The organism is Microbacterium sp. NPDC089321, assembly GCF_040684935.1.
Lineage (GTDB): Bacteria > Actinomycetota > Actinomycetes > Actinomycetales > Microbacteriaceae > Microbacterium.
In genome coordinates this window covers 1,582,024-1,683,375 of the sequence record NZ_JBFBGX010000001.1, presented here as the reverse complement: position 1 = coordinate 1,683,375, position 101,352 = coordinate 1,582,024, and the positions used below count along the sequence as shown (strand labels likewise).

The 101,352-nt window shown below is 69.7% G+C and carries 104 protein-coding genes, 6 tRNA genes and 2 pseudogenes (1 of these 112 only partly in view); 47 read left to right on the top strand and 65 right to left on the bottom strand.

Features of this window, described 5'->3' with window-relative positions; translation table 11 throughout:
* Window positions 1–329 precede the first annotated feature (329 nt).
* The 4 genes from AB0N59_RS08025 to galU form a co-directional block, all read right to left on the bottom strand.
* A tRNA-Ala gene (locus AB0N59_RS08025) sits at window positions 330–402 on the bottom strand.
* Between the two features lie 27 nt (window positions 403–429).
* Complete coding sequence (locus tag AB0N59_RS08020) at window positions 430–1,296, bottom strand: hypothetical protein (RefSeq protein ID WP_363481132.1); 867 nt, start codon at window positions 1,294–1,296, stop codon at window positions 430–432.
* Between the two features lie 66 nt (window positions 1,297–1,362).
* Window positions 1,363–1,974: a GNAT family protein gene (locus tag AB0N59_RS08015; RefSeq protein ID WP_363481262.1), complete on the bottom strand. Its 612-nt coding sequence runs from the start codon at window positions 1,972–1,974 to the stop codon at window positions 1,363–1,365.
* Window positions 1,975–2,010: 36 nt separating this feature from the next.
* Window positions 2,011–2,883, bottom strand: a complete 873-nt coding sequence (galU, locus tag AB0N59_RS08010; protein ID WP_363481259.1) for a UTP--glucose-1-phosphate uridylyltransferase GalU — start codon at window positions 2,881–2,883, stop codon at window positions 2,011–2,013.
* Window positions 2,884–2,965: 82 nt separating this feature from the next.
* Here galU and AB0N59_RS08005 point away from each other — a divergent pair, with 82 nt between their 5' ends.
* The 3 genes from AB0N59_RS08005 to mscL are packed head-to-tail and all read left to right on the top strand — an operon-like array spanning window position 2,966 to window position 4,280.
* A complete protein-coding gene (locus AB0N59_RS08005) occupies window positions 2,966–3,562 on the top strand; it encodes a 5-formyltetrahydrofolate cyclo-ligase (protein WP_363481129.1) in 597 nt (198 codons plus the stop codon).
* An 11-nt stretch (window positions 3,563–3,573) separates the two neighbouring features.
* Entirely contained in the window at window positions 3,574–3,846 is a 273-nt protein-coding gene (locus AB0N59_RS08000) for an FmdB family zinc ribbon protein (protein ID WP_363481126.1), read from the top strand.
* A gap of 26 nt (window positions 3,847–3,872) precedes the next feature.
* A complete protein-coding gene (mscL, locus tag AB0N59_RS07995; protein ID WP_363481123.1) occupies window positions 3,873–4,280 on the top strand; it encodes a large conductance mechanosensitive channel protein MscL in 408 nt (135 codons plus the stop codon).
* Between the two features lie 80 nt (window positions 4,281–4,360).
* Here mscL and AB0N59_RS07990 read toward each other — a convergent pair whose 3' ends face one another.
* Together AB0N59_RS07990 and AB0N59_RS07985 are read right to left on the bottom strand one after the other, a co-directional pair.
* The gene (locus tag AB0N59_RS07990) at window positions 4,361–4,537 is read right to left on the bottom strand and encodes a hypothetical protein (protein ID WP_363481120.1); all 177 of its coding nucleotides are present in this window, start codon (window positions 4,535–4,537) and stop codon (window positions 4,361–4,363) included.
* Window positions 4,530–8,237 carry an AAA family ATPase gene (locus AB0N59_RS07985; RefSeq protein WP_363481117.1) on the bottom strand — a complete coding sequence of 1,236 codons (3,708 nt, stop codon included), beginning with the start codon at window positions 8,235–8,237 and terminating at the stop codon, window positions 4,530–4,532. Before AB0N59_RS07985 ends, AB0N59_RS07990 begins: the two co-directional genes overlap by 8 nt.
* A gap of 177 nt (window positions 8,238–8,414) precedes the next feature.
* Between AB0N59_RS07985 and AB0N59_RS07980 the strand changes: the two genes are divergently transcribed.
* Window positions 8,415–8,945, top strand: coding sequence for a methylated-DNA--[protein]-cysteine S-methyltransferase (locus AB0N59_RS07980; protein ID WP_363481114.1), 531 nt, complete (start codon window positions 8,415–8,417; stop codon window positions 8,943–8,945).
* Window positions 8,946–9,031: 86 nt separating this feature from the next.
* Here the strand turns inward: AB0N59_RS07980 and AB0N59_RS07975 are convergent, their stop codons facing one another.
* Entirely contained in the window at window positions 9,032–10,639 is a 1,608-nt protein-coding gene (locus AB0N59_RS07975) for a sodium/solute symporter (protein ID WP_363481111.1), read from the bottom strand.
* Window positions 10,636–10,983, bottom strand: coding sequence for a DUF485 domain-containing protein (locus AB0N59_RS07970; protein ID WP_363481256.1), 348 nt, complete (start codon window positions 10,981–10,983; stop codon window positions 10,636–10,638). Before AB0N59_RS07970 ends, AB0N59_RS07975 begins: the two co-directional genes overlap by 4 nt.
* 109 nt (window positions 10,984–11,092) lie before the next feature.
* Here AB0N59_RS07970 and AB0N59_RS07965 point away from each other — a divergent pair, with 109 nt between their 5' ends.
* Both AB0N59_RS07965 and AB0N59_RS07960 read left to right on the top strand, forming a co-directional pair.
* On the top strand, window positions 11,093–11,947 hold the full coding sequence (locus AB0N59_RS07965; RefSeq protein ID WP_363481108.1) for a LuxR C-terminal-related transcriptional regulator: 855 nt from the start codon (window positions 11,093–11,095) through the stop codon (window positions 11,945–11,947).
* 88 nt (window positions 11,948–12,035) lie between these two features.
* On the top strand, window positions 12,036–12,380 hold the full coding sequence (locus AB0N59_RS07960; RefSeq protein WP_363481253.1) for an Lsr2 family protein: 345 nt from the start codon (window positions 12,036–12,038) through the stop codon (window positions 12,378–12,380).
* Window positions 12,381–12,437: 57 nt separating this feature from the next.
* Here AB0N59_RS07960 and AB0N59_RS07955 read toward each other — a convergent pair.
* From AB0N59_RS07955 to AB0N59_RS07940, 4 genes are all read right to left on the bottom strand, one after another.
* Window positions 12,438–12,511: transfer RNA gene (locus AB0N59_RS07955), tRNA-Arg, on the bottom strand.
* A gap of 29 nt (window positions 12,512–12,540) precedes the next feature.
* Complete coding sequence (locus AB0N59_RS07950; RefSeq protein WP_363481105.1) at window positions 12,541–13,038, bottom strand: HNH endonuclease; 498 nt, start codon at window positions 13,036–13,038, stop codon at window positions 12,541–12,543.
* A gap of 305 nt (window positions 13,039–13,343) precedes the next feature.
* Window positions 13,344–14,084, bottom strand: a complete 741-nt coding sequence (locus AB0N59_RS07945) for a M23 family metallopeptidase (protein ID WP_363481102.1) — start codon at window positions 14,082–14,084, stop codon at window positions 13,344–13,346.
* A gap of 343 nt (window positions 14,085–14,427) precedes the next feature.
* Window positions 14,428–15,129: a metal-dependent transcriptional regulator gene (locus AB0N59_RS07940; protein ID WP_204974267.1), complete on the bottom strand. Its 702-nt coding sequence runs from the start codon at window positions 15,127–15,129 to the stop codon at window positions 14,428–14,430.
* A gap of 100 nt (window positions 15,130–15,229) precedes the next feature.
* On the opposite strand from AB0N59_RS07940, the gene serC reads away from it, so the two are divergent.
* Window positions 15,230–16,339, top strand: a complete 1,110-nt coding sequence (serC, locus tag AB0N59_RS07935; RefSeq protein WP_363481099.1) for a phosphoserine transaminase — start codon at window positions 15,230–15,232, stop codon at window positions 16,337–16,339.
* An 83-nt stretch (window positions 16,340–16,422) separates the two neighbouring features.
* Here the strand turns inward: serC and AB0N59_RS07930 are convergent, their stop codons facing one another.
* Both AB0N59_RS07930 and AB0N59_RS07925 read right to left on the bottom strand, forming a co-directional pair.
* Entirely contained in the window at window positions 16,423–17,022 is a 600-nt protein-coding gene (locus AB0N59_RS07930; RefSeq protein ID WP_363481096.1) for a DUF3027 domain-containing protein, read from the bottom strand.
* Complete coding sequence (locus tag AB0N59_RS07925) at window positions 17,006–17,386, bottom strand: cold shock domain-containing protein (RefSeq protein WP_204974270.1); 381 nt, start codon at window positions 17,384–17,386, stop codon at window positions 17,006–17,008. Before AB0N59_RS07925 ends, AB0N59_RS07930 begins: the two co-directional genes overlap by 17 nt.
* A gap of 101 nt (window positions 17,387–17,487) precedes the next feature.
* On the opposite strand from AB0N59_RS07925, the gene AB0N59_RS07920 reads away from it, so the two are divergent.
* The 3 genes from AB0N59_RS07920 to AB0N59_RS07910 are packed head-to-tail and all read left to right on the top strand — an operon-like array spanning window position 17,488 to window position 21,122.
* Entirely contained in the window at window positions 17,488–17,763 is a 276-nt protein-coding gene (locus AB0N59_RS07920) for a multidrug ABC transporter ATPase (protein ID WP_363481093.1), read from the top strand.
* Between the two features lie 2 nt (window positions 17,764–17,765).
* The gene (locus AB0N59_RS07915; RefSeq protein WP_363481090.1) at window positions 17,766–19,436 is read left to right on the top strand and encodes a helicase-associated domain-containing protein; all 1,671 of its coding nucleotides are present in this window, start codon (window positions 17,766–17,768) and stop codon (window positions 19,434–19,436) included.
* Between the two features lie 45 nt (window positions 19,437–19,481).
* The gene (locus AB0N59_RS07910; protein WP_363481087.1) at window positions 19,482–21,122 is read left to right on the top strand and encodes a DNA repair helicase XPB; all 1,641 of its coding nucleotides are present in this window, start codon (window positions 19,482–19,484) and stop codon (window positions 21,120–21,122) included.
* 21 nt (window positions 21,123–21,143) lie between these two features.
* Here AB0N59_RS07910 and AB0N59_RS07905 read toward each other — a convergent pair whose 3' ends face one another.
* Both AB0N59_RS07905 and AB0N59_RS07900 read right to left on the bottom strand, forming a co-directional pair.
* Window positions 21,144–21,296 carry a hypothetical protein gene (locus AB0N59_RS07905; RefSeq protein WP_363481084.1) on the bottom strand — a complete coding sequence of 51 codons (153 nt, stop codon included), beginning with the start codon at window positions 21,294–21,296 and terminating at the stop codon, window positions 21,144–21,146.
* Between the two features lie 42 nt (window positions 21,297–21,338).
* The gene (locus AB0N59_RS07900; RefSeq protein ID WP_363481081.1) at window positions 21,339–21,773 is read right to left on the bottom strand and encodes a hypothetical protein; all 435 of its coding nucleotides are present in this window, start codon (window positions 21,771–21,773) and stop codon (window positions 21,339–21,341) included.
* Window positions 21,774–21,836: 63 nt separating this feature from the next.
* Between AB0N59_RS07900 and AB0N59_RS07895 the strand changes: the two genes are divergently transcribed.
* The 4 genes from AB0N59_RS07895 to AB0N59_RS07880 all read left to right on the top strand — a co-directional run bounded on the left by AB0N59_RS07895 (window position 21,837) and on the right by AB0N59_RS07880 (window position 25,262).
* The gene (locus AB0N59_RS07895; RefSeq protein WP_363481078.1) at window positions 21,837–22,373 is read left to right on the top strand and encodes a TetR family transcriptional regulator; all 537 of its coding nucleotides are present in this window, start codon (window positions 21,837–21,839) and stop codon (window positions 22,371–22,373) included.
* A gap of 55 nt (window positions 22,374–22,428) precedes the next feature.
* Window positions 22,429–23,121 carry a response regulator transcription factor gene (locus tag AB0N59_RS07890; protein ID WP_204974275.1) on the top strand — a complete coding sequence of 231 codons (693 nt, stop codon included), beginning with the start codon at window positions 22,429–22,431 and terminating at the stop codon, window positions 23,119–23,121.
* Window positions 23,122–23,140: 19 nt separating this feature from the next.
* Window positions 23,141–24,856 (top strand): HAMP domain-containing sensor histidine kinase, encoded by a 1,716-nt coding sequence (locus AB0N59_RS07885; RefSeq protein WP_363481075.1) that lies wholly within the window; start codon window positions 23,141–23,143, stop codon window positions 24,854–24,856.
* 118 nt (window positions 24,857–24,974) lie between these two features.
* Window positions 24,975–25,262, top strand: coding sequence for a WXG100 family type VII secretion target (locus tag AB0N59_RS07880; RefSeq protein WP_363481072.1), 288 nt, complete (start codon window positions 24,975–24,977; stop codon window positions 25,260–25,262).
* Between the two features lie 95 nt (window positions 25,263–25,357).
* Here AB0N59_RS07880 and groL read toward each other — a convergent pair whose 3' ends face one another.
* From groL to AB0N59_RS07860, 4 genes are all read right to left on the bottom strand, one after another.
* Complete coding sequence (gene groL / locus AB0N59_RS07875) at window positions 25,358–26,974, bottom strand: chaperonin GroEL (RefSeq protein ID WP_363481070.1); 1,617 nt, start codon at window positions 26,972–26,974, stop codon at window positions 25,358–25,360.
* A gap of 130 nt (window positions 26,975–27,104) precedes the next feature.
* A complete protein-coding gene (locus AB0N59_RS07870) occupies window positions 27,105–27,680 on the bottom strand; it encodes a LytR C-terminal domain-containing protein (protein ID WP_363481068.1) in 576 nt (191 codons plus the stop codon).
* Window positions 27,681–27,754: 74 nt separating this feature from the next.
* Window positions 27,755–28,012, bottom strand: coding sequence for a DUF3263 domain-containing protein (locus AB0N59_RS07865; RefSeq protein ID WP_363481065.1), 258 nt, complete (start codon window positions 28,010–28,012; stop codon window positions 27,755–27,757).
* Between the two features lie 9 nt (window positions 28,013–28,021).
* On the bottom strand, window positions 28,022–29,014 hold the full coding sequence (locus AB0N59_RS07860) for a DUF2332 domain-containing protein (RefSeq protein ID WP_363481062.1): 993 nt from the start codon (window positions 29,012–29,014) through the stop codon (window positions 28,022–28,024).
* A gap of 76 nt (window positions 29,015–29,090) precedes the next feature.
* Here AB0N59_RS07860 and msrB point away from each other — a divergent pair, with 76 nt between their 5' ends.
* Together msrB and AB0N59_RS07850 are read left to right on the top strand one after the other, a co-directional pair.
* Entirely contained in the window at window positions 29,091–29,495 is a 405-nt protein-coding gene (gene msrB / locus AB0N59_RS07855) for a peptide-methionine (R)-S-oxide reductase MsrB (RefSeq protein WP_363481059.1), read from the top strand.
* A pseudogene (locus AB0N59_RS07850) lies at window positions 29,492–30,022 on the top strand (nitroreductase family protein); the annotation flags it as partial. The gene msrB and the pseudogene AB0N59_RS07850, both read left to right, overlap by 4 nt.
* Window positions 30,023–30,179: 157 nt before the next feature.
* Here the strand turns inward: AB0N59_RS07850 and AB0N59_RS07845 are convergent.
* Window positions 30,180–31,115 carry a DMT family transporter gene (locus AB0N59_RS07845; protein ID WP_363481056.1) on the bottom strand — a complete coding sequence of 312 codons (936 nt, stop codon included), beginning with the start codon at window positions 31,113–31,115 and terminating at the stop codon, window positions 30,180–30,182.
* 62 nt (window positions 31,116–31,177) lie between these two features.
* On the opposite strand from AB0N59_RS07845, the gene AB0N59_RS07840 reads away from it, so the two are divergent.
* A complete protein-coding gene (locus AB0N59_RS07840; RefSeq protein WP_363481053.1) occupies window positions 31,178–31,831 on the top strand; it encodes an SOS response-associated peptidase family protein in 654 nt (217 codons plus the stop codon).
* 96 nt (window positions 31,832–31,927) lie between these two features.
* Window positions 31,928–33,076: a M14 family zinc carboxypeptidase gene (locus AB0N59_RS07835; RefSeq protein ID WP_363481051.1), complete on the top strand. Its 1,149-nt coding sequence runs from the start codon at window positions 31,928–31,930 to the stop codon at window positions 33,074–33,076.
* A gap of 59 nt (window positions 33,077–33,135) precedes the next feature.
* On the opposite strand, the gene AB0N59_RS07830 is transcribed toward AB0N59_RS07835, so the two are convergent.
* A tRNA-Thr gene (locus tag AB0N59_RS07830) sits at window positions 33,136–33,211 on the bottom strand.
* 46 nt (window positions 33,212–33,257) lie between these two features.
* A complete protein-coding gene (locus tag AB0N59_RS07825; RefSeq protein ID WP_363481049.1) occupies window positions 33,258–34,229 on the bottom strand; it encodes a thioredoxin domain-containing protein in 972 nt (323 codons plus the stop codon).
* A gap of 243 nt (window positions 34,230–34,472) precedes the next feature.
* Between AB0N59_RS07825 and ugpC the strand changes: the two genes are divergently transcribed.
* Together ugpC and AB0N59_RS07815 are read left to right on the top strand one after the other, a co-directional pair.
* The gene (ugpC, locus tag AB0N59_RS07820) at window positions 34,473–35,576 is read left to right on the top strand and encodes a sn-glycerol-3-phosphate ABC transporter ATP-binding protein UgpC (protein WP_363481046.1); all 1,104 of its coding nucleotides are present in this window, start codon (window positions 34,473–34,475) and stop codon (window positions 35,574–35,576) included.
* 66 nt (window positions 35,577–35,642) lie between these two features.
* Complete coding sequence (locus AB0N59_RS07815; RefSeq protein ID WP_363481043.1) at window positions 35,643–36,947, top strand: DUF4032 domain-containing protein; 1,305 nt, start codon at window positions 35,643–35,645, stop codon at window positions 36,945–36,947.
* Window positions 36,948–36,974: 27 nt separating this feature from the next.
* On the opposite strand, the gene AB0N59_RS07810 is transcribed toward AB0N59_RS07815, so the two are convergent.
* The 5 genes from AB0N59_RS07810 to AB0N59_RS07790 form a co-directional block, all read right to left on the bottom strand.
* The gene (locus tag AB0N59_RS07810; RefSeq protein WP_363481040.1) at window positions 36,975–37,616 is read right to left on the bottom strand and encodes an NAD(P)H-binding protein; all 642 of its coding nucleotides are present in this window, start codon (window positions 37,614–37,616) and stop codon (window positions 36,975–36,977) included.
* Between the two features lie 57 nt (window positions 37,617–37,673).
* Window positions 37,674–38,678: a 23S rRNA (guanosine(2251)-2'-O)-methyltransferase RlmB gene (rlmB, locus tag AB0N59_RS07805; RefSeq protein ID WP_363481037.1), complete on the bottom strand. Its 1,005-nt coding sequence runs from the start codon at window positions 38,676–38,678 to the stop codon at window positions 37,674–37,676.
* Window positions 38,671–40,110 (bottom strand): cysteine--tRNA ligase, encoded by a 1,440-nt coding sequence (gene cysS / locus AB0N59_RS07800; protein ID WP_363481034.1) that lies wholly within the window; start codon window positions 40,108–40,110, stop codon window positions 38,671–38,673. The genes rlmB and cysS overlap by 8 nt, the downstream gene beginning before the upstream one ends.
* A gap of 49 nt (window positions 40,111–40,159) precedes the next feature.
* The gene (ispD, locus tag AB0N59_RS07795) at window positions 40,160–41,344 is read right to left on the bottom strand and encodes a 2-C-methyl-D-erythritol 4-phosphate cytidylyltransferase (protein ID WP_363481031.1); all 1,185 of its coding nucleotides are present in this window, start codon (window positions 41,342–41,344) and stop codon (window positions 40,160–40,162) included.
* A gap of 95 nt (window positions 41,345–41,439) precedes the next feature.
* Window positions 41,440–41,922 carry a CarD family transcriptional regulator gene (locus AB0N59_RS07790; protein ID WP_071640539.1) on the bottom strand — a complete coding sequence of 161 codons (483 nt, stop codon included), beginning with the start codon at window positions 41,920–41,922 and terminating at the stop codon, window positions 41,440–41,442.
* A gap of 150 nt (window positions 41,923–42,072) precedes the next feature.
* On the opposite strand from AB0N59_RS07790, the gene AB0N59_RS07785 reads away from it, so the two are divergent.
* Window positions 42,073–42,585, top strand: coding sequence for a DNA modification methylase (locus AB0N59_RS07785; protein WP_363481028.1), 513 nt, complete (start codon window positions 42,073–42,075; stop codon window positions 42,583–42,585).
* A 73-nt stretch (window positions 42,586–42,658) separates the two neighbouring features.
* Here AB0N59_RS07785 and AB0N59_RS07780 read toward each other — a convergent pair whose 3' ends face one another.
* Both AB0N59_RS07780 and AB0N59_RS07775 read right to left on the bottom strand, forming a co-directional pair.
* Complete coding sequence (locus AB0N59_RS07780; protein WP_363481025.1) at window positions 42,659–43,342, bottom strand: response regulator transcription factor; 684 nt, start codon at window positions 43,340–43,342, stop codon at window positions 42,659–42,661.
* The gene (locus AB0N59_RS07775; protein WP_363481022.1) at window positions 43,339–44,559 is read right to left on the bottom strand and encodes an ATP-binding protein; all 1,221 of its coding nucleotides are present in this window, start codon (window positions 44,557–44,559) and stop codon (window positions 43,339–43,341) included. Before AB0N59_RS07775 ends, AB0N59_RS07780 begins: the two co-directional genes overlap by 4 nt.
* 183 nt (window positions 44,560–44,742) lie before the next feature.
* On the opposite strand from AB0N59_RS07775, the gene phoU reads away from it, so the two are divergent.
* Window positions 44,743–45,456 (top strand): phosphate signaling complex protein PhoU, encoded by a 714-nt coding sequence (gene phoU / locus AB0N59_RS07770; RefSeq protein WP_363481019.1) that lies wholly within the window; start codon window positions 44,743–44,745, stop codon window positions 45,454–45,456.
* A 97-nt stretch (window positions 45,457–45,553) separates the two neighbouring features.
* Here phoU and AB0N59_RS07765 read toward each other — a convergent pair whose 3' ends face one another.
* Entirely contained in the window at window positions 45,554–46,297 is a 744-nt protein-coding gene (locus AB0N59_RS07765; protein ID WP_363481016.1) for a phosphoglyceromutase, read from the bottom strand.
* A 169-nt stretch (window positions 46,298–46,466) separates the two neighbouring features.
* Between AB0N59_RS07765 and AB0N59_RS07760 the strand changes: the two genes are divergently transcribed.
* Window positions 46,467–47,297 (top strand): class I SAM-dependent methyltransferase, encoded by an 831-nt coding sequence (locus tag AB0N59_RS07760; RefSeq protein ID WP_363481013.1) that lies wholly within the window; start codon window positions 46,467–46,469, stop codon window positions 47,295–47,297.
* Window positions 47,298–47,315: 18 nt separating this feature from the next.
* On the opposite strand, the gene AB0N59_RS07755 is transcribed toward AB0N59_RS07760, so the two are convergent.
* The 3 genes from AB0N59_RS07755 to AB0N59_RS07745 form a co-directional block, all read right to left on the bottom strand.
* Window positions 47,316–48,410, bottom strand: coding sequence for a glycine cleavage T C-terminal barrel domain-containing protein (locus AB0N59_RS07755; protein WP_363481010.1), 1,095 nt, complete (start codon window positions 48,408–48,410; stop codon window positions 47,316–47,318).
* Window position 48,411: 1 nt separating this feature from the next.
* Window positions 48,412–49,014 carry an FABP family protein gene (locus tag AB0N59_RS07750; protein WP_363481007.1) on the bottom strand — a complete coding sequence of 201 codons (603 nt, stop codon included), beginning with the start codon at window positions 49,012–49,014 and terminating at the stop codon, window positions 48,412–48,414.
* 158 nt (window positions 49,015–49,172) lie between these two features.
* Window positions 49,173–49,466 carry a hypothetical protein gene (locus tag AB0N59_RS07745; RefSeq protein WP_204974298.1) on the bottom strand — a complete coding sequence of 98 codons (294 nt, stop codon included), beginning with the start codon at window positions 49,464–49,466 and terminating at the stop codon, window positions 49,173–49,175.
* A 76-nt stretch (window positions 49,467–49,542) separates the two neighbouring features.
* On the opposite strand from AB0N59_RS07745, the gene AB0N59_RS07740 reads away from it, so the two are divergent.
* From AB0N59_RS07740 to AB0N59_RS07705, 8 genes and pseudogenes are all read left to right on the top strand, one after another.
* A complete protein-coding gene (locus AB0N59_RS07740; RefSeq protein ID WP_363481004.1) occupies window positions 49,543–50,220 on the top strand; it encodes a response regulator transcription factor in 678 nt (225 codons plus the stop codon).
* A 40-nt stretch (window positions 50,221–50,260) separates the two neighbouring features.
* On the top strand, window positions 50,261–52,432 hold the full coding sequence (locus AB0N59_RS07735; RefSeq protein ID WP_363481002.1) for an RNA degradosome polyphosphate kinase: 2,172 nt from the start codon (window positions 50,261–50,263) through the stop codon (window positions 52,430–52,432).
* Window positions 52,429–53,367 carry an NUDIX domain-containing protein gene (locus tag AB0N59_RS07730; protein WP_363481000.1) on the top strand — a complete coding sequence of 313 codons (939 nt, stop codon included), beginning with the start codon at window positions 52,429–52,431 and terminating at the stop codon, window positions 53,365–53,367. Before AB0N59_RS07735 ends, AB0N59_RS07730 begins: the two co-directional genes overlap by 4 nt.
* A 148-nt stretch (window positions 53,368–53,515) precedes the next feature.
* Window positions 53,516–54,616: a phosphate ABC transporter substrate-binding protein PstS gene (locus tag AB0N59_RS07725; RefSeq protein ID WP_363480997.1), complete on the top strand. Its 1,101-nt coding sequence runs from the start codon at window positions 53,516–53,518 to the stop codon at window positions 54,614–54,616.
* A 100-nt stretch (window positions 54,617–54,716) separates the two neighbouring features.
* Complete coding sequence (gene pstC, locus AB0N59_RS07720) at window positions 54,717–55,673, top strand: phosphate ABC transporter permease subunit PstC (RefSeq protein ID WP_363480994.1); 957 nt, start codon at window positions 54,717–54,719, stop codon at window positions 55,671–55,673.
* Window position 55,674: 1 nt separating this feature from the next.
* Window positions 55,675–56,757, top strand: a complete 1,083-nt coding sequence (pstA, locus tag AB0N59_RS07715) for a phosphate ABC transporter permease PstA (RefSeq protein WP_363480991.1) — start codon at window positions 55,675–55,677, stop codon at window positions 56,755–56,757.
* 28 nt (window positions 56,758–56,785) lie between these two features.
* Window positions 56,786–57,565, top strand: coding sequence for a phosphate ABC transporter ATP-binding protein PstB (gene pstB, locus AB0N59_RS07710; RefSeq protein ID WP_363480988.1), 780 nt, complete (start codon window positions 56,786–56,788; stop codon window positions 57,563–57,565).
* Window positions 57,566–57,797: 232 nt separating this feature from the next.
* Window positions 57,798–58,619: pseudogene (locus AB0N59_RS07705) on the top strand (type IV toxin-antitoxin system AbiEi family antitoxin domain-containing protein); the annotation flags it as partial.
* 146 nt (window positions 58,620–58,765) lie between these two features.
* On the opposite strand, the gene AB0N59_RS07700 reads toward AB0N59_RS07705, so the two are convergent.
* The 4 genes from AB0N59_RS07700 to sigK all read right to left on the bottom strand — a co-directional run bounded on the left by AB0N59_RS07700 (window position 58,766) and on the right by sigK (window position 62,011).
* Complete coding sequence (locus AB0N59_RS07700; RefSeq protein WP_363480985.1) at window positions 58,766–59,647, bottom strand: aminodeoxychorismate lyase; 882 nt, start codon at window positions 59,645–59,647, stop codon at window positions 58,766–58,768.
* A 299-nt stretch (window positions 59,648–59,946) separates the two neighbouring features.
* Window positions 59,947–60,576 carry a DNA-directed RNA polymerase subunit beta gene (locus tag AB0N59_RS07695; protein WP_363480982.1) on the bottom strand — a complete coding sequence of 210 codons (630 nt, stop codon included), beginning with the start codon at window positions 60,574–60,576 and terminating at the stop codon, window positions 59,947–59,949.
* Between the two features lie 29 nt (window positions 60,577–60,605).
* Window positions 60,606–61,415: an anti-sigma factor gene (locus tag AB0N59_RS07690; protein ID WP_363480979.1), complete on the bottom strand. Its 810-nt coding sequence runs from the start codon at window positions 61,413–61,415 to the stop codon at window positions 60,606–60,608.
* Entirely contained in the window at window positions 61,412–62,011 is a 600-nt protein-coding gene (gene sigK, locus AB0N59_RS07685) for an ECF RNA polymerase sigma factor SigK (protein ID WP_363480976.1), read from the bottom strand. Before sigK ends, AB0N59_RS07690 begins: the two co-directional genes overlap by 4 nt.
* A gap of 209 nt (window positions 62,012–62,220) precedes the next feature.
* Between sigK and AB0N59_RS07680 the strand changes: the two genes are divergently transcribed.
* Together AB0N59_RS07680 and AB0N59_RS07675 are read left to right on the top strand one after the other, a co-directional pair.
* Complete coding sequence (locus AB0N59_RS07680; RefSeq protein ID WP_363480973.1) at window positions 62,221–62,886, top strand: fasciclin domain-containing protein; 666 nt, start codon at window positions 62,221–62,223, stop codon at window positions 62,884–62,886.
* A 206-nt stretch (window positions 62,887–63,092) separates the two neighbouring features.
* Window positions 63,093–63,165: transfer RNA gene (locus AB0N59_RS07675), tRNA-Lys, on the top strand.
* 13 nt (window positions 63,166–63,178) lie between these two features.
* On the opposite strand, the gene AB0N59_RS07670 is transcribed toward AB0N59_RS07675, so the two are convergent.
* Window positions 63,179–63,670 carry a hypothetical protein gene (locus tag AB0N59_RS07670; protein WP_363480970.1) on the bottom strand — a complete coding sequence of 164 codons (492 nt, stop codon included), beginning with the start codon at window positions 63,668–63,670 and terminating at the stop codon, window positions 63,179–63,181.
* A 108-nt stretch (window positions 63,671–63,778) separates the two neighbouring features.
* Between AB0N59_RS07670 and AB0N59_RS07665 the strand changes: the two genes are divergently transcribed.
* Window positions 63,779–64,606, top strand: a complete 828-nt coding sequence (locus AB0N59_RS07665; protein ID WP_363480968.1) for a serine hydrolase domain-containing protein — start codon at window positions 63,779–63,781, stop codon at window positions 64,604–64,606.
* A 7-nt stretch (window positions 64,607–64,613) separates the two neighbouring features.
* Here AB0N59_RS07665 and AB0N59_RS07660 read toward each other — a convergent pair whose 3' ends face one another.
* Together AB0N59_RS07660 and AB0N59_RS07655 are read right to left on the bottom strand one after the other, a co-directional pair.
* A complete protein-coding gene (locus AB0N59_RS07660; protein WP_363480965.1) occupies window positions 64,614–65,141 on the bottom strand; it encodes a CGNR zinc finger domain-containing protein in 528 nt (175 codons plus the stop codon).
* A gap of 212 nt (window positions 65,142–65,353) precedes the next feature.
* Window positions 65,354–66,013 carry a YigZ family protein gene (locus tag AB0N59_RS07655; protein WP_363480962.1) on the bottom strand — a complete coding sequence of 220 codons (660 nt, stop codon included), beginning with the start codon at window positions 66,011–66,013 and terminating at the stop codon, window positions 65,354–65,356.
* Window positions 66,014–66,131: 118 nt separating this feature from the next.
* Here AB0N59_RS07655 and AB0N59_RS07650 point away from each other — a divergent pair, with 118 nt between their 5' ends.
* Genes AB0N59_RS07650 through AB0N59_RS07635 form a run of 4 tightly spaced genes read left to right on the top strand, consistent with a single transcriptional unit; the run spans window position 66,132 to window position 69,699 of the window.
* Window positions 66,132–66,680, top strand: a complete 549-nt coding sequence (locus AB0N59_RS07650; RefSeq protein WP_363480959.1) for a type 1 glutamine amidotransferase domain-containing protein — start codon at window positions 66,132–66,134, stop codon at window positions 66,678–66,680.
* Between the two features lie 57 nt (window positions 66,681–66,737).
* The gene (locus AB0N59_RS07645) at window positions 66,738–67,415 is read left to right on the top strand and encodes a response regulator transcription factor (RefSeq protein ID WP_363480956.1); all 678 of its coding nucleotides are present in this window, start codon (window positions 66,738–66,740) and stop codon (window positions 67,413–67,415) included.
* A gap of 2 nt (window positions 67,416–67,417) precedes the next feature.
* Window positions 67,418–68,776, top strand: a complete 1,359-nt coding sequence (locus AB0N59_RS07640; RefSeq protein WP_363480953.1) for a HAMP domain-containing sensor histidine kinase — start codon at window positions 67,418–67,420, stop codon at window positions 68,774–68,776.
* A gap of 56 nt (window positions 68,777–68,832) precedes the next feature.
* The gene (locus AB0N59_RS07635) at window positions 68,833–69,699 is read left to right on the top strand and encodes a hypothetical protein (protein WP_363480950.1); all 867 of its coding nucleotides are present in this window, start codon (window positions 68,833–68,835) and stop codon (window positions 69,697–69,699) included.
* Between the two features lie 65 nt (window positions 69,700–69,764).
* Here AB0N59_RS07635 and AB0N59_RS07630 read toward each other — a convergent pair whose 3' ends face one another.
* A complete protein-coding gene (locus tag AB0N59_RS07630) occupies window positions 69,765–70,310 on the bottom strand; it encodes a DUF1697 domain-containing protein (protein WP_363480948.1) in 546 nt (181 codons plus the stop codon).
* A complete protein-coding gene (locus tag AB0N59_RS07625; RefSeq protein ID WP_363480945.1) occupies window positions 70,307–70,885 on the bottom strand; it encodes an isochorismatase family protein in 579 nt (192 codons plus the stop codon). The genes AB0N59_RS07630 and AB0N59_RS07625 overlap by 4 nt, the downstream gene beginning before the upstream one ends.
* Window positions 70,886–71,391: 506 nt before the next feature.
* Here AB0N59_RS07625 and AB0N59_RS07620 point away from each other — a divergent pair.
* The gene (locus AB0N59_RS07620; protein WP_363481250.1) at window positions 71,392–73,050 is read left to right on the top strand and encodes a sodium:solute symporter family protein; all 1,659 of its coding nucleotides are present in this window, start codon (window positions 71,392–71,394) and stop codon (window positions 73,048–73,050) included.
* Window positions 73,051–73,066: 16 nt separating this feature from the next.
* Window positions 73,067–73,204, top strand: coding sequence for a putative transporter small subunit (locus tag AB0N59_RS07615; RefSeq protein WP_182256928.1), 138 nt, complete (start codon window positions 73,067–73,069; stop codon window positions 73,202–73,204).
* 59 nt (window positions 73,205–73,263) lie between these two features.
* Here the strand turns inward: AB0N59_RS07615 and AB0N59_RS07610 are convergent.
* From AB0N59_RS07610 to AB0N59_RS07565, 10 genes are all read right to left on the bottom strand, one after another.
* A tRNA-Thr gene (locus tag AB0N59_RS07610) sits at window positions 73,264–73,335 on the bottom strand.
* An 82-nt stretch (window positions 73,336–73,417) separates the two neighbouring features.
* Window positions 73,418–74,896, bottom strand: a complete 1,479-nt coding sequence (locus AB0N59_RS07605; RefSeq protein WP_363481247.1) for an alpha/beta hydrolase — start codon at window positions 74,894–74,896, stop codon at window positions 73,418–73,420.
* Window positions 74,897–74,982: 86 nt separating this feature from the next.
* Window positions 74,983–76,140 (bottom strand): DNA polymerase III subunit delta', encoded by a 1,158-nt coding sequence (locus AB0N59_RS07600; RefSeq protein WP_363480942.1) that lies wholly within the window; start codon window positions 76,138–76,140, stop codon window positions 74,983–74,985.
* Window positions 76,141–76,189: 49 nt separating this feature from the next.
* Window positions 76,190–76,819: a dTMP kinase gene (tmk, locus tag AB0N59_RS07595; RefSeq protein WP_363480939.1), complete on the bottom strand. Its 630-nt coding sequence runs from the start codon at window positions 76,817–76,819 to the stop codon at window positions 76,190–76,192.
* The gene (topA, locus tag AB0N59_RS07590; protein ID WP_363480936.1) at window positions 76,816–79,674 is read right to left on the bottom strand and encodes a type I DNA topoisomerase; all 2,859 of its coding nucleotides are present in this window, start codon (window positions 79,672–79,674) and stop codon (window positions 76,816–76,818) included. Before topA ends, tmk begins: the two co-directional genes overlap by 4 nt.
* A 115-nt stretch (window positions 79,675–79,789) precedes the next feature.
* Window positions 79,790–80,116: an Rv3654c family TadE-like protein gene (locus AB0N59_RS07585; protein ID WP_363480933.1), complete on the bottom strand. Its 327-nt coding sequence runs from the start codon at window positions 80,114–80,116 to the stop codon at window positions 79,790–79,792.
* Window positions 80,117–80,159: 43 nt separating this feature from the next.
* The gene (locus AB0N59_RS07580; RefSeq protein ID WP_363480931.1) at window positions 80,160–80,534 is read right to left on the bottom strand and encodes a TadE family type IV pilus minor pilin; all 375 of its coding nucleotides are present in this window, start codon (window positions 80,532–80,534) and stop codon (window positions 80,160–80,162) included.
* Window positions 80,534–80,746 (bottom strand): DUF4244 domain-containing protein, encoded by a 213-nt coding sequence (locus tag AB0N59_RS07575; RefSeq protein ID WP_363480928.1) that lies wholly within the window; start codon window positions 80,744–80,746, stop codon window positions 80,534–80,536. Before AB0N59_RS07575 ends, AB0N59_RS07580 begins: the two co-directional genes overlap by 1 nt.
* A 67-nt stretch (window positions 80,747–80,813) precedes the next feature.
* A complete protein-coding gene (locus AB0N59_RS07570; RefSeq protein ID WP_363480925.1) occupies window positions 80,814–81,713 on the bottom strand; it encodes a type II secretion system F family protein in 900 nt (299 codons plus the stop codon).
* Window positions 81,707–82,711 (bottom strand): TadA family conjugal transfer-associated ATPase, encoded by a 1,005-nt coding sequence (locus AB0N59_RS07565; protein WP_363480921.1) that lies wholly within the window; start codon window positions 82,709–82,711, stop codon window positions 81,707–81,709. The genes AB0N59_RS07570 and AB0N59_RS07565 overlap by 7 nt, the downstream gene beginning before the upstream one ends.
* Window positions 82,712–83,065: 354 nt before the next feature.
* Here AB0N59_RS07565 and acs point away from each other — a divergent pair, with 354 nt between their 5' ends.
* A complete protein-coding gene (gene acs, locus AB0N59_RS07560; RefSeq protein ID WP_363480918.1) occupies window positions 83,066–85,036 on the top strand; it encodes an acetate--CoA ligase in 1,971 nt (656 codons plus the stop codon).
* Window positions 85,037–85,099: 63 nt separating this feature from the next.
* On the opposite strand, the gene AB0N59_RS07555 is transcribed toward acs, so the two are convergent.
* Window positions 85,100–85,558: a RidA family protein gene (locus tag AB0N59_RS07555; RefSeq protein ID WP_363480916.1), complete on the bottom strand. Its 459-nt coding sequence runs from the start codon at window positions 85,556–85,558 to the stop codon at window positions 85,100–85,102.
* A complete protein-coding gene (locus AB0N59_RS07550; protein WP_363480913.1) occupies window positions 85,555–85,782 on the bottom strand; it encodes a hypothetical protein in 228 nt (75 codons plus the stop codon). The genes AB0N59_RS07555 and AB0N59_RS07550 overlap by 4 nt, the downstream gene beginning before the upstream one ends.
* 84 nt (window positions 85,783–85,866) lie before the next feature.
* Between AB0N59_RS07550 and AB0N59_RS07545 the strand changes: the two genes are divergently transcribed.
* From AB0N59_RS07545 to AB0N59_RS07525, 5 genes are all read left to right on the top strand, one after another.
* A complete protein-coding gene (locus tag AB0N59_RS07545) occupies window positions 85,867–88,482 on the top strand; it encodes a transglycosylase domain-containing protein (protein ID WP_363480911.1) in 2,616 nt (871 codons plus the stop codon).
* Entirely contained in the window at window positions 88,479–89,423 is a 945-nt protein-coding gene (locus AB0N59_RS07540) for a metallophosphoesterase (protein ID WP_363480908.1), read from the top strand. Before AB0N59_RS07545 ends, AB0N59_RS07540 begins: the two co-directional genes overlap by 4 nt.
* 68 nt (window positions 89,424–89,491) lie before the next feature.
* Window positions 89,492–89,565, top strand: a tRNA-Pro gene (locus AB0N59_RS07535).
* Window positions 89,566–89,741: 176 nt separating this feature from the next.
* Window positions 89,742–90,215 (top strand): VanZ family protein, encoded by a 474-nt coding sequence (locus tag AB0N59_RS07530; protein ID WP_363480905.1) that lies wholly within the window; start codon window positions 89,742–89,744, stop codon window positions 90,213–90,215.
* Window positions 90,216–90,227: 12 nt separating this feature from the next.
* A complete protein-coding gene (locus AB0N59_RS07525; protein WP_363480902.1) occupies window positions 90,228–91,001 on the top strand; it encodes an HAD-IIB family hydrolase in 774 nt (257 codons plus the stop codon).
* A gap of 24 nt (window positions 91,002–91,025) precedes the next feature.
* On the opposite strand, the gene AB0N59_RS07520 is transcribed toward AB0N59_RS07525, so the two are convergent.
* The 9 genes from AB0N59_RS07520 to AB0N59_RS07480 form a co-directional block, all read right to left on the bottom strand.
* Complete coding sequence (locus AB0N59_RS07520; RefSeq protein WP_363480899.1) at window positions 91,026–92,261, bottom strand: alpha-hydroxy acid oxidase; 1,236 nt, start codon at window positions 92,259–92,261, stop codon at window positions 91,026–91,028.
* Window positions 92,262–92,277: 16 nt separating this feature from the next.
* Window positions 92,278–92,997 carry a GntR family transcriptional regulator gene (locus tag AB0N59_RS07515; RefSeq protein ID WP_363480896.1) on the bottom strand — a complete coding sequence of 240 codons (720 nt, stop codon included), beginning with the start codon at window positions 92,995–92,997 and terminating at the stop codon, window positions 92,278–92,280.
* 68 nt (window positions 92,998–93,065) lie between these two features.
* Window positions 93,066–93,695 carry a thymidine kinase gene (locus tag AB0N59_RS07510; RefSeq protein WP_363480893.1) on the bottom strand — a complete coding sequence of 210 codons (630 nt, stop codon included), beginning with the start codon at window positions 93,693–93,695 and terminating at the stop codon, window positions 93,066–93,068.
* A 10-nt stretch (window positions 93,696–93,705) separates the two neighbouring features.
* Window positions 93,706–95,178 carry a malate:quinone oxidoreductase gene (locus tag AB0N59_RS07505; RefSeq protein WP_363480891.1) on the bottom strand — a complete coding sequence of 491 codons (1,473 nt, stop codon included), beginning with the start codon at window positions 95,176–95,178 and terminating at the stop codon, window positions 93,706–93,708.
* Between the two features lie 83 nt (window positions 95,179–95,261).
* The gene (locus tag AB0N59_RS07500) at window positions 95,262–96,335 is read right to left on the bottom strand and encodes an aspartate-semialdehyde dehydrogenase (protein WP_363480888.1); all 1,074 of its coding nucleotides are present in this window, start codon (window positions 96,333–96,335) and stop codon (window positions 95,262–95,264) included.
* 123 nt (window positions 96,336–96,458) lie between these two features.
* Window positions 96,459–96,935 carry a GNAT family N-acetyltransferase gene (locus tag AB0N59_RS07495; protein ID WP_363480885.1) on the bottom strand — a complete coding sequence of 159 codons (477 nt, stop codon included), beginning with the start codon at window positions 96,933–96,935 and terminating at the stop codon, window positions 96,459–96,461.
* A gap of 11 nt (window positions 96,936–96,946) precedes the next feature.
* Window positions 96,947–98,233, bottom strand: a complete 1,287-nt coding sequence (locus AB0N59_RS07490) for an aspartate kinase (protein ID WP_204974381.1) — start codon at window positions 98,231–98,233, stop codon at window positions 96,947–96,949.
* Window positions 98,234–98,322: 89 nt separating this feature from the next.
* Entirely contained in the window at window positions 98,323–98,937 is a 615-nt protein-coding gene (locus tag AB0N59_RS07485) for a response regulator transcription factor (protein ID WP_363480882.1), read from the bottom strand.
* Window positions 98,934–100,076 (bottom strand): sensor histidine kinase, encoded by a 1,143-nt coding sequence (locus AB0N59_RS07480; RefSeq protein WP_363480879.1) that lies wholly within the window; start codon window positions 100,074–100,076, stop codon window positions 98,934–98,936. The genes AB0N59_RS07485 and AB0N59_RS07480 overlap by 4 nt, the downstream gene beginning before the upstream one ends.
* Before the next feature lie 165 nt (window positions 100,077–100,241).
* Between AB0N59_RS07480 and AB0N59_RS07475 the strand changes: the two genes are divergently transcribed.
* Window positions 100,242–100,643 carry a DUF2871 domain-containing protein gene (locus AB0N59_RS07475; RefSeq protein WP_363481244.1) on the top strand — a complete coding sequence of 134 codons (402 nt, stop codon included), beginning with the start codon at window positions 100,242–100,244 and terminating at the stop codon, window positions 100,641–100,643.
* Between the two features lie 42 nt (window positions 100,644–100,685).
* Here the strand turns inward: AB0N59_RS07475 and AB0N59_RS07470 are convergent, their stop codons facing one another.
* On the bottom strand, window positions 100,686–101,352 hold the 3' portion of the coding sequence (locus AB0N59_RS07470; protein ID WP_363480876.1) for a DMT family transporter. It continues 251 nt past the right edge of the window; 667 of the gene's 918 nt are visible here — the last part of the coding sequence; its start codon lies beyond the right edge, outside the window; its stop codon occupies window positions 100,686–100,688.

Genomic DNA, 101,352 nt, shown 5'->3' with positions numbered 1-101,352 from the left:
TCCGCTCAACCGCTTGGGGCGAACAAGTAATAATTTACGCGCCACCCACCACCCCCGCAAATCACCACCACACCCCGGGCGTGTCGCACCCCCGCGTCTGCGCAGGAAAGCATGCCTGACCAGGAGGTCCCGCGTCCGACCGTGTGCGAGCGGCCCGAGCTCGTGGTCGCCTGCGCTGCTCGCGACCGGTCGCATGGCCCCGCAGAGAGGGGCGACCTGGCCGGCGCACGCCGATGCGGGCGCGTGCGCAGCCGGTGCCGACGCCGTCTCCTCACTCCCGGAATGCAGAGAACCCCCGCACCTCAGTGCCGGGGTTCTCTGTCACGGTGTGGACCTAAGGGGATTCGAACCCCTGACCTCCTCGATGCGAACGAGGCGCGCTACCAACTGCGCCATAGGCCCGTGAACAGAGTTCAGGTTATCACGCGTTCAGCCGGCCGCTCGCCGAGCGAGCAGCTGACGCACGTGGGCCTCGATCTCGGCGTCGTCCACGACGCCCATCCGGGCGTACGGCGACTCCCCCGCGGCCGCGGCCGGGGCGACCGGGAGCACTGTGGGCGCAGCCGGCGCGAGCTCCTCCGCACGGCGACGCAGCTCGGCACGGCGTGCCGCCCGCTGACGCTCGGCGCGAGCGTCGATCTCCGCCTGAGCTGTCTGCGCGCGCGAGCCGGCGACCGTCACGAGCTGCTGCGGCAGAGGGCGCGGCGTCCAGACAGCCGGACCCTGATCGTGCAGCGGGGGCGAGACACGCTCGACCACGTGCTCCGCGACGGGACGGCTTGCGCGCCGCGCACTGCGGCGAGCGACCTGGGCCATGCGCGTCAGCACGGTGAGTCCGAGCACGGCGAGCACGAGGCCGCCGGCGGCCAGCATCCATCCGCCAGTGGTGATGATCTGCCATACCCCGGATGCCAGCATCCCGATTGCGACCACGATCGCACCTGACGCCGCCAGCCGGACGCGGCGTCGCGCCCGTGCCTGACGGAGCACGGGATCACGACGGGTCGCGGCGAGCTCCTCGCGGAGGAGCTCGAGCTGAGCGCTCTCCTTCTGCGCCTGCACGCGCTTGGCGAGCCGCTGCTGAGCAGCGGCTGTGCGTGCGGTCAGCTCGAGTCGCACCTCGTCAGGCGTCTCACTCGTCTCAGCGAGGACGCGAAGGGCCTGATTGAGACGGACGGCGTTGCGCTCGGCGGCATAGTACTGGTGTCGCCCGCGCCAGCTGGGCACGAAGTACAGCACCCAGAGCAGCACGGCGACGAGGACGATCACGCCCCCACTCAGCACCGGCCCATCCATGGACTCAACGGTAGGCGACTGCGGCAGGGGGAATGATCATTCCCGCGCGTGTGTCGCCGCAGATCGTCAGCTCTGCAGCGCGTCGTGCGGCGGGATCGTCGCCGCCTCCTGCGGCGCCGCTCCGCTCACCCAGCGCGAGAGCGCACCGCGGGGCACCTCGTCCTGCGTGAGCGCGAACGCGTAGTGGTCGCGCCAGTCGCCGTCGATGTGGATGTAGCGCCGCCGGAGCCCCTCGTACCGGAACCCCAGCTTCTGCACGACGCGCAGGCTCGCACGGTTCTCGGGCCGGATGCAGATCTCCATCCGGTGCAGACCGAACTGCTCGAAGGCCGCATCGGTCGCCATGGCGACAGCGGTCGGCGTGATGCCTCGGCCCGCGAAGCGCTCACTCACCCAGTAGCCGATGGTCGCCGACGACAGCGATCCGCGGGCGATCCCCCAGATGTTGAGCTGCCCTGCGATCTCGCCGTCGTACTCCATCACGAACGGGTACCCCGCTCCGTCGCGGTGCTGCTGAAGCAGCCGGCGGATGCTGGCGCGCATGTCGAAGCCGGTGGCGGCGCCGGGGATCGTCGCCTCCCACGGCTGCAGCCACGAGCGGTTCGTCATCAGCTCCCGCTGCAGCACCCGGGCGTCCCGGGGCTTCACCAGCCGCAGGCCGACCGGGCCGTAGCGCATCACCGGCTGGATGTCGTTCGGCATCGCATCCCCCGGTCAGAGACCGGCCGCGAACTGCTTGAGCCAGGGCCTCAGCTCGGTGCCGAGGTCATCGCGGTCGGTGGCGAGCTGCACGATCGCCTTGATGTAGTCGGCGCGGTCGCCCGTGTCATAACGACGGCCACCGAAGACCACTCCCACGACACCCGGTCCGTCGGAGTCGGCCGCGAGCTCCTGCAGGGCGTCGGTCAGCTGGATCTCGCCGCCCTTGCCGGGCGGCGTGCGCTCGAGGATCTCGAAGATCGCCGGCGGCAGCACGTAGCGTCCGATCACCGCGAGGTTCGAGGGGGCGTCCTCTGCCGCCGGCTTCTCGACGAGGGCATCCACCCGCACCACACCGTCGGTGTCGGTCGCCTTCGCGTCGGCCGCACCGTACAGATGGATCTGCTCGGGATCGACCTCCATGAGGGCGATGACCGCGGCCCCGGTGCGCTCGTGGGTCGCGATCATCTCGGTGAGCAGCGAATCGCGCTCGTCGATGAGGTCGTCGCCGAGGAGGACGGCGAAGGAGCTGTCGCCGACATGCGTCTTCGCGCGCAGCACCGCGTGACCGAGGCCCTTGGGCTCGCCCTGCCGGACGAAGTGGATGTCGGCGAGGTCGCTGGACTTCACCACGCGCTCGAGGCGTCCGTGGTCGCCCTTCTGCTGCAGCCTCACCTCCAGCTCAGGCACGGAGTCGAAGTGATCGGAGATCGCGTTCTTGTTGCGCCCGATGATGACCAGGATGTCGTCGATGCCTGCGGCGACCGCCTCTTCCACGACGTACTGGATGGCGGGCTTGTCGACGACGGGGAGCATCTCCTTCGGCATCGCCTTCGTCGCAGGCAGGAACCGCGTGCCCAGACCTGCAGCGGGAATGACTGCCTTCATGGTGCTCATGCGGTTCAGCTTAGTGGTGGGCCCCGCCGCCGACTCGGTGGGTTGCCAGACCGGCCGCCGTATGATCGGGGGCATGCGGAGCGAAGCAGAACAGCAGAAGCGCGCCTTGCGCGCCGAACTGCGCGAACGCCGTCAGATCCTCTCGGAGACGCAGCGGGATGAGGCGGCCGCGGGCATCACGGCCCAGCTCGACGCCCTCGTCGACGCTCACGGCGCGCGGTCGGTGTCGTGCTTCCTGTCGACCACCACCGAGCCGGGAACCATGCCCTTCGTGCAGGGCGCCGTGCGCAGGGGCATCCGGGTGCTGCTTCCGATCACCCGCGCAGACGGACTGCTCGACTGGGCCGTCGCAGACGACTCCGGAACGGTGGCCGAAGGGCTCTTCGGCCTGCCCGAGCCGACGGGCGAGGTGCTCGGCCCGATCGCCGTGAACGATGTCGACCTCATGATCATCCCCGCCGCCGCGGTCGACCGATCGGGTACGAGGCTGGGCTGGGGACGCGGCTACTTCGACAAGACGATCGGCTCGATGGAGGGCTGCCCGCCCGTCTACGCCGTGATCTATGATTCCGAAGTACTCGATTCGCTGCCGCGCGAAGTGCACGACCAGCCGGTCGATGGCATCGTCACCCCGACGCAGACCATCACCCTGTCGCCCGCGCGGAACTGACAGGAGCATCCATGCCCACCTACGCCTATGCGTGCACGGCCTGCGACCACCGGTTCGACGCCGTGCAGTCCTTCACCGAGGACTCGCTGACCCTCTGCCCGGAGTGCGGCGGAGCACTGCGCAAGCAGTACGGATCGGTCGGAGTCACCTTCAACGGCTCGGGCTTCTATCGCACCGACTCGCGCGGAAATACTGGTGCCGCCTCGACGTCTTCGGCATCATCTAAGGCAGAGTCTTCGACGAGCGCCAACCCGGCACCCGCGAAGACCCCGGCCTCGACCTGAGGCCGAAGCAACTCCAGGGGGAGTCCATGTTCCAGGGATTCAAGGAATTCATCACCAAGGGCAACGTCATCGACCTCGCCGTCGCCGTCGTCATCGGCGGTGCGTTCACGGCGATCGTGAACGCGGTCGTCTCGAGCATCATCAATCCGCTCGTCGCGCTCTTCTACGCGCCCAGCGAGGACGGCAAGATCGGTCCGACCGTCACCGGTCTGTACGGCCAGCAGGTCACCTTCCCGCTCGGCGACCTCATCACCGCAGTCATCAGCTTCCTCGCCGTCGCACTCGTCGTCTACTTCGTCTTCGTCGTCCCGATGAACAAGTACAAGGAGCACCAGGCTGCGAAGAACCCGGCCGTCGAGGAGGAGACCCTGCCGACCGAGCAGGAGCTGCTCATCGAGATCCGCGACGCGCTGCGCAAGAGCGACAACGTCTGACCCGCACAGCGGGCCGCGAGGCGCCTCACCTTCGGGTGGGGCGCCTCTTCTTCTCTGAGGAGGCTCGGCGAGCGAGCGGTTCAGTAGTGCGGCGGCACGTCGCGCAGCATCCGATCATCGTTCGGTCCTCGCTCCTCCGTCGGCGGCGTCGAGCGCTCATCGCGGGAATGCGGTTCGGACGTCGTGCCCTCGACGGGCGTGAGCCTCGCGCGCCGCGAACCGGCGACGCGCACGATGCGCTGCCGCTCGTCAGCCATCGAGGTCGAGCGGCTGCGTGTCGTGCTCTGCGCGCACCGCGCCCTCCTCGATGCCGAGCACCGTGGCGATGCGGCGGGCCACCGTGGCCGGGTCGCTGTACAGGTCGAAGGCGTGCACGCGCACGTAGTGCCACCCGAGCCGGCGCAGCACCTGAGGACGCAGCCGCACGCTCTCGCGCAGCGACTCTCCGCGCGTCTCGGGGTCGGCCTCGATGACCACCGCACGACCGCCGTGCTGCGCGACGAGCGGAAGCAGGCCGCGGTAGTCGACGTCGACCGAGGCACCCAGCCGGCGCAGCTCGCGAGCCAGGGCGAGCGTGAGCGGGTCGGCGAGATCCTCGAGACGCGCGTCGCGTCCCCTCGCCGCGAGTCCGCCGAGGATCGACATCAGGGTCGAGGCCCCGTGCTCGAGCCGGCCCTCGTCGAACGCGGAGGGGCGGATGCACGAGACGATCACCATCGAGCGGCGGGCTCTCGTCATGCCGACGGTCAGCAGACGCTCGCCGTCGTGCTGCGACAGGTCGCCGAAGTCGCTGAGAACACGCCCGTGCTTGGTGAGGCCGAACCCCAGCGAGAAGATGACGCGATCGCGGCTCTCGGCGACCGACTCCTCGAGCGTGAGGACGGCGAACGGCTCGGCGGTGTCACGCCCGACGAAGTCGGCGACGTCCGATCGGCCGGCGAAGGCGGATGCCACGGCCGACCGCACGCGCTCCGCGTGCCTGCGGCTCGCGGTGATGACCATCAGCGATTCGGTGGGTCGATGGACGGCGTGCTCGACCGCGAGTGTGACGACGCGCGCGACCTCGGCATCCGGGCTCTCGACGGCGCCCGTCTCGGGGTCGGGCGTGCCCACTCCCCCTTCGACGTAGTCGACGGTGAGGCTGCCGCGGCCGAGATAGGAGCCGGCCCACGGCAGCGACACGATCTCGCCGCCGTAGAAGGCGTCGTTGATGAGCTCGGCGAGGTCTTCGCCTCCCGCGCGATAGCTGCGGGTGAGGGTCATGACCGGGAAGAGCTCGGCGAGACGCTCGAAGACCGAGACGTCATCGAACTCGACCTCGGGCTCCCAGTCGGGGTCGACGAGCGTCGCGACCGTGAACGGCGTCGGGCGCTGAGTGACGGGATCGCCGAAGGCGACGACCTGTCGGGCTCGCCTGATCGCGGGCGCGGTCTCGGCGAGGTTGACGGCAGCGGCATCCACGAGCAGCACCGCGTCGAACTCGACCGAGTCGGGGATCAGCGGCACCTCGTACGGCGAGGCGATCCAGACCGGCGCGAGCACGCGGGTGAGATCGGGTGCTGCCGAGACGATCTCGGCGGTCGTCGCGTCACCGCTCTTGAGCGCCTTGCGCAGATGCCGTGCCTGATCGGGCTCGTCGACGATCGCGATGCGCCACTGGCTGGCCAGGTTCCAGGCGAGCAGCGGGCCCGCCATCGCGGTGTGCGCCTCGTCGACGAGGCGGAAGTCGCGCTCGAGGCGGTCGACGACCGCGGTGTTCGCGCCGAGCAGCGACCTGTCGTCCTGCAGTGCGCGCTCGAGAAGCGACTGCCACCAGGCGAACTCGAGTTCGGCCGAGACCCGCTCTTCGGGGACGTGACGCACCGAGAGATCCGACAGCAGCGGACGCAGCCCGAGACCCGTCAGCGCATCGCGGATCTGCGTGCGCTCGACGAGATTGTCGAACACCGCGGAGCGCGCGGCGAGGCCGGACAGCGTGCGCACCAGGCGGGCGACGGGCAGCGAGCTGAGCGGCTCCCGGCGACCGAGGGCGTGGTCGAGGTCGGCCAGCTCGGCAGACACGCGCTGCCAGGCCACGTGCACGTCGGAGAGTCCGAGCGGCACCTGCGGCGCGACCCCGGCCTCGACGTAGCGCTGCCACTGCGTGCGCTGCTGCTGGATGCGCAGCAGCGACTCGTGCATCTCCGAGACGTGGGCGCCTGGTCGCACGTACTCCCGGGCCAGCTTCTTGAGCCGGCGGCGGTTCGCCGACGACATGCCTGGGGCGTCGCGGCGCGAGCCGTGCGCCTGGATCAGCTCGCCCAGCGGCCGTTCGAAGACGGTCGGGCTGAAGCGGTCGAGCGAGTCCCGGATGCCCTGCAGCAGCCGCACGTACTCGCCGAGCTCGTCGATGGTGCCGAACGGGCGCATGCTGGTCTGCGCGATGAGCTCGTAGCCGCGCTCCAGCAGCGACGGCACGGCCGAGCCGTGCAGGCGACCGGCCAGCTCGTGCGCCTTCTGCGCGGCTTCGGCGCTGTCGAAGCTGACTCCGTACCAGGGCGAGTCGTCGGGCCCGAAGCGGAACTCGCCGAGCTTCGCGGCACGCGTGAGCGCCTGCGCGGCGTCGCGGCGATCGCCCGAGAGCTTCTCGAGCGTCTCCATCGACAGACGGGCCCCTGTCGATGGGGGCACCGGCAGCGACGCGAGTCGCGTGAGCTCTCTGGTCGCGTCGAGCACGGATGCTCCTGTGCGGCCGACCGGCTCCGACAGAGCCCCGCGGTAGTCGCGCAGAACCGTGCGCAGACGCACCAGCGCCTCGTCGAGCTCGGCCGCCTTCGGCTGGGTCGCCTTCTCACTGCGTGCGATGGCGGTGATCAGGTCGCGGCGAGCGCGCGTGGGCGACACGGCGAGCGCGTCGAGGCCGACGCCGGCAAGGCGGTGGCGCACGCCGTCGAGGGTCGACCGGCGTGCCGAGACGACGAGCACGCGTCGTCCCGAGCGGACGAACCCGCCCAGCGCGTTGATGACCGTCTGCGTTCCCCCGGTGCCTGGCAGCGTCGACACGACCAGCGAGTGGCCGGCCGCGATGCGGGCGAGCACCTCCTCCTGCTCGGAGTCCGCGTCGAGCAGGAGGCTCTCGGAGGCGGGGGCGCGCTCGTCGGGGCTCGACCAGGCCGGCAGCTCACGCGGTGCTGTCACCTGCTCGCGGTCGCCGATGTGCCCCGCGAGGGCGTTGAGCACCGGGTGGTCGAGGTCGACCATGTCGCGGACCATCGCGTCGGCGACATCGGCGAAGGTCGACACGACGAGGCGCGGATGCACGGCGAAGGTGTCGATGGAGTGGGTCAGTGCACGCAGCTGATCGATCACCGGCTGCGGCTTGAAGATGCCTCCGTCGTATGCGAGGGAGGCGAGACCTGCCGGGTCGAGCTCGAGTCCGAAGTGCTCGCGCGCGACGCGCACGAGTTCGGGGTTCACCTCGAAGCGGCCGTGCAGCTTCAGCTCGAAGTCGGCGTGGTGGCGCCGGATCGCGAGCGGACGCAGGAGCACCGGCGCGGCGAAGTGCGCGCCGCCGAGGCGCCAGCGCGCGATGCCGACCGCGAGCCGGACGGCGTCGATGCCTCGCACCGTGCGCAGCTCGGTGTTGCGCGCGGTGATCCGCTCGGCGGCCATTCTCGCGGTGCGGAGTCCGACCTCGTCCCTGAACAGGTTCGACAGCAGGGTGGAGCGCCCCGTGATGAACTGCGGGAGGCTGCCCGGATGCGCCTTCGAGATGTCGATGACCGACTCCGCGGCATCGATGAAGGTGGTCAGCGGCGAGGCTCCGCCGAGATCGGCGGCCTGGGCGCGCAGGCTGGTGCGCCGCTCCTCCGCCACATGGGCGATGTCGACCCCGGTAGACGAGTCGCTCAGGTCGCCGAGAGTCACTGCGGCCCGCTGGTCCGCGCTCTCAGCATCCTTCGCCTCTCGTCGCCACACACCGCAAGCCTAGGCGCGACACGCGCGACCGGCGGTATTCCAGGCCGATTTCGCCGTGATTCCGCTCGCTGTCGGCGGTGTGGGTTCACTTCTGCACAGATCGGAGAACGGCCGGGGTTCTCCACGGGCGCCGGGCCGACGGCGGGCGTGTGTCGCTGCGAAGAGCAGGATGGGGACATGACCTTTCGCTACGACTTCGCACCCACCCCGTTCGGCGACGCGCTCGCGGTGTTCTCGGATGCCGGCATCGTGAGCTTCGACCTCTCGGAGTCGGCGGACCCCGGTGTGCCGTGGCTGCTCGAGAGCGTCACCCGACGGCTCGGCGCCGTCCCCGAGCCGGTGCCGGGCGCGGCCGACGAGCTGACCGACGCCCTCGATGCGTACTTCGACGGCCAGCCCGTGCGCTTCGACGAGCGCTTCGCCTTCGACTGGAGGCTCGTCGACGGGTTCGCCCGGTCGGCGCTGCAGGCCGTCTGCGAGATCCCCTGGGGCGAGACGATGAGCTACGGCGAGGTCGCAGTCATCGCGGGCAGTCCGGGGGCGGCACGAGCGGTGGGCACGGCGTGCCGGCTCACACCTCTCTCGGTGGTGGTCCCGGTGCACCGGGTCATCCGCTCCGACGGCACCCCCGGCCACTACGGCGCGTATCCCGAGCGCAAGCGCTACCTGCTCGATCTCGAGCGCGACGCCTCGGCGTCGGGCTCGTGAACGAAGCGGAGCCCGGCGTGTAGGCCGCCGGGCTCCGCTCCTGCCGTGCTGGGGATCACGGCACTCGGGTATCTCTGGGGAGAGCTCTAGTGCTCCACCGCTTTCTCGGCACCATAGCCGGTGAGCGAGCGGACTTCCATCTCTGCGGCGAGGGCACGCGACTCCGCCGTCCTCGCCGTGACGGTGCCGATCCAGCCGAGCAGGAACCCGAGCGGGATCGAGATGATCCCCGGGTTGTTCAGCGGGAAGATCGCGATGTCGATGCCGGGGATCATCGCCTTCTCGTTGCCCGAGAAGACCGGCGAGATGACGATCAGGCCGATGGCGGCGATCAGGCCGCCGTACATGCTCCACACTGCACCGCGCGTGTTGAAGCGCTTCCAGAACAGCGAGTAGAGGATCGTCGGCAGGTTCGCCGAAGCCGCGATGGCGAACGCGAGGGCGACGAGGAAGGCGATGTTCTGCCCCTGCGCGCCGATGCCGCCGATGATGGCCAGGATGCCGATCACGATCACCGTGCGGCGTGCGACCCTCACCTCTCCCGCGGGGTCGGCGTTCTGGCCGCGCTTGATCACGTTCGCATAGATGTCGTGCGCGAACGATGCGGCGGCCGTGATCGTCAGCCCCGCGACGACCGCGAGGATCGTGGCGAACGCGACAGCAGAGATGAAGCCCATGAGCAGCGAGCCGCCGAGCGCCTGTGCGAGGAGCGGTGCCGCCGAATTGACCCCACCGGGCGCTGCGGCGATGGTCTCCGGCCCGACCAGTGCACCCGCGCCGTAGCCGAGCACGAGCGTGAGCAGGTAGAAGCCGCCGATGAGCCAGATGGCCCAGACCACCGACTTGCGAGCCTCCTTCGCGGTCGGCACCGTGTAGAACCGCATCAGCACGTGCGGCAGACCCGCGGTGCCCAGCACGAGCGCCATGCCGAGCGAGAGGAAGTCGAGCGGGTTCGCCCCGTACTGCAGACCAGGGCCGAGGATCTTGTCGCCGTTGGGCGAGTTGTCGACGGCTGTCTCGAGCAGGGTGTTCAGGTTGAAGCCGTGCAGCGCGAGCACCCACACGGTCATCGCCAGAGCGCCGGCGATGAGCAGCACGGCTTTGACGATCTGAACCCAGGTGGTGCCCTTCATCCCGCCGATCAGCACGTAGACGATCATCAGCACGCCGACGATCGCGATGACGAGCGACTGACCGAGCTTGTCGTCGATGCCGAGAAGCAGAGAGACGAGCCCGCCGGCACCCGACATCTGCGCGAGCAGGTAGAAGAAGCACACGGCAAGCGTGGTGAGCGCCGCCGCCATGCGCACCGGGCGCTGCTTCAGCCGGAACGAGAGCACGTCGGCCATCGTGAACTTGCCGGTGTTGCGCATCATCTCCGCGACGAGCAGCAGTGCCACCAGCCAGGCCACGAGGAATCCGATCGAGTAGAGGAATCCGTCGTAGCCGTTGATCGCGATCGCTCCGCAGATGCCGAGGAACGACGCGGCTGAGAGGTAGTCGCCGGCGATCGCGAACCCGTTCTGGGTGCCACTGAACGATCGACCGGCCGCGTAGTAATCGGCCGCGGTCTTGTTGTTGCGACTGGCCCGGATCACGATGAACAGCGTCACCGCCACGAACGCGCCGAAGATCGCGATGTTGAGCACCGGGTCGTTCTTGACCGCTTCCGCGGCCACGGGAATGGCGGTCATGCGCGGGCCTCCGCCTTCTCGAGCTCATCACGGATCTCGGTCGCAATGGGGTCCAGCCGGCGATTCGCGAATGACACGTACGCCATCGTGATGACGAAGGTCGTGACGAATTGTCCGAGCCCCATGAGCAGGCCGACCGTGATATCGCCCCAGACGCGCTGGCTCATGAAATCGGTCGCGAAAGCGGCCAGAAGAACGTAGGCGAAATACCAGAGGAGGAAGAACGCGGCCATCGGGAAGATGAATGACCGCTGGAGTCTCTTCAGCGCCTGGAACCTCTCGGATTCGTCGACAGCGATGTAGTCGATTCCGCGAGAGGAATCGCCCGTCGTCGGTTCTGTCATGGGGCCTCCTTGCCACATGTCCTTCATCGCGTGACGGGGTGACACGCGGTGGTATCGTCGACGCTACGAAACCGGCGGGTTCGGTCGTCACCCCCGAAAGTTGGTAACAGTGGAAGCCGAGAAGCGCATCGCGACCGCCGAGGATCTGGTCGCCGACGGCGTGCGCGAGCTCGCCAGGCGCACCCGGTTCCCGGTGGCTTTCGGCGGCCTGATCGAAGACGGCGTCGTGCGGGTCACGAGCATCGTCGGCAACCGGACGCACAGCCTCGACGGCCTCAATGTGCGGCCGGAACGCGGGCTCGGTGGACGCGCGATGATCGAGCTGCGCCCCCGGATGACGAACAACTACCGCACATCGCAGCAGATCACCCACGACTACGACGTGTTCGTGCTGGGAGAGGGACTGCGCACGCTGCTCGCGCTGCCGATCGTCGTGGAGGGCCGGCCGCGAGGCGTGCTCTACGCCGGGGCATGGGAGGAGTCGCAGATCGGCGGGGTGACGACCGCTCCGGCGATGAGCGTCGCCCAGAACATCGCCAACGAACTGCACATCCGCGACGAGGTCGAGCGTCGCATCCGGGCGATGCGCCCCGAGCCGGCGCTCGATGGGACCCATCTCGAGGACATCAGGGAGAGCTTCGCCGAGCTGCGCAGCATCGCGGCATCCGTAACGGACGAGACGGTGCGTGAACGCATCGCCGCCGTGGAGCGTCGCCTGGTCGGAGCATCGTCCGCCGAGCCGGCTGCGACGACGGGACCGACCAGCACCGTCCGCCTCTCCCCCCGCGAGACCGACGTCCTCGCCTGTGCCGCGCTCGGCGCGACGAATGCGGAGATCGCATCGCAGCTCGGTCTGCGCGAGGGCACGGTGAAGGCGTATCTCGGCGCGGCCATGTCGAAACTCGACGCATCGACACGGCACGCCGCGGTGGCGCGGGCTCGACGCGCCGGCCTTCTTCCCTGACAGACAAGACGCATTCACGGCGCATTCATTTCCGGAAATGCACGTCGGCGATTGCACGGTGCATATGGGATCAAATACTGTTTTCGGTATGGCTCGAAGAATTGTGCACCAGCTTGTCGACGATATCGATGGAACGCTGCTCGACGTGGGCGAGGGGGAGACCGTCCATTTCGCGCTGAATGGTGTCGCCTATGAGATCGATCTGACGAATTCACACGCTCAGGAGATGCGTGACGCCCTCGCTCCCTACATCGATGCGGGCCGTCGCGCTGCCGGTTCCAGCGCAGCACGTCCGTCCGCCCCGCGCCGCCGCACGGCACGCAGCTCGGACACGGTCGAGATCCGCGAATGGGCGAAGAAGCAGGGGCTGAAGGTCTCTGAGCGCGGGCGCATCGCCGCCGACGTGCTCGAGGCTTATCACGCAGCTCACTGACATCCGACTGATCCGAAGAGCGGGCCGCCCTCCGGGGCGGCCCGCTCTTCGTGTGTGTGCCCTCGACAGGATTCGAACCTGCGACCTGCCCTTTAGGAGAGGGCCGCTCTATCCGACTGAGCTACGAAGGCGCCCGACAAGTCTAGTCGCCGCCTCGCGACTATGCCGCCAGCGCCAGGTAGCGCTCCCAGACGGGATCTCCTCGCTCCGCCCCGCGGACCACCCAGGTCCCGCTGTGAGGAGGCCTGGGGGTTCGGCGCAGTTCCCACCCCATCTCCTGCGGCGTGCGGTCGCTCTTCGCGTTGTTGCAGCGAAGGCAGCACGCGACGAGGTTCTCCCAGCTGTCCGCTCCCCCGCGGGAGCGGGGCATGACGTGGTCGATGGTGGAGGCCGTCTTGCCGCAGTACCCGCACCTGTGGTCGTCGCGGCGAAGCACCCCTCTTCGGGTGACCGGCTGCCGACGGGCGGTCGGCACCCGCACGTAGCGTGTGAGCAGGATCACCACGGGCCGGTCGTAGCGCCTCAGCCCGGCGATGACGGGATCGTCTTCGACGCGCTCGATGACGCTGGCCTTGTCATTCATCACGAGGACCATCGCCCTCTTGAACGAGACCACCGTGAGCGGTTCGTATCCGGCGTTCAGGACCAGTGTGCGCATCGTCGTCATCCTCTCGATCCGCCGGGATGGCTTCCCGGCACTCTCGACTCACACGCCGTCGAGCGGATCAGGAGGAACGCGGATACGAAGAAAGGCGCTGTCTAGAGACAGCGCCTTTCGCGCTCGGTCAGACCGAGTCGGATCTGCGGGCGTTGCCGAAGGACCAGACGACCGAGCGCATCCATGGTGCGGATGCCCGGTATCGACTCCATCAGCTTCTCCCGTCCGTTCGACGACGCGTTCAGGGTAACCCATCCACGTGAACGACGGACGTATCGAGGCTGAACGCCACGGTGAGGCGGCGGTCAGCCGGCGTTGGCGCGGAGCCAGCCGATCGGCTCGACGATCGAGCCGTTGATCCTGACCTCGAAGTGCAGGTGAGCGCCGTACGAGCGACCGGTGTTGCCCACCTTGCCGATGAACTGTCCGGCCTCGACCGTCTGTCCGGCCTGCACGCCGCGGGTGCCGTTCGTCATGTGCGCGTACGTGGTCGACACGCGCTTGCCGCCGACGACCGAGTCGATCACGACAGCGACGCCGTAGGCGCCGTAGCTCTCGGACGAGACGCGCACCACGCCGCTGGTGGCCGCGAAGATCGGGGTGCCTGCGGGCGCGACCATGTCGGCGCCCTCGTGGCCGCCGCCGACCGTGCGGCTGACGTAGTACGAGCCCTGAGGCAGCGGATAGCGCACTGCGCCGGAACCAGCCGAGATGAGGCGCAGATCGGCGTCGCTGACCTGACCGCCCGTGCTCGACGACACGCGGGCTGCTGCGGCCGCAGCGGCTGCAGCAGCAGCCGCCCGCTTCTTGGCGGCCTCTTCGGCCTGCTTCTTCGCGATCTCATCGGGCGTGGTCGCGGAGTAGGTGCCGCGCTCCATCGGAGCACTGGTGGCTTCGGAGGCGACGACGAGCGACTGCGCGTCGTCGAAGGCCATCTGCTGCAGAGTGGCCGCCTCGGAAGGCAGAGGCTTGGCAGACGCCAGGGCGGGAAGGGCGACGCCGGCGACCAGGGCGCACACGGCACCGAGGATCGCGACGGTGCGCATGGGCTTGACGCTCGAGCGGGCTGCACGGGGTGCTCGACGTCGGGTCGGCTCCAGGTTGCCAGCGGACTCGGTCGGGACGATTTCTTCGGCCAAAAGGGATTCCTCCTGCGCCTCCGCGCTTCGGGCAGCGCAGGCTCGTCAGCAATGTCGTTTCTCGGGCACGTATGTCACACGGCACGTTGTGCGAACTCTTCGCGAAGACGACGAGCCAGGGAGGCGATCTTCGCGATGCGTCATCGGCGGGCTTCTTCTCCGACGACCTCACCGACGTTACCGGAAGATAACGATTCTGTCACCCTGCGAACCTGGCAATCATCTCCACAGGGTGAAGACCTGCCTCTGATCAGGCGTTCTCTCCCACGAGGAAGATGTGAGACGCGAGTTCGACCGGCAGCTCCAGACCCTCGTCACGACCGTCCATCTGGATCAGAACGTAGCCCTCGCTGTAGCGGTAGTCGCCGCTCGCCCCCGGCACGACACCCGCGTCGCGCAGCTGCTCGAGCAGGTCGGGACTGACCTGAGCGGGCTCGGCGAGGCGGCGCACGGTGCCCGTGATCGGACCGCCCGCGGCATCCAGCTTCTTGACCAGACCCACGACACCGGTCTCGAAGGCCGGCGTCTCGACGTCGCCGAGCTGGTCGAGTCCGGGGATCGGGTTGCCGTAGGGCGACTCGGTCGGGTGGCCCAGCAGCTCGACGAGACGGCGCTCGACCTGCTCGCTCATGACGTGCTCCCACCGACAGGCCTCTTCGTGCACGTAGGCCCAGTCGAGGCCGATCACGTCGGACAGCAGCCGCTCGGCGAGGCGATGCTTGCGCATCACGTCGACGGCCTTGCGGCGACCGTCGTCGGTCAGCTCGAGGCGGCGGTCTTCGGAGACGACGACCAGACCGTCGCGCTCCATGCGACCCACCGTCTGCGACACCGTGGGGCCGGAGTGACCGAGACGCTCGGAGATGCGCGCGCGCAGCGGCACGATGTTCTCCTCCTCGAGCTCGAGGATGGTGCGCAGATACATCTCTGTGGTGTCGATCAGATCGGTCATTCATGCCCTCCGGAGTTCTTAGGCAAGCCTACCTTGCGGGTCAGACGTCGAGCCCGTCACGGGGCACGGCGGACACCCCGCCCGCCTCTACAATCGAGCCATGTCGATCGAGATCCCCCGCGAACTGCTGCCCGCCGACGGACGCTTCGGCTGCGGCCCCTCGAAGGTGCGCCTCGAGCAGGTGAACGCGCTCGCCTCGGCGGGTGCCGACCTGCTGGGCACGTCGCACCGCCAGGCGCCCGTGAAGAACCTCGTCGGAAGCGTGCGCGAGCGCCTGTCGGCGCTGTTCCGTCTTCCCGACGGCTACGAGATCATCCTCGGCAACGGCGGCTCGACGGCGTTCTGGGATGCCGCCGCGTTCGGCCTCATCGAGCGCCGCAGCCAGAACCTCGTCTTCGGCGAGTTCGGCGGCAAGTTCGCCAAGGCCGCCGCGGCGCCCTGGCTCGATGCGCCCGACGTGCGCACCGCCGATGCCGGATCGCTGACCTCCGCAGAGGTCGTCGACGGGGTCGACGTGTACGCCTGGCCGCACAATGAGACGTCCACCGGCGTCGCCGCCCCCGTTCGGCGAGTCGCCGCGGACGGCGCGCTGACGGTCATCGACGCCACCAGCGCAGCGGGCGGCATCGACTTCGACGTCGCCGAGGCGGACGTCTACTACTTCGCACCGCAGAAGAATCTCGGGTCGGACGGCGGACTGTGGTTCGCGGCCGTGTCGCCTGCGGCGGTCGACCGCATCGAGCGCATCGCCGCGTCGGGACGGTACATCCCCGAGTTCCTCAGCCTGAAGAACGCGGTCGACAACTCCCGCCTGAACCAGACGCTGAACACCCCGGCGCTCGCGACCCTGCATCTGCTGGACAGCCAGCTCGAATGGATCCTCGCGAACGGCGGACTCGGCTGGGCAGCCGCACGCACCGCCGAATCGTCGGGCCTGCTGTACGACTGGGCGGAGGCGTCGTCGGTCGCGACCCCCTTCGTCATCGACCCCGAGCACCGCTCGCCCGTGGTCGCGACCCTCGACTTCGATGAGAGCGTCGACGCGGCGGCCGTCGCGAAGACCCTGCGCACGAACGGCATCGTCGACACCGAGCCGTACCGCAAGCTCGGCCGCAATCAGCTCCGCATCGCGACGTTCGTCTCGATCGAACCCGACGACGTGCGTCAGCTGATCCGCTCGATCGAGCACGTGCTCGCCCACCAGGGCTGAATCCCCGACGAACAGCGACGAGGCCCCTCCTGAGATCAGGAGGGGCCTCGTTCAGTCCTCAGGCCCGGATGCCGGGTTCCCGGCTACTCGGATTCGTCGTCCTCGGCGTCGGAGTCCTCGTCGGACTCGTCATCGTCGGACTCGTCGTCGTCTTCTTCGTCATTATCGGACTCGTCCTCATCGAGCTCGTCGATGTCGACCCCGTCGACGTCGCCCGCGTGCAGACGCGGCGAGACATCGTCCTCGTCCTCGACATCGTCGTCCTCGACATCGTCGTCCTCGTCGTCCGGCTCGTCGCTCTCGGAATCCTCATCGGAGGCATCCGAGGCGCCGTCCGCGGCATCCGCCTCGGCCTGAGCGGCGAGCTCCGCCTGGTGCGCGCGGTACTCGGCCAGACGCTCTGCCCACGGCACCCAGTCGGGTGCGAGCAGCGCGCCGTCGCCCGGCATCAGCTCGACCTCGAGCACGGTCGGCTCGGAGTCGTCGACCTGGGCGACCGTGACCGTCCAGAACCAGCCGGGATAGCCGGGCAGCCGGTTCTCGAAGCGCAGCGAGACGGCCCCGCTCTCTTCGACGGTGTGTCCGGCGACCGGTCCGACGGTCGATGCGGGCGTGATCTCGTGCAGCGCGGCGAGCGCGAGATCGCGGGTCGCGGCGGCGAGGTCGTCAGGCTTCGAGGTCATCAGCGACCTTGCGGAGAACAGCGGCGACCGTGCGGCTTCGCGCGGCGGACGGGTAGCGGCCGCGGCGCAGATCGCCGCCCATCTCGTCGAGCATGCGCACGAGGTCTTCGACGATCACCGCCATGTCGTCGGCCGGCTTGCGCGCCGCCTTCGCGAGGCTGGGCGGAGCGTCGAGCACGCGCACAGACAGCGCCTGCGGACCGCGGCGCCCGTCGGCGAGACCGAACTCGACGCGTGCGTTCTTCTTCACGGAGACGCCTGCAGGAAGGGCAGAGGCGTGCAGGAAGACGTCCTGACCGTCATCGGATGCGATGAAGCCGAACCCCTTCTCGTCGTCGTAGAACCTGACCTTGCCGGTGGGCATGGGAGAACCTCACTGAAACACGAAGATGGAGACGTCGCGCGGCGGCGCGACCCCTCCAGCCTACCCGTCCGCCCATGCGCACAGGGGATACGCTGAGAGCAATGAGCAAGCACGACGACAGCAGCGCGCCGAAGACCGGCCGCCTCGAGCGATTCCTCGCCTTCACCGCGCTCGGTCTCGCGGCGGCATCGGTGATCAGCTTCTTCTCGATCATCATCGGCACCGCCGTGGGGATGGATCAGTCCGCGTTCGGACACGGCGTCTGGCCGTTCGTCGCAGGCCTTCCGCTCTTCGGCCTGCCGATCGCCTTCCTGATGATCATCACCCTGCTGGTGCTCAGCTGGGCTCGCAAGGGACGCACGGGCTCCGGGTCCTGAACATGAGCACTCACGCCCGTCCGCTCGCTGACCGGCTCGCCGCTGCGAGCGACGCGCAGCTGGAGCGGATGCTGCGTGAGCGGGCCGTGCGCGCCGACGTCGGGTGGTCCGACTTCTTCGACGCGGCGGAGGCGCTCCTCGAGCCGGCATCGATCGAGCGGGCACTGGCCCGTCTCACCCTCGTCCAGGCGCGCGCGCTACGAGATGCAGGGCCCGATGACACTGTCGACATCGGCGATGCCGGCATCGGCCTTCTCGACGCGGATGGCCGGGTGCTGCCGCCGGTTCGTGCGGTCATCGAGGCGCAGGCCGATATCCCGGATTCCGGCGATGCCCGCCCGGCGCCGGCATCCGACACGGATTCCGCCCGTGCGGCGGAGCGCGCGTTCGCCACGGTCGGCGGCCTCGCTGAGCTGCTGCTGGCCGCGCGCACCGCGCCCCTCGCGCTCGTGGCGACCGGTGCGCTCAGCGCGACCGAGAAGCGCCGGCTGCTCGACGAAGGCGACCTCGATGCGCTGCGCGACCTCGCCGAGCTCGCCCGCCTCGCCCGGCGCGTGGATCGGGAGCTGCGGCTGACCAGCGACGCCGAGGAGTGGCTGGACGCGTCTTTCGCCGATCGCTGGACCCTGGTGGCATCGCGGTTCAGAGACGCCCTGCCGTCGGGCATCCGGGAGGCTGCGGCGAGCGCGTGGCCGCACATCCACCCCTGGGACGCGCAATGGCCGGCCCGAGCCGGGCACCTGCGGGATCTCGCCTGGCGGCTGGGACTGCTCGCGGGCGGGGACAGCGCCTGGACGGTACCGGCATGGGGAGCACCCCTGCACGGGAACGAGCCGTTCGACAGCTCGGCGCTGCAGTCGCTGCTGCCGTCGGAGGTCGATCGCATCTTCCTGCAGAACGACCTCTCGGCCATCGCCCCCGGCCCGCTCCAGCCCGTGCTCGACAACCGTCTGCGCGCCATGACCGAGCACGACCCCGCGCAGGCGTCGTCGTATCGGTTCACGACCGAGTCCGTGTCGCGCGCTCTGGTCGAGGGCGACACCGCCGAGGGCATCCTGAGCTTTCTGCGCGAGATCTCGCTGACCGGCGTTCCGCAGCCTCTCGAGTACCTGGTCGGGCAGACCGCCACCAGGCACGGACTCGTGCGGGTGCGGCCGGATGCCGATGGCGGCACCTCCGTGACGAGCGCTGACGCGCACCTGCTCGAGGCGATGGAGATCGACCGCAACCTGCGCCCGCTCGGACTGATCCGCGAAGGCGACCGACTGGTCACGCGAGTGGGCGCCGAGGCGGTCGCGTGGGCGCTGACGGATGCCAGGTACCCGGCGACCCTCGTCGACGGCAGCGGGCGCAGCGTCGCAGCCGGCCGCGCCAGGATCGCAGGCCCCGACAGTCGTGACGACGACGCCTACACCGCACTGATCGCGCGGCTGCGTTCTCACCAGGGGCCTGACGCCGACGCCGCGTGGCTCGACCGCGAGCTCGAGGCCGCCGTGCGCGCGAAGGCCGTGGTGCTCGTCGAGGTCGCGATGCCCGACGGCTCGCGCCGCGAGCTCACGCTCGAGGCGGCGGGACTCGGCGGCGGGCGGCTGCGCGGCCGCGATCGGGCCGCCGATGTCGAGCGCACCCTCCCGGTGCGCAGCATCGTGTCGGTGCGCATGCTGCAGAGCTGACCGACGTCGGTCCGACCTGCTGCGCGGCCGGTAGACTGGTCTGCTATGTCTGATGGCCCCCTGATCGTCCAGAGCGACCGCACCGTGCTGCTCGAGGTCGCGCACGCCGACGCCGAGTCCGCACGGCACGAGCTGGCGATCTTCGCCGAGCTGGAGCGCGCTCCCGAGCACATCCACACCTACCGCATCACCCGGCTCGGGCTGTGGAACGCGCGCGCGGCGGGACACACGGCAGACGACATGATCGAGACGCTCGACCGGTACTCGCGCTTCCCCGTGCCTCCGTCTGTGGCGGTCGACCTGCGCGAGACGGTCAACCGCTACGGAAGGCTCGTGATCGAGCGCGACGACGAAGGCGCGCTCGTGCTGCGATCGACCGACCCCGCCGTGCTGGCGCAGGTGGCGAACAACAAGCGCATCCAGCCGCTGCTGATCGGCCACCCCTCCCCCGACAGCTATGTCGTCGATGCCTGGGCGCGCGGACAGATCAAGCAGGAGCTGCTCAAGATCGGCTGGCCCGCCGAGGATCTCGCCGGCTACACCCCAGGCACCCCGCACGAGATCGAGCTCGACGAGGACGGCTGGACCATGCGGCCCTACCAGCGCCAGGCCGTCGACGCCTTCGCGAAGGACGGCTCGGGCGTCGTCGTGCTGCCCTGCGGTGCGGGCAAGACGATCGTCGGCGCCGGCGCCATGGCCGCGACCGGCACCACCACCCTGATCCTCGTGACCAACACGGTCTCGGCGCGGCAGTGGCGCGACGAGCTGCTCAAGCGCACCTCGCTCACCCCCGAGGAGATCGGCGAGTACTCCGGGCAGGCCAAGGAGGTCAAGCCTGTCACGATCGCGACGTACCAGATCCTCACCGCGAAGAGGAAGGGACAGTACGCCCACCTCTCGCTGCTCGACGAGATGGACTGGGGCCTCATCGTGTACGACGAGGTGCACCTGCTTCCCGCACCCGTCTTCAAGCTGACCGCCGATCTGCAGGCCCGCCGCCGCATCGGCCTCACCGCGACGCTCGTCCGCGAGGACGGTCGCGAGGGCGACGTCTTCAGCCTGATCGGGCCGAAGCGCTTCGATGCACCGTGGAAGCAGATCGAGGCGCAGGGCTTCATCTCTCCCGCCGCCTGCTACGAGGTCCGCGTCGACCTGCCGCCGAGCGACCGGCTGGAGTACGCGGCCGCGACCGACGACGAGCGCTACCGGCTGGCGGCATCCGCGCCCGCGAAGATCACCGCGGTCCGCGAGCTGATCGCGAAGCACCCCGGAGAGCGCATCCTGGTCATCGGTCAGTATCTCGACCAGCTCGAGAGCCTGTCGCAGGCGCTGAACGCTCCGCAGATCACCGGCGCCACGCCGATCGACGAGCGGGAGGAGCTCTACCGCCAGTTCCGCGAGGGCGAGATCTCGCTGCTCGTGGTGTCGAAGGTCGCGAACTTCTCGATCGACCTTCCGGAGGCGTCTGTCGCGATCCAGGTGTCGGGCTCGTTCGGGTCGCGCCAGGAGGAGGCTCAGCGCCTCGGACGTCTGCTTCGCCCCAAGCAGTCGAACCACACCGCGAGCTTCTACACGCTGATCGCCCGCGACACCGTCGATCAGGACTACGCGCAGAATCGCCAGCGGTTCCTCGCAGAGCAGGGCTACAGCTACACGATCATGGATGCCGTGGACCTGGCCGCCTGACACGCGGCCGGGGTCGCCCGGCTAGCTCCCACCGGGTGCGGTCGTCGAGGTCTCCCCCGGCGTCAGCCCGCAGCGCCAGCAGGGCGCTGCGAGGTCGTCGAGCAGCGCGCCGCACTCCGGGCACACCTGCGAGAGCCAGCACGCGCTGTCGCCGCCGGACCCGTCCTCATCCATGCGATCGACGCTACTCCTCGGACCATCGCGGACGGACCGAGATCAGACGGGGCCGCCTGCCGCCGCGCCGATGGTCGCCACGACAGCGAGGGCGACAGAGCCGAAGAACACGACAGCGCTGAAGAGCGCGTGGAAGGTGACCTTGGGCGGCATCAGCCCGCTGAACACGGTGCCGACCGCGGAGCCGTAATCGCGCAGCCCTGGATTCGTCTCGCCGCGGATGCTGCGGGATCGGCCGACCATCATCGCGTCCCCGAAGGGGATGCCGACGAAGAGCACCGCGACGGCGGCCCATGCCCAGAAGGGGCTGCCGGAGGCGATGAACAGCGACCACGGCACCAGAAAGCCCACCATGAGCATCGCGTGCGAGAGCACGGAGCCCGCGGCCGCACCGCGAGCGTGTCGCGCCCAGCCCACCAGGAGCATCGTCCCGACGGCCGCCTGGACGAGCCAGGCCCCCAGCACTGCGTATCCCATGCGAGCATGGTACTACGTTCATAGTGGGATGTCACTACGAATATAGTTGCGTAAGCTCGACCCGTGAGCAGCACTCGTCGACGGGCTCTGAAAGCCGCCGTGGATCTCATCGGCACCGAGGGCATCCGCGCCCTCACCCACGGCCGAGTGGATGCCGCCGCCGGCCTGCCCGCCGGATCGACCTCGAACCACTTCCGCACGCGCGCGGCGCTCGTCGCCGGCGTCATCGAGTGGATGGCCGCGTCGGACCGCAGCGATGCCGGCACCCCGGAGATCCGCTCGCGCGACGAGCTCGTCGCCGCCCTCAGCCGGATGATCGAGGTCGAGTCCGGCCCGCTCGCCGCACGGACCCGAGCCCGCTACGCGCTCTTCCTCGAAGGGGACGAGGACGCCGTCCGCCCGCTGCGCGAGCAGCGGATCGGCATGGAGGCCTGGGTGCACGGCATCCTGCTCGCACTGGGCGGCGAGAGCGCCGCCCGCAGCACGGTCTTCCTCATGGCAGCCGCAGAGGGCCTTCTGCTGCACCGGATCACGGTCGATCCGGATGCCGCGATAGCCGACGTCGTCGCGCGCGCGGTCGACTCGTCGCTGGCCTCCTGACGCCCGCGCCGCAGGCAATCAGCCGACGCAAGGCCGAAGTCACCATAATGGGGGCATGACTGATGCGCGAATCCTGGTCGTCGACGACGAGCCGAACATCCGCGACCTGCTCTCCCGGGGTCTCAGCTTCGCCGGGTTCAAGGTGAGGACCGTCGCGAACGGCGCCGCCACCATCTCGGCCGTCCTCGAAGAGGAGCCCGACCTGATCATCCTCGACGTCATGCTGCCCGACATGAACGGGTTCAGCGTGACCAAGCGCCTTCGCGGCGCGGGCTTCACCGCCCCCATCCTCTTCCTCACCGCCAAGGACGACACCCAGGACAAGATCGAGGGCCTCAACGCCGGCGGCGACGACTACGTCACCAAGCCCTTCGCCCTCGACGAGATCGTCGCCCGCGCACAGGCGATCCTGCGCCGCACCATGCAGGCCGACGAGGAGTCCCTGATCCGCGCCGGAGAGCTGTCGATGGATCAGGACACCCACGACGTGTTCGTCGGCAAGATCCCGATCGAGCTCAGCCCGACCGAGTTCAAGCTGCTGAAGTACCTCATGCTCAACCCGAACCGCGTGCTGTCGAAGGCGCAGATCCTCGACCACGTGTGGGAGTACGACTTCAACGGCGACGCGGGCATCGTCGAGAGCTACATCTCGTACCTGCGCCGCAAGATCGACCCGCACACCGAGGAGTCGGTGATCCAGACCAAGCGCGGCTTCGGCTACATGCTGAAGGTCGGCAAGTCCGCCTAGCGGACGGCCAGAGCAGGTCATGGCAGGCGAGCCCGATTCCGTCACCCGCTGGTGGCGGCGGATCAGCCTGCGCGCCAAGGTCACCGGTGTCACGGTCGCGGTGCTCGCGCTCGGACTCATGATCGCCGGCATCGGCACGGTGCCGATCCTGCGCGGGGCGATGATCAACAACATCGACGCCCAGCTGCCGGCCCTCGCGACCACGGGGCAGGCCGAGCGCTTCTTCGACGTCTCAGCCGAAGGCGGCAGGCTCGTGTTCAGCCCCACCGAGGTCGCGCCGAGGCCCACGGACTTCACGGTCGCGTTCTACACCGCCGACGGTGAATTCGTCGCCCAGGCAGGGGGTCAGGCATCCGCTCCCCGCCCCGACTTCCCCTCCACGTTCACCCTGCAGGACACCGTGACCCAGGGCGACCAGGTGGTGACGCTACAGGGCGAGGACGGCGAGTCGTACAGCGCCGTCGCATCGGCGCAGTCGGCGCAGGACCCCCAGGGGCTCACCTACGTGCAGATCGTCGCGCTGCCCCTCGACGAGGCCGACCGCATCGTCGCCACCTACGTCGCGGTGTACACCACGGTGGCGCTCGTCACGATCCTGCTCGCGGCGCTGCTCACCCGGGGCCTCGTGACGCTGACCTTCCGCCGGCTCGGCCACGTGGAGTCGACGGCGATGGCGATCGCCGCCGGCGACTTCAGCCAGCGCCTCACCGACCTCGAGCCGACCACCGAGGTGGGGCGGCTGAACGCGGCGATCAACACGATGCTCGACCGCGTCGATCAGTCGCTCGCGCAGCGCGATCGCACGGTGCAGAACATGCGCCGGTTCATCGGCGACGCCAGTCACGAGCTGCGCACGCCGCTGGTGAGTGTGCGCGGGTACGCCGAGCTGTACCGGATGGGCGCGATCACCGGCGAGGAGGACACGTCGCGGGCCATGGAGCGCATCGAGAAGGAGGCCATCCGCATGGGCGTGCTCGTGGAGGATCTGCTCGCGCTCGCCCGGCTCGACGAGGAGCGCTCCCGCGAGCTGCAGATCGAGCCGCTCGATCTGCGCCCGATCGCCCGCGACGCGGCGCTCGATCTGCGCGTCGCCGCTCCCGGACGCCGGATCACCGTGATCGACACGACCGCCGACGACTCAGGAGAGCTGCGCCTGCACGGTGCGCCGAGCACAGCGCCCGCACCCGTCCCGACGCGCCCGACCCCGTCACGCCCTGCGAGCGCCCTCGCGCGCCTCCGCCGGCGGCCCCGGCCGGCGACTCCCGTACCGGCGATCGACTTCACCGAGGCGACGGATGCCCCGGTACGGACGCCCCCGATCGTGCTCGGCGAAGACAACAAGGTGCGTCAGGTCGTCACGAATCTGCTCGGCAATGCGCGCCGGTTCTCGCCCGACGACAGCCCCATCGAGCTCGTCGTCGGCGCCGACCGCCGCGCGGGCGTCGGCACGATCTCGATCGTCGACCACGGTGACGGCATCCCCCCGCAGATCCGCGAGCAGATCTTCCAGCGCTTCTGGCGCGCCGACACGTCGCGCGCGCGGGAGACCGGCGGCTCCGGCCTCGGGCTGGCGATCGTCGCCTCCATCGTCGAGGCGCTGCACGGCACGGTCTCCGTCGACGAGACTCCGGGCGGCGGCGCGACCTTCATCGTCTCGCTGCCTCTGGCGCCGTCGCAGGCGACGCCGGCCCATCTGCTCGAGGAGACGCAGCCGATCGACCGCCTCGAGCTCTGACTCCCCACTCGTCCTGCACATCCGTCTCGTCCGTCGACCTCTGCACGGATGCTGGGAGACGGCTCCTTTCCGCCGTGCGGCCACTCCTAGTGTCGGAAGCCCATCGAGAGGAGATCCCATGTCCGTCTTCACCGTCGACACCGACGCGGTCCAGGCCGCGAACGGTGCCGCCTACGCCACCATGGAACGCCTGCAGGGCGAGTCGGCAGCGCTGATGGCGCAGCTCGCACAGCTGCAGTCGTCGTGGACAGGCGCCGCCGCCGCGGCCTTCCAGCAGTGCAGTGAGCAGTGGCGCGGCGCGCAGATGCACGTCGAGCAGGTGCTCGGGTCGATCAGCGCGGCGCTCGGCTCAGCCGCAGCCCAGTACGCGGACGCCGACCAGTACTCGGCCAGCCTGTTCCGCTGACCACGACCGACGCGCACCGGACGCCGCGTACGCAAGAGAGCACCCCCTGCCGTGACGACAGGGGGTGCTCTCTGCAGTTCTTCAGATCGTCAGGATCAGAAGTCCATGCCGCCCGACGGGTCAGCCGGCATGGCCGGAGCCTTCTCGGGCTTGTCGGCGACGACGGCCTCGGTGGTCAGGAACAGACCGGCGATCGACGCTGCGTTCTGCAGCGCCGAGCGGGTGACCTTGGCCGGGTCGATGATGCCCTGTGCGAACATGTCGCCGTACTCGCCGGTGGCAGCGTTCAGGCCCTGGCCCGCGGGGAGCTCGGCGACCTTGTGCGCCACGACACCGGGCTCGAGGCCGGCGTTGATGGCGATCTGCTTCAGCGGAGCCTCGATAGCGACGCGGACGATGGCCGCACCGGTCGCCTCGTCGCCCTCGAGCGAGAGCGTGTCGAGGACCTTGGCCGACTGCAGCAGCGCGACGCCACCGCCGGGGACGATGCCCTCTTCGACGGCTGCCTTCGCGTTGCGGACGGCGTCTTCGATGCGGTGCTTGCGCTCCTTGAGCTCGACCTCGGTCGCGGCGCCGGCCTTGATGACGGCGACGCCGCCGGCCAGCTTCGCGAGGCGCTCCTGCAGCTTCTCGCGGTCGTAGTCGCTGTCGGTGTTCTCGATCTCACGACGGATCTGGGTGACGCGACCCTCGATGGCGGACTGCTCGCCCGCGCCCTCGACGATCGTGGTCTCGTCCTTGGTGACGATGACCTTGCGCGCACGGCCGAGCAGGTCGAGCGTGGTGTTCTCGAGCTTGAGGCCCACCTCTTCGGTGATGACCTGGCCGCCGGTCAGGATCGCGATGTCCTGCAGCTGAGCCTTGCGGCGGTCGCCGAAGCCAGGAGCCTTGACGGCGACCGACTTGAAGATGCCGCGGATCTTGTTGAGCACGAGCGTCGCGAGGGCCTCGCCCTCGACGTCCTCGGCGATGATGACGAGCTCCTTGCCGTCCTGGATCACCTTGTCGACGACGGGCAGCAGGTCCTTGATGTTGCCGATCTTCTGGTTGGCGATGAGGATGTACGGGTCCTCGAAGACGGCCTCCTGGCGCTCGGGGTCCGTGACGAAGTAGGGGTTCAGGTAGCCCTTGTCGAAGCGCATGCCCTCGGTGAGCTCGAGCTCGGTGCCGAAGGTCTGCGACTCCTCGACGGTGACGACGCCCTCCTTGCCGACCTTGTCGATCGCCTCGGCGATCAGCTCGCCGATGGCGGGGTCGGCGGCCGAGATCGACGCGGTGGCGGCGATCTGCTCCTTGGACTCGATCTCCTTGGCGCTGTTCAGCAGGTCCTCGGTGATGGCCGCGACGGCCTTCTCGATGCCGCGCTTGAGCGAGATGGGGTCGGCGCCGGCTGCGACGTTGCGCAGACCCTCGCGGACCAGTGCCTGAGCGAGGACGGTCGCGGTGGTGGTTCCGTCACCGGCGACGTCGTCGGTCTTCTTGGCGACCTCCTTGACGAGCTCCGCACCGATCTTCTCGTACGGGTCATCGAGCTCGATCTCCTTGGCGATCGACACACCGTCGTTCGTGATCGTGGGGGCTCCCCACTTCTTCTCGAGCACGACGTTGCGACCGCGCGGGCCGAGGGTCACCTTGACGGCGTCGGCCAGGATGTTCAGGCCGCGCTCGAGGCCGCGACGGGCCTCCTCATCGAAAGCGATGATCTTTGCCATGAGTCTTTCGTCCCTCCCGGACGTAGGCGATGGGGTGTTAGCACTCAGACTGTTCGAGTGCTAAACCCAGTCTGGCACTCGACCCATGAGAGTGCAAGCCGCCGGGACCGCGGAAGGGGCGCGCCCGGGGTCAGGGCGCAGGAGTCTCGGTGCTCTGCGTCCTCTCGACACGGTCGAGGCCGACCACGACCGTCAGCTGAGGCTCATCGGAGTCGTTCAGCGCAGCGTAGAAGTCGCTCTTCTGCACGTCGGCGCCGCCGAGAAGCTCGGCGAGCCCGAGCGCGGCTCCCTCATCATCGTCCGCGACATAGAAGACCGTGGTCTTCGAGAACTCCTGCGAGGACCCGTCGCTGCCGAACACGTCGTCCGTCGACCAGCCCTCGGCGAGCAGCGTCTCGCGCACCTCGGCGACGAGTCCCTCTTCGGGCGTCGCATTGAGGATCAGCACGCGGTACGACGTGTCGAGCTCTGCGACGACGCCGGGCTGAGTCTGCGCGGGTGTCGGCTCGTCGCCTCCGAACAGCGAGATGCGGTCCATCATCACGAGAGTCACGAAGATGCCGCACACGATCAGCACCAGGGCGACCGCGGCCGACCACAGCAGCACGACGAGGCCGTTCATGCCCGGCTGCTCGGCGCGGTGCGCGCCGACCCGCCCAGTGGCGCGCGGGACGTCATCGAATCGATCGCGGGGGGACTTCTGCACCCCTCGATGCTAGCGGGCGCCTCCCGTGAGTCCGCACGGAGCGCGCGGCGGCCGAGTGACTGCGACCGGTGCGGTCAGCCGACGAATCCGCGCATGCGCGCCGTGCGCTGCACCGCGCGCGCATCACGGAGGCGCCGCAGCCGGCGCACCAGCAGAGGGTCGAACTCCAGGGCGGCCTCGGTCTCGATCAGCCGTCCGAGCAGCTGGTAGTACCGGGCAGGGCTCATGCCCAGCTGCGCGCGAATGGTCTCCTCCTTCATGCCGCCGTGCCGCGGCCAGGCCGCCTCCAGCGTCAGGATCGCCTTATCGCGATCAGAGAGGTCACCGAGCATGTGCTCAGGCTACGCGGGGTCGGGCGAGACACCCGCGCGCCACTCCCACCACCGCCCCAACGGATCGGCATCCGCCACCACCTGTCCGTCGAGTGCGACGGCGAAGCCGCGGAAGGCGGCGGCGTCGACGGCCGGCCGCCACGCGTCGTGCAGCGCCGGCGGGTCGATGGTGATCCAGCGCGCATCGAACGCGCGGATGCGATCGATGAGCTCCAGCCGCCGCGCACGGGGCAGGTACACGAGCATCCCGGGGGTCGTGACGACGAGCGTGGCATCGGCCGGGGCGGCGGCGGCCATCGCATCCAGCTGCTCGATCGCATCCCCAGCACGCAGCAGCGGCGGGTCGGCGGCAGCGATCGCCATCGCCCCGGAGATCCGCTCGGCGCGCGCGTGCTCGCCGGGCCAGATCAGCGACTGCAGCCAGGTGCGGTCGCCGGGCGCACGCACATCGATCGGATCGAGATCGACGCCCGCGCGCCAGACGACCTCGGGCAGCCGAAGGGGTGGCAGCTCGCCCTGGACCGCGCTGGTGAGCAGGACCTGCGACGGCCCGTCGTGCGGGTCGAGACGCAGACGCGCGACGCCATCGGCGTCGTCCACCCGGAACGAGAACCGATCGGGGTACAGGCACAGCCCCGCCGCCGCACCGAGCTCGAGCAGCGCGATCGGGCCGTCGATCATGCTGAGTGCGGGCAGAAGAGCCGCGAGGCGAAGCGGCTCGTTGATCTGCACGCCACGCCGCGCGCACTCTTCGACCACTTCGCCCGCGTGCGCGAGCAGGAACGCCCGCCACTGCGGATATCCGGCGACCGGTGCGCCGAGCAGGCGCGAGACGGCGAACACCAGAGGCGGCTGGCGGTGCTGCGGAGTCAGCCGCTCGAGCATGCTCTGCACCTCGACGTCCGCGGCCACCCCCGCCGCCCACTCGGCGTACACGTCGCTGCGCCCTGGCGCCTCGTCGCGGGCGAAGCGGTCGTAGCGATCGGCGACAGCATCCGTCATCCGGCCATTCTCTCAGCGCGCCGGAAGGAGGCCGCTCGACGGCGCCCGTCGCCCGCTCAGGGGTGAGAATGGATGCATGGCTTACAGCGTGAATAAGACGGATGCGGAATGGCGTGCCGCGCTCGGCGACGACCAGTACGCGGTGCTGCGCACCGCGGCGACCGAGCGCCCGTGGACCGGGGAGCTGCTCGACGAGGAGCGCGCGGGTCTCTACACCTGCGGCGCCTGCAACGCGGAGCTGTTCCGCAGCGGCACGAAGTTCGACTCGGGCTGCGGCTGGCCGAGCTTCTACGAGTCGGTGCGGCCCGAGGCGGTCGAGCTCATCGAGGACACCTCTCTCGGCATGGTGCGCACCGAAGTGCGCTGCGCGGCGTGCGGCTCGCACCTCGGGCACGTCTTCCCCGACGGCTTCGGCACCCCCACGGGCGACCGCTACTGCATGAACTCGCTGGCACTGTCGTTCACCCCTGACCAGTCGTGAGCGCGCTCGACGCCGTCCGGTGCCGCACGTCGTGGTCGCGCGTCACCGACGACGCACCGACCCGTGAGCAGCTGCTTCCGCTCGTCGAGGCAGCCGGACGCGTCGCCGACCACTCGTCGCTGCGACCCTGGCGGCTGATCGAGCTGCGCGGCGACGACCGTCTCGCTCTCGGGGCGGCCCTGGCGGAGGCCGACGGAGACGACAAGCCGTCGACCAAGCCGCTGCGCGCCTCGCTGCTCATCGCGATCGTCGCCTCGTACCGCAAGAGCGACAAGGTGCCGCGGTGGGAGCAGGAGGCCGTCGCCTCCGGCGTCGCGCACACGCTCAGCCTGCTGCTCGACGAAGCCGGCTGGGGCGTCATCTGGCGCACCGGCGGACTCACGCGCTCCGAACCCGTCGCCAGGCTGCACGGACTGTCTGCCGACGAGGAGCTGCTGGGCTGGCTGTACGTCGGCGGAAAACCGGAGGGCCGCGAGCCGGGGCACCGCAAGCCGGTGGACGCCGAGAGTCTGCTCACGGCGCTGCCGCGCGCGGGTGGCGATGCCCTGTCGTCCGACGGCGAGGGAGCCCGCCGCGAGGCCGAGAACGAGAAGAAGCGCGCCGAGAAGGAGCGCAAGCGCGAGAAGAAGCGCCTGAAGAAGCAGCGCAAGCGCGAGAAGAAGGCGCAGAAGCGACAGGGCTGAGTCAGCGTCTTCGTGGCAGCGCGACGACGACGGATGCAGCCGCGACGACGATCATCGCCATGAGCTGCCAGAGCGCGGGCCCGTGGTCGACGGGCCAGAGCACGTCGATCGTGACCGAGGTCACGAGCTGTCCGAGCACGCTGCCGAGCCCGAGCAGCAGCACCCCGGTGTACGGCACGAGCCACGCGCCGAGCAGGATGTAGGCGAAGCCGAGAAGGCCGCCCAGGTACAGCCACGGCTCGGCAGGCGGTGCCCCCGGCATCCCTCGGGTGAGGATGCTGACGCCGGCACCGGCCAGCAGCACCACGGTGCCCGCGATGAAGCTCATCAGCGTCGCCGTCAGCGGCGACGCGACACGGCGGGCGAGGCGGCCGTTCGCGGCGGCCTGCCAGGCGATGCCCGCGCCTGCGGCGAACGGCAGGAGCAGCAGCCACAGCGGCGCGTTCGCCAGCACGTCGCCGCCCAGCGAGATGCCCACCGCGACGAGTGCGAGGGCGCCGCCGATGATGCGCCCCGGAGTGACGGCCACGACGCCCGAGGGGCCGACGCCGACGCGATCGAGCAGCAGCCCGTGCAGCGTCTGTCCGGCGACGACGCCGACGGTGAACAGCGAGACCCCGAGCACGCCGGCGACCAGCCCCTGCGTGGTGACGGTGAGCGCACCGCAGGTGCCGCCGAGCAGCATCCAGAACGGGATGGTGCGGGTGCGGATGCCCGAGAGGAGCCGCGCGGCGCCCGCTCGCCCCGACGGCATGGCGAGGACGACGACGATGAGGAAGACGAGTCCGACGGCGAAGGAGATGAGGCCGGCGACGATGCCGTCATCGATGCGGACGCCGAGCACGCCGTTGATGCGGGCCTGCACGGCCGTCATCGCGCCGATCGATACGGCGCCGCCCAGGGCGACCCAGGTCGGCAGCGGGCGGTTGGAGGTCACTCGCTCCAGGCTACCGGCGCCAGGGCCTATCCGGTGTCTGCGGCCGCGACTACCCTGGCGGCATGTGCGCGAGCTACGGACTTGATCCTCGATTCACCGACGCCGAACTGCTGGCCGAGGCCGATGACGCGGTGCTCGAGGGCCTGCGGTCGTGGGCCGAGCAGAATGCGGGCGAGACGCTGCGCCCCACCGGGAAGAATCTGCGCAACCTCAATCCGCTCGTGACGGCTCACGACGGCGCTGCCGTGCTCGAACCGGCCTGGTGGGGGTATCTCGTCGACGGGCAGCCGGCGCGGTTCCCCTCGATCAACACCCGATCGGAGCGGCTGCAGGACAGGCCGGGCGGGTTGCGCAGCCGAGCGCTCGTGCCGTCGACCGGCTGGTACGAGATGCAGAAGCCGGATCGCGTCTGGCACGAGTTCGGTCTCGGCCGGGGGCTGCTGTTCGGGATGGCGGCCGTGACACAGCGGGGCCGCACGCCCGACGGCGAGTGGGTCACCTGCTACTCGATCGTGATGCGCCCCGCTCCCCCGCACCTGGCGAACATCCACGACCGGATGCCCGTGCTGATCCCCACCTCGTTCGCCGACGAGTGGCTCACCGGCGAACCCACGCGGGAGCTCATCGACGAGGCCCTGCTCGCGGCGGCCGACCTCGACGAGCGCGTCGCCGCGGTCCCCCGCTCCGACGACAAGGGCGCGCAGACGCTGTTCTGATCGCATCGCGCCCGAACTCGGGAAAACGATTGCTCCGTCGCGGGGTCACTGCCACACTGACCACATCCCCAGTCAACGACGACACAGGAGCAAGTGATGCACGAAACACGCCCCCCGTTCACCCTCACTCGCCGTCAGGTGCTCGCGGCCATGCCGCTGGCTGCAGCGCTTCCCCTGCTCGCCGGCCAGTCGGCATCCGCCGCCGGCAGCTTCCCCGAACCCGGTGAGCAGGTGCCGCGCGCGGCGCTTCTCACCTATGCCGACGTGCAGAAGTCGCTCTCCGACATCCAGCGCACCTCGAAGGGCGCCGTGCAGGTCAAGACGCTCTCGAGCCTCGGCTTCGGCCGCAGCGAAGCAGGCCGCGAGCTGTACGTCGCCACCGTGGGCACGGGCCCCACGAAGGTGTGGCTGCAGGGCCGCATCCACGGCAACGAGCCCTACGGCCCCGACGTGCTGCTCGACGTGCTCCGCAACGCCGGCAGCAGCGGGTCGCCGCTGTGGAAGGCCGTGCGCGAGAAGCTGACCCTGCACGTGATCCCCATGTACAACCCCGACGGATCCGAGCTCTACATCCGTCACACCGTGCTCGAGGACGGCAGGCGCATCGACCTCAACCGCGACTGGTCGCCGACCGGCTTCGCGGCGAAGGAGTCGCTGGCCTGGTACTCCTACTGGGCGAGCGTGAGGCCCGACGTCGGCCTCGACATCCACCACCAGGGCCTGAAGTACGACGACTCCGACGAGCCCATCACCATGTCTCTCGGCATCTCGCTCGCACCGAGCGGCCCCACCCTTCCCGGTGTACGAGGCGGCGAGTACGACGTGAAGACGCGTCAGCTGCAGGGGCACGTGTACACGGCGCTGCAGCGCTACGGCTACGTGAACGCCGACCGCTACAGCGTCGGCAGCGCCGGCAGCGGGTACCGCGAGATCGACATCAAGGGCGGCGTCTCGTCGGCCGTGATGCTGGGTCTGAACTACAACGGGCTCAACCCGACCGGGCACAGCCACCCGATGGTGTTCTTCGAGACCTACGGCGGCTCCATCGGCCAGAAGAGCCGCGGCAAGGCGATCAAGCAGAACGTCGTCGGCGTCGAGGCACTGCTCGGCGGGATCGCCGACGGCAGCGTCTGGAGCGTCGATCCGATGGTCTGGCACGGCATCCCGCACTACGACTACGTCGGATATCAGGTCGACACCGGCCTCATCGACGGCTGGCCGACTCAGCCGCCCGTGAGGCCCTGACGTCCGACCCCTGAACGAGACGGAGGCCCGTGTTCCCCAGGGAACACGGGCCTCTCTCGTGGAGCCGACTACGGGACTCGAACCCGTAACCCCCGTATTACAAGTACGGTGCGCTACCAATTGCGCCAAGTCGGCGGACCGTCACAAGCATACCGACGGCGTGCGGCATGCCTGCACCGGGTCAGGATGCGGGGGTGGTGGTCGCGCTCGGAGTCGGCACCGGGGTCGGAGTCGGCTTGGCGGAGCCGAGGGACTCGCCGCTGGCGATCGTCAGCACGAACTGCGAGAACTCCGCCGGGTCGTCGAGAGCGCCCACGTACGACTTGCCGCCGACGAGGATGAGCGCCTCGTTGTTCAGCTTCAGGTCGTCGGTGCCGGGCAGCGGGCCCTCGAGCGCCCGGTCGGTCGCGTCCTTCGCCCACGACACGAAGTCCTGGTCCTCGATGCACGCGCGCACCTTCTTGGCATCCGACACCCCGACCGCGACCGCGAGGTCGGCGAGGTCGGCGTCGGTGCGCCCGTCGCTGTCGGCCTCGGGCTGATCGGTGAGCAGCTCGTGGTTGTAGTCGTAGAAGCTGCCGGGCGCGTAGGTCGCCACGCACGCCGCGGCGGCAGCGGCGCGAAGCGAGTACTTCGTGCCGTTCGAGCTCGCGGTGAGCAGCGCGACCGGGTGGTAGGTGACGGTGACCGCACCCTCGGAGATCCAGCCGGCGAGCTGACGCGCATTCGCGCGCTCGAACTCCGCAGCGCCGGCAGACAGGTAATCGACGTAGATGTGGATCTCGGTGGACTTCGCCCCGGCCGTGGCAGACGGCGAAGGGGACGGCGTGGCCGCCTCGCCGGCCTCGGTGGCGGTCGCAGACGGCGCCGGCGACGGTTCGGTGCCAGCCGGGGTCGCGGCGATCTCGCTCACGGTGACGCCGTCGCCGGGCATCCCGCTGGGGCTGAGCTGCGGCTTCGAGATCGACGAGCTGACCGCGTACGCCACGGCGGCGCCGATCGAGCCGACGGCGAGGATCGCGACGAGTCCGATGATGAGGCGTCGCACCAGCCGTGCCCGCGACTGCTGCGCGTGCACCTGCTGAGCCTTCTCGCGCACCGCTTCGCGGGAATTGCGAGCGGCGGGGACGTTCGGCGTTTCGTCGCTCGACATCGTTCCTTCTTGAAGATCGGGTGTGTTCTGAAGCATCGGGTGGGACCGGGGGATCCCTCGGCCGCGAAGCGTGCAGAGCCTGCGGCGACCGGATTCGATGCTAACGAGGCAGTCTGAGAAATACCCAGACGCGCCCGGCCGTGCCATACTGATCCCGACCCGATGGCGGGTCACGGCGGGCAGCGCCCGCCGCTTCCATCACGAAGGATCGTCCGGCACGTACCTGCCGGTGAAGGAGAAACCATGGCCACCGTTACGTTCGACGACGCCACCCGCCTGTACCCCGGCGGAACCCGTCCGGCTGTCGACAAGCTGAACATCGAGATCGCCGACGGCGAATTCCTCGTTCTCGTCGGCCCGTCCGGCTGCGGAAAGTCCACCTCGCTGCGCATGCTCGCCGGCCTCGAAGAGGTCAACGGCGGCCGCATCCTCATCGGCGACCGCGACGTCACCGACGTGCCGCCGAAGGACCGCGACATCGCGATGGTGTTCCAGAACTACGCGCTGTACCCGCACATGACCGTGGCCGAGAACATGGGCTTCGCGCTCAAGATCGCCGGCGTCGGCAAGGAGGAGCGCGCCAGCCGCGTTCTCGAGGCCGCCAAGCTCCTCGACCTCGAGGAGTACCTGAACCGCAAGCCGAAGGCCCTCTCGGGTGGTCAGCGTCAGCGTGTCGCCATGGGGCGCGCCATCGTGCGTCAGCCCCAGGTGTTCCTCATGGACGAGCCGCTGTCGAACCTCGACGCGAAGCTGCGTGTGCAGACGCGCACCCAGATCGCCTCGCTGCAGCGCCGCCTCGGCGTCACCACGGTCTACGTCACGCACGACCAGACCGAGGCCCTCACCATGGGCGACCGCATCGCGGTGCTCAAGGACGGTCTGCTGCAGCAGGTCGGCACCCCGCGCGACCTGTACGAGAAGCCGAACAACGTCTTCGTCGCCGGCTTCATCGGCTCGCCTGCCATGAACCTCTTCGCCGCTGACCTCGCCGACGGCGGTGTGCAGTTCGGCAGCGAGATCGTGCCGCTCGACCGCGACACCGTCGGCCGTGCCACCGGCAGCCAGGTCACGGTCGGCGTGCGCCCCGAGGACATCACCGTCGGTCCCGCCGACGGCAAGGGCCTCTCGGTCGTCGTCGACCTCGTCGAGGAGCTGGGCGCCGACGGCTACCTGTACGGCCACACCGACATCAACGGCAAGCGCACCGACATCGTCGCGCGCGTCGACGGCCGCAACCACCCCAACGCCGGCGAGACGGTCACCCTGGCCGCCAACCCCGGTCACGTGCACGCCTTCGACCTCGAGTCGGGCGAGCGCCTCAACGACAAGCCGGTCGTCTCGGCCTGACGAATCATCACACGCGGCGCGGGCGACCATCTCGGTCTCCCGCGCCGCGGTGTTTCCGGAGGAATCATGCAGGAGTCGCTGCGCATCACCGCCAGCTCGATCGACCCCGGCCTGCTCGGCCTGCCCTGGTCGACGCCGCTCGGCAAGTGGCCGTCGGAGCACATCGTCTCGCTGCCGAAGGGCCTCTCGCGGCACCTCGTGCGCTTCGCCGACCTGTCGGGCCGCGTCGTCGCCGTGAAGGAGACGACGGCCGAGATGGCGCAGCGCGAGTACGACATGCTCGGCAATCTGGGCCGCCTGGATGTCCCCTGCGTCAGCCGCGTCGCCGTGATCGCCGGAAGGCAGGATGCCGACGGCAAGCCGCTGCCCGCGGCGCTCGTCACCTCGCACCTGCGGTTCTCGATGCCCTACCGCGCGCTGTTCACGCAGGTGCTGCGCCCTGACACGGCGACGCGCCTGGTCGACGCCCTGGCGCTGCTGCTCGTCCGGCTGCACAACGTGGGGTTCTACTGGGGCGACGTGTCATTGTCGAACACGCTGTTCCGCCGCGACGCGGGAGCCTTCGCCGCGTACCTGGTCGATGCGGAGACAGGAGAGCTTCACGAAGAGGGGCTCACCGACGGTCAACGGGCCTACGATCTCGACCTCGCCCGCACCAACATCGCCGGAGAGATCATGGACCTCGCGGCGGGAGGCCGGCTGGAGCGCGGTCTCGATGCCCTCGAGATCGCCGACGGCATCGTCTCGTCCTACCGCTCCCTGTGGGCCGAGCTGACCGATGAGGAGTCGTTCCCGACCGGTGAGACCTGGCGCATCACCGAGCGCGTCGAGAAGCTCAACGCCCTCGGGTTCGACATCGATGAGATGTCGATGGTGACCACCCCTGACGGCACCTCGGTGCGCATCCAGCCGAAGGTGGTCGACGCCGGTCATCACCAGCGCCGGCTGATCAGGCTCACCGGCCTCGACGTCGAGGAGAACCAGGCTCGGCGCCTGCTCAACGATCTCGACGAGTTCCGGGTGCGCTCGACCAAGGTATGGGCCGACGAGGAGATGTACGCGCACGAGTGGCTCACCCGGGTGTTCGAACCCGTGGTGCGCGCGATCCCGTACGACCTGCGCGCGAAGCTCGAGCCCGCCGAGGTGTACCACCAGGTGCTCGAGCACCGGTGGTACCTGTCGCAGGCGCAGTCGCGGTCGGTGCCGCTCGCCGAGGTGCTCACGAGCTACATCAACGATGTGCTGCGTCACCGCCGCGATGAGGCCACCATCATGGGACCGCCGACCGAGACCATGGGCCTGCCCGTCGTCACCGGGTCGGTCGAGGTGTCGGACGACACGGCCTCGATCGACTGGCGCGACCTGGTCTAGCGCCGCGCCAGCCGTCGGGCGTGGGGATCAGTAGCCGACGGTGAAGCGGCCGCGGCGGTGCTTCGGCTGCTCGATCTCATCGACGACGGCGATCGCGAAGTCGGCGCCGGAGATGGTGGAGTTGCCGTCGGCATCCCGCACGAGCACGTCGCCGCCGTCGCGGTACCGACCGGTGCGCTCCCCCTCGGCCCACGGTCCGAAGACCTCGGCGGGGTGGATGAAGAACCAGTCGAGGCCCTCGTCGCTCTGCTGCAGCAGCTCGAGCGAGTCGATGCCGACCTGCGCCTCGTGCTTGTACTCCTCGGGGAATCCCTGATCGAACAGACGGGGGCCGCCGGGGGCGACGAGGCTGCCGCCGGCGCCGCCGACGACGCCGAGGCGCGTCGGGGTGCCGGTCAGCTTGTCTGCAAGGGCGCGCAGCGCAGGGATGACCGCGTTCTCCATGTCACCGCGCGGCGAGAGCGCCGAGACCACGGCATCCGCGCCGTCGAACACGTCGCCGAGCCCGTCGAGGTCGAGCACGGAGCCCTGCACGTACCGAGCGCCGTCGAGAGGGGCATCCGGAGTCGAGCGCGAGATCACGGTCACCTCATGACCGCGACTCACCGCCTCGCGGGCGATGTGCGATCCGGCGTAGCCGGTTCCTCCGATGACGACGATGCGAGACATGCGCTTCCTTCCGGTTGCCTGACGGTACGTCCGGTACAAGTCGCGCAGGGGCGCGTGTTATTCCGCAGCCCCCCGCATGGTCGCGACCTGATACAGCGCGACCGACGCCGCGATGCCCGCGTTCAGCGACTCGGTGGCCGACGAGATCGGGATCGACACGATCTGGTCGCAGGTCTCGGTGACGAGGCGCGAGAGGCCCTTGCCCTCGGATCCGACGACGATCACGACGGGACGGTCGGCGAGCTCGAGCGCCGGAAGCGCGACGTCTCCCCCGCCGTCGAGCCCGAGCACGAAGACGCCCTGCTTCTTGAACTCCTTCAGCAGGGTGGTCAGGTTCGCGGCGAGTGCGACGGGCAGACGGGCGGCGGCTCCGGCACTGGTCTTCCAGGCGGCGGAGTTCACGCTCGCCGAGCGGCGCTGCGGCAGGATGATGCCGTGACCGCCGAAGGCGGCCGTCGAGCGGATGATCGCACCGAGGTTGCGGGGGTCGGTGATGCCGTCGAGGGCGACGAACAGCGGCGTCTGACCGCGGTCGATGACCTGCTCGAGCAGATCCTGCGGGTGCGCGTACTCGTACGGCGGCACCTTCAGCGCGACGCCCTGGTGCACGCCGTCGAAGCCTGCCATGCGGTCGAGCTCCTGACGGGTGACCTCGAGCACGGGGATCTCCCGGTGCCGGGCGATCGCCAGCATCTCCTTGACGCGGTCGTCCATCTCGACACGCTGCGCGATGTAGAACGTCGTCGCGGGGATCTTGGTGCGCAGCGCCTCGAGCACCGAGTTGCGTCCGGTGACGGTCTCGGTGTCGTCGGTGGACTTGCTGCGGGCCTGACGGTTCATGTCGCGGCCCTGAGGCTTCTGCCCGCCCGGCTTTCCCTTGCCGCCGGCGGCGGCGAAGCGCTCCTGAGCCGCCTTGCGCTTGCCGGCGACGTGCCAGCTGCGGTCTTCGGCCTTGGGCGTGGGGCCCCGGCCCTCGAGCGCCTTGCGGCCGAGGCCGCCGGTGCCCTTCGAGGCACCCTTCTTCTTGCTGTTGCCCGCTCCCGGGCGTCCAGGCTTAGCCATCGATACTCCAATGCGTTCCGTCCGGAGTGTCCTCCAGAGTGATTCCTGCCGCAGCGATCGCATCGCGGATGCGATCTGCTGCGGCCCAGTCCTTGTCAGCGCGCGCCTGCGCGCGCTGGGTGATCATCGTCTGCACGAGCGCGTCGAGGGCGGATGCCTCGGCTCCGCCGCCCGCAGGCTCCCACTCCGATGCGAGCGGATCGATCCCGAGGATGCCCGCCATCTCGCGCACCTGCATGGCCGCCAGCTGCGCGCCGGCCGTCTCGCCGGCGTCGAGCATCGTGTTGCCCGATCGCACCGTCTCGTGCAGCACGGCGAGCGCCTGCGGCACACCGAGGTCGTCGTCCATAGCCGACACGAAGCCTGCGGGGAGCATCTCGAGCTCCGGGTCTTCGCCTTCTGCCGGCCGTTCGGCAGACCACGCGAACTCGCGAGGCAGTCGTGCCTCGCGCTCGAGGAACGACCGGATGCGCCCCATCGCGGCCTCGGCTTCAGCGAACGACGACTCGGTGAGGTCGAGGCTGGAGCGGTAGTGCGCGGCCGCGAGCGCGTAGCGCGCCACGAGGGGGTCGATCTCATCCAGCATCTGCGACGCCAGGATGAAGTTGCCCAGCGACTTCGACATCTTCTGGCCGCCGACGGTGACGAGACCGTTGTGCACCCAGTAGCGCGCGAAGCCGTCGCCGGCCGCGGTCGACTGGGCGAGCTCGTTCTCGTGGTGCGGGAACCGCAGGTCGAGTCCGCCGCCGTGGATGTCGAACTCGGCTCCGAGGTATCGCTTCGCCATGGCCGAGCACTCGATGTGCCAGCCGGGGCGACCGCGGCCCCACGGCGAGTCCCAGACGGCGTCCGGCTGCTCATCGGCCTTCGCGCCCTTCCACAGTGCGAAGTCCTGCGGGTTGCGCTTGCCGCGGGGGTCGGCGTCGGCGGCCGCCTCCATGGCGTCGACCGACTGACGCGTGAGCGCGCCGTACTCAGGCCAGGAGCGCACGTCGAAGTACACGTCTCCGGATCCGTCCGGCGCCGCGTACGCGTGCCCGCGCTCGATGAGCGACGAGATCAGGTCGTGCATCTGTGGGATGAACCCGGTGGCTCGCGGCTCGTAGGTCGGGGGCAGGATGCCCACCGCGGCATACGCCGTCGAGAACTCCTGCTCCATGCGGTAGGCGAGCGCCCACCACGGCTCGGCATCGGTCGCGTTGGCGAGCACCTTGTCTTCGATGTCGGTGACGTTGCGCACGAAGGTCACGCGGCCGTAGCGGTGCTCGAGCCAGCGGCGCAGCAGGTCGAAGCTCAGGGCGGCACGGACGTGCCCGATGTGAGGGCCGGACTGCACAGTGGGTCCGCAGACGTACATCGTCACGTTCGAGGGGTCGAGCGGAACGAAGTCGCGCAGCTGCTGCTCGCGGGTGTCGTACAGGCGGATCGTCACCGCACAAGACTACCGGGGCGGCGCGGGCCGCACCTGGGCGTCGGCCGCTCTAGCCGAGAGGGTGGATGAGCGCCACGGCGGTGACCGCGATGCCCTCGCCGCGGCCGGTGAAACCGAGCCCGTCGGTCGTGGTCGCCGAGACCGAGACGGATGCGCCGCCGAGGGCAGCCGAGAGCGCCTGCTCGGCTTCGGCTCTGCGCCCGCTGAAGCGCGGGCGATTGCCCTTGATCTGCACGGAGACGTTGCCGATCGCGAACCCGGCCTGCGCCAGCATCTCTGCGGTGCGGCCCAGGAACACCTCGGCGTGCGCACCCGCGTACTCGGGGTGCGCGGTGCCGAAGTGCTGCCCGATGTCACCGAGACCCGCGGCGCCCAGCAGCGCATCGACGATCGCGTGCGCGACCGCGTCTCCGTCGGAGTGCCCCGACAGCGGCTGCTCGCCCGGCCATTCGAGCCCTGCGAGCCACAGGTCGCCCTCGCCCCCGAACGCGTGCACATCGGTGCCGACGCCGATGCGGGGCAGCACGGGCACCGCACTGCGGTCGGCGAGCAGCGTCCGGGCGCGCTCGAGGTCGGCCGGCGTGGTGATCTTGAACGCGCGCTCGGAACCGTCGATCCGGCGCACGGCGCCGCCTGCCGCCGCGAAGAGCGCGGCATCGTCGGTGTGCTCCTCGCCGGATGCGATCGCGGCCGCGTACGCCTCCTGAAGGGCGCCGCGTGGGAAGCCCTGCGGAGTCTGCGCGGCCGCGAGCACCGAGCGGTCGACCGGCCCGGTGATCTCGTCGCCGTCGACCTGCTTGAGCGTGTCGACCACGGGCAGGGCGGGGATGACGCCGGCATGCGCCACCGCGGCGGCGACCGCGGCGATCTGCGCGGGCGGGGTGAGGGCGCGCGCGGCATCGTGCACCAGCACGGTCCGGATGCCGTCGTACAGGGCTTCCAGTCCTGCGGCGACCGACTGCTGCCTGGTGGCTCCCCCGGTCACGACCGAGGCGAGGTGGCGGCGTTCGCCGGCGGATGCCCTGACCTCGGCCTCGACCTGCTGCTCGCCGCCCGCCGGGGCGACGACGACGACCTGCATGGGTCCCGCGGCGAACACGCCGTCGAGCGCGTGGCGCAGCACCGTGCGGCCATCGATGTCGACGAGGGCCTTGGGGGCACCGGCGGCGAGGCGCGTGCCTGATCCGGCGGCGACGACGATGATCGCGGTGTCTGGAGTCGAGTGCGCAGTCACGCTCTCACGCTACCCACTCCGGCGCCGAAGACGCGAAGAGGGCGGATGCCGATGGCATCCACCCTCTTCGCGATTCTCGTCGTCAGACGCACTCGTCAGGAGGCGAGCACCTCGTCGAGCAGCGCGCCGGCCTTGTCCTCGTCGATCTTCTCGGCCAGAGCGAGCTCCGACACGAGGATCTGACGGGCCTTGGCGAGCATGCGCTTCTCGCCCGCGGAGAGCCCGCGGTCCTGATCGCGGCGCCACAGGTCGCGCACGACCTCGCTCACCTTGATCACATCGCCCGAAGCGAGCTTCTCCAGGTTCGCCTTGTACCGGCGCGACCAGTTGGTGGGCTCTTCCGTGAACGGGGCGCGCAGCACCTCGAAGACGTTCTCGAGCCCCTCCTTGCCGATCACGTCGCGAACGCCGACCAGGTCGACATTCTCGGCAGGAACCTCGATGATGAGATCACCCTGCGTGACGTTGAGCTTCAGGTACTTCTTGGTCTCCCCCTTGATCACGCGGTCCTTGACCTCGATGATCGTCGCGGCTCCGTGGTGCGGATAGACGACGGTTTCGCCAACCTCAAAAAGCATAAAAACGTGTCCTTTCGGCAATCTCCAGGATACCACAGCGGATATGCAGTAAGGTTCGCGCCGATCCACCCCGCCACGGCATCCGTCCGCGTTCCCGCCCCTCGACCCACTAGACTGAACCAGGACACCCGTCGCACCTCAGGAGGATCCGTGAACTCGCGCTCTGCTGCGTCCATCGCTCCGCGCCTCGTCGCCGCCATCGCCCTGGGCTCGGCCCTCGCGCTCGGCACGACCGGATGCACCTTCATCACGCATCAGGCGACGACGAACCCCTACTCCGCCTCCGACGGCGTGAACATCGACGAGACCGGCGGCGACGTCGTCGCGCGCAACGTGTTCGTGGTCACCACCGAGGACGGCGGCGTCGGCAACCTGGTCGGCGCGTTCGTCAACCAGGGCTCGAAGACCACCAGCGTCGACATCGACGTCGCGGGCGAGCAGCTCTCGGTGCGCGTCCCCAGCGAAGAGCGCGTCAGCCTCGGCGCCGACGAGATGCCGCTGCGCATCGAGAACCTCGACACCAAGCCCGGCGCCACGGTCGAGGTGCTGATCGTCTCGGGCGACGGCGAGGCCGTGCCCGCCGAGGTGCCCGTGCTCGACGGCTCGCTGCCCCAGTACGCCGACCTCGTGCCGGCTGCCGAGTCGTCCGACAGCGAATCCTGACTCTCCGCGGCACGACCGCGAACACGAAGAGGCCGGCTCCCGAGGGAGCCGGCCTCTTCTGCATCCGGGCTGATCAGCCCTCGAAACGGTAGCCGAGCCCGCGGACGGTCACGAGCATCACGGGGTCGCCGGGGTTCTGCTCGATGCGCGAGCGGATCCGCTTGATGTGCACGTCGAGCGTCTTGGTGTCTCCGAAGTAGTCGCTGCCCCAGACGCGGTCGATCAGCTGACCGCGGGTGAGCACGCGACCGGCGTTGCGCATCAGCACCTCGAGCAGCTCGAACTCCTTCAGCGGCATGTTGATCTCAGAGCCGTCCACGGCGACCGTGTGGCGGTCGATGTCGAGGGTCACACGCCCTCCCTCGAGCACGCGCTCGTCGACCTCGGCCTCGGCCTGCACGACACGGCGCAGCACGGCGCGCATGCGCGCGAGGAGCTCGCGCGACGAGTACGGCTTGGTGATGTAGTCATCGGCGCCGAGCTCGAGCCCCACCACGATGTCGACCTCGGAGTCCTTCGCGGTGAGCATGATGATGGGAACGCTCGACGTCTGCCGCACCTGACGGCACACCTCGGTGCCCGCCATACCGGGAAGCATGAGGTCGAGCAGGATGATGTCGGCGCCGCGCTCCCGGAACGCGGTCAGCGCGCCGGGTCCGTCCTCGCAGATCTCGACCTCGTAGCCCTCGCGCCGCAGGAGGTAGGCGAGGGGGTCGGCCAGATCGGGCTCATCCTCGACGAGCAGGATGCGGGTCATGCGAACTCTCCGTTTCGAGCGTCGCGTCTGCGGGCATCCGCATTCGGGCGCTTCTTCTTGTTCTTCCTCTTGGACTTCTTGTCTGCACCGGCTTCGGGCGCGCCGGCTCGCGGCAGCCGCATCGTGAACGTCGATCCGCGGCCGGGCCGCGACCACACGCGCACCTCGCCGCCGTGCCGCTGCGTCGCATGCTTGACGATCGACAGCCCGAGGCCCGTGCCTCCCGTGCGGCGCGAGCGGGCCTCATCCGCGCGGTAGAACCGCTCGAAGATGCGCTCGCGATCGGCATCCGAGATCCCGATGCCCTGATCGGTGACGGCGATCTCGACCACATCGCCCTCGACCTTCACCCCGACGCCCACGCGCGAGCCCCTGGGCGAGTACACGATCGCGTTCGCGATCAGGTTGCCGACCGCCTCGATCAGCACCTGAGCGTCGCCGCGCACCCAGACCCCCCGCTCGCCCCCGCGGCTGAGCTCGACCCCGGCGGAGTCCGCCTGCACGGAATGCGCCTCGATGGACGCGGCGACGACCTCGTCGATCGCGACCGGCTCGACCTGCGACAGGCTCTCGGCGGCCTGAAGGCGCGACAGGCTGAGGATGCGGCCGGTGAGCTGTGCCAGCCTGGCTGCCTCGGCCGTGATGCGCGCGGCGAAGATGCGCACCTGATCGGGGTCGTCCGCGGCGGATTCGATGGCCTCGGCCAGCAGGCTGACCGACGCCACGGGGGTCTTCAGCTCATGGCTGGTGTTCGACACGAAGTCGGTGCGCATCTGGTCGAGGCGCTCGCGCTCGGTGACGTCGCGGATGATCAGCAGCGTCAGCTGCGGGCCGACCGAGCTCGCACGGGCCGAGACCAGACGCGGATCGAGCGACGCGCCGCCCGTGAGACGGAGGGTCTCGGTCGCACTGGCTCCACTGTCGCGCACGCCGCGCACGAGACGACGAAGCTCCACGTTCTCGAGCACGGCTCCCGTGCGGATGCCGAAGCGCGTCGCCGCGTTCGACGTCGCGACCACGAGGCCGGAGGCGTCGAGCACGCACGCGGCGTCGTCCATCCCCGCCAGCACGTCGGCGACGCCCTCCGGGATGGTCGTCGAGGTCTCCTGCAGAGCGATCGCCCGCACGCGATACGCCCAGCTGACCAGCAGCACTGCGCCGGCGCCGATCAGTGCGCCGACGGCGAGCGCGAACAGCGCGAGCTGAGCGGAGTCCATGCCTCAACAGTAGGGGTCTGCGCGCCGGCCACCAGACGTACACCGCGTGGTCATGCGGCGGAAGGGCTAGTATTCACGTTCCCGGCACCGTTTGTTAACCTTCGCCCCGGACAATCGTTCCGGCCGCGTGAGCGCGTGCCCCTCGGCATGCGTGCCGAACCCCCGACGAAAGGTTGCGCCGACATGCGCGAAGTCTTCCACCAGTCCCTCGAAGAGCTGCAGTCGCGCCTCGCCGAGATCGCAGACCTGGTCACGGTCGCGATCCAGAAGGCCACCACGGCGTTCGCCGAGAGCGACGTCGCGCTGGCCGAGGAGGTCATCGCCGACGACGCCAAGATCGACGAGCTCGCGGTCTCACTCGACGAGCAGGCCATCGAGATCCTCGCCCGCCAGCAGCCGGTCGCCCGCGACCTGCGCATCGTCATCACCGCACTGCGCGTGAGCGCTTCGCTCGAGCGCATGGGCGACATGGCCGAGCACATCGCGCAGCTCGCGCGCCTCCGCTTCCCCGAGCGCGCCGTGCCCAAGGGGCTCAAGGGCACCTTTCGCCGCATGGGCGAGCTCGACGTGCAGATCGCCGGCACGCTCGCCGAGCTGCTGCGCACCCAGGACCTGCGCTTCGCCGACGAGATCCGCAATGCAGACGACGACGTCGACGAGCTGCACGCCAGTGTGTTCGAGAAGGTGCTCAGCGACAACTGGAAGGGCGAGGCGACGGCCACCGTCGACGCCACCCTCGCCAGCCGCTACCACGAGCGCTTCGCCGACCACGCGGTCGCCGTCGCCAAGAAGGTCGTCTACCTGTCCACCGGCGACTGGGCCGTGCACGAGGAGGACATCGCTCTGGCGGCCGAGGCGCAGTCGGCGCCCACGCCGCCCGCTTCCCCCGCACTCTGAGCGCAGGAGCCGGCCCCGATCCTCGCCGGCACCCGCTGAACGACGAGACCCCGTGCTGCAAGGACTGCGGCACGGGGTCTCGGCGTGAGCGGGGGTGTTACTTCTTTCCCTGCGCGGCGACCGCGGCGGCGCCGGCAGCGGCGGCCTCGGGATCGAGGTAGCGGCTCGGACCGGTCGGCACGTTGTTCTCGTCGAGCTCGTACACCAGCGGGATGCCCGTGGGGATGTTCAGCGCGGCGATGTCGTCATCGCTGATGCCCTCGAGGTGCTTCACCAGGCCGCGCAGCGAGTTGCCGTGCGCGGTGACCAGCACCGTCTTGCCCGCCGCGAGGTCGGGCACGATCGCGTCGTTCCAGTACGGCAGCAGACGGTCGATGACGAGCTTGAGCGACTCCGTGCGCGGGACCTCGCCGTCGATGCCCGCGTACCGAGGGTCGTTCACCTGGCTGAACTCGCTGTCGTCGGCCAGCACGGGCGGCGGCACATCGAACGAGCGGCGCCACAGCTGGAACTGCTCAGGACCGAACTCCTCGAGCGTCTGCGCCTTGTCCTTGCCCTGCAGGGCGCCGTAGTGACGCTCGTTGAGACGCCACGAGCGCGTGACCGGGATCCACAGGCGATCGGCCGCATCGAGGGCGATGTTCGCGGTCTGGATCGCACGGCTCAGCAGCGAGGTGTGCAGCACGTCGGGCAGCAGCCCCGACTCGGCCAGCAGCTCGCCGCCGCGACGGGCCTCGGCCTTGCCCTGTTCGGTCAGGCGGACGTCCACCCATCCCGTGAAGAGGTTGAGCTCGTTCCATTCGCTCTGGCCGTGGCGGAGCAGGATCAGGGTGCGCGTCATGGCTTCCACTTTATCGATCCTGGCGGTGGGTGACGGGCTGCGTGACCTTGTCTTCATTCGCAGAGTGGGGCCCCTCCGCTTCGCTCCTCCCCAATGCTCATTCCGACAAGACCACTCCGCCCTTGACTGCTTGCGTGAAGCATGAGCGAGGAGGAGGGAGTGAGGAAGAATGAGGGAGATGAGCGCACCTGTGGGGAATCCGACGCGAGGGACGACGGGGACGAACCGGCTGCGACGGAACGATCGCTGGATCGCGGCGTCGGCGGCGTTCCGCAGGGCATCCGATCCGCTCGTCGTCGACCTGGGCTACGGCGCCAGCGGCGTCACCGCGTTCGAGCTGGCGACGCGCCTGCGTCGGGTGCGGGCGGATGCCGAGGTGCTCGGCCTCGAACTCGACCCGGAGCGCGTCGCGACAGCCCGGCGACAGCTCGAGGAGGTGCGCGCAGGCGGCACTCCATTCGCCCCTGATCTCGCGGTGTCGTTCGCGCGCGGCGGGTTCGAGGTGCCGGTGCCGAACCGGCGGCGTCCCGCCGTCATCAGGGCGATGAACGTGCTGCGGCAGTACGACGAGGGCGACGTCGCCGATGCATGGCGCCAGGTGGCCTCCCGACTCGCGCCGGAGGGGCTGCTGTTCGAGGGCACCTGTGACGAGATCGGACGCATCTCGAGCTGGGTCGACGTGGCCTCCGACGGCTCCCCCGTCGCGTTCACGATCTCGCTGCGGCTGGCCGGCCTCGAGCATCCGGGGATCGTGGCCGAGCGCCTGCCCAAGGCGCTCATCCACCGCAACGTCCCCGGCGAGCGGATCCACCACCTGCTGACCGCCCTCGACCGCGAGTGGGAGCGCGCCGCTCCCCTCTCGACCTTCGGCCCCGTGCAGCGCTGGCTCGCGGCCGTGGCGGCCCTGAGGACGCAGGGCCTCCCGATCCAGGGCACCAGGACGCGATGGCGCCTCGGCGAGCTCACCGTTCCCTGGTCGACCGTCTCCCCCGCATCGTGACGGGCCCCGAGGCGACGATCAGCGCGTGTGACGCGGGTCTTCTGCGGCCGGTCGCCGCGACAGTCGCGTGAGCCGCGGCACGTCAGCGGTGGCGCCGGCGTCGGCCGGCACGATCACCTGCTGAGCAGCGGCGATCAGCGTCTCTCCCGCTCGCACCACCAGCTCGCCCACCGGCGCACGGCGCGACAGCATCGCGAGCGCGATAGGGCCGTCTTCATGGTGCATGGCGACCGACGTGATGTGCCCGACCTCGGCATCCCCCGCGAGCACCGCGTCGCCAGGCGACGGCATGACGACGTCGCTGCCGTCGAGCAGCAGAGCAGCGAGCCGGCGAGGCGGATGCCCGAGGTTGTGCACCTTGGCGACCGTCTCCTGCCCGCGGTAGCAGCCCTTGTTCAGGTGCACCGCACTGCGGATCCAGTCGGACTCGTGCGGGATGCTGCGGTCGTCGACCTCGCGAGACCAGCGGGGCCGCCAGGCGGCGATGCGCAGCGCCTCGGCGGCGAGCGCTCCGGCGAAGGGCCCGGTCAGCGAGCCTGCGTCGTCGACCACGGCGATGCACCAGGCGTAGTCGGCGGCCGGATGACCGGAGGCGACGGCGTACTGGTGCCCGCCCGGCTGCACGTGCGCCCACGGGTCGCGCCAGATCAGCGGGACGCCGTGCGGAGCGGATGCCGTGGTGCGCGCCTCTGCGGACCCGCCGGCGAAGAAGCCGACCAGTGCCGCCTCTGCGCGCACGGTCACCGTCACGCGCGAGCGGAACACCATGCGCTGCAGCCATCCGGCGAGCTTCTCGGCGTCGCCCTCGTCGGCGATCAGCCAGACCGACGAGCCGTCTTCGAGAACGCCCGCCGCATGCTCGACACGGCCCTGCGGGTCGAGCACGAGCAGTTCGGTGCTGTCGCCGGCACGCAGCCGTGCCACGGACTGGGAGGTGATCGAGTCGAGCCAGGTGAGCCGGTCGTCGCCCGCGACCTCGATCAGCACGCGATCCGTGATCGGCGCGATCGCCTCGCCGGATGTCAGGCGGCGCTGCTCGACGAGCGGGTTGCCGAAGTGCTGGATCAGCTCGCCCTCGCGCACCGCGCCGGCGATGCCGTCGAACGCGGCCATGTCAGACCTTCGCCAGACGCGCCGAGGCGTGCGACTTCAGCTTCTCGCCGAGGGCCGTGATGTCCCACGCCCAGAGCAGATGCCCATCGACCAGCCCGTACATGCGGGTCGCGGCCGAGTACTGCCGGCTCTCGGCCGGGCGCACGACGGCGTCGGTGGCGATGTCGATGCGCGGGCCGGCGATGCGACCCAGATACAGCTCGAGCGTGCCGTCGGAGTGCGTCACCGAGACCTGGAGCGGGAATCCGTCATCGGTGCGCAGCGCTTCGACGTCGTCTACCGTGCGCGGCGCAGCCTCTGCGGTCGGCGGGAGGAGTGCAGGGCCGGGATCGGCGTCGGTGAGCGGACGCGCGAGACGCCAGAAGCCGGTCTCCGCGAGCAGCGCGACGGGCTCGTCCATGCCGTCGGCGCCGCGGAAGGACGCGGATGCGGCGTAGTTCAGGAAGGGGCCGCCGTCATGGCTGAAGCTCACGCGGTGCGTGAACTCGCCCTGGTGACGGTGCTCGCCGGCCGTGTACTCGATGACGCCGGTGCCCTCCCAGACACCGAGCAGCCAGGACAGCGGTGCGAGGTCAGCCGGAAGATCGGTGGGCAGCTCGATCACGACGGCGTCGGATCAGCGCTGGCCGCGGAACAGGTTGACGAGCACGACGCCGGAGACGAAGGCGATCGCGAGGCTCGCAAGCCCCAGCAGGCCGAGGAAGAAGAATTCGAGCGCGACGAGGTCCATGCCGTCCACTCTACCCCTCCGCGGAACGGGTGTCAGAGGGCCGACGCGAGCGCGGCGATGCCGAAGGCAGCCGACACCAGGCCCATGATCACCAGCGCGCCGACGACACTGCCGGCCATGCGCACGATGAAGCCCTGCGCACGCCCGTAGGCGAGCTGGACGCCGAACGAGACGAGCACGATCCCGCCGAAGGCGATCAGCAGCCATCCCACCCTCGACTCCTCGGGCAGCACGATGCCGAGCGTGACCGCGACCACCAGCGAGGCGATCCAGACCGCCACAACGCCGTGGAAGGCGTTGCGCGGGGCGAGGGCCGGTTCAGACATGGTGACATCGTAACGGCCGCGCCTGCGGCATCCGGCATCCCGTCATCAGCTGCGCCCGCGCCACTAGCATTGAGCCGTGGTCCTCGTGCTGGCACTCACCTCGGCCCCCGACGGGGACCCGGCCCTGCCTGCGCTCGAGCTGCTGCCGCACAGCATCCGGCGCCACCCGCTCGACCCGGCACGCCTTCTCGATCTGCCCGAGACCGATGCCGTGCTCGTCGACGCGCGCGGCGACCTGGCCGCGGCGCGCGCGGCCTGCCGGCTGCTGCGCACCGCCGCGACCGAAGCGCCGGTGCTGCTGGTGGTCACCGAGGGAGGCATGAGCGCGATCGCGGCGGACTGGGGGTTCGACGACGTGCTGCTGTGCACGGCCGGTCCGGCAGAGGTGGATGCCCGCCTGCGGCTCGCGCTGGCACGAGTGGATGCCGCAGCCCCCGCCCACGTGCAGGCGTCCGGCATCACGATCGACGAGCAGTCGTACTCGGCCCGCCTGCACGGGCGTCCCCTGGATCTCACCTACAAGGAGTTCCAGCTGCTGCACTTCCTCGCCACTCACCCGTCCCGCGTGTTCACCCGCGAGCAGCTGCTCAGCGACGTGTGGGGCTACGACTACTTCGGCGGCACGCGCACGGTGGACGTGCACGTGCGGCGGCTGCGCGCGAAGCTCGGCGAGGCCGAGCAGATCATCGGAACCGTGCGGAACGTCGGATACCGCTTCAATCTGCACGACGAGCCGTCGGCCCCGGCGGACTGAGTTCACGTATCCGTCACCGGCGGGTGCAAAGATGTACCCCATGATGGAACCCGCCCTTGTCGACACCGGCCTCGGGGATGCCGAGGACGACGACTTCGACGCGCACGAGGCCCCTGACGCGGTGCTCCCCGACCACCGCTACCACGACCGCGAGCTGAGCTGGCTGGCGTTCAACCAGCGCGTGCTCGAGCTCGCCGAGGACCCGTCGCTGCCGGAGCTCGAGCGGGCGAACTTCCTCGCGATCTTCGCCAGCAATCTCGACGAGTTCTTCATGGTCAGGGTCGCAGGCCTAAAACGACGCATCCTGACGGGACTCGCCGTGCCGACCAACGTCGGCCGGGCTCCGACCGATGTGCTCGCCGACATCTCGCGCGACGCTCATGCCCTGCAGCTGCGTCACGCCGCCGCGTGGACCGACCTCGTGCGCCCGGCCCTCGCCGACGCCGGGATCGAGATCACCGAGTGGGACGATCTCACCGACTCCGAGCGCGACGCCCTCGGCGAGTACTTCCAGGCGCAGGTGTTCCCCGTGCTCATGCCGCTCGCCGTCGACCCGGCGCACCCGTTCCCGTACATCTCGGGCCTGTCGCTGAACCTCGCCATCCGCATCCGCAACGCCCGCACCGGCCGGCAGGACTTCGCCCGCCTCAAGGTCCCGACCATGCTGCCCCGCTTCGTCGAAGTGCCCGGCACGAGCGAGATCACCCGCTTCATCCGCCTCGAGGAGCTCATCGCCAACCACCTGGGCGACCTGTTCCCCGGCATGGAGGTGCTCGACCACCACGCCTTCCGCCTCACCCGCAACGAAGACGTCGAGATCGAGGAGGACGAGAGCGAGAACCTCATCCAGGCGCTCGAGGCCGAGCTGCTGCGCCGCCGCTTCGGACCCCCGATCCGGCTCGAGATCACCGACGACATGGACGAGGTCACCCTCGACCTGCTGATCAGGGAGCTCGACATCACCGACCAGGAGGTCTACCGGCTTCCCGGCCCGCTCGACCTGCGCGGACTGTTCGACCTGGGCCGGATCAACCGTCCCGACCTGCGCTACCCGCCGCACCTGCCGACCACGGCCGTGGCGTTCCAGCCCGGCGACAGCAACGAGCGCACCGACATCTTCCAGTCGATCCGCAAGTCCGACGTGCTCGTGCACCACCCCTACGAATCCTTCGCGACGAGCGTGCAGGCCTTCCTCGAGCAGGCGGCTCGCGACCCCCACGTGCTCGCCATCAAGCAGACGCTGTACCGCACCTCCGGAGACAGCCCCGTCGTGCAGGCCCTGATCGATGCGGCCGAGGCCGGCAAGCAGGTGCTCGCTCTCGTCGAGGTCAAGGCGCGCTTCGATGAGGCCAACAACATCGTCTGGGCCCGAAAGCTCGAGAAGGCCGGCGTGCACGTGGTGTACGGGCTGGTGGGTCTGAAGACGCACTGCAAGCTCGCCCTGGTCATCCGCGAGGAAGACGGGGTGCTGCGCCACTACTCGCACATCGGCACGGGCAACTACAACCCCAAGACGAGTCGCATCTACGAGGACTTCGGGCTGTTCACCGCCGACCCGCAGGTGGGCAAAGACCTCACGCGCCTGTTCAACGAGCTCAGCGGCTACGCGATCGAGAAGAAGTTCAAGCACCTGCTCGTCGCCCCACGCCACCTGCGCAAGGGTCTGCTGCGGCACATCGACGCCGAGCGCCGCAACGCCGAGGCGGGCAAGCCCGCCCGCATCCGGATCAAGGTCAACTCGATGGTCGACGAGGAGATCATCGACGGCCTCTACCGCGCGAGCATGGCGGGCGTGAAGGTCGATGTGTGGGTGCGCGGCATCTGCAGCCTGCGCGTGGACCTGCCCGGCGTGAGCGACAACATCACGGTGCGCAGCATCCTTGGCCGCTACCTCGAGCACTCCCGGCTGTTCATGTTCGACAACGACGGGTCGCCGATCGTCTACATCGGCAGCGCCGACATGATGCACCGCAACCTCGACCGCCGCGTCGAGGCACTGGTGCGGCTGAGCGAGCCGGCGCACCTGGAGGAGCTGCACGCGCTGTTCGATCTCGCTATGGATCCGCACACCAACTCATGGCATCTGGCCGAGGGCGGTGAATGGAAGCGCGTCGCCGAGATCGACGGAGCACCCCTGGTCGATCTGCAGGATCTCACGATGGCGAGCGTGCAGGCTCGTCGGCGTCGTCGCAGCAAGCGCACGATCCGATGAGCGACTCGGCGGTGTACGCGGCCGGCGCCGTGGTCTGGCGTCTCGTCGACGACAAGCTCAGGGTGCTGCTCATCCATCGCACGAAGTATCGCGATGTGACCCTGCCGAAGGGCAAGGTCGACCCCGGCGAGATGCTCGCCGAGACCGCCGTGCGCGAGGTGCGCGAGGAGACGGGCATCAAGGTCTCGCTCGGAGTCCCGATCGGCGTCAGCAAGTACTGGATGCGCCCGAAGCGGCAGAAGGTCGTGCACTACTGGGCCGCTGAGGCCACGGACGATGCGATCCGCGCCTCGTCGTTCGTGCCGAACGGCGAGATCTCGGGCGTCGAGTGGGTGAGCCTGAAGAAGGCGCGCAAGCACCTGAGCTACCCGGTCGACGTCGAGATCCTCGACAACTTCATCCGTCTCGTCGACGACGGCGTGCTGCACACCTTCCCCGTCATCGCCCTGCGGCACGCGAAGGCCGTGTCGCGCTCCGACTGGCACGAGGCGGATGCCGCGCGGCCCCTCACCGACAAGGGCCTGCTGCAGGCGAAGGCGATCGTCGGCCCCCTGCGCGCCTTCGGTGTGAAGCGGATCGTCACCAGCGATGCCGTGCGCTGCGCGCAGACCGTGGCTCCTTTGGAGCGGAAGCTCGGCCGGATGGCCCGGCTGACGCCGAAGCTCAGTCAGGACGCGTGGGAGGCGGATGCCGCCGACGTGCGTTCGGTGATCGGCCGGCGGGTGCGCTCCCGCAAGGCCACGGTGCTGTGCAGTCACGGGCCGGTGCTCCCCGGCATCCTGTCGGAACTCGCCCTCGCCACCGGAACCCTGCCCGGGTCGTACATCGACAGCGCCAGCGCTCTGAACGTCGCGGCGTTCAGCGTGGTGCATCTGTCGGCCACCAATCCAGGGTCGGGGATCATCTCGATCGAGACCCACGAACCCAAGATCTGACCAGTGGGGGCGCGGGATCCGCTCCGACTGTCCCCACCTCGTTCACCTCCCGTTCACCTGTCGGGGAGAGTCTCGTTAACCGGCCCTCCTAACGTCACTGTGTGCCCTGCACCGGGCCATACACATTCCCCGATCGAACGGATCCACAGTGAAGATCACCCGCATCGCTCGTATCAGCGCCGTCGGCGCTGTCGCCGCCCTCGCACTCGCAGGCTGCGCCGCGAACGAAGCCCCCGCCGCCGAGAACTCCGACGCCCCCGCGGCCTCGAACCTCGAGGGCACGCTGAAGGCCACCGGCGCGTCGTCGCAGGGCGCCGCTCAGGAGGCCTGGGTCGCCGCGTTCCAGACCGCCAACAGCGGCGTCACCATCAACTACGAGCCCACCGGCTCCGGCACCGGCCGCGAGAACTTCATCGCCGGCGCGAGCGACTTCATCGGCTCGGACCGCGCGTTCAAGCTCGAGGAGCTCACCGACGGCTTCAAGACCTGCTCGTCCGAGGGCATCGTCGAGGTGCCGCTGTACATCTCGCCCGTCGCCGTCGCCTTCAACCTCGAGGGCGTCGACGAGCTGAACCTCGACGCCAAGACGATCGCCGGCATCTTCGCCGGCACCATCACCAACTGGAACGACGAGGCCATCGCCTCGCAGAACGAGGGCGTCGAGCTGCCCGACCTGGCGATCTCGCCCGTGCACCGCTCCGACGACTCGGGCACCACCGAGACGTTCACCGCGTACCTGAACGCGACCGCTCCCGACGTCTGGACCAACGAGGCCGACGGCGTGTGGCCGCTGCAGGGCGGCGAAGCCGCTCAGGGAACCTCGGGTGTCGTGCAGGCGATCAAGGCCGGCAACGGCGCGATCGGCTACGCCGACGCCTCGCAGACCAAGGGCCTCGGCCAGGTCAAGGTCGGCGTCGAGGGCGAGTACATCGCGTACTCGGCTGAGGCCGCCGCCGCACTCGTCGAGGCATCGCCGCTCGAGGAGGGTCGCGGAGACGCCGACCTCGTCTTCGACGTCGACCCCGCCGCAGCACCCGCGGGCTCGTACCCGATCGCCCTGGTCAGCTACCTCGTCGCCTGCGAGCAGTACGAGGACGAGAACAAGGCCGAGCTGGTGAAGTCGTACCTCGAGTACATCGCCAGCGAGGACGGTCAGAAGGCCGCCGCCGACAACGCCGGCAGCGCCCCGATCTCGGACGGCCTGCGCGAGAAGGTCCTCGCCGCGATCGACACGATCAAGGTCGGCTGACCCATCACCACCAGCTGACACCCGGTGCCCCCGCGTCCGATCCGGCGCGGGGGCATCGGAGGGTCAGCCCTCATACGCACTTCGACCCGAAACGGAGACCATGAGCACGACGACCAGGCAGGCCCCGCCTGCCCCGATCAAAGCCAAGCAGCGCCTCGGCGACCGGGTGTTCTCGGGCAGCGCGCTCGGCGCGGGCATCATCATCCTCGTCGTGCTCGCCGCGGTTGCCGCCTTCCTCATCATCCAGAGCCTGCCGGCATTCGCGCCCGACACCAGCGACAACCACATCCTCGAGGGCCGCTCGTTCTGGGAGTACGTCGGACCGCTCGCCTTCGGCACCGTCTGGGCGTCGTTCCTCGCCCTGCTCATGGCGACGCCGATCGCGATCGGCATCGCTCTCTTCATCTCGCACTACGCGCCGCGTCGGCTCGCCGGGGTGCTGGGCTACATCATCGACCTTCTCGCGGCCGTGCCGTCGGTCGTCTTCGGCCTCTGGGGCGGCCTGGTGCTCGCCCCGCTTCTGCAGCCCATCTACGCCTGGCTGAACGAGAACGCCGGCTGGTTCCCGATCTTCGGCGGTCAGGTGTCGTCGACGGGCAAGACCATCATGACCGCCGCCGTGGTGCTCGCGGTCATGGTCATCCCCATCATGACCGCGATCTGCCGCGAGGTCTTCCTGCAGACCCCGAAGCTGCACGAAGAGGCCGCCCTCGCGCTCGGCGCCACCCGCTGGGAGATGGTGACCATGGCCGTGCTGCCCTTCGCGCGCGGCGGCATGGTGTCGGCCGTCATGCTCGCCCTCGGCCGCGCTCTGGGCGAGACCATGGCCGTGACCATGGTGCTCTCCCCCGCCGCCGTCTACAGCTTCCTGGTGCTCACCGCCACCAACCCCACCCCGATCCCCGCGAACATCGCCCTCTCCTTCCCCGAGGCGCACGACACCGGTGTGAACACCCTCATCGCCACCGGTCTGGTGCTGTTCGTCGTGACCTTCGCGGTCAACGCGCTCGCCCGCTGGATCGTGGCCCGTCGCGCCGAGTTCTCTGGAGCGAACTGACATGACAACGCTCACCGCCGCACCCGCCTCGACCTCGCTGACCGCGGGCCGTCTCGCCTCGTGGGCTCCGTGGGCCCTGCTCGGGGCATCCCTCGCCATCTCGTTCACCGTCTTCGCCCTCGCGGCCATCGGCGGCGACCCCGCCGACTTCAACATCGCCGGCGCCGTCATCGTGGGCGTGCTGATCTACATGGTGCTCATCACGGTCGTCTCGTCGATCGCCGAGAGCCGCCGCAAGGCCGTCGACCGCCTGATGACGGCGCTCGTCACCGCGGCGTTCGTCGTCGCACTGCTGCCGCTCATCTCGCTGCTGTGGACGGTCGTCGCGAACGGCATCGGCCGTTTCGACGCCGAATTCTTCAGCTACTCGATGCGCAACATCGTCGGCGAGGGCGGCGGCATCGTGCACGCGATCTGGGGAACCGTGCTCGTCACCCTCACCGCGACGCTGATCGCCGTTCCGGTCGGCCTCATGACGTCGATCTACCTGGTCGAGTACGGCCGAGGCCGCATCGCCAAGGGCATCACCTTCCTCGTCGACGTGATGACGGGCATCCCGTCGATCGTCGCCGGCCTGTTCATCTACTCCGTCTTCGCCCTGCTCGTGCGGCCCGGCATCTCGATGGGACTGATGGGCGCCCTGGCTCTCGCGGTGCTCATGGTGCCCGTCGTCGTGCGAGGCAGCGAGGAGCTGCTGCGCATCGTTCCGAACGAGCTGCGCGAGGCGTCGTACGCGCTGGGCGTGCCCAAGTGGCTGACCATCCTGAAGATCGTGCTGCCGACCTCGATCGCCGGCATCACGACCTCGGTCATGCTGGCCATCTCGCGCGTGATCGGCGAGACTGCCCCGCTGCTGCTCACCGCCGGCTTCACCGCCAGCCTCAACACGAACCTCGTGAACAGTCAGATGATGACCCTGCCGGTGTTCGTCTACAACTCCTACATGAACCAGGGAACCGCGGCGGACGCCTCGGTCGCCCGCGCCTGGGCCGGCGCGCTCACCCTGATCCTCATCGTCATGCTGCTGAACCTGCTCGCGCGTCTGATCGCGAAGCTGTTCGCCCCGAAGCCCGCCGGCCGCTGAGTCGCACCCGAACCCGAAGGAACCCGATATGTCCAAGAGCATCGAAGTCAACGACCTCAACGTCTACTACGGCGACTTCCTCGCCGTCGAGGGCGTCTCCCTCGAGATCCAGCCGCGCAGCGTCACCGCCTTCATCGGGCCGTCCGGCTGCGGCAAGTCCACTTTCCTGCGCACGCTCAACCGCATGCACGAGGTCATCCCCGGCGCGCGCGTCGAGGGCGAGGTGCTGCTCGACGGCATGGACCTGTACGGCGCGGGCGTCGACCCCGTTCTCGTGCGCCGCCAGGTCGGCATGGTCTTCCAGCGCCCCAACCCCTTCCCGACGATGTCGATCAAGGAGAACGTGCTGGCGGGCGTGAAGCTCAACAACAGCAAGATGTCGAAGAGCGATCAGGATGCCCTCGTCGAGAGGTCGCTGATGGGCGCGAACCTCTGGAACGAGGTCAAGGATCGCCTCGACAAGCCCGGCTCTGGGCTGTCGGGTGGTCAGCAGCAGCGTCTGTGCATCGCGCGCGCGATCGCCGTGTCGCCCGAGGTGCTGTTGATGGACGAGCCCTGCTCGGCGCTCGACCCGATCTCGACGTTCGCGATCGAGGAGCTCATCCAGGACCTCAAGAACGAGTACACGATCGTGATCGTGACGCACAACATGCAGCAGGCGTCGCGGGTGAGCGACAAGACCGCGTTCTTCAACATCGCCGGCACGGGCAAGCCGGGCAAGCTCATCGAGTTCGACGACACCTCGACGATCTTCACCACGCCGTCGGTGCAGGCCACGGAGGACTACGTGTCGGGTCGCTTCGGGTAAGTCCGGGCTGGTCCGTCTGGGCTGGGCTTCTCCGTCGGGGCTGGTCCGTCGGAGTTCTCGGACCATCTGATCTCGAACCGGCGTGTCCCTCTGGGACGCGCCGGTTCTTTCACATTCCGTCCGGTGTTTCCGACGGGCTCGCCTCTCTGCACATCCCGGCCCTCGACCGACTTGTGCACAGCGGCCGGGGTCAGGCTGATCGAGCGGGCGGTGGGTCGGGCATCGTCGATGGATGCTCGCACGCAGCGCACTGATGAGGCGAGGCCCCGTGGCCCGCACCGCCGATCTCGCAGCGCTCGGCGTGCGCGAGCGGGAGCTCACCCGCGCCGTGCGCGCCGGCGAGGTGGTGCGCCTGAGACAGGGGGTCTACGCGCTGCCCGACGTTCCCGCGGTGTTCCGTCACGCCACCGCGCACGGCGGGGTTCCCGGATGCGCTGAAGCCGCTCGGCTGCACGGGCTCTGGGTGCTCGATGGCGCCGCCGACCATGTCTGGATGGGCGATGGCGGCACTCCGCACGGGTCATGCGCGGTGTCGGCGACGGCCGGAGGCTCTGCGGCATGCCGAGTGCACTGGGACGAGGGCGTCGCGGTCATCGGCGAGCTGCCTCCGGTGCACAACGTGCTTCTGCAGATGTCGCAGTGCGAGAGCGAAGAGGCCTTCTTCGCCGCGTACGAGTCGGCGCTCCGCCTGTCGAAGATCTCGCCGGCCGGCATCGCCTGGCTCTGGCGGCATCTTCCCGTCCGCATGCGATGGATGCTCGATATCGCCCGCTCGGATGCGGACAGCGGGCTCGAATCGCTCGTGCGGCTGCGCCTTCACCTGCTCGGTGTCTCCGTGCGGACGCAGTTCAGCATCCGGGGCGTCGGCGAGGTCGACATCCTGATCGGAGATCGCCTGCTGATCGAATGCGACGGCCGGGAGAACCACGAGCGCGAGCAGCAGCGTCACAAGGACCTGCTGCGGGATGCGGCCGCCGCCGCCCTCGGCTACGAGACGCTGCGGTTCGACTACGCCCTGATCGTGCACGACTGGTGCCGGGTCGAAGCCGCCATCATCGCGAAGATCGAGGCGCGCGCTCACCTGCGGACGCCCGCTCCGGCATCCGCCGTCGGAATCAGCGGATCATCCGGTCCGGTCCCGGCGTGGCGACGCGCGACGCGCCGCCTCGAGCGCGCATGGTCTGAGACTTCCGACGGAGATCAGCGCGGGGAGAGCAGGAATTCGTTGAGTTCGGCGGTGAGTTCGAGGTCGGATGCCAGGGGCGCGCCGTCGACGGCGGTGATGGGCGCGGCGAGGCGGATGCTCGAGACGAGCCAGGCCGAGTCGGCTCTGGTCAGGTCGGTCGCCGTCAGGGTCTCGTAACGCGTGGTGAAACCGCGGCTCTCCAGGTGCTCGAAGACGCTGAGCTGGGTCGTGCCGTGCAGGATGCCGCCGCCGGGGGCCGGTGTGAGGAACTCGTCGCCCGAGCGGAGGATCAGCGATGCCGTTGGCGCCTCGAGCACATACCCGTCGCGGGTGACGAAGATCGCGTCGTCGGCGCCGCGTCGCTTCGCCTCGCGCAGCGCAGCCATGTTCACCGCGTATGAGAGGGTCTTCGCGCCGAGCAGCAGCCACGGCGCCCGCTCCGCCGCGCCGAGGTCATAGCCACGGTCGAGCGTGACGACCTTCACGCCATCGCGTCGCACGGCGCTGAAGTCCGGAGCCGCCGCGACGGTCGCCCAGGCCGTCGGCGCCGGGCCGTGCTCGACTCCGCGGCTGAGGATCAGCTTGATGACCGCCTCTCCCGCTGGAGCGTGCGCGGCGACGGCCTCGATCGCCTGCCGCCACTGCGCGAGATTCGGGGCCGGCAGGTCGCACAGCCGCGCCGAGTGCGCGAGCCGCTGCACGTGCGCCTCGACCTCGTTCGCGTGCCCGTCGATCACGCCGATCGACTCGAACACGCCATCGCCGCGCTGGGTGCTGAGCTCACCCACGCTGAGCGCGGGCGCGGCGACATCCATCTCGGTGAAGGTGCTGCTGAAGTCTGCGCGGTCGTCGGCGACGTCGGCGGGGGCGATCATGAGGGCGAAGCGCTGAGCCATGTGCACAGCTTAGGACGGCGGGGAATACCCCAGCCGAGGACGCGTTACACTTGATCGGCCGGGCCGCATAACCCCGGGCTCCAATATTCGCCGCTGCGAGCGGCCTTCCGCCGAGAGGCGTTCTTGCGGTCCGGCTTTTTTCATGCCCGCTCCGCGCCGGGCATCCGCAATCCCGTGCCGGAAGTGCCGGACCATCCGCACCGCCCACGGCGCGTCCCTGCACGCCACGCCGCCCCGCGGCCGGAACGTCCGAGAACTCCGACTCGGCCCCGCGACGGGGCTCCCAGGACCAACGTGTGTCAGGTCAGCATGCCGCGGCGCCAGGACGCAGCGGACGCGGAGAGATCCTCGGCATATGTGGAGAGGCGAAGAGCACGGCGGGTGAGCTCGCTGGCCCGCTGCGGCTCGGTCTGCTCGTAGTCGTCGGCGGTGTGCGTGGCTCCGGATGCCTGCACCCGGCAGTACGCGGCTGCGCGCTCGAGCGCCACGGAGAAGTCGCCCCGGAACACTCCGCGCAGAATGGCGTCGACGAGGTCGACCAGCTCACCTGGTTCGGCGGGTGCGGGCGCTCCGGCGATGGCCGCATCCGCGGTGTGCAGTTCGACGCGTCCGCGTTCGTACAGCAGGGCCGTGAGCTGCGCGTCGGAGCGGATCGCGATCTGCAGCAGGTACAGGCGCCACAGGGCGCCGGGCAGCGACCGGGCCGGCGCGTGCGACCACAGCTCGGCGATCTCATCGATGCCGTGCTCGGACGCGAAGGCCAGCAGCCGCTCGGTGACGGCACCCGATTCGTCGCTGCGCGCCCGCTCGAGCAGGGCGGATGCCGTGGCGTGGGCGACACGCGACTGCTCGGCGGGATCGGCGTCGCCCACGATGTTGTCGAACGCCGTGGGCGGCCTGCGGACGGGACGATGGAACTGCTCGGGCATCCGTCAAGGGTACGCCCGCGCGGGACGCGTCAGGCCGTGGGGATGACGATGATCGGATCGGTCGTCGGCGAGCCCGACGGCGAGCCGCCGGCCTGCTCGATCGTGACGGCGATGACGTCGCCCGCATGCATGGGCTGCTCGAGCAGGGCGGTCGCCTTGCCGTCGTCGGCGTCGAAGACCCCGGCGGCGATCGGCTGATCGCCGCGCACGAACCACAGCTCGTAGCTCTTGTCGGCACCGAGATCGTCGAGACCGGATGCCACGAGCACGGCCTTTCCGACCTCGCCCGACCAGTGCGCGGTCGCGGTCGCACCGGAGTCGAGCCGCACCTCGGCCTGCTCGGCGTCTGGCGCGGAGCGGATCTCGTCGAGTGCGACCACGGAGGCGGGGCGCTGCAGCTGCGAGATGATCGTCGTGGTGGCGACGCCCGCTCCGACGATCAGAGCGAGACCTGCGGCGAGCGCGAACAGCCGGCGTCGCCACGGCGCACGCGAGCGCTCCGGCGCATCGAGGTCACGGTCAACGGCATCCGGCACGACAGGGGCATCCGACGCAGCGGCCGCATCCGCCTCCTTCTCGGCGCCTGGACGGGCATCGTCCGCGTCGTCGACCTGCGGCAGCGTCGAGATCCGGCTCAGCAGCTCGGCGCGCAGCGCCGGCGGCGGAGAGACCGGGGTGAGACTGTCGGCGAGGTCGGCCACGGTGTCGTGGTCGTCGTCGGCGATGGCCTGCCACTCGGGATGCTGGGCGAGCGCCTCCGTGAAGCGCCGCTCGTCGGCATCCGACAGTGCACCGAGAGCGCGGCCTGCCGCAAGCTCCGCGAATTCCCGCTCGTTCATGCTGACACCCCCATCTCTCCGCGCAACCGCGTCAGTCCGTCCCGCATTCTCGTCTTGATCGTTCCCAGCGGCACTCCCGTGAGTGCCGAGATCTCGCTCTGGCTGTAGCCGCCGTAGTAGGCCAGGACGAGCGCTTCCTGCTGCGCCTCGGGAAGGGCGGCGAGGGCAGTGACCACCCGCTCCCCCTCCAGCTTCGACTCGACAGCCTCCTGCACCACATCCCGTTCTCCGCCGAGGTCGCGAACCCCGATCCGCATGTCCCGGTCGGTGCTCGACTGCGACGAGCGCACCCGGTCCACGGCCCGGCGGTGTGCGATCGTGAAGACCCAGGATCGTCCCTGACCTCTGTTCGGAGCGAACCGCGAAGCGGATTGCCAGATCTCGAGGAAGACCTCCTGCAGCACCTCTTCGCTCTGCGAGCGGTTGACGACGACCTTGAGGATCAGCGCGAAGACGCGCGAGGAGAGCAGGTCGTAGAGATCGGCGAAGGCCCGTTGGTCGCCGTCGGCGACACGGAGGAGGAGGTCGGCGGCGAGATCGCCGGACGACCCGTCCTCGAGCACCTCGACGCCATCGATCACCATCTCGACAAGCATGCCTCATCCCTCCTCTCCTCGGATCGCGCCACTCCGACACCCGAAGGTGAACGGGTAGGCCTTCACGCCCGGCCCGATCGTCAGGGTCAGCTCTGCCCGTGATTCGATTCCGGAAATCGGATCGGATTGGTTCCCATCCGATTCCGCAGGGGTTCCGAACAACCGTCGACGCCGCGGGAGGTCCGCGGCCAGGAACCCCGGAGGTTGAAATGCTCAGCACCAAGAAGAAGATCACCGCCGCTCTCTCGCTCGGGTTCGTCGGCGCCCTCGTCCTGTCAGGCTGCTCGATGGGAGGCGACTCGAACATGGAGTCGTCTGAGCCCAAGGCACCCGAGACGTCGAAGAGCGAAGAGGCGACGCCCGAGATGATGGATCCGGCCGCGAACCTCGTCGGCCCCGGCTGCGAGGCGTACGCCGAGCAGGTGCCCGACGGCGACGGCTCGATCCAGGGCATGTCGGAGGACCCGGTCGCCGTGGCCGCCTCGAACAACCCGCTGCTGAAGACGCTCGTCTCCGCCGTCAGCGGTCAGCTGAACCCCGATGTGAACCTGGTCGACACGCTCAACGGCGACGAGTTCACCGTCTTCGCTCCGGTCGATGACGCCTTCGCCAAGATCGACGCAGCGACGATCGAGGGTCTGAAGACCGACGCCGACACGCTGACGTCGATCCTGACGTACCACGTGGTGCCCGGCCAGATCGCGCCGGCCGACATCGAGGGCATGCACAAGACCGTGCAGGGCGCCGAGCTCGAGGTCACCGGCTCGGGCGACGAGTGGATGGTCAACGACGCCAACGTCATCTGCGGTGGCGTGCAGACCGCCAACGCCACGGTCTACCTCATCGACTCGGTGCTGATGCCGCCGGCACAGTGATCCGAGAACAAGCGGCCGGGGCTGAGTGACCCGGGTCGCCGCGCGGCGATGACGTGAGGAGCCGTCATCGCCGAACGCGCGGGAGGAAGGTGGGGACCGCCCTCCTATCCGGAAGCGCCCGTCGAAGAGAGTCGACGGGCGCTTCCTCATGCGTCGGGCGGTGCGCGGTCGGAACCGGGATCGAGCGGCCTCTAGAATCGAGGTACGGGCCTCTAGCTCAGTTGGCAGAGCATCGGACTTTTAATCCGCGGGTCGTGGGTTCGAGCCCCACGGGGCCCACCGTACGACGCCGTCAGGCGGCCTTCGCCGCCCTCCGAGCGTTCCTCCCCAGCACCAGCTGGACGATCCACTCGATCACGAGGTACGCCCAGCCGGCGAGCCAGAGCAAGCCGAAGATCAGGCCGAGGATCATCGAGAGATCCTTGGCCTCGGGCGAGTCCGTCATGCCGAGCAGCACGGTCATGGCCGACTCCGAGTTCCCGTCGTCGCCGCCGTCGATCAGGAAGAGGCCGACACCGAGGATCCCGACCGAGGTGACCCACGCCGCCGTGATCGTGCGCCACGCTCCCCGTGCACGGCGCAGCACCCCGTTGCTGCGCAGAAGGCCGTTGGCGGCGACCACGATCTGGATGATGTACCCGGGCAGCAGCAGCCATCCGAACCAGATGGCGATGACCAGCATCCACCCCGGGTAGACGAGCTTGGCAGCGAGGCCGAGCAGCGGGAAGAGGATGAGGGCGAGGCCCGCGAGCACCGCGGGCGTTGCTGACACTCGCGAGTTCATGTGCAGATTGTCGCATGCAGCGGTCAGCCTGCCCGCGAACGGGTGTGGGAGGATTCGACAGCGCGCGCCCGCACGCGGCCGCGCACCCCACGACCTCCGGGAGGACCGATGACCGCTATCGACGATGCTCTGAGCCGGATCGACGCATGGCCGGTCGACAACGCGTCGGCCGTGGTCGTCACAGCCGACGGTTCGGTCGTCGGGTCGCGGGGCGACCTCGATCGCGTCTACCGGCTGGCATCCGTCACGAAGCCGCTCACCGCCTACGCGGCGCTCGTCGCGGTCGAGGAGGGCGTGTTCGACCTCGACGACCCCGCCGGGCCCGAGGGCTCGACCGTGCGGCACCTGCTCGCCCACACCTCCGGCCTCGACTTCTCTGACGACACGGTGCGCGCCGAACCCGGCACCCGCCGCATCTACTCGAACCGCGGCTTCGAGGTGCTGGCGCAGACGCTCGAGAAGCGGGCTGAGATCCCCTTCGCGACGTACATCCACGAGGCCGTGTTCGCACCGCTCGGCATGACGTCGACGAGGCTGAACGGGTCGGCCGGCGCCGGCGCCGAGTCGACCGCCGCCGACCTCGCCCGGTTCGCCGCCGAGCTGCAGCGTCCCGCGCTGCTGGCTCCGCAGACGGTGTCGCTCGCCACCACGACGGCGTTTCCCGGCCTGTACGGCGTGCTGCCCGGCTACGGAGTGCAGCGGCCGAACGACTGGGGCCTGGGGTTCGAGCTGCGCGACGGCAAGTCGCCGCACTGGACGTCGGCCTCGAACTCCCCCGCGACATTCGGCCACTTCGGCCAGAGCGGCACGTTCCTGTGGGTCGACCCGCAGGCGCAGGCGGCCTGCGTGGCCCTCGCCGATCGCGACTTCGGCCCGTGGGCGGTCGAGGCATGGCCGCCGCTGTCGGATGCCGTGCTCGCGGCGCTCCGCGGCTGAGCCGGCGTCACACGGCGGCCGCGCCGCGCGCGCGGTGCCGGCGCACGGCATCCCGATTCGCGCACCGCACCGAGCAGTACCGCTGACGTCCGTTGCGCGTGACGTCGACGACCACCCGCCTGCAGGGTGCTGCCTCACAGCGCCCCAGCCGGTGCATCCCGCGCCCTGCGAGATGCAGAGCCGTCCCGACGCTGATCACCGCCTCGAGGACGACGGGCAGGGTCTGCACCGAGTCGCGGTAGTGCAGGTGCCACCCCTCGCCGTCGTGGTCGGTCAGCTGCGGGTACGCCGCGGCAGCCGCCATCTGCGCGTTGAGGATCGCGGCTCGATCGGCCTGCGACTCGGCGTCGACGACCTCCAGCCACGCATCGACGACCGCGCGCACGCGTGCATGGTCGTCGTCGCCCTCGTCGAAGGCCATCGTCATGCCGAAGTCCCTCGTGCGCCGCTCGATGCCGGCCCGGTCGGCCGGCCAGTCGTCGGCGAGCGATGCGGCCAGCAGCACCGCATACTCTCCGTAAGGGTTGAGATGCATAAGAGCATTACATCATCGTGGAGACATGACCGCACCCCGCACGCTCCCCCTGCCGACGATCGCTCCCGTGCACGAGCACGGGTGGGTCACCGAATCCGCTCATCGCACGTCGGAGGGCGAGGTCGTGTACGTGCGGTGCGCCGCCTGCGGTACGCGACGGGTCGATCTGCGCGCACCGCGGGATCTTCTCCCGATCGCACTGACCCACCCGGTCAGCGCGGAACGTCGATGACCCGCTCCGCGCCGGTGGCGACGGCGGACACCGCCCCTGCCGACAACGTGGCGACCTCGCCCTGAAGCCCCGCGACCGCCTCGGCCGATGCCCACACCTCGAACTCCGCCGCGGCCCCGTACGAGGTCTCGCCGAGCACCGCTCCGCTGCGCGAGACCCAGTCGCGCAGCAGATTGTCGAACCGGCCGGCGTCGGCATGCTCCGCAGCGATCCGCACCTGCTGCAGCACTCTGCGGTCGACGAGTGCCGCGACATCCAGGGTCTCGGAGACCGCAGACGAGTACGCGCGCACCAGGCCGCCCGCACCGAGCTTGATGCCGCCGAACCAGCGCGTGACCACCGCGACGACGTCGGTCAGCTCGCGTCGGCGCAGCACCTCGAGCATCGGCACTCCCGCCGTCCCCGACGGCTCGCCGTCGTCGGACGACCGAGCCCGGTCGCCGAGCAGGCCCGTCACCTGCGCGCTGCAGTTGTGCCTGGCGTCCCAGTGCCGCTTCTTCGCCGCGGCGATCACCGCATCCGCCTCTTCGGACGACCCGACCGGCGCGACCACCGTCAGGAAGCGCGACTTGCGGATCACCAGCTCATGCTCGACCGGAGCCGCGATCGTCGCGGGCAGCAGACGGGACGGCACGGACATGCCTCCAGCGTATTCACCCCACGCGTATCACGCGCTCCTCGGCCTCGCCATCCCCTGCCGTGATGCACCTCGCTGTCGCAGGGTGGGACCACCCCATCCCCCAGCGAAAGGACGCATTATGACGAGCATCTCCGACAAGAAGGTCGCCTTCCTCGCGATGGACGGCTTCGAAGACAGCGAGCTGACCGAACCGTGGCGGGCGGTGAGCGAGGCCGGCGGCACGGCGACCATGGTGGCTCCCGATTCGGGTCGCATCACCGGCAAGAACGGTCACGAGCAGCCGGTCGACCTCACGTCCGACGCCGCATCGGCCGACGACTTCGACGCGCTGGTGCTGCCCGGCGGCGTGGTGAACGCCGATCATCTGCGCATGGACCGCGCCTCGATCGATCTCGCACGCGCCTTCTTCGACCAGCACAAGCCCGTCGGCGTGATCTGCCACGGCGCCTGGATCCTCATCGAGGCGGGCGTCGTCGACGGGCGCACGCTCACCAGCTACCCCAGCCTCACGACCGATCTGCGCAACGCCGGGGCGAACTGGGTCGACGAGGAGGTCGTGGTCGACGCCGGCCTGGTCTCGAGCCGCACACCCGACGATCTGCCCGCGTTCTGCGCGAAGGTCGTCGAGGAGATCGCCGAGGGCGCGCACCGCGAGCAGCACGCCTGACCCATCGGGCAGCCGCGCTTCAGTTGCGCTTCAGGATCCAGCCGACAGACTGTCACCATGCGGATCCTGCTCGTCGACGATGAAGTCCGCCTCGCCGACGGCATCCGGCGCGGACTCGAGGCCGAGGGCATGGTCGTCGACGTCGCTCACAACGGCGTCGACGGCCTCGCCCGGGCACGCGACCACGATTACGACGCGATCGTGCTCGACGTCATGATGCCCGGCATGAGCGGCTACCGCGTCTGCCACGCGCTGCGCACCGAGGGCGACTGGACGCCCGTTCTGTTCCTCACGGCGAAGGACGGCGAGTGGGACGAGGTCGAGGGCCTCGACACCGGCGCCGACGACTGGCTCACCAAGCCGTTCTCGTACCCCGTGCTCGTCGCCCGCCTGCGCGCCCTCGTCAGGCGCGGCGTCAGAGAGCGCCCCGCCGTGCTCGAAGCAGGCGACCTGCGGCTCGACCCCGCGGCCCGCCGCGTGTTCCGCGGCGACACAGAGGTCACCCTCACCGCCAGAGAGCTGGCGGTGCTCGACTTCCTGCTTCGCCGCCGCGACGAGGTCGTCACCAAGGCCGAGATCATCGCCAACGTGTGGGGCGCCGACTTCGACGGCGATGCGAACATCGTCGAGGTGTACATCGGGCACCTGCGCTCGAAGGTCGACCGCCCCTTCGGCAGAGACAGCATCCAGACCGTGCGCGGAGCCGGCTATCGCCTGGTCGGGAGGGATGCCTGAGCATGACGTCGCCGCTCCGCTCCATCCGCTCGCGCCTGACCATCGGCGCGCTGCTGGTCGTGGCCGTCGCCCTGATCGCGGGGTCTTTCGCTGCGGTGCAGGTGCTGCGCGCCACTCTGACCGACAGCGTCTCTGCCGCCGTGCAGCAGGATGTCGACACGATCTCGACGCAGCTCGATCGCGGTCCGGGACGGGTGGATGCCATCGACGACGACGTGCTCGTACGACTGCAGGGTGCGGGTGACGATCACGACGATGACGACCACGACGATGACGACGATCGCCCGGCTCCCGCGCCCGCACCGGATCAGATCAACGACGAGGATGCCCGGGCCCTGCCCGCCCTGGACGACGGCAGCGTGCAGCGCATCGAGGTCGACGGCGAGCCGTACCTGGCCGCGAGCGAGCACACCGACCGCGGCACGCTGACGGTCGCGCGTCCGCTCGCCGGCGTCGACGAGGCGGTGTCGGCGTCAGCTGCGCTGCTGGCGGTCGCCGTGCCCCTCGTGCTGGGTCTCGTCGGGCTGGTGATGTGGGTCGTCGCGACTCGAGCCCTCGCTCCTGTCGAGCGGCTGCGCCGGCAGGTGGATGCCATCGACGCCGCCGGCCTCGACCGACGGGTGGACGCCGCGCGAGACGACGAGCTGGGCGCGCTCGCGCACACCATGAACCGGATGCTGGATCGCCTGGAGCAGTCGCAGATCACTCAGCGCCGGTTCGTGAGCGACGCCTCGCACGAGCTGCGCTCGCCCCTCGCGACCATCCGCCAGCATGCGGAGCTCGCCGCCGCGCATCCCGAGGCGAGCTCCCTGCCCGTGCTCAGTCGCGTCGTGCTCGACGAGGGAGAGCGCATGCAGGAACTGGTCGAGGGACTGCTGCTGCTGGCCAGGCTCGACGAGGGCCGTGGCGCGGCCATGGCACCGACGGACGTCGATGACATCGCCCTCGCCGAGGTGCAGAGGCTGCGCGGCATGGGCATCGAGGTGGACGCGCGGGGCATCGGCCCTGGCCGCGTCACCGGCAGCGCCTCTCTGCTCGCCAGGGCGGTGCGCAATCTCGCCGACAACGCCGCGCGCCACGCCAGCCGGCAGGTGATCGTCCGCGTCTACGAGCGCGACGACCGTGTGATTCTGCAGGTCGAGGACGACGGCTCGGGCATCCCGGCCGAGCAGCGGGAGCACATCTTCGACCGCTTCGTCCGCCTCGACGAGGCGAGAGCGCGGGATGCCGGTGGCAGCGGCCTCGGACTGGCGATCGTCCGAGAGATCGCACTCGCGCACGGCGGCACGATCACGGCATCCGACGGCGCATCGGGCGGCGCCCTGATGACCCTGTCGCTCCCCCGCGCAGCCGAAGCCTGAAGAGGTCTTCAGGCGGCTTCAGGAGCCCTTCACCCCCTGCGCAGCAGAGTGGAGACATGGACAACGACGAGAAGACCCCCGCCCCCTCCGACGACCGCGACCGCCGCGACGACGCCGCGCAGGCCGACGGCACGCACGCCGAGAGCACGGGCGCCGAGACTCCTACCGAGCGTCTCGATGAGGCATCCGCTCCCGCCGCTGCACCGACCGCATCCGCTGCGTCCGCCTCGCCCACGACCGACGCAGGCCGGCGCAGCCGGCGCACCCGCAACACCCTGATCGGCGTGGGCGCCGGCGTCGCCCTGCTCGCCTTCGGCGGCGGCGCGTTCGCGATCGGCAACGCGGTGGGCGACGATGACGACGACGACCGGCCCCGCATGCACGCTCCGGCTGCTCCGGGCGGCGACGCTCGCGGCGGACAGCCCGGCCACGGCGAGCCGGGCGACGACCACGGCGGCGACCGCGACGATGACCGCTACGGAGACGACAGCGCGGGCGCATCCGCTCCTGCCGATGCCGCCGCGCTGCGCGCAGCGGCAGAGGCGGCGATCGCACACGCATCGGCCGAGGGCATCACCTCGATCGAGATCGAGCGCGGCGGCTACGACATCGACGCCCGGCTCGCCGACGGGTCCGAGCGGGACCTTTTCGTGACGCCCGATGGCACGGTGCGCGAGCGCGGGAACGACGACGCCGACGACGACGACGACCCGCTGATCGATCTGGCGCAGCTCGGCGACATCCTCTCCGCCGCGCAGTCGGCCGCGACCGACGCAGGGGCCGCCGAGACGGCCTTCCACTCGCTGTCGACCAGCAGCTCCGAGGCGGTCTACGAGGTCGAGCTGCGTACGGGCGCCCGCGGCGACGCCGAGGTCGAGCTCGACGCCGACCTGGGCATCGTGCGCGTCGACATCGACGACTGATCCGCAGCTCTCAGGGCCGGGGCCGGCGTCGTCGCCCCCGGCCCCTTGTGCGTGCGCGCACCCGGTCAGGCGGGTGCGGTCAGCTGCACGAGTCGGCGCACCGTGTTGCGGTTGCGACCGGTGGCCGGCGTGCCGAGAGCCCGATCCAGCACGGGACGGGTGAGCCTGGTGCTCGCGACGCCGCCCTGCCCGTGGTCGATCCACAGTTCGCGGCCGACGAGGGCGATGCGCTCGCCCGGCTGCAGACGGGGTGTGAGCTGCTCCACTGCCTCGGGCGCCGGGTCCGCTTCGAGGAACATCGCGTGGACCATCTTGTCGAGCGCCGCGTCGGGGAACGGGTCGTCGTGCTCGGCCCTGGCCAGCTCAGCGTGCGTGCGTGCGATCACCGGGGTGTCGACGCCGAACTCGTCGGCGATGAGGGCTCGCACGCCCGCGCGCGCCGCCTCGAGGTCGTCCGGCGCATCGCAGATGACGTTCCCGCTGGCGATGTACGTCGACACGTTCTGCAGCCCGCTGCGCGCGGTCAGCAGCGCCCGGAGCTCGGCCATGGGCACACGGTTCGCGCCCGAGACGTTCACCGCGCGGAGCAGGAGCGCGCAGCGGTCGCTCATCGGCGCGCGGTGCCCAGCTCGGCGCCTGCGTGCGCGAGCTCAGCCAGCGCCGCCTCGCTCGGCCCCGGCGCGACGCCGGCGATGAGATCGGTGAGGATCCGCGCCCGGATGCCGTGGTCGATCGCGTCGAGAGCCGAGGCGCGCACGCAGTGGTCGGTCGCGATGCCGACGACGTCGGCCTCGGTAACGCCGTGGGCGGCGAGGATCTCGGCCGTGCGCTCACCGCTCTCGGTGACCCCCTCGAACATCGAGTAGGCCGGGATGCCCTGCCCCTTGCGCACGTGGTGGGTGATCGCGGCCGTGTCGAGCAGCGGGTCGTAGTCGGCACCGCTCGTTCCGGCCACGCAGTGCACGGGCCACGTGTCGACGTAATCGGGCTGCGGCGAGATGTGCCCGCCGTTGTCGCTGTCGCTGTCGTGCCAGTCGCGTGACGCGAGGATCACCCCGTAGTCCGCGGCGCGCTCCGCGAGAAGCGCCGACACGCCCGACGCCACGGCATCGCCGCCCGAGACGGCGAGCGCGCCGCCCTCGGTGAAGTCGTTCTGCACGTCGACGATGAGAAGAGCCCTGGTCATGCCATCGAGCGTACGCGTCGCACGCGCCCGCGTGCAGGGCATCCGACGCCTGGCGCAGCGACGCATTTGACTTGCCACGGCCTGTTGCTAGCGTGAGGAGAGCGGGCCGGACAGCTCGCAACGCTGCCGCACAGTTTCCGGGTGCGCGCCGCACGGCCGCACAGCCTGCCGTGCAGACGCGCCGCGACGGATCGCCTGCGTCGTGGGCAGCGTCTGCTCTCTCCGGCTCGCCCGAAGGGCTCAGCCCTTCGTCGCATGCGCGCGTCACCTCCTCGGCGAGAGGGACGTCTGCGCGCGTGCCCGCTGAGAGAAGGAACCACATGCCGGCCAGTGCCCGCAAGACTCGCCCATCCCCCGTCCACTTCTTCGCAGGCCCTCTCAAGGCCACACTCCCCTCCCGTTAGCGCTCTCTCGTCCCGTCCTCCGGCAATGTCGCCGGCCCATCGACAAGAGAGTGAAACGTGGAAAATCTGCAAACCCTCGCCGGGCCCGTCGTGGTCCTGCTCATGCTGCTGTTCTTCGGCGGCAGCCTGTACATGTCGCTGCGCATCCGCAAGCGCACCGAGAACGCCGACGGCTACATGACCGGCGGCGGTCGCATCGGCTTCGGCATCTCGGCGGCATCGATGACCGCCACCTGGATCTGGGCGTCGTCGATGTACGCCTCCGCCACCTCGGGGTACACCTACGGGATCTCGGGCCCCATCCACTACGGACTGTGGGGCGCGCTGATGATCCTGCTGATCTACCCCTTCGGCAGGCGCATCCGCCAGGTGGCGCCGAAGGCCCACACGATCGCCGAGGTCATGTTCGCGCGTCACGGGCGCTCGAGTCAGCTGATGCTCGCCGGCTCCAACGTGCTCGGCAGCATCATCAGCCTGACATCCAACCTGATCGCCGGCGGCGCGCTCATCTCGATGCTCTCGCCCTTCACGTTCAGCCAGGGAATCGTGGCGATCGGCGCCGGGGTGCTGCTGTACACGCTGTGGTCCGGCTTCCGCGCATCGGTGCTGACCGACTTCGCGCAGGTGTGCGCCATGCTCGGCGCGGTCATCGTCATCATTCCCGTGATCTTCTTCGCTGCGGGCGGCCCGAGCCTCTTCGAGACGGGTGCGGCGAACGTGACGCCTGAGCAGGCCGACTTCTTCTCGTCGGACGCGTTCTTCAACCAGGGCGCGCCGTACATCGCCGCCGTGCTGGCCTACGCGATCGGCAACCAGACCATCGCACAGCGCCTGTTCGCCGTGCGAGAGGATCTGATCAAGAAGACCTTCGTGACGGCGACCTTCGGATACGGCGCCACGATCATCGGCGTCGGGATGCTGGGGGTCATCGCCCTCTACGCGGGGATCACCCCGGCCGGCGGTGACGTGAACAACCTGATCCCGCAGATGGCCGCGACCTACCTGTCGCCGCTTCTGCTGTGCGTCTTCTTCGTGATGATCATCGGCTCGCTCTCGTCGACGGCCGACGCCGACCTCACAGCGCTGTCGTCGATCGTGATGGCCGACATCTACGGTCAGAACATCGCGGGCAAGAAGCGTGCGAACCCGCGCACCATGGTGCTGGTCGGCCGGATCACCATGATCGTCGCGATGGTCGCTGGACTCTCTTTCGCGGGCAGCCAGCTCAACATCCTCGACCTGCTGGTCTTCGTGGGCGCGCTGTGGGGTGCGCTGGTCTTCCCCGTGATCGCGAGCTTCTACTGGAAGCGGGTGACCAACCTCGCCTTCTCGGTGTCTGTGATCACCGCCCTCGCCGCGTTCCTGCCGGTGCGCTTCGAGTGGATCGACCTGGACGGGCCGGTCGGCATCGCGTCGGATGTGCTGGCGACGCTGGGGATCGGCGTGGTGCTCGGACTCATGGCGTTCGGCTTCTTCGGCCTGCGGATCGCACTGATCGTCGGAAGCGTCGCGACGCTGGCATCCGCTCCGTTCGCGATCGGCTTCCTTCACACCTATCCGGTGCTGTCGGGTTCGCTGATCGCCTATGCCGTATCGACCATCGTCTGCGTCGCACTGACACTGCCGAGCAAGAAGGACGACTTCGACTTCGACGTCATCCGTCAGCGCACCGGCGACTTCGATCCGGCGCCGGACCCGGCGTTCGATCCCGACGCAGAGCTCGCCGAACTCGCCGATGCCGACGAGCCGACTGGACGCTGAGAAGGAGGAGCAGAGCATGGACCTGTCGACAATCGCACTGACCGCATATGTGCTGGTGTGGCCGGTGATCGTGGCGGGAACGCTCACGGTCATCGTGCGCGCCTTCGTCGCTGAGGCGCGGAAGGCCAAGGCGGAGGGGCGCTCGATCATCTGATCGCAAGGCCGCCGACACCGAGAAGGGCCCGGGATGACATCATCCCGGGCCCTTGTCGGAGCCACCTGTCAGGATCGAACTGACGGCCTTCCCATTACGAGTGGGATGCTCTACCACTGAGCTAAGGTGGCGTGCGCAGCGGACTGCGGCACAAGCAATGATCCTACTACGACGATCGGGCGTGCGCGAAACCGAGCAGGCCCGATAGGCGGATCACTCGCAGCGGAGCCCGTCGTCGGGCACCGTGCCGTCGATGAGGAAGTCCTCGACCGCCGAGTCGACGCAGCTGCTGCCCTTGTTGTATCCCGTGTGCCCCTCGCCCACCCGCGTGACCAGCACGCCGTTCTCGAGCTGCTCGGCGAGCGACTGGGACCACTCGTACGGGGTCGCCGGGTCGTTGGTCGTGCCGACCACGACGATCGGGCCCGACCCGGTCGCCGCGATGGGCTCGCGCACGCCGACCGGTTCGTACGGCCAGACCTCGCAGGGGTCCGGCCCCTGCCAGTAGGGGGCGAACGTCGGCGCGAGCTTCTCGATCTTCGCCATAGCCGCGTCTTCGGCGACCGGGTCGTCTTCGACCGGATAGTCCATGCAGTTGTACGCGCGGAAGGCCTGCGACGAGTTGTCGGCGTAGCCGCCGTCGGGCTCGCGTCCGTTGTAGCTGTCGGCCAGCGCGAACATGCCTGAGGGGTCGCCCTGCAGGGCCGCGGTGAGTCCCTGGGTCAGATACGACCAGCTCTGCTCGCTGTACATCGCGGTGATCACGCCGGTGATCATCGTGTCGACCGTCAGCATCCGCCCGTCGCCGTTCTCGAGTGGGGTGCGCGCGACGGCGGCCAGCAGCGCCTGGAAATCCGCGGTGGCCTCATCGACCGACCCGTTGAACGGGCACTCGGCACCGGCGACGCAGTCGCTGAGATAGGCGCGCAGTGCCGACTCGAATCCGACCGCCTGGGTCGTGCCCACATCGAGGCCGGGCACGGCGGGATCGATGGCGCCGTCGAGCACGAGCCGCTGAGCGCGCTCGGGGAAGAGCTTGGCGTAGGTCGCACCGAGGAACGTGCCGTACGAGTAGCCGAGGTAGTTCAGCGTCTTGTCGCCGAGCACGCCGCGGATCAGATCCATGTCGCGCGCGGAGTTGACCGTCGTGATGTGCGGCAGCAGCCCGTCGCTGTTGGCCTCGCACGCGTCGGCGTACTGCTTGTTGCGTGCGGTGAGCTCGTCTTCCCACTCCGGGGTGCCACGCGGAGCGTCGACCACTCCGTAGTTGTACTCGTCCATCTGCTCGTCATCGAGGCAGGTGACGGCGCTCGAGCGGCCCACTCCGCGCGGATCGAAGCCGATCACGTCGAACCGCTCGATGAGGTCGGCGCCGACCGCGTACTCGAGACTGTCGGCGATGAAGTCGTATCCGCTCGATCCTGGCCCGCCCGGGTTGATCAGCAGCGACCCCTGGAAATCGCCGCTCGCCTGGTGGCGCACGATCTCGAGCGTGAGGTCGCCCGCCTCGAGGTCGTCCCAGTCGCGCGGAGCGGTGATCTCCGCGCAGTCGAACCGCGATCCGCAGGCCTCCCAGCTGATCTTCTGCGAGTAGTACGGCAGCAGGTCGGCCGAGACGCCCGAGGTGTCGGGGTCGCGGGTGATCGAGGTGGGCGCGTCGGGGATCTGCGAGTAGAGGCAGCCCGAGAGCATGACGGATGCGGCGGCGAGAGCGGCCAGCGCGGCAGCGGCTCGGCGCACGGGGCGCGCGGCCCTCGGCAGGCGGAGGGTTCGGAGGTTCACGGGGTCCTTCCGCTGGAGACGGTCACGAGGAGACTCTCGACGGCGAGCAGCGGAGCGACGTTGCGCTCCAGGGATTCGCGGGTGTCGGCGAGGGCATCGAGCACGATGATTGTGCGCTCGACCGGCCACGCCTCGGCTACCCGGTCGAGCTCATCGCGCAGCTCGCGGTTGATGAGCTCGTCGCCGCGGCCGAACTGCAGCATGACGACGTCTCGGTACAGCGACTGCAGATCGGTGAGCACGCGGTCGATGCCGTCGCGCAGGCTGCGGGTCGCTCGCTTGCGCTGATCGTCTTCGAGAGCGCTGATCTGCGCGCGCAGCGCCGGCGGCACGGCCTGGCCCTCGGCGATTCCGACGGTGCGCAGCAGGGCCGCGCGCTCGGCGGCATCGCGCTCGGCGGTCAGCGACTTCGCATCGTCGGTGGCGGCCTGGATGATCGTGCCGGCCACCTCGACGGCGGTGCTCACGCCGCGCACGCCGAGCACCGCACGCAGTGTCTCGTCGCGCCGCCGACGTGCGTCGTCGTCGGTCGCGAGTCGCTGGGCCATGCCGATGTGCCGCTGCGCGTGGCGGGCGGCCTGCTCGGCGACCGCGGCGTCGGCCCCGGTGCGGGCGGCGATCAGTCGCGCCACATCGTCGACATCGGGTTCGCGCAGGCGCAGGGCGCGCACCCGCGAGCGGATCGTGGGCAGCAGGTCTGCTTCGCTGGGCGCGCAGAGCACCCACACCGTCTTCTCGGGCGGCTCTTCGAGAGCCTTGAGCAGCACGTTCGAGGTGCGCTCGACCATGCGATCGGCATCTTCTACGACGATCACCCGGTACCTGCCCGCCGACGGCGCGAAGTACGACCGCTCGACCAGAGCACGCGCCTCGGCGATCGTGATGATGACCTTGTCGGTGCGCAGCGCCGTGACGTCGGGGTGAGTGCGGGCGAGCACCTGACGCATCGTCGCCTCGTCGTCCGGCCCCTCGGCGATCAGTGCGGCGGCGAAGGCGTATGCGAGCGTCGAGCGACCGGATCCGGGCGGGCCGGTGATCAGCCACGCGTGCGAGAGCGATGCCGGATCGGCTGCCGCCTGGCGGAGGGTCTGCACAGCGGCATCCTGACCCCACACGTCCGTCCACGGGAACGGCGCGGTCGCGAGGGCTGTCATGCCCTCAAGCCTAACCGCGGCGCCGACATCGGCCGGCTCGCCTGCGGGGTCAGACGAGCACCGACATGCGCGCCCGGATCAGCACGGCGATGTCGTCGGGATCGAGCGACGCATCGACGACGAGGAATCTCTTCGGCTCGGCTGCGGCCAGCGCCAGGTAGGCAGCGCGCACGCGAGCGTGGAACTCCTCCTTCTCGGCTTCCAGCCGGTCGAACGGCTTGTCGTCGGCGTCCAGCCGACGACGAGCGGCCGAGGGGTCGAGGTCGAGCAGCACGGTCAGGTCGGGCAGCGCCCCGTCTGTCGCCCACAGCGACAGGTCGCGCACCTCGGTCGCATCCAGCACGCGGCCGGCTCCCTGGTACGCGACCGAGGAGTCGAGGTAGCGGTCCTGGATGACGACCTCGCCGCGGGCGAGCGCCGGGCGCACGACCGTGGCGACGTGGTGGGCCCGATCAGCCGCGTACAGCAGGGCTTCGGCTCGGGGTGCGATGTCGCCGCGATGGTGCAGCACGATGTCGCGGATGAGCTGGCCGACCTCGGAGCCGCCCGGTTCGCGCGTGCGCAGCACCGTGCGACCGCGCTGCTGCATCCACTCGGCGAGCAGGCCGGCCTGGGTGGTCTTGCCCGAGCCGTCGCCGCCCTCGAGGGTGATCCACAGGCCGGACCTCTCCGAGGTCACGAGCCTGCCTTCGCCGCGCGCGCCGCGTCGGCCTTCGCGATCGCGTTCGCCTTGCGCGTGGCTGCCGCCTTCTTCGCCGCCTCGGAACGAGCGGCTGCCTTCTCGGCATCCGACGCCGGCGCGGCCTTCTTCGCCGAGGCCTTCTTGACTGGCGACTTCTTGGCTGCGGTCTTCTTCGCCGGAGCCTTCTTCGCCGGAGCCTTCTTCGCGCCGCGCTTGGGGGCTGGGCCCTTGGCGCGCTTGTCGGCGAGCATTTGCACGGCGATCTCGAACGTGATGTCGTCGGGCGTCTGACCGCGCGGGATCGTCACATTCGTCTCGCCGTCGGTGACGTAGGCGCCGAAGCGGCCGTCGCGGATGCGGATCGGCTTTCCGCTCACCGGGTCGGCCTCGAACTCCTTCAGCGCGCTGGATGCCTTGCGCCCGCCGTACTTGGGCTGCGCGTACAGCTCGAGCGCGTTCTCGAGGGTGACGTCGAAGATCTGCGATTCGCTCTCGAGCGAGCGCGAGTCGGTGCCCTTCTTCAGGTACGGCCCGAAGCGGCCGTTCTGCGCCGTGATCTCCTCGCCCGTCGCCGGGTCGGTGCCGACCACGCGCGGCAGGCTGAGCAGCTGCAGCGCGGTGTCGAGGTCGATGGTGTCGACCGACATCGAGCGGAAGAGAGAGGCGGTGCGCGGCTTGGGCGCCGCCTCCTTCTTCGTCTTCTTCTTGGGCTTCTCGACGACCTCGCCCGTCGTCTCGTCGACCGCGTCGTCATCCGACACCGGGTCGTTCTCCTGCACGTACGGACCGAAGCGACCGTCCTTGACGACGATGATCTTGCCGTTATCGGGATTCTCGCCCAGAACACGGTCACCCGCGACGGGCGCGTCGATCAGTTCGCGCGCCTTCTCGGCGGTGAGCTCGTCGGGGGCGAGGTCTTCGGGCACGTTCACGATGCGCGGCTTCGCCTCGGGGTTCGCCGGGTCGACGACCTCGAGGTAGGGGCCGTACTTGCCGAAGCGCAGGGTGGCGTCGTCGGTGATGGGAGTCGAGTTCAGCGCGCGGGCGTCGATCTCGCCGAGGTTGTCGACGACCTGCCGCAGACCCACCTGCTTCTCGGAGCCGTAGTAGAACGACTTCAGCCATTCGACGCGCTTCTGCTCGCCGCGCGCGATCGCGTCGAGGTCGTCTTCGAGCGCCGCCGTGAAGTCGTAGTCGATCAGGTCGGCGAAGTGCTGCTCGAGCAGCCGCACGACGCTGAAGGCCAGCCAGGTGGGCACGAGCGCCTGCCCGCGCTTGGTCGCGTATCCGCGGTCGATGACCGTGCCGATGATGCTGGCGAAGGTCGACGGGCGGCCGATGCCGTGCTCTTCGAGCGCCTTCACCAGCGAGGCCTCGGTGTAGCGCGGCTTGGGGGTCGTGCGGTGGCCCTTCGCGACCGACTCGCTCATGGCCAGCTCATCGCCGACGGCGACGGCGGGCAGAGACTGGTCGGCCGAGCTGTCCTGCGCGTTGCGCTTCTCGTCGCGTCCTTCTTCGTACGCCTCGAGGAACCCCTTGAAGGTGTAGACGGTTCCGGATGCGGTGAACTCGACGCGCTTGCCGTCGGCCTCGGTCTCGAGGGTGACCGTGGTGGTCTCGTACTTGGCGTCCGACATCTGGCTGGCGACGGTGCGCTTCCAGATCAGGTCGTACAGGCGCTGCTCTTCGCGGTCGAGACCGGACGAGACGGATGCCGGGGTGCGGAAGGTCTCGCCGGAGGGGCGGATGGCCTCGTGCGCCTCCTGCGCGTTCTTGCTCTTCGACTTGTACACGCGGGGCTTCAGCGGCACTGCAGAGTCGCCGTACAGCGCGACGGCCTGGCTGCGCGCTGCTTGGATAGCCTGCGTGCTCAGCGCGACCGAGTCGGTGCGCATATAGGTGATGTACCCCTTCTCGTAGAGCCGCTGGGCGACGCTCATCGCCTGCTTGGCGCTCATCGAGAGCTTGCGTCCGGCTTCCTGCTGGAGCGTGGAGGTGGTGAACGGGGCGTAAGGGCTGCGCGTGCCCGGCTTGGCCTCGACCTTGGTGACGGTCGCCGTGCCTGCGGCATCGACCGCGGTCGCGAGCGCCTCGGCATCGGCCTCGGACAGCACGACGACGGCCTTCTTGAGCTTGCCGCCGTCATCGAAGTCGGTTCCGCGGGCCAGCTGCCCGCCGTCGACGCGGACGAGACGAACGCCGAACGCGGCGCCGGCCGACGAGGCCTGCGACTCGACATCCCAGTACTCGGCCGAGACGAACGCCATGCGCTCGCGCTCGCGCTCGACGACCATGCGGGTGGCGGCCGACTGCACGCGACCGGCCGAGAGGCCCGACTTGACCTTGTACCAGAGCACGGGCGAGACGTCCCAGCCGTACAGCCGGTCGAGGATGCGGCGGGTCTCCTGCGCGTCGACGAGGGCGAGGTCGAGCTCGCGCGTGTTGCCGACGGCGGCCTGGATCGCGTCCTTCGTGATCTCGTGGAAGACCATGCGCTTGACCGGGACCTTCGGCTTGAGGGTCTCGAGCAGGTGCCACGCGATGGCCTCGCCCTCGCGGTCTTCATCTGTGGCGAGCAGCACTTCGTCGGCGCTCTTGAGCGCGCGACGCAGCTCGGCGACCGTCTTGGTCTTGCGATCGGACACCACGTAGTAGGGGTCGAAGTCGTTCTCGACGTCGATGGAGTACCTGCCGTACGCCTTCTTGTCGTCGGCGGGGATGTCCTTCTTGTCGGCGAGGTCGCGGATGTGACCGACCGAGCTGAGCACCTGGTACCCGTCGCCGAGGTATCCCTGGATCGACCGCATCTTCGTCGGGGACTCGACGATGACGAGCTTCTTGCCTTCTGCCAAGGGGCGTCCTTTCTTCGAAGCACACCATACACACCGCCATCCAGGCGTGCGCCGAGAGATCCGCAGACGGGTTCGCTGCGAAAGACGCGCAGGGCGGTGCGAGGGTGTCGCGCGTCTACCTGTTCGGGGGTCCCGCTCGGGCACGGGCGACGGCGACCAGTCCAGAGTACGCCGATCTGACCTCGACCGTCGCCGTGAGACCGTCGAGGGCGCAGGCCACGACCTCTGATCCGGATGCCCGTGCCACCCGCGCAGCCGACGCACAGGCGTCCTCTCCCGTGGCGATCGCCCCCGACGCGACGTCGGCTGCGGCCAGCGCCGCGGCGTCGGCCGCCCCGGCGGCTCGCTGCGCGGTGACGGCTACGCCGCCGACTGCGGCGAGGCCGAGCGAGAGGGTCGCCGCCACGGCGACGACTCCTGCGGCGAGCGCGGTTCCGCTCATCGCACTCCTCCTTCCTCTCCGTCGCGACGAGCCGTCGCGGCGCTCACAGTCCGCCGGCCAGTGCGCAGCTCGATGCGCGCAACGGCACGGAGACCAGTCGTCCGATCCGCATGTCGAGCGATGCGGTCACGCACACGAGGTCGCCCGCTGTGCTGGATGCCGATGACGCGCCGTCGACGGCATCCCGAACCGCTCCGGCCGCCCGAGCCGGGCTCTCGCCTCGCCCGAGCAGCCGGGCGGAGTCCGCCGCCGCATCCTGCAGCGACACCTGGATGGCTGCGGCGGACAGCGCGCCCACACCCAGGGCGATCGCCACGAGCGCCGCCGGGAGTGCGACCGCGAGCTCGGCGGCGACCGACCCGCGGTCGTCGCCGAGCCGCCAGCGCCGGCGAGCTGTCGCCCACGCTCGTCGGCGCATCAGGCGACCGTGAGTGCCCGTCGGACGAGGTCGGTGAGGATGCCGCGCACCTCGTCTGAGCGCATGATCACGACCAGCAGCCCTGCGAAGGCGACAGCCGCCATCGTCGTGATCGCGTACTCCGCGGTCGCGGCTCCGGTCTCGTCGGTGAACAGCTCGGCGGCACGGCGCCGCGTGAGCTCGGGCAGCGGTTCGATCGTCGGTGCGATCATGGTGTTCCTCTTTCTCTCGGTGCGGGACGACGGTCGCCCCGCTCTCGTGCAGGTGGTCGCGGGTCATTCAGATCGGCAGCGGCGTCGAGGCGAGCACGCTGAGCATGAGCGGTGCGACGCCGAGCAGCAGGAAGGCGGGAAGGGTGCAGGCGCCGAGCGGAAGAAGCAGCTTCGACGACAGGCGGGCCGCTCGCACCCGGCCCTGCACGCGAGCCTCGTGCCGCTGCTGAGCCGCAGAGGCGCGCAGCAGCTCGCCCGCAGGCACGCCCGCTGATCGCGAGAGCTCGAGCACGGCGTCGGTGCCGTCGCGATCGTCGGGCAGCCGGGCCGGGCTGTGCTCGACGAGACGAAGCGCACGAGGGATTCCCACGCCCCCGGCGAGCGCCACCGCGACGAGCTCGGCGTGCATCCCCGGTGTGCCCGGCCGGGGCTGCGCCGCCCGCACCATGCGCGCCGTCCACCACCTCGCGGCCAGCACGAGACCGACGCCGAGCACCAGGCAGGCGATGCCGAGCGGATGCGTCACCAGCACGCCGAGGGTGTCGAACCCGAGAGCGAATCCCAGCAGCAGACCGGCGAACGGCAGCCACAGCAGCAGCCGTGCCGTGCCGGTGGGCTCGGCGAGAGCGATGCGCACGTCGTCGGCGGCAGCGGCCGCATCCTGAAGCGATTCGGCCAGCGACCGCAGCACCACGGCGAGCGGCGCACCGACCGTCGTCGCGATCTCCCACGCAGCGGCGACGTCCGACCATGCACCGCCCTCGGCATCTATCGCGCCGGCCAGCTCCGATCCGGCATCCATCCGAGCCGCGATCCGCCCGGCGACCGGGTCGCCGGTGTCGGCGAGGTGCCTCCACGCCGTGAGCGGCCGCGCCCCGGCCTGCAGCAGCACCGCGAGGGTGCGCACGGCGGCCGCAGCCCGCTGAGGGTCGTCGGAATCGAGGCGCCCGTTTCGCCGCCTCACCACGGTCGCACCTCCTCGACTCCGAGCCGATCGTCGACGAGCAGGAACCGGCCGGCGTGCGCGATGCGCCGCTGTCCGTCAGACCCGCGCTCGAGATGCAGCACGATCGTGAAGGCGCTGACCACCTGCCGCGCCAGCGCCGTGGCATCCATCCCCGCGAGCGCGCCCAGCGCCTCCATCCGGGCGGGCACGTCGGACAGCCCGCTGGCGTGCAGGGTGCCGGCCCCGCCGTCGTGGCCGGTGTTCAGCGCGGTCAGCAGCTCGCGCACCTCTTCACCCCGGCACTCCCCGACCACGAGGCGATCCGGCCGCATGCGCAGCGACTCGCGCACCAGCATCGCGAGCGTGATGCGCCCGGCCCCCTCGAGATTCGCCTGGCGGGCCTCGAGTGAGACGTGGTGCGGATGCCGGGGGCGGAGCTCGGCGACGTCCTCGATGGTCACGATGCGCTCCCCCTCGCCGACCTGCGCGAGCAGAGCCGCGAGCAGGGTGGTCTTGCCGGTTCCTGTCCCGCCGGTGATCAGCACGTTCGCGCGGTCGCGCACCAGCCGTTCCAGCCAGATCCGCTGGGCGTCGCTGAAGGTGCCAGACGCGGCGAGCGCGGCGAGATCGGCCCCGAGAACACGGGGCACGCGCACCGACAGCGCGGTGCCGGTCACCGACACCGGCGCGAGCACCGCGTGCACCCGGATGCCCGAGTCGAGCCGCACATCCACGCAGGGAGACTGGTCGTCGAGATGCCGGCCTCCCGCGGCGACCAGCGCGACCGCGAGGTCGCGCACCTCGCGCTCTGATGCCCGCCACCCGGGCACCCTCTCGGCGCCGTCGCCGCGGTCGACGTAGAGCCCGCCCGTGCCGTTGACGAAGATGTCGGTGACGCTCTCGTCGCGCACGTGCTCGGCGAGAGCGCCGAAGGCGGGATCGACCGCCATGACGGGCTCGGCGCCGTCGACGATGCGGGCGGCTGCATGGCGTGGCCTGAGGATGAACGGTTCGGGCATGCGACGACGCTAGGCCGGTCGCCCGACGCCGCCGCACCCGCATCCCGACCGATGTGGACAACCGAGGGAACGTGCGTTCTGTGCAGATCGAGATCCGGCCCCGCAGACGAAGAGGCGGCACCTCACGGGGGGAATGAGGTGCCGCCGACGCGCAGCCCGCAAATGGGGGGTGGCGGGCGCGCGGAAAGCCGTATTCGAATCGGCTGAGGCCAGTGTATTCACCGTCATGCGTCCGCGCCAAACCCACCGCACTACCGACTTTCGACAGTAGGCTTCGGTATCTGACCGGGCTAGATTCACCGTGTCACGGTCGTGTCCCTGCACGATCCCCCGACCGCGCAAAGGAGCGAGTGCATGAGCAGCCAGATCGACCACCTTCTCGACGAGGCCCGCAGCTTCCCGCCGTCAGAGGAGTTCGTCGCTCAGTCGATCGACGATCCGGCCCTCTACGAGCGTGCAGCCGCAGACCGTGAGGGATTCTGGGGCGAACAGGCTCGCGAGAGCGTGCACTGGCACAAGCCCTTCACACGGACTCTCGACTGGTCGAACCCGCCGTTCGCGAAGTGGTTCGACGACGGCGAGCTGAACGTCGCCTACAACTGCCTCGACAGGCACGTCGAAGCCGGCAACGGCGACCGCGTCGCCATCCTCTGGGAGGGCGAGCCCGGCGACGAGCGCCGCATCACCTACGCCGAGCTCACCGACGAGGTCAAGCGCGCGGCCAACGTGCTGCAGGACCTCGGCGTCGGCCGGGGCGACCGTGTCGCGATCTACCTGCCGATGATCCCCGAAGCCGTCATCTCGATGCTGGCCGTCGCGCGACTGGGTGCGATCCACTCCGTGGTGTTCGGCGGCTTCAGCGCCGACAGCCTGCGCTCGCGCATCGACGACGCCGGAGCGAAGCTCGTGATCACCGCCGACGGCGGCTACCGCAAGGGCAAGGTCTCGGCGCTCAAGCCCGCCGTCGACCAGGCGCTCAGCGACCGCAACGGCGAGGGCGAGCAGCAGACCGTCGAGCACGTGCTCGTCGTCAAGCGCGGCGAGAACGAGGTCGACTGGAACGACGAGCGCGACATCTGGTGGCACGACGTCGTGCCTCAGGCGTCGAATGACCACGAGGCCGAGGCCTTCCCGGCCGAGAACCCGCTGTTCATCCTGTACACCTCGGGTACGACCGGCAAGCCGAAGGGCATCCTGCACACGTCCGGTGGCTACCTCGTGCAGGCCGCGTACACGCACAAGTACGTCTTCGACCTGCATCCCGAGACCGACGTCTTCTGGTGCACCGCCGACATCGGCTGGGTCACCGGGCACAGCTACGTCGCCTACGGCCCGCTCGCCAACGGCGCCACGCAGGTGCTCTTCGAGGGCACCCCCGACTCCCCGCACCCCGGGCGCTGGTGGGAGATCATCGAGAAGTACGGCGTGACGATCTTCTACACCGCGCCCACCGCGATCCGGTCGTTCATGAAGCTCGGACGCCAGATCCCGCAGAAGTTCGACCTGTCGAGCCTGCGCCTGCTGGGGTCTGTGGGCGAGCCCATCAACCCCGAGGCATGGATGTGGTACCGCGAGGTGATCGGCGCCGGGAAGACCCCGATCGTCGACACCTGGTGGCAGACCGAGACCGGCGCGATCATGGTCTCGCCCCTCCCCGGCATCACCGCCACGAAGCCCGGCTCGGCGCAGGTGCCCATCCCCGGCATCACGATCGACGTCACCGACGACGACGGGAACGTGGTCGGCAACGGCAACGGCGGCCTGCTCGTGATCACCGAGCCGTGGCCGTCGATGCTGCGCGGCATCTGGGGCGATCCCGAGCGCTTCAAGGAGACCTACTGGGAGAAGTTCCAGGAGCAGGGCTACTACTTCGCCGGCGACGGCGCCCGCCTCGACGAGGACGGCGACCTCTGGCTGCTCGGCCGTGTCGACGACGTGATGAACGTCTCCGGTCACCGTCTGTCGACCACCGAGATCGAGTCGTCGCTCGTGGCTCACGAGGCCACCGCCGAGGCCGCCGTCGTCGGCGCGTCGGACGAGACCACGGGCCAGGCCGTCGTCGCCTTCGTGATCATCAAGCAGAGCTATCTCGACGAGCACTCCCCCGAGGGACTGGTGACCCAGCTGCGCTCGTGGGTCGGTGAGCAGATCGGGCCGATCGCGCGCCCCCGCGACGTGTACATCGTGAACGAGCTGCCCAAGACGCGCTCCGGCAAGATCATGCGCCGGCTGCTGCGCGACGTCGCCGAGGGCCGTGAGGTCGGCGACACCACGACCCTGGCCGACACCATGGTGATGAGCACGATCACCAGCCAGGTCAAGTAGCCCCCCCGCACACGACAGCGGCCCCTCCGATTCCGGTCGGAGGGGCCGCTTCTGCGTGAGTCGTCAGGCGAGGATGAACGTGACCTCGACCTCGACGGGGGTGTCGAGCGGGAGGCTGGCGACGCCGACCGCTGCGCGTGCATGTTTGCCCGCGTCGCCGAAGATCTCACCGAGAACCTCGCTGGCGCCGTTGATCACGACCGGCTGACCGGTGAAGGCCGGATCGGAGGCCACGAAGCCGCCCACCCGGAGCACGCCGGCGATACGGTCCACGCCGCCGGCCGCCTGCGCGGCGGCTGCGAGCGCGTTCAGGGCGCACGTGCGGGCGTAGCCCTGGGCATCCGCCGCCTCGATCTCTGCGCCGACCTTGCCGGTGGCCGGGAGAGCGCCGTCGACGAACGGAAGCTGCCCGGAGGTGTAGACGAGACCGCCGTGCACCACGGCCGGGACGTAGGCCGCGACGGGGGCGGCGACGGCGGGAAGCTCGATGCCGAGCTCCTCGAGACGGGCTGCGATGCTCACTGCTGCGCTCCTTCATCGAACTGGCGGGATGCCTGTGCCGCGGCTGCGAGGCCGGCGTTGGCCGTCGCGTCCTGCGTCACCGGACGCTTCAGGTAGGCCACGAGGCCGCCCTCAGGGCCCTGGACGACCTGCACGAGCTCCCAGCCCTGCTTGCCCCAGTTGTTGAGGATCGCCGCCGTGTTGTGGATCAGCAGCGGCGTGGTCAGATACTCCCACGTGGTCATGGCACTCCTGTGCGTCGGCGACGGACGGCACCGGATGCCGTGCGTCGAGGCTCTTATTCAGGGAACTCCCTTAACATCAAGCGTATGCCTCAAACGAAACGCACGCTGAAGGGTGTGCTCGGCGGTCTGCTGGGCCTGGTGGGTCTCAGCGCAGTCGCCGGAGTCCTGGTGACCGCAGCCGTCACGCCCGCCATCGCGGTCGCCGGAGTGACGGGATCGCAGGCGCTCACGATCTTCGACAACCTTCCGAACAGCCTGACGCCCGGCGCTCCGATGGAGCCGACGACGATCTACGCCAACGGCGCCGACGGCAAGCCGTTCCAGCTCGCGAAGTTCTACGACCAGAACCGCGTGCCGGTGTCGTTCGACCAGGTGTCGCCGCTGCTGTACGACGCGATCCTCTCGAGTGAAGACAAGAGCTTCTACGAGCACGGCGGCGTCAACCTCGGCGCGACCGTGAAGGCGGTCGTCGACAACGTGCGGGGCACGTCGTCGCGAGGCGCGTCGACCATCAGCCAGCAGTTCGTCAAGAACGTGCTGATCCAGGAGTGCGAGTGGGACGTCAAGCCCACCCTCAAGAACGGCGAGGCGAACCCCGAGTACGCCGACCAGCTGCAGGCATGCTGGACCGAGGCGACCGAGGCCAAGGGCGCCGACGGCATCGAGCGCAAGCTGCAGGAGATGCGCTACGCGGTCCAGATCGAGAAGGACTTCTCGAAGAACGACATCCTGCTCGGCTACCTCAACGTCGCGAACTTCGGCGGTCAGACCTACGGCATCGAGGCCGCGGCGAACCGCTACTTCGGAACGACCGCGAAGAACCTGACGCTCGGGCAGGCCGCCACTCTCGCCGGTATCGTGCAGAACCCGAACCGGTTCCGCATCGATCGCGCGGAGGGCACCAACTCCAAGGCCGACGGCTACGCCGACACCAAGGTGCGCCGCAACTACGTTCTGAACCGCATGCTCGAGAACGGGCAGATCACCGAGGCCCAGTACAAGGAGGCCTCGGAGGCGCCGATCGTCGCGAACATCAAGTCGACCGCTCAGGGATGCTCGGCGGCGGGAACTCAGGCCTACTACTGCCAGTACGTGCGCGCGGTGATCGAGAACGACGAGGCGTTCGGCAAGACCCAGAGCGAGCGCCAGGAGACGCTGCGCCGCGGCGGCCTGAAGATCTACACCGCCCTCGACATGCGCATCCAGCAGCCGGGCGTCGACGCCATGCGCGAGCTCGCGCCGACCTTCGTCCCCGAGGCGACCTTCGCCGCGAGCGGGGTCACGATCGAGGCGACCACCGGACGCGTTCTCGCGATCGTGCAGAACACGACCTTCAACGAGACCTCGAAGGCCGCCGCCGGCGAGACCAGCCTCGTGTACGCCGCGGACCAGGATCACAACGGCTCCGGCGGCTTCGGCCCCGGTTCGTCGTACAAGCTGTTCACCCTGCTCGACTGGCTCGAGAAGGGGCACTCGGTGAATGAGAACCTCAACGGCGCCGTGCGCAACGGCGGCTCCTACAAGCTCACGACGTGCGGCAAGCAGTCGACGGTCGCGGCCAAGAACGCCGGTGGCAACTACAAGAAGAACCGCGGCTTCGCGGGCACTCCCATGACCTTCACCGCTCAGTCGCTGAACACGGGCTACTACGCCATGGCCGAGAAGCTCGACCTCTGCGACATCAACAAGATGGCCGAGCGACTCGGCGTGCACGAGGGCGACATGGGGTCGGTGACCTCCAGCAACGGCCTCTTCGAGTCGACGCTCGGTTCCAAGTCGATCGCCCCGCTGCAGATGGCCAGCGCATACGCGACCGTCGCCAACCAGGGCAAGTTCTGCCAGCCGCGGGTCATCGACAAGGTGGTGAACTCCGCCGGCGAGGAGATGCCCGTGCCGAAGTCGACGTGCACCCAGGTGATCTCCCCCGAGGTGGCGGCGACTGCTGCGCACGCTCTGCAGGGCGTCATGAGCGCGACGGGACGCGATGCCCGTCTGGGCGACGGCGTGCCGCTGATCGGAAAGACGGGAACCAACGAGTCGACGGGCACCGCGATGGCGACCGCCTCGACGAAGACCGCCACGTTCATCTTCTCGGGCTTCGACAAGGACATGACGGCCGACTCGATCCCCTTCGAGAAGCGCAAGAGGATCGAGCGCACCTACGGGCCGAGCGGCATGCAGCTCAGCCAGATCCGCTTCCCCCTCTCCCGCGCCATGCAGGGTGCGGCGAACGCGGTGTACGGCGGCGACCGGTTCCCCGATCCCGACCGTGACCTCACGCGCCGGGTGATGAAGGAACTGCCGGACGTCGTCGGCAAGTCGATCGACGAGGCGACGGGCATCCTGCGGGAGGCCGGTTTCTCGGTGCAGGTGGGCGATCCCGTCGACAGCGAGATCGGCGAGGGTCTGGTCGCCGAGCAGGACCCGGGCCCCGGGCGCGTGCCGGCGGGCGCGACAGTCACCCTCCGCCCCAGCAGCGGCAAGAAGCCCGGCGACGCAGAGCCCGAGGCGGAAGGCACCGTGCCGAATGTCACCGGCGCGAAGTACAACCAGGCGAAGGCCGCACTCGAGAAGCTCGGCTTCGGCGTCTCCGAAGACGGCTGCAGCGGCGGATCCAAGGTCACTGGACAGGATCCTGCTGCCGACACGAAGGCGCCCGCAGGCACCGAGGTCGCCCTCAGCTGCGGAGACGACGGTTGACCCAGCGCCAGGCCGCGCATCCGGCCCTCATCGCGCTCGGCGCGGTGGGGGCCGTCGGCGTCGGCGCCGCGGTCTGGGGAGTGGGCATCGAGCGCCAGCTGTTCACGGTGCGCGAGGCCACCGCGGCGGCCCTCGCACCTGGCAGCTCCTCTCTGCGGGTGCTGCACATCTCCGACGCCCACATGGCCCCGTGGCAGCACCGCAAACAGCGCTGGCTCGCGTCGCTTGCGGCACTCGAACCAGACCTCGTGGTGAACACGGGCGACAATCTGGGGCATCGCGACGGGCTCGCGGGCATCCGCCGCGCCCTCGCCCCCTTCGCAGGGATACCAGGCGTCTTCGTGCACGGCTCGAACGACGTGCACGCGCCGTCGGCTCGAAACCCGCTGAAGTACTTCCGCGGACCGTCCCAGACTCCGCCCGAGGGCGGCCCCGGCGGGCTGGACACGCAGGCGATGGATGCCTTCTTCACCGACGAGCTCGGCTGGCGCAGTCTCAACAACACGGCCTTCCGCACGGCCGTCCGCGGCAACGATCTGGAGTTCATCGGCGTCGACGATCCGCACCGCGGGTGGGATGATTTCGACACGCTGCGAGCGGACATCTCCTCCCTCGGGGCGACGCGCATGAAGTCGACACGGATCGCGGTCGCGCACGCCCCGTACCGGCGGGTGCTCGACGACTTCATCGGCCTCGGAGCCGATGCCCTGTTCGCCGGTCACACGCACGGCGGGCAGGTGTGCCTGCCCGGCTTCGGGGCGCTGGTCGCGAACTGCGACATCCCTCTGAAGCAGGCGAAGGGCCTGAGCACCTGGTCGCACGGCGGTCGCACGGTGCCGCTGAACGTGAGCGCGGGCTGCGGTCATTCCATCTATGCGCCGGTGCGCTTCGCCTGCCGGCCGGAGGCCACCCTGCTCACGCTCACGGCACGCACCGCCTGACGCGCCCGGCGATCGCCCGCGATTCGTCGTAGCGAGTTCGGGCATGTAGACTTGAACGGTTGCAATCACGGGGTGTGGCGCAGCTTGGTAGCGCGCTTCGTTCGGGACGAAGAGGCCGCAGGTTCAAATCCTGTCACCCCGACAGCATCTGAGAGAGGGGCAGATCCGCCGACGCGGATCTGCCCCTCTTCTCGTACGGCCGACGGCATCTGAGCCGGGCCTCTCCGCATGGCCCGCCTGCTTCTGACCGGCCGGCGCACGGCGGGCGACGCCCAGCCCTCCCCCAGACCGCCCGTCTACGCTCGTCGCGAGGACTCCATGACCACATCCCCGATCACCCGCCCCAGAACCCGACGCTCGTCGGCGCCGGTTCTCGCGTTCGCCGCGGTGCTCGGTCTGCCGTATGTGATCGGCATCCTCGTGCTGACCCTCACGCCCCGCGGCTTCCAGAGCCGCATGCCGCAGGTGCTCGACCTCGTGCTCGGCTTCGCCCACGGCACTCTGGGCTGGCACTGGCTCGGCTTCACGAAGCTCGAGCTGGTCGCCAACGTTCTGGTGTTCGTGCCGATCGGGGTGCTCGCGTTCCTGCTGCTTCGCACCCGGCCGATCATCCTCGCGCTGCTCGTCGGGCCCGTGCTGTCCTTCGGCGTCGAACTGGTGCAGGCGACCCTGCTGCCCCATCGTGTGGCCTCGCTGGTCGATGTGGCCGCGAACTCGCTCGGGGCTACGGCAGGGGTCGTCCTGGCGTGGTCGGTGGCGACGCTCGCACGTGCTCTCAGCCGACGGCAATAAGCTGAAGACATCATGACGCATCCTCGCCTGGTCGCCTTCGACCTCGACGACACCCTCGCGCCCTCGAAGGGCGAGATCGACGACCGCATCGCCGGCCTGCTGCACGAGCTGCTGCGCCGGGTCGACGTGGCGATCATCTCCGGCGGCAACGAGCAGCAGTTCCGCACCCAGGTGATCGCACGTCTCACCGACATCGGCGCCGCCGAGCAGTCGCGCCTGCACCTGCTGCCCACGTGCGGCACGCGCTATCTGCGCCACGACGGCGAGGCCTTCGCCACCGTGTACGCCCACGATCTCAGCGACGACGAGAAGTCGGCGGCCATCGCCGCGCTGCGGGAAGAGGCCGAGCGTCTGGGCCTCTGGGAGCCCGAGCCGTGGGGCGACATCCTCGAGGATCGCGGTTCGCAGATCACCTTCTCGGCTCTCGGCCAGCGCGCACCCCGCGACGCGAAGCACGCATGGGACCCCACCGGCGCCCGCCGCGAAGCGCTGCGCGATGCGGTCGCTCCTCGCCTTCCCGGCCTGGAGGTGCGCTCCGGGGGATCGACGTCGATCGACATCACCCGCGCCGGTATCGACAAGGCGTACGGCATGCAGAAGCTGGTCGAGCACACGGGCATCGGGCTCGACGAGATGCTGTTCTACGGCGACCGTCTCGATGAGGGCGGCAACGACTACCCCGTGCGGGCGATCGGCGTGCTCTCGGTGGCGGTGGAGGGCTGGCAGGACACCGCCGACAAGCTGGATGCCCTGATCGCCACCCTTCCCGCACCGATCGCGCGCTGAGCCCGCACGGCGCGGTCAGCGCCGTCAGCGCGGCATCGGCGCGAGTCGCGTCAGCTGCGTGACATGCCCCGGCGTGAGCTCGTCGAGCGTCGAGACGCCGAGCAGGCGCATGGTCCGCTCGATCTCGCCGCGCAGGATCGCGATCGTGCGGTCGACTCCCTGTCGCCCGCCGGCCATCAGCCCGTACAGATAGGCGCGGCCGATGAGCGTGAAGTCGGCACCGAGGGCGATCGAGGCGACGATGTCGGCGCCGTTCATGATCCCGGTGTCGATCATCACCGTGAAGTCGTCGCCGACCGCCTTGCGCACATCCGGCAGCAGGTGGAACGGGATCGGCGCGCGATCGAGCTGCCGTCCGCCATGGTTCGACAGCACGATGCCGTCGACTCCCGCGTCGCGCAGGCGCAGCGAGTCCTCGACGGTCTGCACTCCCTTGATCACGATGCGGCCCGGCCACAGATCCCGGATCACCGCGAGGTCGTCGTAGCTGATGGTGGGGTCCATCGCGGCATCCAGCAGCTCCCCCACCGTGCCTCCGGTCGCACTCAGCGACGCGAACTCGAGCTTGGGCGTGGTGAGGAAGTCATACCACCACCACGGCCGCGGGATGGCGTTGACGATCGTCCCGAGCGTCAGCTGCGGCGGGATGCTGAAGCCGTTGCGCTTGTCGCGCAGGCGCGCCCCCGCCACCGGGGTGTCGACCGTGAAATGCAGGGTGTCGAAGCCGGCGGCTGCCGCGCGACGGGTCAGCTCGTACGAGATCTCCCGGTCGCGCATCACGTACAGCTGGAACCAGTTGCGACCGTCGGGATTGGCATCCCGAACCGCCTCGATCGAGGTCGTGCCGAGCGTCGAGAGAGTGAAGGGGATGCCGGCTGCCCCGGCGGCGCCCGCACCCGCCACCTCGCCCTCGGTCTGCATCAGTCGCGTGAACCCGGTCGGGGCGATGCCGAACGGCAGCGCCGAGCGCTCCCCGAGGATCTCGATGCTCGTGTCGACGTCGGGGGCGGGCTTGAGGATGCCGGGGTGGAACTCGACGTCCTGGAAGGCCTGCCGCGCGCGTGTGAGCGAGAGCTCGCCTTCGGCCGCGCCGTCGGTGTAGTCGAACGCGGCCTTCGGAGTGCGGCGCTTGGCGATCAGCCGCAGGTCGTCGATCGTGAGCGCGGCCTCGAGCCGGCGCTTGCGCGCGTTCAGCTCGGGCTTCTTGAACTTCATCAGCTCGAGCAGCTCGACGGGGTTGGGAAGCTGGCGGGTGACCATCAGCGCGTCCTCTCGGTCAGTCGGCGCCGGGCACGAGCCCGGCGGCGGTGTAGTAGCCGGTGATGTGGGAGTTCACGAGCGTCTTGGCCTTCGACACGTCGCCCTGTTCGATCGCGGCGACGATGGCACGGTGCTCGGCGCGCAGGCGGGACGCCATGGCATCCCACCGCGCGATCCGCGCCGCGCCTTCGACGACGTACGACTCGATGGCGGTGCGAAGGCCCGCCATCGTCGCGGTGATGACGGTGTTGCCCGCCGCCTCGGCGAGGGCGTAGTGCAGCGAGGCGTCGAGCGCGAGGAACTCGCCGGAGGTGAGCGTGTCGGCGTCCATCGCGTCGAGCACGGAGTGCACCACGGTGAGGTCGCGCTGCGGGTCGGCGCTCAGCGCGGCCACGACGGCGTCCTCCAGCACGAGGCGCGTCTGCACGACATCCGTCAGCGGGAAGCCCTGAGCGGCGACCTGCAGGCGCAGCAGGGCTGCCATCCCGCCTGACGGCGCGGCGATCACGATCGCGCCCGCCTGGGGGCCGGAGCCGGTGGAGGTGCGGATCAAACCCATCACCTCGAGCACGCGCAGCGCCTCGCGGACGCTCGAGCGGCCGACGCCGAGATCGGCCGACAGGTCGCGCTCCGACGGCAGCCGATCACCCGGACCGAGAGCGCCGCTGAGCAGGTCGTTCTCGATCCGCTCGAGAACCGTGCGCCAGGCGCGGCCCGGCGCGACTGGTTCCGCCATTCGTCCTCCTGTGGTCAGACCACAGGCTACGCCCTGTGGTCAGACCACGCAAGCGGACGGTCGCGCGCTCAGTCGAGGGCTCCGCCGGACTCCTCGAGATAGCAGTTGCCGCACAGCGACTCGTACGTCACCTCGGCGCCGTCGATCGCGACCTGATCGCCGGAGAACACGAATCGGCCGTCGACGAGCCGGCCGTTGAAGACGGCCTTGCGGCCGCATCGGCAGATCGTCTTCAGCTCTTCGAGCGAGTGCGCGATGGCGAGCAGCCGGGCCGACCCCGGAAAGGCGTGGGTGCGGAAGTCGTTGCGGATGCCGTAGGCCATCACCGGGATGCCCTCGAGCACCGCGATGCGGAACAGGTCGTCGATCTGCTCGGTCGTGAGGAACTGCGCCTCGTCGACGAGCAGGCAGGCGACGTCGCGCGGCTCGGCCGGCAGCAGCTCGTCGGCCGCCTCGGAGCGCACCCGGGCGCGTTCACGCAGGAACAGCTCCCGCGCGTCGTCGTCGGGCCCGATGAGGAAGTCGACCTCGCGGGTCATGCCGAGCCGGCTCTCGATCTGAGAGGCGCCCTTCGTGTCGATCGCGGGCTTGGCCAGCAGCACCCGCTGCCCGCGCTCCTCGTAGTTGTACGCGGCCTGCAGCAGTGCGGTGGACTTGCCCGAGTTCATCGCGCCGTAGCGGAAGTAGAGCTTCGCCACGGTCGCGCGATCAGGCCGTGAGCGAGAGGACGGATGCCGTCGCGCTCATCGACTTCTCAGCGGAATCCGCGTCGTCGTTGAGTCGTCGGCCCATCGTCGGGATGAGGTCCTTGAGCTTCGGCTCCCAGCCCGCGTACTGCTCGGGGAAGCAGCGCTTGAGCAGGCCGAGCATGATCGGCACGGCCGTCGACGCACCGGGCGACGCACCGAGCAGGCCGGCGATCGTGCCGTCTTCTGCGGCCACGACCTCGGTGCCGAACTGCAGCACCCCGCCCTTCTCGGGATCCTTCTTCATGACCTGCGCGCGCTGACCGGCCTGGATGAGCGTCCAGTCCTCGTCCTTCGCGGTGGGAACGAAGGTGCGCAGGTTGTCGACCTTCTTGCGGTGGCCCTTCACGAGCTCGCTCAGCAGGTAGGTGATGAGGTCGGGATTCGCGAAGGCGACCCGCAGCATGGGCCACAGGTTGTGCGGGCGCACCTGCGTGACGATGTCGAGCAGCGAGCCGTGCTTCAGGAACTTCGGGCTGAACGTCGCGAACGGCCCGAACATCAGCGACGTCTCGCCCTCGACCACGCGGGTGTCGAGGTGCGGCACCGACATCGGCGGTGCGCCGACGGCCGCCTGCGAGTACACCTTGGCCTGGTGCTGCGCGACGACCTCGGGGTTCGTGGTCTTCAGGAACTGTCCGCCGATCGGGAAGACGCCGTAGCCCTTGATCTCGGGGATGCCGCTGTTCTGCAGCAGCTTGAGCGCCCAGCCACCCGCACCCACGAAGACGAACCGCGCCTTGACCTGCCCGGGGGTGCGTCCGATGACGTGGCGGTACTTGACGAGCCAGCTGCCGTCGCCCTGACGCTTGAGGCTGCGCACCTCGTGGTCGGTGCGCACCTGCACGCCGGACGAGGCCAGGTGGTCGAAGAGCTGGTGCGTCAGCGCACCGAAGTCGACATCGGTGCCCGACGGCACGCGGGTCGCGGCGAACGGCTCGCCCTTGCGACGCTTCTGCATGAGCAGCGGAGCCCACTTGTTGATGACGCGGGAGTCCTCGCTGTACTCGATGCCCTCGAACAGCGGCTGCTTCTTCAGCACCTCGTACCGCGCCTTCAGGAACGCGACGTCCTTCTCACCGCGCACGAAGGTCATGTGCGGAACCGAGTTGATGAAGGTCGACGGCCCGTCGAGCACGCCGCGCTCGACGAGGGACGACCAGAACTCCCGGCTCTGCTGGAACTGCTCGTTGATCGAGATCGCCTTCGCGGGATCGAGCGAGCCGTCCTTGCCCTGCGGCATGTAGTTCAGCTCGCACAGCGCAGCGTGACCGGTTCCGGCGTTGTTCCACGGGTTGGAGCTCTCTTCGGCGACGTCGCCGAGTCGCTCGTAGGCGACGATCTTCCAGTCCGGCTGCAGCTCGTGCAGCAGGGTACCCAGCGTGGCGGACATGATGCCCCCACCGATCAGAACGACATCGACGGTTTCGGTCACCAGAACAGTCTAGTCGTCCGCAACCGTGCGGATTTCCGCCTGACGGAGCGCTGCGCGGGGCACTCGGCCCCGCGCAGCGAGGGTCAGACGCCGGCCGGCGTCAGGCGCTTCGTGAGCTCTTCCGCGATCTGCACGGCGTTCAGCGCGGCGCCCTTGCGCAGGTTGTCGTTGCTGATGAACAGCACCAGGCCCTTGCCCTCGGGAGCGGACTGATCGGCGCGGATGCGTCCGACGTAGCTGGGGTCGCTGCCGGCGGCCTGCAGCGGCGTCGGCACCTCTTCGAGGGCCACGCCAGGAGCGGATGCCAGCACCTCACGCGCGCGCTCGGGAGTGATGTCGTTCGCGAACTCGGCGTGGATCGACAGCGAATGGCCGGTGAAGACCGGCACACGCACGCAGGTGCCCGCGACCCGCAGGTCGGGCAGGCCGAGGATCTTGCGGCTCTCGTTGCGGAGCTTCTTCTCTTCGTCGGTCTCGTTGTCGCCGTCGTCGACGATCGAGCCGGCGAGCGGGATGACGTCGAACGCGATGGGCGCGACGTACTTCTCGGGCTGCGGGAAGTCGACGGCTGATCCGTCGTGCACGAGGCGAAGCGTGTCACCCTGGGCGAGCACGCCCTCGACCTGCCCGAGCAGCTCCTGCGCGCCGGCGAGACCGGATCCCGACACGGCCTGGTAGGTGCTGACGATGAGGCGCTCGAGGCCCGCATCTGCGTGCAGCGCCTTCAGCACCGGCATGGCGGCCATGGTGGTGCAGTTCGGGTTGGCGATGATGCCCTTGGGACGCTCGTCCATGGCATCCGGATTCACCTCGCTGACCACCAGCGGCACTTCGGGGTCCATGCGCCACGCGCTCGAGTTGTCGACGACCACGGCGCCGGCCTCGGCGAACTTCGGCGCGTACGCGCGGCTGGCCGTCGCTCCTGCCGAGAACAGCGCGATGTCGATGCCGGAGGCGTCGGCCGTCTCGACGTCCTCGACGATGACGTCGACCCCGCCGAAGTCGATGGCGGTACCCGCGGAGCGGGCCGAGGCGAACAGCCGCAGCTCGCGCACGGGGAACGAGCGCTCGGCGAGGATGTCGCGCATCACGGTGCCGACCTGGCCGGTCGCGCCGACGATGGCGATCGAGAATCCGGATTCGGAGATACGGGTCATGGGGGATCCTTGGCGTGGAGACGATGCGCCAGGCTCAGCCCCAGGGTGCGGACGCTGCGCCTGGCACCGATGTCAGGGTTGCCGTGAGTCTACCCGCTCGCGACGACGCCCAGGCCGGCCGTTTCAGCCTGCGGAGGGCGGGGCGATGTACGTGTGGAACGGAGCTCGCGACGCGATGCGCTCGTAGAGTCGCTGCGCGTCCACGTTCGACTCGGAGGTGATCCAGCGCACCTCCGCGAGACCCTCGTCGGCGGCGATCCGCTGCAGCCGCGCGATCAGCGCCGAGCCGACCCCCGCGCCTCGCGCATCCGGAGAGGTGAACAGGTCGTCGAGGAAGATCGCCGTCGCGCCGCGCGACGGACGCGCGAAGCGCCGCCAGTGCGCGATGCCGATCGGGATGCCGTCGCGCACCGCGACCAGGCCCTGCAGCTCGTGCGCAGGATCGCCCAGCCATTCCCAGACGGTCTCGACGACCGCTGGGTCGGCGTCGAGCCGATAGAAGGCGCGGTATGCGGCGAAAAGCTCACCCCACGCGTCGCGGTCGGCCGGCTGCACCGCGCGGATGGTCGGCGGGTGCACGGTGTCCGGATTCCGCATCATGCGCCTGGCGATCAGCGACCGGTGCCTGCGTGCACGACCGCCTCGATCTCGCTGTCGAGACCGTAGGCGCTGTGCACGGTGCGCGCCGCCTCGGCGAGGTCGTCGCCGCGCAGCACCACCGAGATGCGGATCTCGGAGGTCGAGATCATCTCGATGTTGATGCCGCCCGCGCTGAGCGCCTCGAAGAGGATCGCCGAGACGCCGGAGTGCGTGCGCATGCCCGCGCCGACCACCGACAGCTTGCCGATCTGGTCGTCGTGCAGCAGGCTCTCGAAGCCGACCTCGCCCTGCTCGGCCGCGAGCGCCTTGAGCGTCGCCGGGGCGTCGGCCTTAGGCAGCGTGAACGAGATGTCGGTGCGGCCCGTCGATGCCGCCGACACGTTCTGCACGATCATGTCGACGTTCGCGCCGGCCTTCGAGACGATCTTGAAGATCTCGGCTGCCTTGCCAGGCACGTCGGGCACGCCGGCGACGGTGATCTTGGCCTGGCTGAGGTCGGTGGCGACTCCGGCGACGATCGGTTCTTCCATGACTTCTCCCTCGGTGGCGCGCGGGTTCTTCATTCCCTCGCCGAGAACGTAGGTGCCCTCGGACGACGAGAACGTCGAGCGGGCGTGGATGAGCACGCCGTGACGGCGGGCGTACTCGACGGCGCGGATGTACAGCACCTTCGCGCCGTTGGCGGCGAGCTCGAGCATCTCCTCGCTGGAGACGTGGTCGAGCTTGCGAGCGCGCGGGATGACCCGCGGATCGGCCGTGAAGATGCCGTCGACGTCGCTGTAGATCTCGCAGACGTCGGCGTTGAGCGCCGCGGCGAGCGCGACGGCCGTGGTGTCGGAGCCGCCGCGGCCGAGCGTGGTGATGTCGCGGGTGTCGCGGTTGAAGCCCTGGAAGCCGGCGACGATGACGATCGCGCCCTCGTCGAGGGCCTCGCGCAGACGCACGGGCGTGACATCGACGATGCGCGCCGAGCCGTGCTGCGAGTCGGTGATCATGCCCGCCTGGCTGCCGGTGAACGACCTGGCCTCGAAGCCCATCGAGTGGATCGCCATCGCCAGCAGGGCCATCGAGATGCGCTCACCGCTCGAGAGCAGCATGTCGAGCTCGCGCGGGGCGGGGATCGGCGCGACCTCGTTCGCGAGGTCGAGCAGCTCGTCGGTCGTGTCGCCCATCGCGCTCACCGCGACCACGACGTCGTGGCCGGCACGACGGGTGTCGACGATGCGCTTGGCGACGCGCTTGATGCTCTCTGCGTCGGCGACGGACGAACCGCCGTACTTCTGCACGATCAGGGCCACGATCACTCCCGGGGACGATGGGCGGATCCGCCCACGCACATTCTACGGATCGCCCTCATGCCGCCCTCCGCATGTGACGGGCTGGTCGCTCAGATCAGTCCGCGCCGCCTGGCCTCGGCAGCGGCCGCGCTGCGCCCCGGCACGCCGAGCTTCTCGAGCAGGTGCACGACGTGCGTCTTGACGGTCGCCTCGGCGATGAACAGCTGCGCGGCGATCTCGCGATTGCTCGCCCCCTCGTCGACGCGCCGGAGCACCTCGAGCTCGCGCGGGGTGAGCTCGACGCGGGGCGCACGCAGCGCCTCGACCAGTCGACGATCGTCCGGGCCGAACACGAGCGCCCCGGCGGCGGCATCCGTGATCGCCTTGGCGATGACCTCGGTCGCGACGTCCTTCAGCAGATATCCGGCCGCCCCGGCCTCCAGCGCCCGCACGATCTGCGCGTCGTGGTCGAACGTGGTCAGGATGATCACCGCGGGCGGGCGCGGGGCGGAGCGCAGCGCGGCGGTCGTCTCGACGCCGTCGATCCCCTCCCCCAGCCGCAGATCGCAGAGCACGACGTCAGGATGCAGGTCGGATGCCAGCGCGACCGCCTCTTCGCCGCTCGCCGCCTCGGCGACGACGTCGAACCCCCGCCGCTCGATCACGCTGCGCAGACCGGCGCGGACGATCGGATGGTCATCGACGATCAGCAGCCGGATGCTCATCGTCCGACCTCCGCGCGGATCGTCGTGCCCTCCCCCGGCGCGCTGTCGATGCGCAGTTCGCCGCCCAGCTCCCGAAGGCGTGATCGCATCGCGATCAGCCCGTACGAGCGCGTGCGGGCCTCGAGGGCTGTCGTGTCGAAGCCCCGGCCGTCGTCCGAGATCTGCAGCACCGCGCGGTCGCCCTCGCTCGCGAGCACCACCCGCACCAGGTCTGCTGCGGAGTGCTGTCGCACATTGGCCAGCGCCGACTGCGCGATGCGCAGCAGCGTCACCTCGACGGGAGTCGGCAGCGCAGGCGGCGCCTCATCGACGTCGAGTTCGGCCCGGATGCCGGTGTCTGCGGCGAGCGCATCGAGCAGACGCTGCAAAGCGCCGGCGAGGGCCGTGCCCTCCAGCTCGGCTGGCGCGAGCGCGGCGACGATGCGGCGCAGCTCGGTCAGCGAGTGCTGGGCGAGGGCGTCGATCTGCGGCATCCGGTCGGCGTCTCCTCCCCTGGCCAGCAGCGAGACCGAGCTGAGCTCCTGCGCGATCGTGTCGTGCAGGTCGCGTGCGAGCCGCGTGCGCTCGCGAGCGGCCCCCGCGTCACGCTGCGTGCGGGCGAGCTCGTCCTGCAGCCCCGCCATCTCGTGCTGCGCACGCAGCAGCGAGGCGATCAGCTCTTCGCGCTCCACGGCGTCTCTCAGCAGCGCGTCATAGCCGAGCGAGACGGCGAGCGCGAAGCCGCCGCCGAGCAGCGGTCCGGCCAGATGCGCGAAGGTGACCTCGACGCCGTGCAGGTGAGGGGCGGCGATGGCTGCGGCGAGCACGACGGCCGCGAACAGGGCCGACCACCGCGCCGTGAGCACGTGACCGGCGAGCAGCAGCAGCGGGAACGACAGCCAGACGAACTCGGGCGACAGCGCGAGCATCGCCGTCCAGATCGCACCGAGGCCGACGAGCCACCAGCCCGCCGCTCTGCCGTGCGCGAAAGCCGCGCCGGCTCCGTACCAGGCGAGGAAACCACCGGCGGCGAGGGCGGCCGGCAGCAGCTCCGCGCCGTCGACGACCGCACGCACGGTCGTCACGACGACGAGCGCGACGGTGATCAGGTGCAGCGCGAAGCGTGCGGCGCGCAGCAGTCGTCGACGATCGGAACTCACCCTTAGATTCTCACCGCTCGGCGCGTCGGGCGCAGCCGCAGAAGATCGATCCTTCGATGGATCCGTCGGCTGCGACGTGCGGAGAGGCTGGATGCCATGACAGACACCGCCCTCGCCTCTTCCACCGCGCCCTCGCCCGCACCCTCTCAGAACTCCGCGCTGCGGATGCTGCTCGGTGCGGTCACCGCGTACACGCTCGTCGGCCTCGCCGCGGGGCTGTTCTACCGCGAGTTCACGAAGCTGAACGGCTACACGGAGGGCATGCACGGTCAGCTGGGCCTCGCGCACACGCACATCCTCACCCTGGGGGTGATCGTGCTGCTCATCGTGATGGCGCTGGAGAAGGTGTTCGACCTGTCGGGCAGCCGTCTGTTCCGCTGGTTCTTCTGGATCTACAACGCCGGCGTCGTGATCTCGGCGGCGGGCCTCGTCTGGCACGGAATGCTGCAGGTTCTCGGCGAGGAGTCGTCGAAGATGATCGCCGGGATCGCAGGAACCGGGCACATGCTGCTCGGTGCGGGCTTCGTGCTTCTGCTGCTCATGCTGCGCAAGGCCGTCAGCCGCTGAGCCCCAGGGCCTGCCGCCGTCAGAAGCCCTTCGGGGTCGCGGTCAGATCTGCGGCGGCTGCGGCTCGCGCGGCCTCAGTCTTCCGCCGGTCGCGGCGAACCAGCATCCGACCAGCACGATCGGGAAGCCGATCAGCAGACCCGGCGTCAGCGGCTCGGAGAGCACGATCGTGCCGAGCAGGATCGCGACGATCGGGTTGATGTAGGTGAACAGCGGCGCGCGCACCGGGCCCACCTCGCGGATGAGCGCGAAGAAGGCGACGAACGCGAGCGCCGTGCAGACGACGCCGAGCAGCAGCAGAGAGACGGTCGCCCGTGCAGTGGGCACCTCGTGCTGCGTGAGCAGCGCGGCCGGCAGGTAGCCGATACCGATCGCGAAGAGCGCGAGCGTGATGGTGCCGAGCGAGGGCACGTCCCTGAGCTTGAGGGCGATGATGAACGGCGCGATCGCGTACATCACCGCGGTCAGCAGGATCTCGCCGATCGCGAAGGCGCTGCCGGCACCGTGGGGGAAGAGTCCCGGTCCCGCGACGACCACGGCGACGCCCGCGAACCCGAGCAGCAGTCCCCCGAGCCTGATCGGCGCGAGGGCCGATCGGTCGCCGCGCAGCAGCGCGATGATCACGGAGAACAGCGGCACGGTCGACACGAGCAGGCCGGTGAGCCCCGAGGGCAGCTGCGTCTCGGCATGACTGAGCAGCAGGAACGGA

Bases quoted from the DNA above. Each gene is read 5' to 3' on its own strand.
- AB0N59_RS08020 (WP_363481132.1), bottom strand. From the start codon at position 1,296: ATGGATGGGCCGGTGCTGAGTGGGGGCGTGATCGTCCTCGTCGCCGTG.
- AB0N59_RS08015 (WP_363481262.1), bottom strand. From the start codon at position 1,974: ATGCGCTACGGCCCGGTCGGCCTGCGGCTGGTGAAGCCCCGGGACGCC.
- galU (WP_363481259.1), bottom strand. From the start codon at position 2,883: ATGAAGGCAGTCATTCCCGCTGCAGGTCTGGGCACGCGGTTCCTGCCT.
- AB0N59_RS08005 (WP_363481129.1), top strand. From the start codon at position 2,966: ATGCGGAGCGAAGCAGAACAGCAGAAGCGCGCCTTGCGCGCCGAACTG.
- AB0N59_RS08000 (WP_363481126.1), top strand. From the start codon at position 3,574: ATGCCCACCTACGCCTATGCGTGCACGGCCTGCGACCACCGGTTCGAC.
- mscL (WP_363481123.1), top strand. From the start codon at position 3,873: ATGTTCCAGGGATTCAAGGAATTCATCACCAAGGGCAACGTCATCGAC.
- AB0N59_RS07990 (WP_363481120.1), bottom strand. From the start codon at position 4,537: ATGGCTGACGAGCGGCAGCGCATCGTGCGCGTCGCCGGTTCGCGGCGC.
- AB0N59_RS07980 (WP_363481114.1), top strand. From the start codon at position 8,415: ATGACCTTTCGCTACGACTTCGCACCCACCCCGTTCGGCGACGCGCTC.
- AB0N59_RS07975 (WP_363481111.1), bottom strand. From the start codon at position 10,639: ATGACCGCCATTCCCGTGGCCGCGGAAGCGGTCAAGAACGACCCGGTG.
- AB0N59_RS07970 (WP_363481256.1), bottom strand. From the start codon at position 10,983: ATGACAGAACCGACGACGGGCGATTCCTCTCGCGGAATCGACTACATC.
- AB0N59_RS07960 (WP_363481253.1), top strand. From the start codon at position 12,036: ATGGCTCGAAGAATTGTGCACCAGCTTGTCGACGATATCGATGGAACG.
- AB0N59_RS07950 (WP_363481105.1), bottom strand. From the start codon at position 13,038: ATGCGCACACTGGTCCTGAACGCCGGATACGAACCGCTCACGGTGGTC.
- AB0N59_RS07945 (WP_363481102.1), bottom strand. From the start codon at position 14,084: ATGCGCACCGTCGCGATCCTCGGTGCCGTGTGCGCCCTGGTCGCCGGC.
- AB0N59_RS07940 (WP_204974267.1), bottom strand. From the start codon at position 15,129: ATGACCGATCTGATCGACACCACAGAGATGTATCTGCGCACCATCCTC.
- serC (WP_363481099.1), top strand. From the start codon at position 15,230: ATGTCGATCGAGATCCCCCGCGAACTGCTGCCCGCCGACGGACGCTTC.
- AB0N59_RS07930 (WP_363481096.1), bottom strand. From the start codon at position 17,022: ATGACCTCGAAGCCTGACGACCTCGCCGCCGCGACCCGCGATCTCGCG.
- AB0N59_RS07925 (WP_204974270.1), bottom strand. From the start codon at position 17,386: ATGCCCACCGGCAAGGTCAGGTTCTACGACGACGAGAAGGGGTTCGGC.
- AB0N59_RS07920 (WP_363481093.1), top strand. From the start codon at position 17,488: ATGAGCAAGCACGACGACAGCAGCGCGCCGAAGACCGGCCGCCTCGAG.
- AB0N59_RS07915 (WP_363481090.1), top strand. From the start codon at position 17,766: ATGAGCACTCACGCCCGTCCGCTCGCTGACCGGCTCGCCGCTGCGAGC.
- AB0N59_RS07910 (WP_363481087.1), top strand. From the start codon at position 19,482: ATGTCTGATGGCCCCCTGATCGTCCAGAGCGACCGCACCGTGCTGCTC.
- AB0N59_RS07905 (WP_363481084.1), bottom strand. From the start codon at position 21,296: ATGGATGAGGACGGGTCCGGCGGCGACAGCGCGTGCTGGCTCTCGCAG.
- AB0N59_RS07900 (WP_363481081.1), bottom strand. From the start codon at position 21,773: ATGGGATACGCAGTGCTGGGGGCCTGGCTCGTCCAGGCGGCCGTCGGG.
- AB0N59_RS07890 (WP_204974275.1), top strand. From the start codon at position 22,429: ATGACTGATGCGCGAATCCTGGTCGTCGACGACGAGCCGAACATCCGC.
- AB0N59_RS07885 (WP_363481075.1), top strand. From the start codon at position 23,141: ATGGCAGGCGAGCCCGATTCCGTCACCCGCTGGTGGCGGCGGATCAGC.
- AB0N59_RS07880 (WP_363481072.1), top strand. From the start codon at position 24,975: ATGTCCGTCTTCACCGTCGACACCGACGCGGTCCAGGCCGCGAACGGT.
- groL (WP_363481070.1), bottom strand. From the start codon at position 26,974: ATGGCAAAGATCATCGCTTTCGATGAGGAGGCCCGTCGCGGCCTCGAG.
- AB0N59_RS07865 (WP_363481065.1), bottom strand. From the start codon at position 28,012: ATGCTCGGTGACCTCTCTGATCGCGATAAGGCGATCCTGACGCTGGAG.
- AB0N59_RS07860 (WP_363481062.1), bottom strand. From the start codon at position 29,014: ATGACGGATGCTGTCGCCGATCGCTACGACCGCTTCGCCCGCGACGAG.
- msrB (WP_363481059.1), top strand. From the start codon at position 29,091: ATGGCTTACAGCGTGAATAAGACGGATGCGGAATGGCGTGCCGCGCTC.
- AB0N59_RS07840 (WP_363481053.1), top strand. From the start codon at position 31,178: ATGTGCGCGAGCTACGGACTTGATCCTCGATTCACCGACGCCGAACTG.
- AB0N59_RS07835 (WP_363481051.1), top strand. From the start codon at position 31,928: ATGCACGAAACACGCCCCCCGTTCACCCTCACTCGCCGTCAGGTGCTC.
- AB0N59_RS07825 (WP_363481049.1), bottom strand. From the start codon at position 34,229: ATGTCGAGCGACGAAACGCCGAACGTCCCCGCCGCTCGCAATTCCCGC.
- ugpC (WP_363481046.1), top strand. From the start codon at position 34,473: ATGGCCACCGTTACGTTCGACGACGCCACCCGCCTGTACCCCGGCGGA.
- AB0N59_RS07815 (WP_363481043.1), top strand. From the start codon at position 35,643: ATGCAGGAGTCGCTGCGCATCACCGCCAGCTCGATCGACCCCGGCCTG.
- AB0N59_RS07810 (WP_363481040.1), bottom strand. From the start codon at position 37,616: ATGTCTCGCATCGTCGTCATCGGAGGAACCGGCTACGCCGGATCGCAC.
- rlmB (WP_363481037.1), bottom strand. From the start codon at position 38,678: ATGGCTAAGCCTGGACGCCCGGGAGCGGGCAACAGCAAGAAGAAGGGT.
- AB0N59_RS07790 (WP_071640539.1), bottom strand. From the start codon at position 41,922: ATGCTTTTTGAGGTTGGCGAAACCGTCGTCTATCCGCACCACGGAGCC.
- AB0N59_RS07780 (WP_363481025.1), bottom strand. From the start codon at position 43,342: ATGACCCGCATCCTGCTCGTCGAGGATGAGCCCGATCTGGCCGACCCC.
- AB0N59_RS07775 (WP_363481022.1), bottom strand. From the start codon at position 44,559: ATGGACTCCGCTCAGCTCGCGCTGTTCGCGCTCGCCGTCGGCGCACTG.
- phoU (WP_363481019.1), top strand. From the start codon at position 44,743: ATGCGCGAAGTCTTCCACCAGTCCCTCGAAGAGCTGCAGTCGCGCCTC.
- AB0N59_RS07765 (WP_363481016.1), bottom strand. From the start codon at position 46,297: ATGACGCGCACCCTGATCCTGCTCCGCCACGGCCAGAGCGAATGGAAC.
- AB0N59_RS07760 (WP_363481013.1), top strand. From the start codon at position 46,467: ATGAGGGAGATGAGCGCACCTGTGGGGAATCCGACGCGAGGGACGACG.
- AB0N59_RS07755 (WP_363481010.1), bottom strand. From the start codon at position 48,410: ATGGCCGCGTTCGACGGCATCGCCGGCGCGGTGCGCGAGGGCGAGCTG.
- AB0N59_RS07745 (WP_204974298.1), bottom strand. From the start codon at position 49,466: ATGTCTGAACCGGCCCTCGCCCCGCGCAACGCCTTCCACGGCGTTGTG.
- AB0N59_RS07735 (WP_363481002.1), top strand. From the start codon at position 50,261: ATGATGGAACCCGCCCTTGTCGACACCGGCCTCGGGGATGCCGAGGAC.
- AB0N59_RS07730 (WP_363481000.1), top strand. From the start codon at position 52,429: ATGAGCGACTCGGCGGTGTACGCGGCCGGCGCCGTGGTCTGGCGTCTC.
- pstC (WP_363480994.1), top strand. From the start codon at position 54,717: ATGAGCACGACGACCAGGCAGGCCCCGCCTGCCCCGATCAAAGCCAAG.
- pstA (WP_363480991.1), top strand. From the start codon at position 55,675: ATGACAACGCTCACCGCCGCACCCGCCTCGACCTCGCTGACCGCGGGC.
- pstB (WP_363480988.1), top strand. From the start codon at position 56,786: ATGTCCAAGAGCATCGAAGTCAACGACCTCAACGTCTACTACGGCGAC.
- AB0N59_RS07700 (WP_363480985.1), bottom strand. From the start codon at position 59,647: ATGGCTCAGCGCTTCGCCCTCATGATCGCCCCCGCCGACGTCGCCGAC.
- AB0N59_RS07695 (WP_363480982.1), bottom strand. From the start codon at position 60,576: ATGCCCGAGCAGTTCCATCGTCCCGTCCGCAGGCCGCCCACGGCGTTC.
- AB0N59_RS07690 (WP_363480979.1), bottom strand. From the start codon at position 61,415: ATGAACGAGCGGGAATTCGCGGAGCTTGCGGCAGGCCGCGCTCTCGGT.
- sigK (WP_363480976.1), bottom strand. From the start codon at position 62,011: ATGCTTGTCGAGATGGTGATCGATGGCGTCGAGGTGCTCGAGGACGGG.
- AB0N59_RS07680 (WP_363480973.1), top strand. From the start codon at position 62,221: ATGCTCAGCACCAAGAAGAAGATCACCGCCGCTCTCTCGCTCGGGTTC.
- AB0N59_RS07670 (WP_363480970.1), bottom strand. From the start codon at position 63,670: ATGAACTCGCGAGTGTCAGCAACGCCCGCGGTGCTCGCGGGCCTCGCC.
- AB0N59_RS07665 (WP_363480968.1), top strand. From the start codon at position 63,779: ATGACCGCTATCGACGATGCTCTGAGCCGGATCGACGCATGGCCGGTC.
- AB0N59_RS07660 (WP_363480965.1), bottom strand. From the start codon at position 65,141: ATGCATCTCAACCCTTACGGAGAGTATGCGGTGCTGCTGGCCGCATCG.
- AB0N59_RS07655 (WP_363480962.1), bottom strand. From the start codon at position 66,013: ATGTCCGTGCCGTCCCGTCTGCTGCCCGCGACGATCGCGGCTCCGGTC.
- AB0N59_RS07650 (WP_363480959.1), top strand. From the start codon at position 66,132: ATGACGAGCATCTCCGACAAGAAGGTCGCCTTCCTCGCGATGGACGGC.
- AB0N59_RS07645 (WP_363480956.1), top strand. From the start codon at position 66,738: ATGCGGATCCTGCTCGTCGACGATGAAGTCCGCCTCGCCGACGGCATC.
- AB0N59_RS07640 (WP_363480953.1), top strand. From the start codon at position 67,418: ATGACGTCGCCGCTCCGCTCCATCCGCTCGCGCCTGACCATCGGCGCG.
- AB0N59_RS07635 (WP_363480950.1), top strand. From the start codon at position 68,833: ATGGACAACGACGAGAAGACCCCCGCCCCCTCCGACGACCGCGACCGC.
- AB0N59_RS07630 (WP_363480948.1), bottom strand. From the start codon at position 70,310: ATGAGCGACCGCTGCGCGCTCCTGCTCCGCGCGGTGAACGTCTCGGGC.
- AB0N59_RS07625 (WP_363480945.1), bottom strand. From the start codon at position 70,885: ATGACCAGGGCTCTTCTCATCGTCGACGTGCAGAACGACTTCACCGAG.
- AB0N59_RS07620 (WP_363481250.1), top strand. From the start codon at position 71,392: ATGCTGCTGTTCTTCGGCGGCAGCCTGTACATGTCGCTGCGCATCCGC.
- AB0N59_RS07615 (WP_182256928.1), top strand. From the start codon at position 73,067: ATGGACCTGTCGACAATCGCACTGACCGCATATGTGCTGGTGTGGCCG.
- AB0N59_RS07605 (WP_363481247.1), bottom strand. From the start codon at position 74,896: ATGCTCTCGGGCTGCCTCTACTCGCAGATCCCCGACGCGCCCACCTCG.
- AB0N59_RS07600 (WP_363480942.1), bottom strand. From the start codon at position 76,140: ATGACAGCCCTCGCGACCGCGCCGTTCCCGTGGACGGACGTGTGGGGT.
- AB0N59_RS07585 (WP_363480933.1), bottom strand. From the start codon at position 80,116: ATGAGCGGAACCGCGCTCGCCGCAGGAGTCGTCGCCGTGGCGGCGACC.
- AB0N59_RS07580 (WP_363480931.1), bottom strand. From the start codon at position 80,534: ATGCGCCGACGAGCGTGGGCGACAGCTCGCCGGCGCTGGCGGCTCGGC.
- AB0N59_RS07575 (WP_363480928.1), bottom strand. From the start codon at position 80,746: ATGATCGCACCGACGATCGAACCGCTGCCCGAGCTCACGCGGCGCCGT.
- AB0N59_RS07565 (WP_363480921.1), bottom strand. From the start codon at position 82,711: ATGCCCGAACCGTTCATCCTCAGGCCACGCCATGCAGCCGCCCGCATC.
- acs (WP_363480918.1), top strand. From the start codon at position 83,066: ATGAGCAGCCAGATCGACCACCTTCTCGACGAGGCCCGCAGCTTCCCG.
- AB0N59_RS07550 (WP_363480913.1), bottom strand. From the start codon at position 85,782: ATGACCACGTGGGAGTATCTGACCACGCCGCTGCTGATCCACAACACG.
- AB0N59_RS07545 (WP_363480911.1), top strand. From the start codon at position 85,867: ATGCCTCAAACGAAACGCACGCTGAAGGGTGTGCTCGGCGGTCTGCTG.
- AB0N59_RS07530 (WP_363480905.1), top strand. From the start codon at position 89,742: ATGACCACATCCCCGATCACCCGCCCCAGAACCCGACGCTCGTCGGCG.
- AB0N59_RS07525 (WP_363480902.1), top strand. From the start codon at position 90,228: ATGACGCATCCTCGCCTGGTCGCCTTCGACCTCGACGACACCCTCGCG.
- AB0N59_RS07520 (WP_363480899.1), bottom strand. From the start codon at position 92,261: ATGGTCACCCGCCAGCTTCCCAACCCCGTCGAGCTGCTCGAGCTGATG.
- AB0N59_RS07515 (WP_363480896.1), bottom strand. From the start codon at position 92,997: ATGGCGGAACCAGTCGCGCCGGGCCGCGCCTGGCGCACGGTTCTCGAG.
- AB0N59_RS07500 (WP_363480888.1), bottom strand. From the start codon at position 96,335: ATGACCCGTATCTCCGAATCCGGATTCTCGATCGCCATCGTCGGCGCG.
- AB0N59_RS07495 (WP_363480885.1), bottom strand. From the start codon at position 96,935: ATGATGCGGAATCCGGACACCGTGCACCCGCCGACCATCCGCGCGGTG.
- AB0N59_RS07485 (WP_363480882.1), bottom strand. From the start codon at position 98,937: ATGAGCATCCGGCTGCTGATCGTCGATGACCATCCGATCGTCCGCGCC.
- AB0N59_RS07475 (WP_363481244.1), top strand. From the start codon at position 100,242: ATGCTGCTCGGTGCGGTCACCGCGTACACGCTCGTCGGCCTCGCCGCG.